The following is a 115,343-nucleotide window of genomic DNA, read 5'->3' on the forward strand; positions in this document are numbered from 1 at the left end:
AGCCAAAAAGCGATACCATAATCCCGCCTTTAAGGAGCGTGGAGCGTTGACCCGCACGGTGAGTCGCAAAGATAGCCACGTACGAAACCACGATAGCAAAGAAACCAAAGTTAAAATCAAAGATTGAGTTCTGCTGCACATTCAAAATAACACTCGCCAGTACACTGAATAGAATGGAGCAAAAATAGGCCAAAGGCATGTCCAGAAGCATTGCAATTAACATTGCGCCAATCGCCACCGGTGCCAGGAATCCGATATAAGATCGGACATCGGTCTGCAAAACAGCGGCCAGCCGCATAGAGATAATAGTTATAACAAATACAAGCACCAGCATCAATAGCTGAGAATTGTTGTACTTAAAGCCTGAGGTGCCGCCTGAATAACGAATGAACGCAAGCAAACCGACGGAGAGCATCGCAGAGAGAATCAATAGGCCTAACTGTGGCCAGTAATTCACCTCATTGCTTAGTAGTCCATTCTCATCCAAAAGAGTGTAGAGCTCTGGAGTAATTAGCTGCCCCTTAGCAACAAGCGTGTCCCCTTGCTCAATGAATACATCAGGTGTGTTCTCCCGGGCTTGTACCTTTGCTTCCTTGGTAGCATCCTCATCGTAGAACTTGTTACTTGTGATCACAAGACGCACAAGCTCCTGAACAACCTCACGCGCTGTACGCTGGCTTAGAGAACTAATACTGACCTGTTCCGCTACCTTGGCGCGAGCGGTCTGCGCATCCGTAATCTGATCATTCATCAGCCTAGTTACAATATCTCGGGCGACAGGCTTCATCTCGATAATGTCCTGAGAGGTCAGGCGCGGAATCTTAATGTAAGTCTCTTCCGGAATGACATAGGTCTGCTCTTTGATGACAGATTGCATTTCATCCAAGAGGTGATCTGAATATGTAGCGCTGCCCCGATTGGAAGCTACGAAATTCAAGATGAAATCGCTGGCTCTCTGCGGGATTTCATCACGATAAATCCCCGTCTTATCGCTTTGCGAGATCAGATCATCCTGATTGAGACGATCTATCCGATCCAGCAGCGAGGTCACTAGGTTGTCTGCCCTCATCGGGATAATTTTGTACTTGGGAGATACGCTTTCGGCCGCTTCCTCAGCCGCTTTTAACGTAGCTTTGGTGTCCTTAATTTGTTTCGGTGCCGTTATTTCCTTTGCACTGTAAGTATTCTCTTTAATATCATATTTCTTAGGTAGCAATTCTGGCGACAAGCTGAAGTAGAACACTAGTCCGAGTAACAGGAAAAGAGCATAGCGTGTCACTGCGCTATACTTCCATCCGTTGTTCGTATATACAAATCCGCTTAATTTAGATGGTTGCTTTGAAGCCATGAAGACAATCCCCTTTATTGGAGGTTTTCGGCAGAGCGGTCATAGGCAACGATAATTTTCTGCACCAGGGAATGCCGTACTACATCCTGTTCCGCGAAGTAGACAAAGCCAAGTTCTTCTATGCCGGATAAAATCGCTTTGGCTTCAATCAAACCGGATTTCTTGCCGCGGGGCAGGTCAATCTGGGTAACGTCACCTGTAATCACCATTTTGGACCCGAAGCCGAGTCGAGTCAGGAACATTTTCATTTGCTCAGGTGTTGTATTCTGCGCTTCATCCAAGATGATAAATGAATCATCCAATGTACGTCCGCGCATATAAGCCAGCGGAGCAATCTCAATCAATCCCCGTTCAAGTGCCTTAGCCACCTGATCGGGCCCCATAACGTCGTATAATGCATCATAAAGCGGACGCAGATATGGATCTACCTTTTCTTGCAAATCCCCTGGAAGGAATCCTAGACTCTCTCCTGCTTCTACTGCGGGACGCGTAAGAACAATACGCTTAACCGAACCTTCTTTCAGTGCCGTAACTGCAAGCACCACTGCCAAGTAGGTCTTCCCCGTTCCTGCAGGACCGATTCCGAATACAATATCACGCTTCTTGATCGTTGTCACATAATGCTTCTGGCCGACCGTTTTGACACGGATAGGCTTTCCGCGAAAAGTTGTAGTAATTTCTCCTTTGAACAAATCGAGCAATTGATCAGCACGAAAATCTTTCGCCAGTTCCACAGCGTACTGCACATCACGTTCAGTAAGTATGTAACCGCTCCGAATGAGGGACAGTAGCACATTAAACAATTGCCCCAGCATGTCTACTTCCCGCTCAGCTCCACGAATCGTTAGCTCTGCTTCACGCGAATCAATAATGGCGGGAATTTCACTCTCGATGATTTTTAAGAATCCATCCTGCGGGCCAAACAGCGATTGCGCTTCTCCCGCATTTTGCAAAGATATACGAATGCTTGCAGTCTGTTCTGACAAGTAGCCTCATTCTCCTCAATTGTTTACTATTGGCAGTTCTTCGGAAATTTTTTCTTCTACTTCAAAGATCACTTTCATATAAACTTTACCATTCTCTTTCTTCTCATGCAAAACTTTTTGACTTTTGATGACGCTATCAACACCATATCGAGCTAAAATATCATTCTTCGCCCGCTCAATTCCCCTCGCTACTCCAGCTTCTGGAGTTATCGTATCCTTTGTTTCATTGATCTCCATTTCTTTCTCAGTCATCAGGCCCAGCGGCAGCTCAATAGAGCGCCAAGATAGCGGATCATGCTCTGTGAGCGTCTTTGAATTCTCAAAGGAGGATTTGCCATAACCCCACAGCTGAATAGCCCATTTCCCCAACACGAGATAGGTGCGATCCTTACGCTCCCCAGTGTAGGTGCTATTGGTTGTTTCAAGCGGAACCTCGATATTGTACTCATGCCAAACCAACCCCTTAACCTCACCCTTGGCTACCACATACTCTACATTTTCTTCGTCTCCAAGAGCACCGGAAATCAGGATATCCCCTTTTTTCACACGCGAATTACGCGCTACTACCGGTCTGCCCTGCTCCGCATATATTTCTGTTACCACCGCATCTGTTCGGCTAATTAAATGCCGTTGGCTAAGCAAAGGTTTGATATCGGGCTGTTTAGCCTCTACAACCTGAATTTTGATGCTCGTCCCCGTCCGTTGCAGCCCTATCCAAGAAACACCCGGTAAATGGGCCAGCAGCCCCTTAGAGAGCTTGTCCGGCTCCTCCAGACGCCATATCCACTGAAAAGGATACACACCCTCCTGGCGAGCGGCAGCCAATATATCCTCAGAAGCAATTTTTTCATTCCCTTCGACTCTAATACTCCATACCATCGTAGATAACATAAAAAGTGTAATTCCAAACATTAAAATACCTATGCCAAAAAATTTCCTTTTCCACAGCCGCGCCATAAGAAATGGAAGTCCGCTTCTACCGGTTACGTGCATACGACAGCCTGTCTTTTTTAAAATCGGCCGGAGGACATAAAAATCATCCAGAAGCAGCTTAAGGGAAGCGCCGCCCTCAGCGGGCCTCACATCCCAAATCATGATTCCTGCTTCAGAAATGAAATTAATAAATCGCTCCACCTGAGGTCCCGTCACATGCAGTGTAACGAACCCCCGCAGTGATGACAGAGGTGGCTCCTTCATGATCTCTCCTCGCTTTCGTTATATCTGATCTCCCCGATAACGCCTTCTACAGCCAATTCCTGGCCTAGAATATTTCGGATGACAAGTCCCTCGCCTGTGATTTCAAGCGATCCTTTAGCTAACGCGAGCTTAAGCTGACCAGAGGAAAAATGCAGCACGCCGCGATGATTCTCAATATGCAGTTCCTTATTGCCGATCAGGGTGATCCGGGGCATTTCCTGTAATAAGTCCTGTGGTAGATCCAGTACCCCGTTTGTCCATCCCCGCAGCCTGCGGCCAATACGGGTCATAAGTAGACGTTCCCCCTTCCTGCCTTCTGTACACCTTATGCGGCAACGCTTTTTTTTATGAGAAGAAGTAACAAAGGAGGACCCTTCTAGTGTGAAAAAAGCAAAAAAAGCCCCGGCAACCTATCGTAAAGATAGGAAACCGAGGCTTTATTGTTACTATGATCCGTAAATATTATCTTCGGGTGGAATGCGGCTGACGAGAACGCGGTGGTCCCAGAATCTCTGCCCAGACTACACCATTTCGCAGGTCGTCACGACTCCCTGTTCCATGTGTCTGGTCTCCCGCAGAGGGTGAGTTTGTGTTCTTAATCTTATTTGATCTTTTGGTATCTGCACCCGCTATCCCGTCAAAAGCAGATTGAAGGCGCCGTACCTCTTCTTGCATTCTTTGTGTGCGTAATTCAACTCCGTCATCGGCATGCTCCAAAGACATTCCTTCTCCAGTAGAATAATCTGGAGTTGGTATATACGCGGGTTCTGGAAAGGCAGGAGAGGCATCATACTCCCGGTTATCCTCTGACCTCGACTGCCGGGAAGAGGTGCTAACAGGAGCAGGAAATCCACTGCCAGACTCCGCTTGGCGCCCTCCATCGATATCCGGGCGTTTTACCCGGCGGAGCGGAGAATCCTCTCCGCCCCCAAAAGTGGGCATTCCCCCGCGAGGAGCTCCTTTGGGCTTGTTTTTAGTTGCTTTATTCACATTGGATACGATCGCGAATATAATAACCGCAATAATATAGATCCAGCTCATGGAGATTCACATCCCCTTTTATTTATTATTGTTAGGACGGTTATTGTCGTCCTGATCATTCATTTTGCCGAGAGAGCCCCGCATTTGGGTATCTGCCTCGATGTTTTTGATATTCATATAATCCATCACGCCGATTTGGCCATTTCTGAGCGCCTCAGCCATTGCCATAGGCACCTGAGATTCAGCTTCCACAACAAGCGCCTTCATCTCTACTACGCGCGCCTTCATCTCTTGCTCGTGAGCGACAGCCATCGCTCTGCGCTCTTCCGCTTTGGCTTGGGCAATGCGTTTATCTGCTTCTGCTTGCTCGGTTTGTAGATAAGCACCGATGTTCTTGCCTACATCGATATCCGCAATATCAATGGAGAGGATCTCAAAAGCAGTACCTGAGTCCAGACCTTTGGACAATACCGTCCGCGAAATCAAATCCGGGTTCTCAAGGACATCTTTATGGGAATCACTCGAACCTACTGTCGTTACAATCCCTTCACCAACACGGGCAATAATCGTTTCTTCACCCGCACCACCCACGAGGCGGTCGATATTGGCACGAACAGTTACGCGCGCTTTTACCTTAACTTCAATCCCGTTCTTAGCAACAGCCGCAACAACCGGTGTCTCAATTACACGAGGGTTAACGCTCATTTGCACAGCCTGCAGCACATCACGACCTGCAAGATCAATGGCTGCTGCGCGAGTAAATTCCAAAGGAATATCTGCACGTTGTGCTGCAATAAGCGCATTAACAACACGGTCTACGTTACCACCTGCGAGATAGTGACTCTCCAGTTGATTAATGTTCAGTCCAAGACCTGCCTTAGTCGCTTTAATCATTGGGTTAACGATACGACTTGGGGTTACACGACGCAGTCTCATCGCCACCAGCGTAATAATACTGATTCTAACGCCCGATGCTAATGCTGAAATCCAGAGCATAACCGGGAAGAAACTTAAAAACACGCTCAATACAATAATCACCACTACCGCGATGAACAGAATAGGAATCAAAGATGCTTCACCCATACTATATAACCTCCGTAAATTTGTTGTAGAACTATTATTGGTTCCAGTGTTTACCTTATTCCTTGATTTCTTTCACAACAATCCGTCCGCCCTCTACTTTAATAACAGAGACCGGTGCATTAGCACTAATAAAACTACCTTCTGTAACAACATCCACTCGTTCGCCGCCTATCATAGCTGTTCCTGAGGGACGAAGTGGAGTAATACTGGTTCCTGTAGCGCCTAATAAGCTAAGCTTCTCTTCTACAGGCACAAATCCCTGATCTTTAGTAAGGCTTTCCTTCAAAATAAATCTGTTCCATATCCCTCGTTCTTTAAAAATGACCGCAACAATTACTACAACTATAGTCGCAGCTACGAAAGAGATACCTAGACTGAGCAGTGCATGCTTATAGCTGTAAGCAGCTCGTACAACACCCGCTACAAGGCTGACAGAACCTAGGAGCCCCAATATTCCGAAGCTAGGCACAAAGAGCTCCAGCACAAGCATGACAAGCCCAATGATAAACAAGAGCCAAGTTTCCGCTCCGGCGAATCCTGCAACATAGTTGCCGAAGAAATATAACACAAAAGCCAACGTCCCGATAATTCCTGGCGCACCAAAGCCTGGAACAATCAGTTCAATGACAACGCCTGTAATCCCAATGAACAGCAGAATCGTCATAATAATCGGATTGGTCAGAAATTGCGACATTTTTTCCGCACCGGTATGCTCTACGCGAAAGATGTCGTCTGTAGTATATCCAAGCCACTGAATTGCCTCTTCAGGGGTATCTGTAATTTGATCAGCGTAACCAGCTTTTAAAGCTTCTTCACTAGACAAGGCAATGATTTCTCCCTGTGTCTTAGTCACTCCAAGCTCTGGCTTATCCACGACCAAATTATTATCCACCATTCCAGCAGCAATGTCTGGATCACGATCATTCAGAGCAGCAGCGCCGATCATTTTAGATCTCCAGTAGGATATCATTTTGGCATCATCGACTTTTTGACCATTCATGTCTACCAAGGAAGCGGAGCCGATCATACTGCCCGGCTTCATGATTATTGCACCTGCATTAAGTGCTATGTAACTGCCTGCAGAAGCGGCATCACCTTTAATATAGGCAGCTGTTGGTATTTCACTCTCTCTTACCATCGTCCCAATCTCTTCTGCCGATTTCACCAGCCCTCCAGGTGTATCGACCTCTAGTAGAATAAGGACTGCTCCATAATTAGCGGCTTCTTCAAATCCTCTTTCCAAAAAGCTTTGCAAACCCCGTTCAATCTTTTGATCTACCGGAATAATAAACACGGGACCTTTTTTCAGCTCACTGTTCGTAACCCCCGGTGTTTTCGGGGCTGCCCCGTCAGCGCTTACATTCGTTGCAAAGGGTGTCAGGAGGAGTAACAGCAGGACCACAGGAATGCTAGCTAACAGTATTTTCCGTAATCTTCTCAATGATTTTACCTCCCTTCTTTAGCTTGACCCAGAACTCATAACCCTTAATACGCTGAAATTGGATTTACGTTTCATAACATAGAAAAGCACCCCTTTTGCAAGGGGTGCTAGTGCTATATTATTGCAGAAATTGCAGAACCGCCTGGTTCACGAGTTTACCATCAGCGCGACCTTTGACCTTAGGCATCAGTGCGCTCATGACCTTCCCCATTTCGCTCTTCGAAGAAGCACCGGTTTCCTGGATGGTCTGCTGTACAATTACTTTAATTTCTTCTTCGGAAAGTTGCTCGGGAAGATATTTAATAATAATCTCGATTTCTGCTTTTGTACTCGCGGCAAGCTCGTCGCGACCCGCTGATTCAAATTCTTGGAGGGCATCTTTGCGCTGTTTGATTTCACGACTAAGGATATCAAGCACTTCGTTGTCGTCCAATGTTCTCTTCAGATCTATTTCAAGATACTTTATTGTAGAACGAACCATTCGAATCGTGGAGAGCGTGAACTTGTCCTTACTCTTCATCGCTTGCTTCATATCTTCGTTCAATCTCTCGCTAAGATTCATGCGTGGGTAATCCTCCTAAAACTTTCTCTTACGAGCAGCCTCAGACTTCAGCTTTTTCTTAACGCTCGGCTTTTCGTAATGTTTGCGTTTCTTCACCTCAGCCAAGACACCATCTTTTGCGATGGAACGTTTAAAGCGACGAAGTGCAGCATCAATTGTCTCGTTTTTGCGAACTTTCGTTTCAGACACAGGTTTCCCCTCCCTCCGACCATACCGTCCAAGAGCATAACACGGTTTATCAAACTCCATTATAGGTCAAACGGAAATAACGTGTCAACCTTCGTGCTATTCTTTTTTCTGGCAAGTTCTTCAACATTAAATGATTATGCTATGCGTGCGAAGCTGAGTTTCCAGTGAGCGCACCCAGCTTGGCTCCACCCAGCAGGTGATAATGAAGATGAGGCACAGCTTGTCCACTATCAGGTCCGCAATTATTGATTAAACGATAACCAGACTCAGCAATTCCAAGGTCTTTGGCGATCTGTTGGGCTACACTGTGGATTTCAGCAATTAGCGGAAGATCCTCAGGTGTAACATCATTCATTGAAGCAATGAACTTCTTGGGAATGATCAACACATGTACCGGTGCAGCCGGCTCGATGTCGTAAAATGCAAGAATACGTTCATTCTCAAATACTTTTTTGGAAGGAATAGTACCCTCAATAATTTTGCTAAACACGGTCTCCATAGAGTGCTTGCCTCCTAAAAATTGGTGAAATTCCACTTCATCATAAGATAATCATACAGGATAATCATCAATTACGAAAGCAGCAAGCAAACTCAGCATAATCTGCCCTAAACTGTATCTGTTACAGAATGAACCATTAAATAAAAATATCAACACCGTTAGGCCTAAAAAAGACAAAAAAAAGAGAAACACCCTTCACAGCTTATAAAGCTGATTCGGCGGCGGACGTATGAAAAGGAGTTCATTCCCTGCCATACGTCCGCCGAGGTGTTTCTAAAGTAATGTCGGCTTAGCTGTATTATAACAGCGCGTTGATACTGTATCTGTGATAAGAATCACACACATTATAGATCTTCACATTTTTTCCAACAGGATCCGAGATCCCCCTCCACCCTGTTCAGCAGGTACTACTACCAGCTTGCGTGGCAGTCGTGCCCGAAGCTCTGGAACATGGCTGATAATGCCGACAGACAGTTGGTCGTTATGCAGTCTTTCCAGTGAGGTAATTACCGTATCGAGCAATTCCGGATCCAGCGTACCAAAGCCTTCGTCCAAAAAGAAAAATTGCAATGGATACTGTCCCCGCAGCTGAATCTGTGCCGAAAGAGCAAGTGCAAGTGACAAGGAAGTTAAGAACGTCTCTCCGCCGGAAAGCGTGGAGACCGGTCTTCTTACACCACCGTTTCCATCATCACGAATTACAAAGCCACCACCCGAATCAACCTCCAGCGCATAACGCTGTTTGCTCAGGAAACGAAGCCGCTGGGAAGCAGACTGGCATACCTGCATTAATTGTTCCTCCGCAATATACTCAACAAAAGCATTTCCACGTAAAACCGTCTGCAATTTGGACAAATGATCCTGTAGAGAAGCATGTTCTAGCCGCTGGACTTCGAGCTCCATCCAGCGAATATGCCGATGCCGCAGATCCTCCAGATCTCGCTCTGCGCGCGCTCTTGCTTGCAGCGACATTTCATCCTCTGACTTACACACGCTTAAGCTTTCCTGGCTAACTTGCCACTCCTCTTCACTTAAGCTGGCTCCGTCAAGCTTCTCTTCAATATTGCGCAGCTGCAATGAGACTTCAGCTTCTTGCGCACGATGGGCACGTACCCGAGAAGAAGAAATTTCCCGCTCTTCAGGTGCGAGAGCTGCTCCTTCAACCTCAGCGGCGGAACTAAAAGGTGAAGAGGTTAAGCTTTGCTCCCACAGATGGCTTGAAGTCACATAATGCTCTCGAGCAGATTCTGCAGCCTGGCGGGTAATCGCTGCCTCCTTGATCTCATGCTGCGCTTTTTCCGCTGCCGTGAGATGTAATCGTTGGCTGGTCTCCACAGCTGCTAACAATTCCTGCAGACGACGCTCACACTCTGCTAGAAGAGGGGCAGCAGCGCGGCCATTAGTCCACTCTAAAAGACGCCGTTCTTTTTCACGCTGCAATTCTTCTTTGCCTTCCATCTGTGTATTCCACTGAGTAAGCTCTTTATCGATTCCGGTGATGGTCTCCTGAAGATTCTGCACCGAAGCGCTTTTCTCATCCAGAAACTTGACACTGATTTCCAGTCGGGATCTAATTTCCTCAGCTTGAGCATCCTTGGCTAACAGCTCACGATAAGCTTTTTCTACCTCTTCCGGTGCCAAATCAGGGAACTGCTGTACCCAGTTCTGCCGCAAAGCGGTTAGTTGGCCACTCAGTTCCTCGGCTTTGGCGGTTAGGCCTTCTACCCAGCTTCGCTCACCTTCGGCACCCGCTGCTTCTTTGAGGCATAGCTGCTGAACTTCCTGCATCGATTGCTGCCACTGTATCGCTGTACGGCGCAGTTCTCCAGACTGGCTTTTTAATGCTAAAAATGCAGCATCAAGTTCTGCCAAAGCTTTTTCATCCGGGATGGACATATCGGTAGAGGAAACCTCGGCAGTGCTGACTTCTGAGCCTGCCGCTGCAGGATCATTTACCGTATCAAAAGCTCCATCACCAAACACCTGCTCCAGCCAAACCAGGTCCTGCTCCCGCAGACCACGGAACATATGGCGTGCTTCCAAAGCACGTCTGGACAACACCCGAGCCTGTTGAAGCTTTATCTCCAGTTCCTGTTGCTCTACGTTATCCTGCAATACAGCAGGGGCCGGGTGGTGTTCGCTGCCACATACAGGGCAAGGTTGTCCTGCTTCCAATTCTTTAGCCAATCCAAGCGAGAGTCTGTGCAACTCATGCCCCTTGAGGGCTGCTTCCAAAGAACTGATATGTTGCTCCAGACTTTCTGCTGCGGTGCACGCAGCTTCTTCTGTCGCCAGCAGCTTCTCTTGATGCATCGCCGCCTCGCGGATCAGCTGCCCGCGAGAAGCTTCCTGCTGCCCGCGACGGCCCTCGGCCTCCGCGAGGCGCGCCTGCGCAGCCGCGAGTGCAGCGGCACGCTCGCGGCGCTCCTTCTCCGCCTTATCCCACTGGGATTCAGCGGAGTGCAGCCCTTGCAGTCTCTGCATCGCTTCTTGCAGAGACTGCCGCTCCTGGGAGCGGACACCGAGCGGCTGCAAGCTCTGCTGCAGCTCTTGCTGGCGCTTTTGGCCCTTGGCCAAAAGCTCACGCTCCCGGGCCATGCCCTCCCGCAGCTCCGTCAGCTTGCGGGAGGCCTCTTCGCGGCGCTCGCGCAGAGCCGCGAGTTCGCGCCGCAGGGCGCCGAGCTCGGACTCGAGCTCGAGCGCGCGGCGGTAGGTGTCGGCCCCTTGCCGGAGGGCCGGCTCTTCCGCCGCAAGCGCGGCCTGCGCAGCAGCCGCGGCCGCAGCGGCATGCGCCGCCTCCTGCTCGGCAGCGGCGGCCAGCACCTCTTGACCCTCCGCGCGGGTCAATCGGCTCTTGAAGGCGTCTTCCGCGCTTCGCCATGCTTTCAGCGCGGGAAGCCTAGCCTCGGCCTCGTCAGCTTGGCCGAGCTTCCGTTCAAGGAGGAGAATCTCCTCCTCCTTGGAGAGCAGTCCCTGCCGCTGCAATTCGCGGCGGGTCCGTTCCTCTTGCAGCTCGCGAATGCGCGTGAAACGCTCCGCGACCTGCAGCGCCGCCTCCAGCTTGCGGCGGCATTCCGCAGCATGCTGGGCTGCTTGTTCGAGGCGCTCCGCCGCTGCCTTTACATCCTCTTTGCCTGCGCTGCCAAGCCCCTGCTGCTCCGCTTCGAATGCGCGGAGCGCAGCCTCATTCTCCTTCACCCGTCGGCTAAGCTTCAACGCAAGCTGATCGCCATACTGTTCCAAATGGAACAGGCGCTGCAGCATTTGTCGGCGGTCTACGCCCCGAAGCGATAAGAATTCGGCGAATTTCCCCTGCGGCAATACAACTGCTCGCGTGAAGTCATCCATTTTGAGCCCAATATGCTCTTCCACACAACGTGTAACATCTGCGAGTTTATCCGCCATAACGTTATCCCCGTCAGGTGTAACTTCAATGAAACGGCTAATGGTGTTACTAACTGTTTGCTCACCTGTCCGCTTGAACTTACGTTCAACGCGATAACGATGTGCCCCAGCGGAAGAAGTGAGCTCAAAGGTAAACGCCACGCTGAGTGAATCCTCAGAGTGATTCATAATCCCCTGTGTTCCATTAACGGCGCGCTCCACTTTGCCGTACATTGCCAAAGTAATAGCATCCAGCAAACTGGACTTGCCGCTGCCCGTAGGTCCAAAAATCCCAAACAGCCCGGTCTCACACAGACTTTCAAAATCTATTTCCTGCATTTCTCTATAACTCTGCAATCCTGCCACTTTTAATAAAATAGGCTTCACCTTAGTTCTCCTCTCCTTCCTCCGGCTGCTGCCGTTCTTCTTCGGTTAGCTGTAAGAACAGCTCAATCAAACGATCCTCCGGCTCCGCCCCGCCCGTCTGGCGCTGATAGAATTTACGGAACAATTCTTGTACAGGCATACGTGAACGGGAAATTTGTTCGAGCTCCAGCTCCATTTGCGGATAAATCGGACGAATATGAATGATCCCCTCACGTGATTTACGCAGGCGCTGAATATCATTCATCGACATAGCTTCACTGAGCCGAATCTCCAAATCTATAAAAGCGGTAGCATCTCTACATTCATCCAACCAGTTATATACCTCTTGCAATCCCCCCGTAGAGCTCCATCTTACAAGTGGACGCCCACAGCGAAGATAGATTTCTTCGAAGGTCGGCTCACCGCCCGGCGCAACATCAATCAGCGTCACCGACTTGGCTTGTCCTGCTTCCGAAAAGCTATATGCCAGCGGGGATCCGCTATAACGGATCATCCCTTCCCCTTTTACACGCTGAGCGCGATGAAGATGGCCTAGTGCAGTATATTGCGCTCCACAGGATAAAGCAGAAGGGTCTACAGTGTAAGCCCCGCCCACCTGAATCGGGCGTTCCGAATCACTCTCTACACCTCCAAGCACATAAATATGGCTCATCGCCAAATTCACGGTTTGTGGCGTAAATTCCCGTCCCAACAGTTGCATAAGTTTGCCTACCCGTGCGCTGTAAGCTAGTCGAAGCTCCTCTTCCCCGCTGTCCCCAGCAAGCAACTCACCGAGACGTGCCTCAGAGGGATAGGGAAGGGCTGCGATTTTGGCAATCTCACCTGTCCGCGCAGCATGAACTGTCACTGGCTCTGAGGTTGGAAGTCCTACCAAGGTAATCCCCTGCCTTAATACAAGCGGGGAGACTGAAGATACGCGCTCCGGTTGGTCATGATTGCCGGCAATCACCACAAGGGGCCTGCCCCCTGAAGTCAGCCTGGCAGCAGCCTCATAGAATAATTGCTCCGAAGCCGCTGGCGGATTAACGGAATCGTACACATCTCCCGCCATCATAATCAAATCCGCCTTATGAAAATCGGCGATCTCCACCAATTCATCTATGAACTGCTCTTGCTCCTTCTGGCGGCTTCTTCCCTCCAGCGTACGGCCCAAGTGCCAATCCCCCGTATGCAATATCCGCATCTTCGTCCTCTTTCCCCGCTCCTATGCGGCAATGAATAATTTATAATTTCACAGCATGATCGCCGTCAAAAAAGTACAGCCAAATCTCGCCGATCGGTTCTCCCAAAATATCATGTAATGCCTTGCTGTATAACTCTAGCTGAAAACGATATTTTTCCTTAAGTGCCTCTAAGCCGCCCTGATGTTCTAATACAGAGTCCGTCTTATAGTCTAGCAGAATAATCCGGTCCTCTTCACGGAACAGGCAGTCAATGACCCCTTGAATTAGCACAGCCTCACTAAAGCCTTCCTTATTGTTCTCAGGGGAAAGCTCCGAGACGGCCTCATTCATATAATCGAGCCCTCGATAAGCCTCACCTGCGGGAACCATATAACTGAACGGCATTTCTCTAAGCTTCCAAGAAGAAGCTATTAATCTACGTCCCAGTTCAATAGTATAAAAAGCTTCTATCTGATCGGGAGCTACAGCCTCCACCTGCTCAGCAGTTAGAATAGCCACTCTCTGGAGTCGGGCTAAGGTTTCTTCCACAACCCTAGGATCAACTGAACCCTCCAGCGGAATATGCTGCATGACTGTATGGTATGCTGTCCCGCGTTCCGCTGGGGTTAGACTGCGTTTTTCCATAAATTTCGGACGCCGCAAATGAAGACTGTCCGCACCTGCAACACTTGGACGTTTATCGGTTTCTATTGAGGTTGTAGAATTGCCTTCTTCCAGCAGATCAAAAGAGGGCTGCTCCTGCAACGACAACAACGCTTTTAACTCCGTAACAGAAGTTTTAGCCGGAATACCTGAGGCTGCCGCATACGGATAATTCCATTCCAGTCTTCTAGCAATTTCATCGCTAGTCTCTGTTTCATATATATTTACAGCTTCACCCTTATGCAGTGCTTCGAGTACAACTTGCCGTTCCTCTACCTTCTCCTCAGTCTGATCCGTTGGCAGGAACGCCCCAGAATTAAGTTCGGAAGCATTTTGCACACTGATGCTCCAGTTGGAGACATCGTTGTGCAGCACCGTGGAGACGGTACCTTCTGAACCGCCCAGCTTACGAAGAATCGCCGCCGCAGGGTGCCGGATCAATGCCGGTCCAACCCAGTCCAAATAGCTGCGCCCTCGGGCCAGCAGATGATCTGCAAGCAGCAGCTCATCCCGGTTCTGTACGCTGCTCCAGCTAGCGATTTTGCGCGGCAAATCTCTTACAGTGCCTACTAGAATCATTTTATCTCTCGGACGAGTTAACGCTACATATAATACACGCATCTCCTCCGCTAATAATTCAAGCCGTGTACGCCGGTTAATAGCCAGATAAGGAAGTGTTGGGTAGCTAACTCGCGTTTCCCGTTCCACAAAACGCGGCCCAAAGCCAAGCTCTTTGTGCATAAGAAATGGCGAATGCAAATCTTGTCGATTGAACTGTTTTGCCATCCCGGCTACAAAAACAACAGGGAACTCCAGCCCTTTGGATTTATGGATGGTCATGATTCTGACGCCATTGCCTTCTTCACCGCCACCGCCAGCTACACCCAGATCTCCGCCGTTCTCACGAAGCCGTGAAATGAACACCAGAAAACGGAACAATCCACGCGCTGCGGTGTCATTCTCAAATTGCACAGCCCGATCATACAAAGCTTTAAGATTGTTCTGGCGCTGCGAGCCTCCAGGCAGTCCTCCAACCCATTCCAGATAGCCGCTCTCCCCATAGATACGCCAGATCAGCTCACTGAGACTACCTTGTCTAGCCGCATTTCTCCAGCTTTCCAGCTGTTCTAGGAAATGTCTAAGCTTGCGCTTCAGTTCTGGACTGATCTGCGGCAGATCTTTATCAGGTAAAACATTATTCTCGACGGTGCTTGCGGATTCAATCACATGAGCCGAGAAGAGGTCATACTCTTCTTCAGCCTCTTTTGCATATTGCATATCCACCGCCATCTGTACTGCTTGAAAATAAGGACCCTGACTACACATACGCACCGTAGCCAATTCTTCTTCCGTTAATCCGACCACAGGTGAACGAAGTACGCCAGCCAGCGGAATGTCCTGCTGAGGATTATCAACTATTTTTAAGAGGGAGAGTGCAATTTCCACTTCTGTAGCTTCAAAATAACCTTTATTCAGATCACCATAAGCAGGGATTCCTTCCATCCGAAGCTCTTCGATGATTAGAGGGGTCCAGATTCTTGCCGAGCGAAGCAGGATTACGATATCACCGTAAATAACCGGGCGCATAATCTTGAGTCCCTTATCGTAGATAAGCAGCGGCGATCCACCGGTCATCCCCGTCATTTGTGAAATACGCCGGGCAATTGCCCGTGCTTCCAGCTGCGCCGTCTCGCTCTCAATGGCTTCACTCTCCTGAAGTGGCGCCTCACCGTCTTCAGAAGTCTCTTCTGACTTCCCTGCTGTTGAACCACGATCTATCAATAATAACTCCGGTGCAAAAAAGGTATCAGGGCCCTTCTCTGCTGCACCTGGGAAATTCGCTCCGTAAACAAGCTCAGCGCGTTCGTCATAATTAATCTCCGCTACCGTCTCATTCATAATCTGCCGGAAGATCATATTAACGGCATTCACAACCTCCATGCGACTGCGAAAATTACGGGCCAGATCGATAACCGAACCGCTAGACGATTCATTAGTAATTTCAGATGGATCATCGATTGGGTGTGAGCCAAAGCTGCGGTATTTATCCAGGAATAGCCCCGGCTCCGCCAGACGGAATCGATAGATACTTTGCTTCATATCTCCGACCATAAACCGGTTACCGGGTGTTTCACGGGATATTAGCCGCACAATCTCCTCTTGCACACTATTCGTATCCTGATACTCATCCAGCAGAACCTCATCGAATTGAGCACGGTATTCCATAGCTGCATCAGAAGGCAGGGAATGACCGGGCGTAGAGTCCGGATGGCGTAGAATTTGCAGACAATAATGCTCCAAATCACTGAAGTCGACTAGACCTCTTCCTGCTTTTTCAATTCTATAACGTTCACCGAATGCTATCACTGTCTCTGCAAGCTCTGCCATCAGTGGAGCCGCTTCGTTCAGCTCTTTCAAAAAAACCTCAGGCGGACGGCCAAACAATGCTTTCTGAAGATCTAAAATACTCTTCTTCACACTGTCGCGCAGTTCCTTCACCATCTCCTGCAGTCCAGGATCTGTCGAATCCTTCTTACAAGCCTTTAATTTTCCAAAATATACTTCCATAAAAATATCATATAATTCTGCCCAAGGTCGTTCGTTAACGGCATCCTGCAGTGCATTTACCATCTCAAGATCAGTGGTTAAATTCTCAGCATAGGGTGCCGGACCACCCGGTTGTAGTGCAATCTCCCGGCCTTGCATCAGCTGACTGGCTGCACCCGCAAGTGTCAGCTTCGCTTCTTCAAGAATGCTCAGCACCCATGGCGTTCCACCCAGACTTTCGGTGTCTGGCAATGAGAAATCAGCTGCAGTATCACGGAGCCATTGCGCTGGCCAAGGATGGCTGCGGGCGTAATCATGCAATCGCTGTATGAGCGCATGCACTGCATCATCACTGCGTTCACCACTGAACCAATCAGCGAGCTGCACAAATATGCTATCCTCGCCATCCGCACCTACCTCACCGTACTTTTCCTCCAGCAACTCTTCGAGCAGCTCCTGCCGCATCATCTCCGCTTCATGCTCATTTAATATGCGGAAACCCGGATCAATCGGAATCATTTGATAATAACGCCGGATCACTTCCAGACAGAAGGAGTGCAACGTTGTAATCGAAGCTTTGCCCAGCAGGGATAGCTGACGGCGCAAATGGTTGTTCTCCCCGTTCTCCTCCAGCTCCCGATCAAGGGCTTCCCTGATCCGCTGCCGCATTTCGGCAGCCGCAGCTTTGGTAAACGTGGCTACTAGTAGCCTGTCTACACTGAAGCCGTTCTCTTCCTTACTGATCTTTCGAATAATCCGTTCTACCAGCACCGCCGTCTTGCCGGAACCTGCTGCCGCAGCAACGAGGATGTCATCACCGCTCTCCGCAATGGCGCGCCACTGGTCATCACTCCATATACTTCCTTCCGGTTTCGCTTCTATTTCAGCCTTCATACTCAAGGTGTAGTTCCTCCTTTGCGGGACAGCAGATCCCATATAACGTCCTTCCCTGGCTTACCCAGATTGTTATAGCTGTTACCTTCCACAGCTTCATCGAACTGGCAGACAGGCCTAAAGGAACAGAATGTGCAGGCAGTCTCCTGCCCAATTCGGTACGGCTCAATCGCCACATCACCCTCTGTAATCCGTGTCCCGATATCCGAGATCGTCCCTCTAACGGAGGATAATAGATGGCTCCACTGCTCTGGTGTAGCTACTGAAGCACTGCTATAAAAGCTGCCGTCAGCTTTTACTGCTACAGGCACGATAGAAGAATACCCTTTGTCTAAAGTGGTATCCATTAGGGAGACAACCTCACGATCTGCTGTAAGCAGTCCTTTCATCTTGAAGCGTTTCAACAGCTCTTGCTCAGCCTGTTCCTTGTTCATCCCGTTGGATGAAGTTAACAACGGATCATGCACATGGAAATAAAGTGTGCCTGCTGGAAGTGCCGGCTGCCCCAGCCATTGCTCCGAATATGTCAGCAGCACATCCAAATAAGTCAGCATTTGCAGCGACAATCCATAATACACCTCATGCAGCTTGAGATCCTTTTGGCTCGATTTATAATCAATTACCCGCAGAAGAATACCGTTCTCTCCACGAGCTATGTCTACACGGTCAATCCGGCCAACGACCTCCATCACACAGCCATTCGGCAGCGTAATTCTTAAAGGCGGCAACTCCTTATCCGGTCCAAAATCCAGCTCCAGCCCTACTGGCTCAAAGCTGCCCCGGCGGGCGTGCTCGCCCAGAATCACAGAAGCACGTCCAACAATATTCTTAAGCTTACGGGAGATGTACCCGTAACGTTTGGAGCTCATTAGAATTTCACCCTGCAACATCGGAGATAGCCGTTCTACTGTCTCACTGGCCTCACGCCGACATTCATCCGGAGACAAGCTGCCCCAGCCCCGTCCCTCTTGTTTCAGTCTTATCGCCATATCACTTAGCGCAGCATGGAACAGCTGTCCAATATCAGGTGCTTGCAGCTTATATAACTGGCGCTCTTTCAGTCTTAGTCCGTAGGACGCAAAATGGGAAAATGAGCACGCAACAAATTTCTCCATCCGGGACACACTGCCCCGCAGTGTTGAGCCACCATACAATCTGAGGCTTGTGCCACGCTTTAGCTTCGTTCCCTCATTACGATAGAACAGTGAACTTAGCAAACGTTCCAGTTGAAATTTACGATCTTCGTTCTTAGTAAACCAGTTATACACATCCCACCATAGCTCCGGAATTTCTGTTCCTTGGCGCCACTGCCGCAGCTGCATAATCAATGCGCGAAGACTCTGTTCTGGTTGACCAATGAAACCGAGATGGATAGGATTTTCGACTTCTATAGGTAGTCCCGAAGGGGGAAGTGCTGACAAGCTGTGCTCTTGAACCCTTGGGAACATTCTATGCAAATGCCGGATAACCTCAGAGGGAAGGAGAGCTTTGCCCTCATCATCCGCTGTAGCGTAGCTAATCCAGAGCTTTCGGCTTCCTGTCGTTAGTGCATTATAGATCAGAAACCGCTCGTCCAGCAGTTTACGAGAAGCGCCGGGAGCAAGCTCCATTCCAGCATTCTCTAGTACGGAGCGTTCACCTTCCGAGAGAATTCCATCTTCCTTAAACTGCGCAGGCACAACACCTTCATTAAATCCAAGCAAAAAAGCGTATTTAACCCCCGTTGGGCGAGTCCGATCCATATTGCCGACCAATACTTGATCCAGTGCGGGCGGAACTAGTCCCATTTTAAGTTCAGCAAGACCTGTCTCTAGAACTCCAGTGAACACTTCAAACTCAAGTCTTTCATTGCCCATCATTTCTACTATCTGATCTAACAGATCAAGTACCGCACCCCACAACTGGCTATGTTCCCTAGCCTTCTCGGGTTGGCCCTTCTCCATAGACTTAACACTGAGTTTCTCCAGCTTTCGCGCAACATCCGTCTCTTCAAGCAGCTTGTACAATGCCGTACAAAGTTCAAGACCGCTACGACTTTTCTGGATTCTTTTCTCAAAAGCAAATAATGGACCTGTTATACTAGCACGGCATCGTTCCATAGTAGCAAGCAGTTCATCATCCATCTGTCTGCCGCCTTCCAGCGACAAGCTAGGAATACCTTTCCAGGAGCGGCCATCTGTCCAGCGGTACCCCTGAATCCCACAAGCCAGCACATAGTTTTCTAAAGCATCCATATCATCACGCGTAATACTACCGTCTAGCGGAAGCAGAAGCTCCGTCTTTACGCAACGGAATACATCCTCATAACGCCAGCGACGACGCACTACATCCAATGCGGAACGTATAAACTCCACTAGCGGATGATGCAGCTCATTCACCTTCTGGTCCAGAAAAAATGGCACTCCATAATCTTGGAACAACGGCTGAACCAGCTGCTCGTAATCGCCAATATTGCGCATCAATACGGCCATTTCGCCATATTTTGCACCTTCATCCCGCGCCAGTCTAGTCATTTCGCGCAGGGCTCCCTCAACCTCTGCTCTGTGCGAAACTGCGGCGCCTATGGATATAGCCTCTCTTGCCAGTTCATCCGCACCTATCCAAGCCTTCCGGCGATCATATCCCCGTTCAAGGTGAGCAAGTACTGGACTTTCTTCAAAACGTGGAAGAACCATTGGCTCCAGCAGCTCGTCCCATACATCAATGCCCAGCTCTTCAGCAATTCCACGCAGTTTAATGTAAGTAACCGCAGTTGGGTGAAACAATTCAAGCTCATTCAACTGATCTCCATAGGGGTAAGGACGATCAATTGTAAGCGAAACCGTCAGCTTCGAAGCTTGCTGCATCAATTCTCGAAGCACTACGAATTCCTGCGGAGTAAATCCATGGAACCCATCTACCCAAATCTCTGCCCCGCGAATGTAAGAGGAATCTGGAATATGCTCAGCCAGTTCTGCTAAACGATCCTCTTCATCGATATAAAGACGGGACATTTCCTTCTCTAAATCGCTAAAAACCAGCTGCAAATCATCCAGCTTACCCTCAAGAATAGGACTTCTTGCAATAGCTCCTCGCATAGCGGACAACTGTTCCTCTAAATCAGTGGAACCCAAACAGCAACGTTTCATCTCCGTGTGCAGTTGGTTCAGACGTTCCACAAAACCCGGTCTGTCTGCTGAGGCACCGAATAATTTCAGTTCCTCTTTGCGACGACTGATGATTTTGTAAATTAACATTTTCTTACCTTCTTCACTGATTGGCAGACTTGCACTGCCACCAGTTTCCTGCTTCACACGATAGGCAAGCCGCGAAAAACTCAGTGTCTGCGCCCGAAGGCTTCCCTTCACATTCCCTACGGTCAGAAGCCCCCGTTCTGCTCCAAAAGAACCTTGCTCTGGCACAAGAATAATAATCGGCGCACCAAGCGGTTCCTTTTCTAAGGAAGAAGAGATAGATTCCCATATTTTTGTTGTCTTGCCACTGCCCGAGCGGCCTAGTAAAAAGGTTACCGGCATAAATGATAGACTCCTTCCGTAGCGGAGAAAATATATAGAATACAGGGTGAAATATCCACCCATTGATTACACTCCAATTAAAAAAGTTCAGTGATTCCTCGTCCCCTCAGTATATCATAACCACACTAATCGGAACATGTGTTTGCTAGTATTTTCTAATGTTTTACAAAGGATAAACAGCTACGAGTACAAATAAAAAAAGCAAACCTCCGAATTTTGGCGGCTTGCTTTTTAGAGTGTTTAGTTTGTTTTTAATGCCAGATGTGCAACGTTAGATTGGAGCTGCCAATGTCAGAGCATAGGGTCAATGTTAGACTGTTCAGCGTTCGGCGTTCAATACTCAACACCCCGCACTCAACATTAGCACTCTACACCGATCGTTTTGTAATCCGCATTCCGCACATCATAATTCAATAAGCATCATTCGTTGTTTACCATTTAGTATTCCGAATTTAACATTCAACATTTCGGCTCGGCTTGTTTCATTAATTACTTACGGACCCAGGAGCCGTTATTCGTGGATTCAGTGCTGTTATGGCAGCTTTTCGGACCCCACTGACGCTATTCTTCGAAAATGTGTGACATTACGGGTGTTTTTGGGGCAATAGCGCCTTTGGGGTCCGTAAGAATTCAATAATAGCCTGTTTGCGCTAAATAGAGTCATCTGAGTCCGTTAGCAACTCCTTGCATTACAGTCGACTCACGACCACCCTACGTCCAGCCCGTTTATCCTACTTGTTACTTGGCACTGTAAACCTTTTTGACCTTCAGGCTTATTTTTTACTCCGCACTTCAAAAATCGCAAACTTCAGATAGTGTCCTTCGTTAACGCCAAGTATTTGTGGGTGGTCTTTGCCTGCGGCCCGCCATTCCACAAGTCTCAGCACCTTGCCAGCATCTTTAGCCGCATCGGCAATCGTTTCGAGGAACAGATCTGGCTGCATATGGTAAGAACAGCTTGCGGTAACCAAATAGCCGCCTTCGTTCACCAGCTTCATCCCGTGCAGATTGATATCCTTGTAACCACGACAAGCGCCAGCTACTGCACTTTTGGTTTTGGCAAACGCCGGAGGGTCCAGGATGACTACATCCCAAGTTCTTCCTCCACCTGCTGTCATCGGCTTGGATGTGTCGGTTTTGGCTGTTTTGCCTCCGGTTTTAGGATTTGCAGCAGCTGCTGCCGTCTCTGTTCCACTTGCAACTGTCGCCCGTTCAGAACGTTCCTCTAGTCCTTTAACCTGATTCCGTAGATATGCAAAAGCATCATCCACTACGAATTCAACACGATCGCTAAAGCCGTTCAGCTCCACATTCACTTTGGCACTCTCAATGGCGTGTGCTGAAACATCAAGGCAGGTTACTTTTTTCGCGCCATACTTGCAGGCATGCAGCGTGAAGCTGCCCGTATGCGAGAAGCATTCCAGCACTGTCGCACCGTCCCAATAAGGGAACGTTACATGTTTGCCGCTCTTATTAACTGGTAAGGTCTGTAGTGAACCATCCTCAGTTTCAATTTCCTGTAGCGTAATGCCGCTTCGTCCTCCCCACCCTTTCATGAGCGGAGCAATGGAAGCTCTATTCTCACGTTGGTCAAAGAAGTAACCTGTCTTCTGGCCCTCTTCAATATCAACGACTAGCTTCAGGCCATTCTCGCTCACGGTTACATGCCTTGGACATTCCCCGTACAGCACACCCGTTGTCTGCTCCATACCTTCAAGCTCGCGCACACTAACATCACTGCGCTCATAGATTCCGCGCGGTGCCATAACCTGCACCAATGCTTCGACGATTTCTGCACGCCGCTTGTCCATTCCGAGGGTAAGCAGCTGCACAACCAAAATATCTCCGAATCGATCTACAATAAGCCCCGGCAAAAAGTCCGCTTCACCATAAACCAAGCGATAAGCATCCGCACCCGGAAGGAACCGGTTTCTGTGTTGCAGACAATTCGCAAACCGTTCTGCAAAAAAGGCTGTATCCATGATCGCAAGGGGTCCCTGCGATACAATTCTTACCCGAATCTGTGACGCTGGATTGTAATATCCCACGGCCAAAAATCGGCCCTGATGATTAAGGACATCTACTAATCCCCCCGCTTCCGGATTCCCTTCTACCGATGCGACTTCACCTGCATAGACCCATGGATGGCCCTGTTCCAGTCTTTTTTTGCGATTGCGTTCTAAAATAACCGATGGCAATGACTTCAACTCCCTGTTTTTCTAAAAATGTTTTTATACATGTCCCATGCAATACATTCATATATTGGTGTACAACCCTCGTCCAAAGGAGTATGCCCTATGTTCAGTGATTTGCTGTTCCCTATCATATATGGTCTTGTTATCTTTCTAGCCGGCATGAAGCTGATGGAAACGGCGTTGTCCAAGCTAGCAGGCCCTCTATTAACTACAAGCCTAAATAGAGCTACCTCAACACCTATTAAAGGAATGATTGCCAGCAGCCTGTTGTCCGCCTTACTCCAGAGCAGTACTGCTGTAACGGTGTTGACTATCGGCATGGTCAATGCCGGCCTGCTTACCTATGCCCGCACACTTGGCATTATCCTGGGCAGCAACATCGGCACCACATTAACTACAGAATTGATCGGACTTCAGATCAATACCATGGCCACGCCCTTGCTGGCAGCCTCGCTCAGTCTGTGGGCAGCGGCAGTTATTGCAGGCGAACTGCCGCCTACATCGCGAGTGGCAGAGCTCTGCCACAAAATATCCCCGCCGCTGCAATTTATCAGTCTGGCTGTATCAGGCTTCTCCCTCGTCCTATGGGGCATCGCTGTCATGCAGTCTATCGGCGGAATACTTCAGGAAAGTGGCTTATTCCTCTGGTTCCTAAACCATGCCGCTACTAGTGCCTTATGGGGGCTCGCCGCTGGAGCGTGCCTAACAGCCATGCTCCATAGCAGCGCTGCTGTCATAGCTATGGCTATGAGCATTGCCGCCTCGGGTGCCATGCCGCCTGAGCTAGGTATAGCCATTGTGCTGGGCGCCAACGTAGGCACCTGTGTCACAGCGGTCATCGCTTCCATCGGCGGCACGCCATCCGGCGTCTTCGTCGCTTGGTCCCATGTTGCGCTTAATGTAGGCGGTGCACTACTATTCTTGCCCATGATCGGGCTGCTACAAGCAAGTGCTGCATGGATTGGTGGAGGCCCTGCTTCACAAATCGCCCACGCCCAGACCATTTTCAACGTAGTCTGCTCACTTCTAGCACTGCCATTATGCTACCTGCCTATATGGTCAAAACTGGAGAAACGTCTTCAGTCTTAACAAAAAGGTGCCGTTTATTATAATCCCAGCTTTCCACAACTGTACTATTATACTTCAATCGAAAATATTATAAAACCGCGAACCGTCGTAAAAAGTGATCACTGTCGAGAAAATTCCAATCAGCGCAAACAAAGCCAATGCAAAATAATCGTCTCTCGTGAACGGGCGACGGCTATACCAAGTTCGTTTGGTCTCAGTGCCAAAACCGCGCAGCTCCATAGCGGTACTGATATTTTCAATCCGCTCGATACTAGTCAGAATTAGGGGCATCAGAATCGAAATGATATTTTTTAGCCGCTTAGGCAGCTTTTCTTTTCTAGAAATATCTATTCCCCTTGCTTGAGCAGAAAACGATATATTCTCATAATCTCGTTGAATATCCGGAATGTACCGCAGTGCCAGCGATACAGAATATGCAATTTTATAGTTCACTCCAACTCTATTTAAGGATGCTGCAAATTCACTGGGATTGGTCGTTAGAAGAAATAATAATGCCATAGGAATGACCACCGCATATTTCAGGGCAATATTGAATTGATAAAATAGCTGCTCCCAAGTTACCGTATACCGGCCTGCAATATGCATAATATCATGACGTGTCCCGTAAACACGTACGCCCTCCAAAGGAGAAAAGATAAAGATAGCTATATGATTAAGCAAAAAGAAAATCAAGATGAAATATAATACGAAAGCATAATCCTGAAATTGAACTTTGGAAATTCTAAAGGCAAGCAAACTAAATAACAGCATCACAATTAGACATCTTGTATCATATGTAATCATCCCCGTCACAGACCACACTACAAATAAAATCAACTTCGTAGCGCCGGTAAGACGGTGAATAGGTGAATCCTGCTTCGTAAAAGTTAACATTTTGGCCTTCATCCGCCTCGGCTCCTCCTATCATACGCAATAAACCTTCTAACGAACTCCTCCGGTTGTTTCAATCCAGCTTTTATAGCTAGGGCAAAAAGCGAGGTTTCTTTCAAGTTCGCTTTTTTCACCACATCAGTATTCGTTAATATTCGCTCAGGGCTATCATCCGCAAGCTTCACGCCATCAGCTAACACTATAGCTCTATCGGCATATTCCAGCATCAAGTGCATATCATGCGTAATCATAATGACCGTCATCCCCTGCCCCCGCAGCGTCAAGAGAAACTCCATCATTTCGTTATAATGCCTGTAATCCTGAGCAGCAGTCGGTTCATCCAAAATGATCACTTCCGGCTCCAGTACCAGAATGGCGGCAATCGTGACCCGTTTCTTCTGGCCGTAACTGAGCGCCGAGATCGGCCAGCTGCGAAAAAAATAAAGTCCGCACACCTTCAAGACTTGATGGACGCGTTCACGAACGAGCTCCTCAGGGCAACCTCGGAGTCTTAGTCCTAGGGCAACCTCATCATATAAAAGTGTCTTAGAAATCATATGATTGGGATTTTGCATAACAAAACCAATCCGCTCTGCCCGCTCCTTAATCGTGTCCTGAGCAATATCACGCCCATGCATCCGTATTGATCCGGAAGTAGGTTTATAGAATCCACAAATCAGCTTAGAAACTGTAGATTTCCCAGCCCCATTTCGCCCCGCTATACAGACCATCTCTCCTTTATGAATACAGAGATTGAGCTTATCCAGCACCTGCTGATTTTTTTCGTATCCAAAAGAAATATCTCTTAGCTCAAGGATGGGTGGGTTCTCCAGCTTATCCTGGCGTGACTGATTGCACTCATACCAGATCTTAAGTTTATTAGAACACGCCTCCAACTGAATATCGTTCACATGCTGCGGATTCATATTTGCTGTAATCGAACATCCGGCATACTTCAAAGCCGTTAAATAGAGAGGTTCCCGAATGCCAACTTCTGAAAGCAACGTTGTGCTCAACAATTCTGCAGCCGGCATATCCGCCGCAATACGTCCTTCATGGATCACAATAATACGATCCACCGCCCGATGCAGCACCTCTTCAAGACGATGCTCGATCATAATAACGGTTTTACCTGTCTCTTTATGCACTCGATCAATAAGCTCAATCGCTTTTGTACCTGTATAAGGATCTAAGCTTGCCAGCGGTTCATCAAAGAGCAGGATGTCCACATCACCTACCAGAACACCTGCCAAGGACGTTTTTTGCTTTTGTCCACCCGATAACTCCTGAGGAGAAGAGGCCAGAAATTCGTGGATATCCACCGCTCTTGCGGCAGCCGCCACTTTGCTCTTCATTTCTGTCTGTTGAACCACATGGTTCTCTAAACTGAAGGCGATATCCTCACCAACCGTTAATCCTACAAATTGTCCATCCGGGTCCTGCAATACGGTACCTACCTGATTGGACAGCTCTGCGATACTCAGATCCTTCTGCTCCTGGCCTATAACCCGTAATGAACCTGATATTTCCCCTCTGTAAGCAAAAGGGATGAGACCATTAATGCAATGAGCCAGTGTACTTTTCCCAGAACCTGAGGGTCCCACGATAAGCACCTTCTCCCCTTCAACAATCGTTAAGTTAATCCCCTGTAGTGTGGGTTCCTGCTGCGCCCGATATTGAAAGCTGAAATCCTTAAATTCAATCATTACTTTTTTCATCTGAGACCTTCCTCTGGGTTAATGTGAAGAGAAAAAAGCCGGTGATTTCCACCGGCTTTTTAGCTTGGATTTGTATTCCACTCAAGCTTCTCTAGTCAAGCTGCCCTGTTTCGTTCTTGTCTTAGCATACGCAATGGCTAGTAAAGATCCGATCACTGCCACCGAAGCTATATTTAATGCACCTGCGGTCAGTCCTTGCGTAAATACTTTATTAGCGGGTTCTGCATAGATCAGAATATCCAACACTGGGGCTACAAGGAACCAAGCTACAGCATTCGCTGCAATCTGAGCCAGGTTAAAGCGTATTATTTCCTTCCGTCCGAATTCCCCGTCATGAATAGCGATTCTAGCTACTAACAAGCCAATAACCAGCCCTACAATTCCTGATGATATGACCCAACTGAACCATGGCGATCCATAAGATATCGTATCCTTCAGGGTATGCCCGATCAGGCCTATAAATAATCCGGCAAACGGGCCGTACAATAGGGAGAACAATGCCAGTAATGCGTATGTAGTCTCGATGTTAGTGTTTGGAATACCCGAAGGAATCGAGCCGAATCTCCCCAATATAACGAATAAAGCAGAACCAATACCAATCGCTACAATCGTCTTGATCGACAACACCTTTTGTTTTGCCATGTTTTCATCTCCCCCAACGCATCTATTATGTTTTATGTGATTATACATCGGAATAGTCGGAATTACTATAGAATCCAAATAAAAAATCTGCAAAGCAACATAATGTTGGCTTTGCAGATTCATAGTTGATAATTCAGATCCTATTCTCTATTACTTCACTGTCACTGATACTGTAACTGTTTTGCCGCCTAGCTTTCCTTTAATGGATGTCGTTCCTTTACTCACAGCAACAATCTGACCACTTGCAGATACTCTCGCTACAGAAGGCTTGGAGCTGGTCCATACCGCACTTCCAGTAACAACAGCAGTCTTACCAGTATCATACTGTGCAGTCACAACTACATTCTGAACGGCTCCCGGAGCCATTTTCAGTCTGCTTTCATTAACGGTCAGCTTTGTTAATTTAGGAACTACAGTAATTTTGACACTAGCAGCAATCCCTTGGTAAGATCCTGTCAACGTAGCAGTACCTTCTGTTACTGCTTTAACGGTTGTAGCTTTAACCGTAGCAACCGCCTCGTTTGAGGACTCCCAATTCATACTGCTGGAGACATTCCCTGTCTTACCATTAGAATAATAAGCCGTTACCTTTATCGCTTTAGAGCCTTTAATGTTCATTTCGATAGCAGTAGGTTCTACAACTAGCTTAGTAACCTTTTGTTCAATGGTAACTGGGATACTGATGGTTTTATTAGCGTAAGTTCCCTTTAAAGTAGCAGAACCCTTCACCAGTCCTTTGATTACCTTACCGGAAGTTGTTGTCTTGATAATCGCATTCGTACCGGTAAGCTCCCATTCCATAGTTGCAGTAGCATCAAGTTCACTGCCGTTTTCCATCACAGCTTTTACTTCAGGAACAGCCTTCTCTTCACCAGTAACAATCACCAGGTTTTCTTCTGGTCCAAGCAAGACAAGGACTTTATCTTTCACTGTAACCTTTACTTCAACACTTTTTTCTCTTACAGCAGTTTTTGAAGTCGTTGGGTTTTCTGATTTTATTTTACCGATAACCTTCACAATACCTGCCGATTCAGCTACAATCTTGCCGTCTTTAATGGTGGCAATCTCATCATCCGCAGAGGTCCACTCAATATCACTGCTAAGATCTAGCTTTGTTCCGTCAAGCTTTGTACCATTTACTTTTGGAAGGCTTACGGTGTCATCTGTGTAAAGCTCCAGTTCCGTCTTGTCGGCTGCCAGTTCTGTGATCGTAGGATACACTGTCAGCTTAAAGCTTTTATTAATTCCTCTGTACTCTGCTTTAATAACCGAAGTTCCCACTGCTTTAGCAGTCACTGCCGCAGTATCGCTACCAGGCGTAACGGTTGCCGCCAATTGATTATCCGAAGTCCATACTGCGCTGCCTGAAATGTTCGGAGTAGAATTCGCAGCATCGCGAACCTCAGCCTTAACGTTCAGGGTTTCGCCCATAAACAGGAATTGATCTCCTGTAGGAGTAAGTAGTAGCGCTTCATAAGGAGCACGTACATATACGTCTACTGTTTGTGTAATCCCCAGATAGGACACTGTAATTACAGCTTTACCAGCAGACAACACTTTGATCTCGCCTTTGTCTACTGTAGCTACACTAGCACTAGAAGAGGACCATTCCGCTTTCTCTGAAATATCATTTGCGCTGGATTTTGTAGTTTCTTTAGTCTCTGCAACCAACTTCAAAGGTGCATCTCCGACTAGCATCTCTAGTTCTTTAACGATTTTGTCGTCATGTTTAAGCTCAATTTCAGAATAAGGCAATTTCACTACAGCCTTAAAGGTTGCTGTTAAGGTCTTGTATTTGGCAGTGATCGTTGCTGTACCTTCACCAGCCAAAGTGATCTTACCTTCTGCAATGGTCAACACGCTTGTGTTGGAGCTGCTCCAAGTAGTATCAGCCGTTACATCCTTAGCAGAAGTCGCTGTTTCTCCACCAATCGCATTGGCTTTGACCAGCAGTTTATCCTCATCATCACCCAATTTGTAGTTCCCTTCAGAACTATATTCGAGCTTCAGTTCTTTAACAGGATGGGCTACCTCAACTTCAATGGTAGCAAGTGCATGATTATAAGTCGCTGTAATAATAGCTTTTCCACTGTCAATCGGAGTCAATAGGCCATTTACTACCTTTACAGCGTTTGTGTTAGAAGAATTCCATACAACTGCACCTGTCACATCTTTTTTAGATGAGGACCCTTCCACATTCGCATATACCTTAAGTTGCTTTGGCGTTTGTCCAACCGTAAGCTCTACTTTAGCGGAGCTTTCGAATTCAATCGAGTTGATATCACCGGTCGCTGCAAAGACACTTACCGGAAAAACCGCAGTAGCTAACAATATCATGATGAGGAGCATTTTCGTCATTTTCCTGTACACAGTCATTTGTTCTCTCCCTTAGGCTATAATGTCGTTCGGTGGTTTATCCCCACACTCTTTTACTTATATCGACAATTGTACCCTAAGTGTTTACCCCCTGGCTCTATAAAGCGAAATTCGGGACTTTCAGACTAGATAATACGGTAAAGGTTGATCAAAATATTAGGAAGTAATATGCTAACTACTAAATTCTTTCTTGAAACAAGGGGGCTACGATGAGTGCAGAGAACGTCCAACTAGAAGCAATCCCGTCTCCTAAACAGGAAGATAGCTTCCTTAAAGGGGTAAAAGATTGTATTCCCACACTACTAGGCTACTTAAGCATCGGACTTGCAGCAGGTGTTGTTCAAAAGACAGCCGGGCTCAGCATTGCTGAGATTGCCTTAATCAGCTTGATTCTTTACGCGGGCTCAGCTCAGTTTATAGCTGCTGGAATGATAGCTGTCAGCAGCTCGCCTGCGGCCATTATTATTACGATATTTATCGTGAATCTTCGCCATATTTTGCTTAGTGCAGCTCTTTCACCTTATTTCCGCCATCTTTCCCCACTGAGAAATATGCTGGTTGGTTCTTTATTGACTGATGAGACCTTTGGAGTTGCCATCAATCAAGCTTTGAATAAGCAGCAAATCAGTGAAAAATGGATGCACGGTCTAAATCTCACCGCTTATTTAAATTGGTTTCTTGCGAATGTAGCGGGAGCTTTTTTAGCCCAGTGGATCTCAGACCCTGATCAATTCGGTTTACAGTTTGCCTTACCTGCGATGTTTATTGGCATTCTTGTAATTTCCATGATTGACCGTAATAAAATCAAACTAGATTTGGTTGTCGCAATCCTTGCCGTGATCATAGCAGTAGGAAGCTCCTTCCTATTCTCCAGCAGTGTTGGAGTGATTATCGCTACAGTCATTGCGTCAACAATAGGGATGGTGTTTGAAAAATGGAAGTGAGATGGGATGTATTTCTGATCATTCTAGGAGCAGCTTTTGTGACCTTTATTCCCAGGGTGGCTCCGCTCATGATCCTTAGCCGGTTTGAATTGCCAGAATGGGGAATGCGCTGGTTAAACTATGTTCCTATCTCTGTTATGGCAGCATTAATAGGTCAGGAGATTTTTTTGAATGATGGGAAATTTTCGTCTTTAGCTAATAACATTGAGCTTTTTGCGGCATTGCCTACTTTTTTGATTGCGATAAAAACCCGGAGCTTGCTAGGCACTGTACTGGCGGGGATTGTTTCAATCATGATCCTACGGATGTTTTTTTGATCCACTTCTACGCGTATGAAGTCACTATCGGACACAGTTGACCTTATTCGCAGCATTATCCCACTTTTGGAACACTAACGGACACCATAGTCGCTATTGTCATGAAAAACACCTATTATGAACCACTTTCTAAGGAATAGCTGCACTGGAGTCCGAAACTAAGCATAAAAGGCAAAAAAAATGCAAATAACGCCATCTGGGTCCGAAAGCATCATGAGATTGTTATGAATTGGTGGTCTAGGCAGCAATAACTAAAAACAGAGCAGCCCTTCCCCGCTAACGGGAAAATGGCTGCTCTGTTGTCTTTTACTAATATCTATTGCTAAACGGATATCAATTGCTTAACGGACAGCCTGCTGAAGCCCAGTCTGACTAACCCCGACCAACTCACCGCGGCATTCGTTCACGCCAGCTTCCGTTATCTTCACCTGACAAAGTTCTCCTTGGAGTGAATCTTCTCCATCAAAGAACACCTGCAAATAGTTGTCGCTAAATCCATGCTGGATATTGCGCCCCGGCGCCCCTTTAGCAGCTCTTTCCGGAATAACACTTAATGTCTGGCCTACAAATTTGCGAGCATAAGCTATTTGCATTTCTTCCGAAAGATCAATCAGTTCCTGCACGCGTACATTTTTGATTTCTTCGTCGATCTGATTCTCCATCCGCGCTGCCGGAGTGCCCGTCCGCTTGGAGTAAGGGAATACGTGCATCTCGGAGTAATTAATAGCCTTCATGAAGTCGTAGCCGGCACGGAACATTTCCTCGGTCTCCCCCGGGAACCCAACGATAACATCCGTAGTAATCCCGACATCTGGCATCGCCTGACGGATCAGCTGCATTTTGGCGTAATATTCTTCTGTCGTATATTTACGGCGCATCGCTTTCAGCACATCATTATGTCCGGCTTGCAGCGGGATATGCAGATGACGGCACATTTTAGAGGAACGGTTCAGCACCTCCAGCAGCTTCTCATCGATCTGGCTAGCTTCGATAGAACTGATACGTACCCGCTCCAGTCCATCCACCTTATCTAGATCCCACAGCAAATCGGCTAGACGGTAATTATCAAGATCGTCACCGTAACCACCGGTATGAATACCCGTGAGAACAAATTCCTTATACCCTGCTTCTACTAATTGATGTGCCTGGGTTACGATACTTTTGGGATCACGGCTGCGGGAAAGTCCACGCGACCATGGAATGATGCAGAATGTGCAGAAGTTGTTGCAGCCATCCTGAATCTTCATAAAAGCACGCGTCCGATCCGCAAAGCCAGGTACATCCATCTCTTCGAATTCACGTGTCTTCATAATATTACGAACAGCGTTGACCGGCTGACGTGAGGCTTCAATGTTCTTTACATGCGTCATGATCTGATCGCGGTCCTGGTTACCAATAACAAGATCGACACCAGGAATATCAAGAATCTCACCAGGAGAGGTCTGCGCATAGCAGCCAGTAACCGCCACGATAGCTTCCGGATTGCGGCGAACGGCACGACGAATCATTTGACGGCTTTTTTTGTCACCTGTATTAGTTACAGTACAAGTATTAATCAGATATACATCGGCGGGTCCCTCAAAATCGACCTGCTCGTAACCTTCATTTTTGAATAGCTGCCAGATGGCTTCGGTGTCATAAAAATTCACTTTACAACCTAAAGTATAAAATGCTACGGATGGCATCTCTTAAGCTCCTCCCATTTCTCCCGATTCATATAAAATACAAGCAGCGGCAACCATGCCCGCTGTCTCACAGCGCAGAATACGCCGTCCTAGTCCTACGGAAACCGCACCAGCTTCTTCTGCCTTTTGGCATTCCTCTGGTGTAAACCCCCCTTCAGGACCTACCACAATCAGTACCTTCCCACCAGCCTGCGGTGAAAGCGAGGATAACCAAGGGGCAACACTGCTGCGAAGCTGCAAGCCTTCTTCTTTTTCATAACAGAAATAAACAGCATCATATTCACTAAAAGTCTGTAGCAGCTGCTTCCAGGATAACGGTGAGCCTACAGCCGGAACGATGTTCCGGTGTGCCTGCTCGGCAGCTTCTTTACAAATTTTACGCCAGCGGTCCAGCCGCTTACTTTCCTTGCGTTCATCGTATTGTACAATCGTGCGCTCCGACAGAAAAGGAATAAAACCAACGGCTCCAATTTCTGTACACTTTTGAATGACAGTTTCCATCTTATCGGCCTTGGGTAAGCTCTGAGCCACTGTGATTTTTATCCGCGGTTCATGCGTCATCTCCAGGGTTTCCAGGATGTTCACTGTCACTTCCCCTATTTCGATCTGAGCAATCTCCACTAACGCTTCACGGGAGACGCCATCGCTGACAATAAGCTTGTCCCCAACCTTACCGCGCATGACTTTGGTAATATGCCTTGCATCTTCCCCGTCAACTCTAACGTTATCTGCACCAAACTGCTCTGGTGTAACAAAATATCGCTGCATCTCTTCATCATCCTGTTCATGAATTCAGTAAGAAGAAACGGTAAAGACGCCTTAATAAAGACGTCACCCGTTTCTTAGAGAAATATAACTATGGATCAGGCGAAATTTAACTATCCTATTTTTCAACAAATTACATAATACAATGTTTAAGCAGGGTTGACCAGACTTCAGTCCCTACCTTAGCTGCCAAACATTCTTAGGAATAGCTGCACAAATGTTCTCGACATTTCACTAGCCCAGTGGCCAAGAGGATCGATGGTATAGGTTCGTAACCCTGGAATAAACAGAATTAATAAAAAGATAAATACAGCCCATTGCTCAAATTGCTGTAATCTGCCCCGAATGGAGCGAGGAGCAATATCCTCCACAATCCGGTAGCCATCCAGCGGAGGCAATGGAATCAGATTGAACAAGAATAAAAAGAAGTTCCATTGAATAAAGGTGCCAAAGAACAGATACACTGCCTCTAAAACGCGATCATTGGAGATCGACTCTAATACACCGGTTGCCGCAAGCACCCCATATATTAAAGCACCAATAATCCCTAGTAACAGGTTACTGATTGGGCCCGCAGCAGACACAATGACTCCCATCAGACGGGGGCGGCTAAAGTTATCACGGTTTACAGGAACTGGACGTGCCCACCCGAAACCAGCAACCAGCAGCAGTAAAATACCAAAAAAATCGAAGTGTACAGCAGGGTTAAGCGTCATGCGTCCTAATAATCTAGCGGTAGGGTCACCGAACTTATTTGCGAAATAAGCATGACTGAATTCATGTACTGTAAAAGCAATTAAAATCGTAATGAGCAGAAAAGGAAGCTGATCCAGATCTACACGTATTATACTTTGCAATATATCCATTTTTACCTCTTTCCGGCTGTAAATGCCACCCAATCTTCTTCACGGGATACTTCCATAATCTCAAAGCCGGACTCTTGTAGTGCGTTAGCCACAAGTCCTTCTTTATCCTTATAAATACCGGAGGTAATATACAAGCCTCCTGGCTGAAGTGCACGATACACATCATCCGTAAACAATACGATGATTTCTGCCAAAATATTCGCAACTACAATCTTCACCGGGAGTGTAACGCCGAGGCTATCCTCTGTTACTTGCTCCGCAGGTGTTCCCTCAAGAGTGTGACCCGGTCTAGCGGATGGCCACATTTCTCCAGCAGCCGTGTCAGCTACACCTTCACCGCCTAGCAAGGAGAGCAGGTCGCTTTCTTTTACCGTAATGAACTTTTCAAGTTTATTCAGTGCTACATTCTCCCGCGCACTTTCAACAGCTACAGGGTCCAAATCTAACGCCAGCACGGATTTCGCACCGAGCAGCATTGCACCTACAGCCAATATTCCTGAACCCGTACCAACATCGATTACTTCTTCGCCGCCGCTAATATTCTTCTCGAGCGCACGCAGGCACAAAGCTGTTGTAGGGTGAGTCCCTGTACCAAATGCCATACCAGGGTCCAGCTCAATGATTGCTTCATCTGGGCTCTCAGGCGTATATTCCTCCCAAGTTGGTTTAATCGTGAGACGCTCCGATACCCTGAGCGGTTTAAAATATTGCTTCCAAGCATGCGCCCATTCGTCTTCATCTACGGTTTTCCAAGAAATCAGCGATTTGCCCGGATCAATGCCGTACTCACGCAATTCTGCTACCCGTGGAGTCAGTTCTTCTATAACAGCATCCATATCCGTGGAATCGGCATAATAACCTTTGATTACCGCTTCCCCTTCTGGGATATCATTCAAGGGTTGGTCGTATAATTCACCGTAACGCGTATTCCGTTCTTTACTGAGTGTTCCGGATTCTTCAATAGAAACCCCACCCGCTCCTGCTTCATATAAAAAATTCGAAATCATTTCTTGTGCATCTTCTGTTGTATGTATCGTCACTTCATGCCATAACATCTTTATGTGATCCTCCTAAAGTTTTGTGAGCGTTAGCTTCATTGATTAACTTCGTGCAAAACTGGCTTCGTAAGCATAGGCTTAGTTTTGTGAGCATTCGCTTCATAGTATAACATTTCTTCTTGGGGTAACGCCAAACTACAGATCAACGCTCTGCCATGCCCGGACTGCTCCTGCAAAAGCAATCGAGCGAATGATCATCTACCATCCCCGATGCCTGCATAAAAGCATAACATATGGTAGAGCCGACAAACTTCATGCCTCGCTTTTTTAATGCTTTACTCATTGCGTCAGACTGAGCCGTCGAAGCAGGAACATCCGCACGTGTCTTCCAATGGTTAAGCGTAGGCGCGCCCCCCACAAAGCTCCAGAGATAATCTGAAAAGCTGCCTGTTTCCGCACTAATTTGCAAATATACTTTTGCATTACGAATGATAGAATCAATCTTTAAGCGATTTCTAATAATCCCGGGATCGTTCATCAGCTCAGCAATTTTCGGCTCATCATAATGCACAATTTTTTCCGGATCAAATCCATCAAATACCTCTCTGTAATGTGCCCGTTTTTTTAAGACGGTGTACCAGCTTAACCCTGCCTGCATGCCTTCGAGCATAAGTAATTCAAACAGCTTCCGGTCATCATACAGAGGTTTTCCCCACTCTTCATCATGGTATGCGATATATAAAGGATCCTCATTAACCCAAGCACAGCGAGTGATTTCCATCCTTTTCTCTCCTTTACGCTAATCCTTGCTGAGTCCACTCAGCATCTACTCACTGTAAACGAAAAAAAGGGAAGAACACAAGGTTCCTCCCTAAAAAAAATTTTCTATGGCCGCAGCTGCACTCTTGTTTCTTTATCCGGATCGTCAGTCGTATAGAAGAATATATAAATAGAAGCTTCTGTACCTTTGAAACCCTTGTAAACATCAATGGCCTTATTGTTTCCATCCCCAGTGAAATTAACGGTCAGAGGTTTACCTAAAATACGCTCTTTCCCCAGTCCGATATGGGTCTGGTTAATTCCACCGAAGCGAGCATCTTCACTTTCAGTCTCTACATAAAGATCGGCACCCTGCATATAGTACGTCCATTTTACCGGGTATCCGCTAAGCTGCTGGATAAGCGTCTGTTTCTTTTCAGATATATTCGTCAACAGAAGTGGTGTTTTTTCGTCCTTGTTAATTTTATAGCTGCCGTGCTGAGTCACCTTGTATTTAGCAACAAAGGTAATTGGCGTCTCTTCTGTGATTTCAAGGTCAACTGGCCGCTCAAAACGAAGCACTGTTAATTCCGGCTCACCTTCTGGAGATCTCCAGAAATTGCCCTCCAGCGTCTTGCCTGCTACTTCAAGAGTAGACTTTTGATACGGGAAATTATTGCCTTTCTCTTTACTTCTAATAGCGATTCGAATTTGAGTAGGCGTCACTACCATTTTCTCCAGCGTGTAATTAGGTTCGCCCTCTTCTAGCGGCAGATTCAATGAGGTATTTATGGTCCCGCTCTCCATCTGCTTTTTGCTTAGTTGAAGATCAAAAGCTAGGGGCCCCTCAACCTTTTTCTCTTGTTTCATGTACTGCAGCTTGTAATTCACTTCTCCGCTGGAAATATCAGCCGCCTTAAAATATTGCTGGGACGTATATTCCCCGTTTTCTCCCGGTGTACCGAAAGCACCTCCAGCCAGCGAATTTATGAGCGTTCCGTTTTTGTAAGCGACTATATTTGGAAAGGCCCATTCTTTTGTTTCTGGCTGATCAAAAATGATCGCTGAAGAGAATAATATTTTTTCTTGTCCTTGGGTAAAAGGTTTCACCTCTATGCTGCGCATTCCTTCCTGTCCAATAGGAAAATTTTGTGTCTCCTGCGATTGGATATCCAGCGGTAAATCTAACTCCTGTGTGCTAAAGGCTTGCAGATTATCTGCAACTAGTTGCACATTCACAGTATCCTTTTTCGGTGTCCAATCACTCTCGAAATATCCGTTGTAATGTTGATTTTTCTCATCCCATAACACATAACTGAACTCACTAGGACCATTCGCCTCATCTGCGCCCTTCAAAGTCATTCCATTAACATTCCAATTTTCATTTTCCAAGCGTTTTCCTACATCCAAAGTGAATAAGATAACCGTCCGATTCTCATCCACAATCGCTGTATGTAGCTTCAGAGTTACTCCATCCTGCGTCACTGACTGGTTCAGTTGTTGTCCGAGATTTTGGGCCAGCGCTGCTTGAACGCCTCCTCTCCCATGGAGCAAATTATCCCAATCATAATGCACTGCTGCATATACGGGTGCCGCTGCAATAAGTACTGAAAATGAAGCCACCACAGCTATTTTACTCCAGTTTCTCCCTCTGTTCCCGCTACCATTCGCCATACGAAGTTGTAGGGGAGTCATTGTACTGTTTTCTTGCTCTAAACGTCCCCACATGCGTTCAAAATCTGGATAAGGCACGCCTTTATCTTCATTTAAACGATGCTCCAGCATATTTTCTAACTTTTTCAAAAGCTTCGCCCTCCTTTAGTTCAAGTTGAACCCCAGCCTCCTGCAGGATTCTCCTCATTACCGTTAGCCCTTTATGCAGCCTAGATTTGGTCGTTCCAAGTGGAATGGACAGCAGATCCGAAATTTCAGCCAGACTGAAATCATGCATATACCTAAGTGTGAGCACCATCCTAAGTTTGATAGGGACCTTGCTCATATATTGCGCCCACTCGACCTCCGTCTCACGCTGCTCAATCTGCTGCTCCACAGCTGTTTCTGCCGTTTTATTAAAGAAATGAAGGTTGTCCGTAATCTTCTGTTGTAAAGTCCGTTTTCGTTTCAAATGATTGAGGCAATGGTTGACCGTTATTTTCATAATCCAAGCCTTGATATGCTCCACGTGCTCACGATTACTGCGAAATACGGTAATAAAGACATCCTGAGTCAAATCCTCTGCATCCGCCGCGTCATGCACCATATAGTAGCAAGTCCGGTATACATCTTTATTGTAGGTTTCAAATAACTCCCGGTTACTCTCCAAATTTTACGCCCTCCTTTCTTGACTGAGATATCTATATGACAACCAATCCTTGGAAAAGGTTCGTTTTTCTGAGCATAAACTATCGCTACTCTTAAAGACATAGAGAAAATCAAACAGGCTTAATAATCTGAATGAAGCAAATGGAGGAAGGACAATGACTCTTTTAACTACTGGTCCGATAGAAAACAATGTTAACTCAGAAAACAACACAAGACTTACACAACAGGTCACTGTCAAAACTGCTAATGGTAGCGGTCAGATTGCTTCCACAGTTCTGATCGAAGGCTACTACATGAATGCAGAAAGAATTCAATATGTAGGCGATCTGCTAGATGTGATGCCAAATCAGGTAATAACTAAAAATTATTTTGCGGATTTTGATACCTTCGATTTTTTTTCACAACTGCTAGTTTGCCAGACCATCCAATCCAAATCTCATTTTGGGGTAAAGACAGTGCAGAGAAATTAGTAGCCCCGCATCGATTAGCTACAGCAGAATTACTCGGATATGGGGCAACTGGGGGGACGGGGGGCTAAAGGTGGGACTGGCTCTGATGGGGCGATTGGGGACACCGGAGTTACTAAGGTTAGTGTTACTGTAGACGGAGTCATCACAAATCATAGATATATGATTCCTACCTTGATTGTTAACAAAATCGGATAATACCAACAATAAAAGGGTCCATCTCTTTCAAGTAGGAGACCGACCCTTTTTTGCTGATATTCAATCTATCAACATACATATTAACAATTAAAGGATATCCATAACCTCGCGCGCTTGTGTGTCGAGATTTTGTGCAGAAGAAGCAATCTTCGAAAAATCCTCCAACGCTACCAGAACCTGCTGCTGACTATCTTCTATATTTTCTTGCACTTGATTTGTTCCTATAGAGATCTTTCCAATTTCCAGCGTGATCGCATCCACACTATCCCGTACCTTTATGATCGAATCTTGTACCATGGAAGATAATTTTCTCACTTCTTTTGCCACTACGTCAAAACCTCGGCCATACTCCCCCGCATGAGCTGCTTCAATAGCTGCATTTAGGGCTAATAATTGCGTTTGCGAAGCAATATCGCGAATCGTTTGCACGATGCTATGAATCGATACAGCTTGCTTTTCAAGATTAGCTAGAGTATGTGTATTTTCTATCGATACTTCGGCGATTTTGTTGATGCTTCGTAATAATTCTTGACTGCGCTCAATACCTAAATCTGCTCTTTGATTCAAGCTGTCTGCCATCTCTTGCATCCGTTGCACAACATTACTCATGTTACTTTGTCTTTGGGTGATATTAGTTGCTATTTTAGATACTCCGATGACTTGTTCATTGCTTTCATCAAATACTGGCATGTAGGTTGCTTCAAGCCAAACCGCATTTCCTTTCGAATCCATTCGTTCGATCTTATCCTGAAAACTCTTCCCTGTAAAAAGATCCTGCCAAAACTGTTCGTAACCTGGGCTATCTGCGAAATGTGGAAAACAGAACTCTTTATGATGCATTCCGTACATTTCATCTTTTTTATATCCCATGGAATTTGCAAAAACTTCATTCACATAAGCTACCCGGCGATCAAGGTCAAACCGGATAATAGCTAAATTTCTTTCTAAAGATCTAACAACAAGCTCATCAGTAACTCCTTGAGAGTGTACCAGCCCCATTCTAATTCCCCCTGAAAAAATTCAATAGTTGATTGGTCGTAGCTAGTATATTCGAACAATTATACATCCTTAATCTGTAGTGTGATATTAGCTATATTACTTAAAATATTTATAACATCTGCAGACGTTAATATACTTGAAAGTGATGATAATTAGGGTAAACATCCCTAATGATGTGCAAGATTCGAAGGTTGATCTATCATTTAGGGAAATACTCCCCAAAAACTCATGAAATCAGGCCTTTTTCTATCTTTTCGAGCGTTTTTTAGGGATGTTTTCCCTGAAAACTCATTTTTTCGAGCATTTAGAGAAAAATAGAGGGAGGTTTTCCCTAATTTCATTTTCCAACAGAAAAGTATCTACAGCTACGTCGACTATGAGACCCCAAAATTCTTCTTAGCATTAGCCTTACTTATAAGCTAAAAGCTTGCCCTAACTTAGTTCGTTTTTACTGATCCATTACCAAAAACCCCAGCTGCAAATATCAGCTAGGGTTCAAACTCTCAATTTCATTTTCAAATTCCTATCATTCTCAATCCCATGTAGCAAAGTATGGAAGTTCCTCCGATTCAAATGCACTCCAGCCAGACTGCGGCGCAGCAAGCCACGCCTACCCTCGCCTTCATGCAACAGTTGTCTGCGACCTGTACGAATATTTTCCTTCTCCCATTGTACACACATTCAAAATTATCTTACTTATTGGATTTATAATCTTTTATTTTAATCCCCAAAACCATATCCTTCTGATATGCGTCAGCTTGCTTCAAACCAATAATCCTTGGGTCTGAAGGGTAGTGACGTTCAAGATATAACAAAAATGCGTGATGAAACCTAATTTCAGCATCCAATTTATTCAGTTCGTTCGGATGATTCTCTAGTTCGGTTAATTCTGCTTCCCATCGATACAAATCGCTCGCCTCAGAGCGCTCCATACGAACCTTCTCTGTCAGCTCCCCCAACTCACGATAGGCCCGTTTTACTTTTGGAGAGTACAACTGCTTCTGGTTCAAATAGGTTAATAATGCGATCAATAAGGCTAATCCTGTCCACAAAATAACGTTATCCATCTTTTCCCCCCACACTTAAGCTCTTCGCCCTAATTATACATGCCCAAACGCAAAAATACCCCACAAAGTGAGGTATCCGCCTTAGCTTTTTTAGCTGCTATTCTTTCTTCATAATCTCATTCAGCTGACGTTTGTCCGCTTCTTGTGCGCGATCCTGAGCTTCAATATCATCAAGATCGGCTTCCGCCGCCGAGAATTCTACATCCTCCGCTTTAGCTTCGTATAACATTTTCAATTTCTCCGTCTTGGAGAAGATTTGTGAGTTCTCTCTATCCATTATTTGTCTCCTTCCTTCTTATTAATGAGTGCCTGATCAGACCATCCCGCCTGCTTCTTCAATTAAGCGCAGAGCCTGATCGTAGGACTCCGTATGCACAATAACCGTAAGCAAAATATCTCTCCCCGTTGGACCACCGTTACCACCATGACTCATCCCGCTAGAGCTGGTGTCCGCAGCTGCAAGTATGCCTGTGTGTGCATGCTCAGCAGTCATGGAGTCCATTCTGGCCACATTGCCTGTCACCGGATTTACCCCTGAGCTAAAGCTGGTACCTCCATATCTACTGAAGCGATCAATGGAAACTTCAATGGCCCGAAGTGCACGAAGCTTGCGCGCGACCCCTTCGGCTTCCTCTGGACTTTTAAAATATGCCAAAATATATCTTTCCGACATCTTATCCCCGCTCTCGCTTGAAATTCAGACATCTGTTGCATTCATTTATATTGTCTTAATTTCACTTGTTTTATGCTCTGATTTTCTTATATTCCACTTATCTACTGGGAATTCGACATTTTCCTCAACGCTTCGCTGCAATATGGTACTAAAGTTGTATATTCGATTTGAAGTTATAGCTGTAGAATAAATTTAATTTTCATAATTTTTTACATTTTATTTTGAGGAGGAGAACCACAGACACATTGCAATACAAAAAAATTCATTTGGGAGGATGAACTTATTTGAAACGTACCTTTAAACACTCTATTCAAAGATTTGGTATTGGAGCGGCAAGCTTCGGACTGGCTGTGTCTGTTCTTTTTCCATCAGCTGCATTTGCGAACTCATCCCTTGAATCTTCAACCCTGGTTACTGATGTACAATCTCAAAGTGTGACCCCTCATAACTATGCTGGAGTACTCAAAGGTTCAGCACCAGTTTCAGTAATTGTGGAATTGACTAATAAACCAGTCAGTGTGTATGTAAATGAGGCAAAAACTTATTCTTTACGATCCTCAGTCTCCTCACAACGCAGTAAAATTATCACAGAGCATAAAAGCTTTATTTCCTCAACACAGAAAATCGATGCCGATATCGGTTTTGAATACAGTGAGATTTTTAACGGGTATTCCATTACGCTGCCAGCCAATCAAGTAAACAAGCTGTTAGAGCTTCCAGGCGTTGCGGCTATCTATCCAAATGAAGAAGTACATGCACTAGCAGACAGTGTTGAAGTGGCGACATTACCTGTTACACGTTCCTATTCAGACAGCGGTAAGCTAATAGGCGCGGACAAACTACATGATTTAGGTTACACAGGCAAAGATATACAGGTAGCTGTTGTCGATACTGGTATTGATAAGAATCACCCTTTGTTAAAAGATAATTATAAAGGCGGCTATGATGTATATGATCAGGATGACGATCCGGCTGAAACAGCCCCTGATGCTAACTTCCCTCCAAGAGCAGGTACTCCTTACGAAACCTCGCATGGTACACACGTTGCCGGGACAATTTTAGATGTGGCACCTGAGGTAGAATTGTATGCGTATCGCGTACTTGGTCCCTATGGATCTGGTTCCACAGCGGATGTAATTGCGGGTATTGAGAAAGCGGTCGATGACGGAGCAGATGTTATTAACCTATCTCTAGGCTCTAGTGTCAACCAAAGCTATTCCGCGAGTTCAATCGCGATAGACAATACCGTAAAATCGGGCGTGAACGTTATTATTGCCGCCGGTAACGCTGGACCGGATGCAGGAACACTGGGCGAACCCGCTGGTGCCCAACTCGCGCTTAGTGTTGGAGCTTCTACTACTCCGATAAATACCCCTTTCTTTGATATTGGTGATGTTAAAAAGATTCCCGGGACATTAGCCAGTTACTCCCCAGATTTAATCGATAATATTGCTGGCAGTAAGATCGTTTTCGCTGGTCTTGGGAGTCCTTCCGATTACAAAAATCTGGATGTCAAAGATAAGGTAGTGCTTGTTGATCGGGGCTCGCTGAGCTTCTCAGACAAATCTCTTAATGCCAAAGCTGCTGGTGCGAAGCTTTTGCTGATTGCCAATAATGAGCCTGGTGAAATCAGCCCCACCCTTGGTGCGCCTGGGGATTACATTCCTACCTACGGAATCAGTCAAGCCGATGGCAAAAAAATAAAAACTCAGATGGCTGCTGCTAAAGATATAATCAGTTACTATATAGCGCTTGAAGTAAATCAGTTAGCAAACTTCAGTTCTATGGGTCCAGGGATGCCCGATTATCTAATAAAACCTGATGTTGTAGCGCCCGGAGTCAATATCAACTCGACGATCCCTAGCTGGGATGGGAACTATGACCATGCTTTCGGCTTAAAAAATGGCACTAGCATGGCAACCCCACATGTTGTAGGAGCTGTGGCTTTGTTACTGAGTAAAAACTCTGATCTGAAGCCAAATGAAATTAAAGCTCTGTTGATGAACAATGCTGATCCTATTTTTAACCGTGATGGGAATTCTTACTCCTTGTACCAACAAGGTGCAGGTTTAATTAATCTGGAGAAGTCGATAAACGCTAAATCCATTGCTAAAGTCGGTGAGATCCTTAACAGCGGTCTTCCGGGTACTGTTGAAATCCCTTATTACACAGGTTCCTTATCCTTCGGCTTACAGCCAAAGGGTGTTACTGTAACGAAAGCTGTCTATGTAGAGGACTTTAAAGGAAACGGAGAAACATACACCCTGTCCACCAAATGGCTGACAGAAGCTCCTACTGATATTAGTATTGATTTTGCACCAAACAGCGTTACCTCAGGGGCAGATCAATATGCACAATTTACACTCAATGTATCTAAAACAGCAAAAGAGGGCGCATATGAAGGCATCCTGTTACTTACCTCTGATACAGAAACCCTTCGTCTGCCATTTAACGTTGTTGTAGGTGACCAATTTAATGTAGCACCTATTAATCAGCTCTCTTTTGAAAGTCCACAAATTTCACCTAATGGTGATGGTCGCTCAGACGACACCACCTTTACCTTTTCTGTCAATGAAGAGCTGGAAGGCATAAGTTTCGTTGCCTCTTCAAAAGATGCTCCCGCAACAGTTTTAGGTGAAGTTTATGCGATCGATGAGAAGATCTATCGTGGTGTATACGAAGTTCCAAATTGGGATGGAACATTAACAGACCTGGAGACCTCCGCCAAGTCTACTTTAGCAGATGGTCACTACTACATCATTCCTGTGCTTCCCAATGGGCAACTGCTCGAGAAACAAAAGGCCGAGTTCACAATTGATACCGAGAAGCCGCTAGTTTCCGGCATCACCATTGAGGAGTATGAACGCGAAGCGCCAACCGATCCTGGCGTGGCACAAATTAGTGGTTTCATTGATGATGACCTAATGGCCTATTATATTTCTAATACAAACCCTATTGGAAACTGGTTTACCGTATATGCCGAAGGCAAACATTATGATGGGAATGCTTATAAATTTGGCGGTGTGATTGCAAATAACGGTGCCTTTACCATTGATGTTCCTGTTAACGAGGGGCTAAATGAGTACAAAGTCCATGTGGTCGATAAAGTTGGCAATGGTGCAGACGACGATGATTACGTTCAGCGGCTGCTTTATAGCACAGGGGACGGTACTTTCACAGTAACTCCGGCTCTTTCTGCATCCACCATTGAAGTAGGACAATCTGTGACCGTTAATTTAGATTATTCCGTGACAGATGAGGTTTATGGCGTCTATGGGGCTTCATTCGGTGTCATATACGATGATTCCCTTGAAACACCGGTAATCCAGCCAAGCGTACAGCTGGTTACGTATCAAGAGGAGCATTTCTCTAGTGTTCCACTTACAGAATATTCACAAACGTATGATCTTGGAGACGGCCAAAAACTGACACAATATAGTGTCAATCTGTCAGGAGGTGCTTATCACGGCTCTGGCTCACTAGCCCAAATAACCTTCGAACCAGCAACAGCAGGAGATTATTCCTTTGAGCTATATGATGTCCAGATTTGGAATGATGCCACAACATCAACTATCCCATCTGGTTTGAGAACAGTAAGTGTAACTGTAAACACACCTGAAAAACCTACACCAACGCCGACACCGACACCAACGCCAACGCCGACACCAACGCCAACACCAACACCATCAGCAACGCCAGATCCAACAGAAACACCAACACCGACACCAACACCATCGCCTACATCGCCTCCATCTTCTGAGTCGTATGTACCTACAGCAACCAGCACTCCCACTCCTGGACCTTCTTCGAAATCCGGGAAGCTAGTAGAGACAGCCGATCCAGCTGGTGGTAAAGCTTCAGCGGTGTTTAATATCTTAGATACTGCATTAACAAATTCGATTCAGAATGCAAAAGATAAGACTTCTGTACTTGATCTTAGCGATGTGAATTTCAATAAGTATAGCCAAGTCGTTATTACGCTTACCCCGGCGCAAGCTGAACAGTTGAAGAAATCGGAGAATGCACTCAGCCTTAACGGTAATGGATTCAATGTTCTTATTCCAGCGGCAACCCTTCCGGATTTCATTAGCAGCAGTGGTTTGTTGCTTACGATAAGTCTGGCTGATGCTAGTGATGCAGCAGTGTTATCAGGAAGCTCAGCTGCGATCAATATTGGTTCTTCCATTCTTACCATCAAAAATGGTTGGACAACCGGAAAGCCGGTTACCCTTCAGCTTAATCTAAAAGACAGCAGTCTACGTGATGCTCGAAAAACTGCCGCCTATGCAGAAACAAAGGATCATAAATGGTCCTATCTGCAACCTGGATCTTTCTCTAAAGAAGGTATTCTACAGTTTACAGTTACTGGCGACGGCTCTTATAGCGTTGCATCCCGTAATGTAAGCTTCAAGGATATCGGCACACACTGGGCTAAAGGCGATATCGAAGTTCTTGCTGCTCATGGCATCATTGCCGGCAAAGGAACCGATGGCAGCTTCAAGCCTGCTGACACCTTAAATCAAGCGGAACTGTTAACGCTCTTCGACCGTCTACTCGGAAAAGGTGACACATGGAATACTCGTATCAAACAAAGTGGTTCACGCGATGTGCTGACTCGCGAAGAAGCAGCCCTTATCATTGCTGAGGCCCTAGGCGCTGATCTTACAGTAGCTAAGACTCCTTTGAGCTTTAAGGATGCCGATAACATCGCTGCAGAAGCACGAAACGCCGTAGCCTATGCTGTAAGCAAAGGTTATCTCAAGGGCGTTGGTGCGGACAACTTCAATCCACAAGGCACTCTGACTCGTGCACAAGCAGCAACGATTCTGAGCCGTGTGTTTGAGGACCTACGTTCTTAAACAGTATCTAGTTGAACTCTCAAAGAAAGCCCCAGCAGCCATTTGGCTGCTGGGGCTTTCTCGTCTTAAGGTCACTTCTGCGGCGTATACGAGGCAACTATCGGACACAGTTGCACTTAAACGCTGATTTATGCGACTTTTACCATGCCAACGGACCCCATAGTCGCAATTAGCACGAAAGACACCAAATATGAGCGTGTTACTAGGCAATAGCTGCACTGGAGTCCGAAACTTCGCACAAAAGGAGAAAAATGTGCAAATAGCGTCATCTGGGTCCGTAAGCCTCCAGCGTCTTCTGGGTTCTATCCACTCAGATGACTCAGCGCTATCGGACACCGTTGCACTTAAACGCTGATTTATGCGACATTTGCCATGCCAACGGACCCCATAGTCGCTATTAGCACGAAAAACACCAATCATGAGCACTTTTCTAGGCAATAGCTACACTGGAGTCCGAAACTTCGCTCAAAAGGCGATAAATTTGCAAATAGCGTCAACTGGGTCCGTATGCCTCCAGCCTCTTCTGGGTCCTATCCACTCAGATGACTCAGCGCTATCGGACTCAGTTGCACTTAAACACTGGATTATGCGCTATTTGCCATGCCAACGGACCCCATAGTCGCTATTAGCACGAAAAACACCAAATATAAGCACTTTTCTAGGCAATAGCTGCACTGGTGTCCGAAACTTGGCTCAAAAGGAGAAAAATGTGCAAATAGCGTCAGCTGGGTCCGTAAGCCTCCAGCGTCTTCTGGGTTCTATCCACTCAGATGACTCAGCGCTATCGGACTCAGTTGCACTTAAACACTGGATTATGCGCTATTTGCCATGCCAACGGACCCCATAGTCGCTATTAGCACAAAAAACACCAATCATGGGCACTTTTCTAGGCAATAGCTGCACTGGAGTCCGAAACTTCGCTCAAAAGGAGAAAAATGTGCAAATAGCGTCATCTGGGTCCGTATTCCCACATAGATAATTCAAAGCATATAGTGTGTTAAAAAAAGCTGGAGACCAGTCGGGGGTTTCAAGGTTACATGGTTCGCGGTTCGCGGTTCGCGGTTCGCGGTTCGCGGTTCGCGGTTCGCGGTTCGCGGTTCGGGGTTGCCGGGGTTGCCGGGGTTGCCGAATTTACCGGGGTTACCAGGTTTACCGAGGTTACGGGATTGGCCGAGTTAGCCAAACACGCAGAATTTCGCAGGTTCAAGCATCACAGCTCATCCAAAGAATTGCATGAGGTTAGTTAATGGCCCTACCATAATCTCATGCTAAACAAAAACGCAGAGCAGCGATCCCCCAATAACGGGAGGTCGCTGCTCTGCTGTCTTTTTCTATTCATTTACTGAATGAATGAGTTAGGATATCAGTCCCCGCGAAACGCACGTTTCACACGATCAAAGAAGGACTGCTCGTGCTCATGTGTGTTTTCTCCGTTCAGAGAAGCGAACTGGCGTAGCAATTCTTTTTGCTCTTCATTGAGCTTGCTAGGTGTCACAACAATTACTCGTACATGCTGATCACCTTGGCCAGATCCACGCAGACGTGGAACACCTTTACCTTTGAGGCGGAAGAAAGTGCCTGTTTGCGTTCCGGCAGGAATCTTCAGCTTCACTTTTTCGGTTAAGGTTGGAATTTCAATCTCATCACCAAGTGCTGCCTGTGCAAACGTAAGCGGAACCTCGCACATAATATCATCGTTCTCACGCACGAAGAAATCATGCGATTTGACACGGATAACAATATACAAGTCTCCAGCAGGACCGCCGCGTAAGCCGCCTTCGCCTTCGCCAGTCATGCGCAGCTGTGCACCGTCATCAACACCGGCCGGGATACGCACATGGATCTTGCGTTGCTTTTTAACCTTACCCTGTCCGGCGCAAGTCGTACATTTTTCCTTAATAATCTTACCTGTACCACTGCAATGTGAACAAGGACGACGATTACGCATCTGTCCAAGCGGTGTATTCTGTACGAATTCCTGTTGTCCACTACCATGACATACGGAACAAGTCTCTGGTTTAGTGCCCGGTTTAGCCCCGGAGCCGTAGCAGGTATCGCAAGTTTCTGTACGTGGAATAGTAATATCGGTTTCTTTGCCGAATACCGCTTCCTTGAATTCAATGGTCATGGTATACTGCAAATCCCCACCGCGCTGCGGTGCGTTAGGATCACGGCGTCCGCCGCCTCCAAAGAACATATCAAAGATATCGCCAAGCCCTCCGAAGTCGCCACCACCGCCGCCTCCGAAGCCGCCCATACCTTGGTTAGGGTCAATATGACCATATTGGTCATATCTAGCTCGCTGTTGTCCATCACTAAGAACATCATAAGCTTCTTTTACTTCCTTAAACTTAGCTTCAGCGTCATCTGCTTTATTCACGTCTGGGTGATATTGGCGCGCCAATTTCCGGTACGCTTTTTTCACCTCATCGTCTGAAGCATCTCTACTAAGGCCAAGCACTTCATAATAATCGCGTTTATCTGCCACTGCTTTCACCTCCGTGCATACATACTCAAATTCCTTATTACCTGTCAAACAAACCATTATACGATAAAACCTCAGGATCTGACCATCCAGATTCAGCGATGTTTATTCTTACAATATCAGAAGGCGCATTCGCAAAGAGTGTGCAATCTGATATTACAAAAGGAAAGTCAAAACACGGGATGACCCGGTTTTGACCTTCCCTTCTTAACTATATAAGAATTTATCAGTTTCCTATTACACTTATCGTATAAGGTTACCCTTGATTCTTATCTTCGTCAACAACCTCATAGTCAGCGTCAACTACATTATCTTTTTTAGGAGCGCCTTCAGCGGCTCCAGCGCCACCTTCAGCACCTTGCTCAGCTTGAGCAGCTTGTTCGTACAGCTTCATGGACAACTGTTGTACAATCTCAGTCAATGCTTCTGTAGCTGCATTGATTTCTTCAAGATTGTCAGTTTCAAGTGCTGCTTTAACTTTATCTTTAGCTTCATTTGCTTTTTCAACATCAGAAGCATCAGCTTTATCGCCAAGGTCTTTAATTACTTTTTCAGTAGAATACACGAGTTGGTCAGCACCGTTTTTCGCTTCTACCAGTTCTTTACGCTTACGGTCTTCCTCAGCGTGAAGCTCGGCATCCTTCATCATTTGTTCTACTTCTGCGTCGCTCAGGCCGCTGGAAGAAGTGATAGTGATTTTTTGGCTCTTGTTCGTGCCTTTATCTGTTGCAGATACATTTACGATACCGTTGGCATCAATATCGAAAGAAACTTCGATTTGTGGCACGCCACGTGGTGCTGGTGGAATCTCGTTCAGCATGAAGCGTCCCAGTGTCTTGTTGCCATTTGCCATTTGACGCTCACCTTGCAGCACGTGAATCTCTACGCTAGGTTGGTTGTCAGCAAAGGTTGAGAATACTTGGGATTTGCTTGTAGGAATCGTAGTATTACGCTCGATCATCTTCGTGAACACGCCACCTGCAGTTTCAATACCCAGGGAAAGCGGAGTTACATCAAGCAATACAACGTCTTTAACATCACCAGTCAATACACCCGCTTGAACAGCAGCACCAAGAGCTACTACTTCATCCGGATTCACACCTTTGTGTGGTTCTTTGCCAGTAAGCTTTTTGATAGCATCTTGTACAGCTGGGATACGTGTAGAACCACCAACCAGAACGATTCTAGTAAGGTCTGCAGGGGTCATGCCAGCATCAGACAATGCTTGACGAGTTGGTCCCAAAGTACGTTCTACCAGACCAGCAGTCAGTTCATCAAATTTCGCACGAGTCAAGTTGATCTCTAAGTGCTGAGGTACGCCGTCAACCACAGTGATGAACGGAAGCGATACAGTTGTTGTCAGTACGCCTGACAATTCTTTTTTCGCTTTTTCAGCTGCATCTTTCAAACGTTGTACAGCAGATTTATCTTTGCTCAGATCAATGCCTTGCTCTTTTTTGAATTCGGATACCAGGTAATCCATAACCACTTGGTCAAAGTCGTCGCCACCCAGCTTGTTGTCGCCGCTTGTAGCTTTTACTTCGAAGAAGCCATCACCAAGTTCAAGGATGGATACGTCAAAAGTACCGCCACCAAGGTCATAGACTAGAATGGTTTGATCTTCGGATTTCTCCAGACCATATGCCAAAGCTGCTGCTGTTGGCTCGTTCACAATACGCAGAACTTCCAAACCTGCAATTTTACCTGCATCTTTGGTAGCTTGACGTTGGCTGTCATTAAAATAAGCAGGAACAGTAATAACTGCTTGAGTAACAGTTTGGCCAAGATAAGCCTCTGCATCGGATTTCAGCTTTTGCAGAATCATTGCCGAAATTTCTTGTGGGGAGTAGTCTTTACCATCAATGCTTTCTTTATGGTTAGTACCCATGTGACGTTTAACAGAGCTGATCGTACGATCAGGGTTAGTAATCGCTTGGCGTTTAGCCGTTTCACCGACGATACGCTCGCCGTCTTTCTTAAAGCCTACAACCGAAGGGGTTGTACGCGCGCCTTCTGGGTTTGGAATTACTACGGCTTCGCCGCCTTCCATAACGGCAACGCAAGAGTTCGTGGTTCCTAAGTCAATACCGATAACTTTACTCACAATAATTTGCCTCCTCTAAAGTTATATGGAGCCTAAGCTCAATAAATTTATAAAAATATCAAAAAAATTCGATTGATAATAAACTATCCGGGCACCAGCCTGCAATCGGATAAATAGTAGGCAAAAGCACTGCTGCTTTATGGCGAGCAGAAACTGCCCGTCCTATATAGACAGACTACATGCTGACTTTGACCATGGCCGGACGAAGAACTCTATCTTTCAGAAGATATCCCTTTTGAACCTCTTCTGTAACGATACCCTCTTCGTACTCCTCGCTCTCAACCTGCATAATAGCCTGATGGTATTCAGGATTAAAAGGCTGTCCTACTGTTTCCATAGCTGTAAGCCCCTCAGCCTTCAATACCCCATCCAGCTGACGGAAAATCATATTAACGCCCTTCGCGAAAGCTTCGGATTCAGGATTAGCTGGAGTAGTGACTAACGCACGCTCGAAATTGTCCAGCACGGAAAGCAATTCCGTCAGGAGCTTGGAGGTAGCATATTGAGCCAACTCTTCTTTTTCCTTCTGGGTACGACGACGGAAGTTATCAAAATCAGCTTGTGCACGCAGTGCACGACCTTGATATTCATCAGCAAGATCCTGTAGGCGTTTCACCTCAGCACCTGTATCTGAAGCACCTTCACTAACGTTTTCAGCTGTAAATGAGTCGGCATCTGAGACTACTTCAGCCACAGGCTCCTCATTGATCAATTCCTCTTTGAATTCATTAGAATCTTGAACTTGTTCCTTTTTCAAGTTGTCTTCACCTCCTTAAAATCATTCACGAAATCATGTTGACTCTGTTCACTTATACCAGTGCGCCAGCATCGCTGTCAAATCTCGGGATAAAATGCCCAAGATCCCCATCACTCTTGCATATTCCATACGGGTCGGCCCAAGGATCCCAATGCTTCCTAGTGCCTGCCCATCAAGTGAATAAGTGGCGGTGATCAGACTACAGTTAGCGAACGCTTCGTGATTGTTTTCTGTTCCTATTCGTACTTGAATACCTGTGCCACCCACTGTAGGGGCCAGCATTTTGAGCAGTGTCGGTGTCTCTTCCAGCAGATCAAGAATACTCTTCACCTTGTCTACGTCTTTGAACTCAGGCTGTGTCAGCATATTCGTTGCTCCGCTGAGATAGATGCGCTGCTCTTGATCGCTTTCCAGCGCGGTGTCCAGCACCTGCATTAATTCTTCATAATGTGAGATGTGACGCTGCATTTCTTCGCCAAGCTCGGAATAGAGCCGAGTCTTCAGCTTATAGAGTGGTACATTGACCAGTTTACTATTCAGTAGGTTAACCACTTTCTCCATCTCGGAAACAGAAATCTCCGGCGGAATGTTCACCGTACGATTCTCAACTTGCCCCGTACTTGTGACGATAATGGCCACAGCGGTTGTATCATCTAGTGGTAACAACTGAAAATGACGCAATGAAGTATGAAAAACCTCCGGTCCCAGCAGGATGGAAGTATAATTCGTCATATTGGAAAGAATCATCGCCGCATGTTGGATTACCTGCTCCATTGCATTTAGCTTCTCGGCAAAAAAAGCGCGGATCGTGCCCATTTCTGCCGTTTCGGCGGAATTCCACGGTACCAAATGATCCACATAATATCGGTATCCTTTATGGGAAGGAATTCTTCCCGCCGATGTATGAGGCTGCTCGAGATAACCTAAATCCTCTAGGTCAGCCATTTCATTTCGAATCGTAGCCGGACTGTATCCTACATCTCCCCGTTTAGAAATGCTACGAGATCCTACTGGCTCTGCCGATGAAATATAATCATCCACAATTGCATTTAGTATCATTCTCTGGCGATCAGTTAACATGTTATTCCCTCCTATCGGCTGTGGCTCCGATTCGTTAGCACTCGACTCAGATGAGTGCTAACCACTAATACAAAAATACCAAACTGACATTGACGTTGTCAAGTCAGTTCAGTATCTTAAGCACTGCTATTTCATCGCAGGCATGCTGCTTTTTACAATTCACGCAATCTGTCCATACTTTTTCAGGGAAAATCTCTTTCTGGACGACTTCAAATCCATTTCTAAGAAAAAAATCAACAGCATAGGTTAGTGCCATTACCTTTGGGATTTTCTGGTTCCTAGCTTCCTCGACCAGCTTCGCCAATATCATGGAGCCTACGCCTTTACCCTTACCTTCATCATTCAATCCAATTGAACGAATCTCTACGAGATCATTCCCGAGCTTGAAAAGTGAACCACAGCCTACGAATCTGCCTTCGATTTCGGCAACTACGAATTGATCGATCTGGCGTGTCAGCGCCTGCCGGGAACGGGGCAACATGATGCCGCGCTGGGCATACTCTTCTATCATTAGATACAATGGCTCAACGTCTTCTACCACAGCATTTCTACAAATCACCTGTGCGTCTCCCGCTGGAGACGAATGGCGAATCATTTCCGTCTTGGCAAGCACTTTGGTTCACCCCTCTGTTGATAATATGAATAAATATACAACAGAGTGAATTACAATTCAAGGGGTATTTTAAAATTAAACTTCTGTCAGGGCGCCTACAAATTCAGCAAAAACATCGTTCCCAAACAAGATTCCTTGCTTGCTGAGTCGGTAAACCCCTGCTTCTTGTTCCAACAGCCCTGCATGCAGCATTTTATGCAAGGATTTCTCGAATACTTCCTCTATTGAACGCCCGAATTGCGCCTGAAAAGCTTCATTAGAGACGCCCTCATGCATACGCAAGCCGACCATCATAAAGTCTTCCATCGCTTCTGCTTCTGAGATTGGGTATGCATCCAGTCGTGGCAGCCCTTTACGTGTGGCTTCTACATATGGATTTACGCCCTTAACATTAATATGCCGCTGACGCCCCACATATCCATGTGCTCCTGCTCCTAGACCATAATAATCTTCATTACGCCAGTAGGTGATATTATGGCGGCTCTCCATTCCTGGTTTCGCGAAGTTACTGATCTCGTATTGATTGTAACCCGCTTCCTTCATAGAGGACATCAACAGGAGGTACATTTGCAATTCATCTTCTTCATTAGGAAGAGGAAGCTTGTTCTTATTAAACAGCGTGTGAAAAAGAGTATTCTCCTCCACCTTCAAGCTGTAAATAGAATAGTGGGGTAGATCCAGCTCCAACGCCTTGCGGATACTTTCGCCCAACATCTCAACAGTTTGATTAGGCAGCCCAAACATCAGGTCAACCGAAAGATTATTTAGTCCAACTGCACGTGCATTCTCTAGGCTCCGGTATACATCATCTACATTATGAATCCGGCCGATGCCTGTGAGCAGCTCGTTCTGAAATGCTTGAACACCAAAGCTCACCCGGTTCACGCCGCCTTCTTTCATAACCGTCAGCTTGTCCAGATCCGTTGTTCCAGGGTTAGCTTCCATAGAGAACTCAATATCTTTATCCCAGTTTGGGAAATGCGTGCGAACAGACTTTAAGAAATAAGCCATTTCATCAGGTTTTAAAACAGTGGGTGTGCCTCCGCCGACGAAGATCGTTTTGATAACACCCGGAGGGGTGTTCTTGACGGTCTGCTCCATCTCTCGATCCAAAGCTTCGAGATAATCCATAACTGGCTGATCCTTGAGTACATAGGAATTGAAATCACAATAAAAGCACTTATTGGTACAAAAAGGGATATGAATGTATACAGCCTCAGGGGGACGGCCATTAGTCTTCGTTGTCATTAGCTGTCTCCTTTATATAAAAATATCGTTTGAATAGTGTAATCTAAAAAACAAGAAAAGGGAAGCCTGACGGCTTCCCTCCGAGGGCGTTCATTTATAAATGAACTCTATTTTATAATATAAGAAAGTATAAGTTTTACGTTATCCTATATATTTTGTATTTCCCGCAGAAACGGATACCGTCCCTATAAGGATGGCAAAGCCGTTGCTTCTTGATAAATCCGCATTTCCACAAGTTCGGCATGTACTCCACCGTTAGTTTCATGAATAACGATCCGGACAGCATCTGTAAGGACAGGCGTCTCTAATCGATGAACATTCTTCCGGCGATGGTTATCTTTGACACGGAGCATGACTTGCCACGCGCCATCAATGAGCAGCTCTACATCATAGTTCTTTACCAGTTCAGGAATCACTAGAAATGGCGTTTCATGGTGATGTAAGTTGATGAGATCTTCATTGACATCATCATTAAAGGTGAAGTGGATTTCGGAGACTGGAGCAGCATCCGGGAGACGCACCTCTACCCACTCCGATCTACCCGCGGTCATCGGCTCAGAAACCCAGCTATGCGGCCCCGCGAAAGGTCGAACATATCCATCAATGACTTTAGATGCAGCATATGCCGATGTTTCTACTGCAAAGCAGAAATGCCTGCGTACAAGTTGTTTCATGCTCCACTCTATCACCGGCTGATCTGGCTGATGATCCTCCAGCGCTGAATCAACAACGGATTTAGCACCGCGCTCAAATGTAATGACACCTGTGATTGGGGTTTGTGAAATATGCAATTGAAGGTGTTCATTAGCTCGAATAATAGCGAAGATATTACATTCACCGATAAGACTACATTTCTCCTCTTGTATCGGTACTTCAATCCATTGCTGCTCTCCAGCCTGTACTGGTATAACATCAACCTGTTTGCACTCCGCCGGCACGTAATTTTCCGCGCGTCCAGTCGTCCATATCTCCACGGTCAGCTGCGTCTGAATAGTTGCTGACACAAGCAGCCTTAACCCACGGATACTTCCTTCAACCGGAAACAAAATCCCTACATCATGAGAAAGCTCATAAGCTTCGGCTGGACGATCCAGCAGGATACCATTCAACGTGCTGGATGCATGAATCTCGCTTTTTCTGGCGAGGTCCAGTGGATCTTCGTTACGTAATCCAATAATCGAAGCATCTTGCTTTAACATCACCTGTTGTAATTCATGCATATGATGCTCGCGAATTACACGTGGGGTCACACCTTTGATGACGGATAAAGCTGCACCTGCTCCAGCTGCTTCACCCATGATCGCACAGGTTGCCATAACACGTGTGGTTCCAAAAGCCACATGAGATGCACTGATATTACGACCCGCGAAGAATAGATTCCGCACATTCTTCGAATATAGCGAACCAAATGGAATATGGTAGATCCCGTCCGCATGCAGATGCTTGGAGCCACTCTCTTCTGCGTACATCCCTTGCGGTGGATGCAGATCAATCGACCATCCTCCGAATCCAATCCGGTCTGCAAATTCACGCTGCGCAAGAATATCATTTTGCGTTAAGATCGTATCGCCAACAAACCGTCTGTATTCACGTTTACCCGGAATTGAGCCAACCCACTCCAGCGTCATATTTTCGGCATCAAAATGACCTGAGTTTTTAATGTAATCCCAAATCCCATAAATAACAGAGGATAGTTCATCACGTATACGTTCATTCTCATCCACCGTATCAAGCTCGCCGCCCCACTCAATCCACCAGTAGTGACAGCCTGAATCCCCACTCCGAATGACCCGGCGGATCGGGATAGACGTTGTTGTAATATCCTTCGCGAATGAGGGTGCAACATAACGTACCGGTTTTCCAGTATCCTGTGTATAGAATAATAATGTACTGCCTAATGTAATATTATCAGGCACTTCTGGTGCCCATTCCTCATTAAATTCATGACGGGCTTCACGTCCTAATCGAAAATCCGCTCCTGCTAGGAAGCCCACTAAACCATCACCCGTACAATCGATGAAAGCATCGCTCTCGAACGTGATTAAACGCTCAGATCCCATCATCCAGCCGGTCACACTCTGAATCGTACGCTCCTCTGCCTCACCTTCCGCTTCCACTTCACGTACATCGGTATTTAGGAACAAGCTGATATTCGATTCTGCCTTCACCGCTTCGAGCAAGGTTAGATCCCATAGATATGGATTCCCTTCCGGGTTCCGGTATTGATTCTCGATGAACAGCTCACCCATAATGCCTGTCTCCCGTGCATAGCGATTTACACCATGTCCTGTTGCACCACATACCCATACCCGAACCTCTGAACTCGAGTTACCACCAAGTACAGGACGATTCTGTACCAGTGCTACCTTTAACCCAAGACGTGCTGCAGCAATCGCCGCGTTCATCCCTGCAAGTCCACCCCCGACCACTGTCACATCGGATTTAACCGTTTCTGTTCTCATGTCAGTATCCCTCCTATAGTTAGCCTTTCACAGCCGAGCTAGAAATCCCTTGAATAATATATTTCTGACCTATGAAGAAGATAACGATCATTGGAATGATCGCAGCCGACGAAGCGGCCATCATCCCGTTGTAATCCACATTGTTCTCAAGAATAAAATTCTGCAATCCAAGCGGAATGGTATATAGCTTAGGGCTCTGCAAAAATACAAGCGCATTCTCATAATCATTCCATTGCCAGGAGAAATCAAGAATAGCAAACGTAGCGATTGCCGGCTTCGCTAATGGCAGAATTAAGCGGAAAAATATTTTGTAATGCCCGGCTCCATCCAGAAAAGCAGATTCCGTGATTTCCTTAGGAATGCCCATGAAGAACTGCCGAAGCATAAATACACCGAAGATCGAGAACATGGCTGGAAGGATTAGGGCCAAATGCGTATTGTAAATCCCAACCCAGTTAAACATGATAAACTTAGGAACAAAAAGCACCTGCGGTGGAACCATCATCATGGATAGATATATGACAAATAGGCCATCCCGCCCTTTAAACGAAGTACGTGAAAATCCGTAAGCGGCAAGGGCAGATAGAAACACAGCTCCCGCAGTCCCAATAATCGATATCTTAAGTGAATTTAAATAATACGGAACAAAATCATAACTTCCTGTCCACACCCGAATATGATTGCTCCAGTTGAGAGATGAAGGCAGCCATTCGTTAAACACCTCGGCAGGTGTCTGAAAAGATGTGCTGAGCATCCATAGAAAAGGCACAATCATAAATAGTCCTAGAACAAACATGATGATCGTTACTGGCAGCTTCACCTTCATGTTTCCTGCTTTTTCATTCATACCGCCTGCTCCTTTAATTTATGGTTTCGGGGTCTCCCGCAAAGCACCACTTTGTAGGGTTATTTAGTAATGAACCCAGCGCTTTTGGCCGATCCACTGAATGACTGTAATGACGAGAATGACGGCGAACAAGAACCATGAAATGACTGAAGCATATCCCATATCGTAATAACTGAATGCTGTTTTATAAACGAATAGTGATAAGACCGTCGTACTTCCGCTGGGTCCTCCAGCCGTAATGGCTTGAATAATCGAGAACGATTTCATCGTCATAATTAATCCGGTAATCATTAATAAAAAAGTTGTTGGACTAACAAGAGGCCATACAATTTTCCATGTTGTTTTGAATGTGCTTGCACCATCGATCCGGGCAGCTTCCAGCTGTTCTGTCGAAATTTCCTGTAGTGCTGCTAAATATATGATCATATTGTAGCCAAGCATCAGCCAGATCTGTACGATATCAATGGCATACATTGCGGTTTCCGTATCCGCAAACCACCCTGGCGGCGATGTTATGCCAATCCAGCGAAGCAGTTCATTGATGGGTCCCTGTGAAGGCTGAAATAGCAGCATCCAGACAAATGCAACGGCTACTCCACTAGAGATATACGGCAGGAAAAACATTCCACGCAATAATCCTTTAAGATACACACTGCGGTTTAGAAATAGCGCTACAATAAAAGCGAGCACCATCGATACTGGAACCGATATCAGGAATATCACCGTATATTTGATCGAGGCATAGAAATTATCGTCATGGAACAACCGTTTGAGATTATCCAGCCCGGTAAATTGCCAATTCGGATTTGAAAATTGATAATTCGTAAACATCAGGACAAAGGAAAAGATTGCAGGAATCACAAAGAATAAGAGAATACCAATCATATTCGGGAGAATAAAAGTCATGCCGATCCAGCCTTGTCTGTCCATCCAGCTTCTCCGCTTCACGGTATCGCCGCCTTTCGTATGCTGAAAAATGGGTACACGAAAGAGAAGAACGAAGAATTCTTCCTCCTTCTCTTTTGTGCCAGCTATTTCTTTATTTCATTAACTCTTGCGAACGGGTTTGCATATTTTTCATCGTGGTATCAATATCTTGCTTATTTAAGAAGTATTTTTCATACTCTTCTTTACGTGCATCAATGGCTTGTTGAGGTACATTTAGCTGGAAGGATGGGAATTTGCCGAATACAATATTATTCATTGAATCTGTATCATATTTGTCTTCTACACCATTCAAGAGAAGGCTCATCGCTTCCTTACTGTCTACACTCTTAGAGGCTGGAATACGACCCCCGCTTGCCATTGGCAGCATACCGCCATCCGCATACCATTTTGCGAACTCCCAAGCCGCATCCAGGTTCTTGGACTTTGCATTAAGAGCAAGCATGTCGCCCACACCGCCCGAATATTTATAATCCTTTTGATCTTTATTCACTTTTGGAATAGCGGCGAACGCGGTTTTGAAATCATGCGGATAGTCCTTCAAGTTGTTCGCATTGCGGAAAATAAACTCACCTGCTGCCAGCATTGCCGCTTTGCCTTGCAGGAACATGGTGTCAACCGGCATTTTACTGGTCAGCTGCTCCCCATATTCCGGTGTGGATTTGTCCACGAACATCATGTTATGCAATATTTCCAGTTGCTGTTTCCAGAGATCATTTCCAAAGTTTGAAGTACCATCCGCCTGTTTCACACCCATTCCAGCAAGCGTACCGTCCATCGTTGTTGCGAAGGAGGAATCTGCCTGCAATAATCCGTACACACCAGGTTTCGTTAGCTTCTTCGCATACTCCTCAAGATCTGACCAAGTCCAGTCCACCGCAGGAATCGGTAATCCTGCTGCATCCAGCATATCTTTGTTCAACCATACAAACGCCATGTTTTTCTTTGTAGGAATCCCATAGTATTTATCATTGATTTTCCACATCGCTGCGTCCTCGCCGATCTGGCTGTCGATATCATAATCTGTTTTCGTGCTTAGATCCAAGGCAACGCCTGCATCCATACGTTTCTGTAAATGAGCAAGATCGTAGTTCATGAAAAGGTCTATGTTTTGATTGGTCATCAAAGCAGTGTCCAGCTTTAAGTTGCCTGCATCGTCATTTACATTACGGATATACTCGACCTGAATATCTGGATGATCTTTATTCCAGTTATCAACTACAGCTTGAGGCCCGGCTTCTGCAGGAACTGCCCCCCACATCGTAAGCTTTATTTTCTCCTTTGCTGGTTCTCCATTTGCACTGCCCTGCGATTCATTACTTCCACCACTCCCACAACCAGCCAGCATCGTACCTGCTAATAAGACAGAAAGCACTGCAGGATACCACTTTTTCTTCATAGATAGCTTCCCCCTTGGAAGGATTATGTGTTGTGCTCTACATCTATAACTTTATCATCAGAGCGGATTCTGGGGGATGAACTACATTTGGGAACTTATAGAACGTTTTTTGGTTCTTTACGGAATTCATTTGGCGTGACACCACACCACTTTTTGAAGATTTTTATAAAATAATTATCGTTCTCAAAGCCTACTTGCTGCCCAATCTCGCTAATTGTTAGCTTCGTTTCTGCAAGCAGCATTTTCCCAGCCTGAATCCGACGCTCTTGAATATAATTGGTCAACGTTTTCCCTGTCTTTTTCTTGAATAAGTCACTTATATAGCTGGCATCCATCCGGATCAACTCTGACATGGATTTGAGCGAGATGTCCTCAGCATAATGTTCTTCAATATAAGCTATAATTTTGTTCATCTCCACATGATCTGTCGGTCCCGTTTGTTGCTTCTCAGGAAACCATTTATCGGCCTTCTTCATCTTCACCATTCGCTCCAGCTCGGCCTGGACCTTACCCATCGTCTGCTTCAAACCTTGGAGATCTAAAGATAACTTCAAAATGTAGTCCGAAGCCCCAAATACGAGCGCCTGCCGGGCGTATTCAAATTCACTCAATGCGGTCAACATTACAAACCGGCAGTCGAAGCCTTCCTCTCGCGCAATTTGAAGAAGCTTCACCCCATCCATCACCGGCATATTAATATCCGTCACTACCACATCAGGCTGCAGCTCACGAATCATTTGCAAGCCTACTTCTCCATTCTCCGCCTCACCTATAATTTCAAACGGGATTCCAGCCTTTAAGAATAGCTTCCGTATACTTTTAACCGCAGGTTGTTCATCATCCACAATTAACGTTCTCCACATGTGAGCTTACCTCCATCGTAAGGTTTTGAAATAAGGAATGGAAAATGGATGATCACTTCAGTTCCTGTGTCAAATGACACAATGTCCATACCTGTCCGTTGATTCTTGAACAACAGCTCCAAGCTCTCCCTAATATTCTGAACACCGATTCCTTTACGTTTCCGTGTAGCCTTATTCAGCTGTGCTCTTTCTATCCCCATGCCGTTATCTCTAACCTGCAGATACAGCTGTTGCTCAGTCACTTTAGCGGAGATATCAATTCTCCCTTGTTTTACAGACTGACCGAAGCCGTGAATCAAGCTATTTTCAATTAAGGGCTGCAGACAAAATTTAGGGATTAATGCGTATTGCAGTTCCTCGTTGATATCATATTGAATTTCAATCCCATGTCCAAAACGTTGCCGCTGTATCTCCATGTAAGATTCTATTAGTACGATTTCATCCTTTAACAGGATCAAATCGACTTCAGTATTTAAGGTTGTCTCCAATATTTTTCCTAGTGCAACACAAATTCCATAAATTTCATCATCATCTTTATCTAAGGCAATGCTCTTTATCGTATTCAATGTATTTAGTAGAAAATGCGGGTTCATCTGCGAAAGTAATACCTGAAATCGAACGAATTGCTTCTGTTTTTCTTCAAGCTGAAGTCGCTGTAACAGCTCATTTAAATCATGGATCATGATATTGAAACTCTGAGTCAGGGCAAGAATCTCTCCCCGCCCTTGCTCGGGTAATTTCATTTTGAGATTCGTCTTAGCGGTCATTTCCATCTTCTTCTGTAGCTTCTTAAGCGGTACTGTAATCGTCGATGATATGAAATAAGTTAATAGAACAAATAGCAGTAGAATGATTCCAAATCCACCAAAAAACCGTCGTTTCTGCTTGTCTACCTCAAGAAATAGCTGTGCTAGCTGCACCTTTTTAACAACGTAGCCATTTAACTCCTCGATGTAGCTGTATGTGTATAAACTTTCCTCCTTCGGGTCGACAATGGATGCAGCACGCCCCGTCTGCCGCTGGTTGGCACTCTTCACAATACTCTGCGCAATATCAGGGGAAAAAGTCTCATCCTTAAGCGGATTAAGCATCATACCCCCCAAGGCATCGAGTAGAAATAAAGCCCCTTCCTGTTTACTCCCTAACGTTGATCTGGTAAACCACTCCTCATAATCGATACTTAATCTTGCATAGGCATAAATATTCAAACCATTATCACGCATAACCTCATAAAGACTAAGCATTTTCTTACTTGTTGTACTTTCCCGGACCACATTATTCTTGTCATTCGGATTCCATATATATCGATTCGTTCCTTCTCGCTTCAATGCTTGAACCCAATCCTCTGATTGGATTTCGTCGTAGCTCAAGGTTTCCTTTGGCATAAAGGAAGTGTATGCGTTTCCATGAAGGTCGATTAATGTATAATACACCGTCGCTCCACTCATAAAGAATGTATTTTCAATCGCTCCAAACTTGTTTTCAACGAGTTTTTTTCTCGTGATTTCATCAGATTGCTCGGGATTCTTCATTATCGATAAAATCGTCGTATCTTGTTCGAGTAATGACCCTGTTTTCATCACGAGACTCATGAGATCAACAAAACCATTCTTAATACCAATAAGCTGCTCTATGTTCTTCGTTTCCGCATTATCCTGCAGCATTTGTTCTGTCTCTTTAAAGTTATATAGAACGAGTATGGCAATGGGTGTTAGTACCAACAGCAAGAAGGCTAACAAAATCCGATTCTTAAAGGTACTTGGCGTAAGTTTCAAATATAATCGCTTCACGAGGACTCCCCTCACTTTGTATGTGCTTACAATCCTTCCCCCTATTGTAATCTGCTCCTGCTTAAAAAAATAGAGCCGGGATATTCTCCCGGCTCTACCTATTTTTTACTCATCGATCTTCAGTACTGCCATAAACGCTTCTTGTGGTACTTCTACACTACCCACTTGCTTCATGCGTTTCTTACCTTCTTTTTGCTTCTCCAGCAGCTTCCGTTTACGGGAAATATCGCCGCCGTAACATTTAGCAAGTACGTTTTTGCGCATCGCCTTAACGGTTTCACGCGCAACCACCTTCGTACCCACTGAGGCTTGAATCGGCACTTCGAACATTTGACGCGGGATAATCCCCCGCAGCTTCTCACAAATGATACGTCCGCGGTTGTAGGCACGATCGCGGTGAACGATAAAGGACAAGGCATCGACCTGCTCATTGTTAAGCAAGATATCCATCTTGACCAGATTCGAACGACGGTATCCGCAAATTTCATAGTCGTAAGAAGCATATCCTTTCGTACCGGATTTCAACTGATCAAAGAAATCATAAACGATCTCTGACAGCGGAATCTCGTACGTAATCGTTACACGATTAGTATCTAGATATTCCATATTTACGAACTCGCCGCGTTTGTTCTGGCACAGTTCCATTACAGTACCCACGAAGTCGTTAGGCACAATGATCGCTGCTTTAACATACGGCTCTTCAATGTAGTCAATCGTACCGATCTCCGGATAATGTGACGGGTTGTCGATTTGGATCATTTCGCCATTGGTCAGCATAATTCGGTAAATAACACTCGGCGCTGTTGTGATTAGCGGCAAATTGAACTCGCGCTCAATCCGCTCTTGAATAATCTCCATATGCAAGAGTCCAAGGAAACCGCAACGGAAACCAAATCCAAGTGCGCTTGAGCTTTCCGGCTCAAAGCTTAGCGAAGCATCATTTAGCTGGAGCTTCTCCAGTGCCTCACGAAGATCGTTATAATCGGAAGTCTCAATCGGATACAACCCGCAATATACCATCGGGTTGATCTTACGGTAACCCGGAAGCGGCTCAGCAGTAGGATTCTTTGCGTCAGTGACAGTATCACCGACACGGGTATCTCCAACATGCTTGATCCCAGCTACGATAAAGCCAACATCACCGATGTTCAATTCATCGACAATGGTCATACGTGGCATAAATGCGCCAACTTCAATGACCTCGAAGGTCTTCTCAGTTGCCATCATCTTAATCTTCGAACCTGCACGGATCTTCCCGTCCATTACGCGCACATAGACGATAACGCCTTTGTAAGGATCGTAGTGAGAGTCAAAGATCAATGCTTTAAGCGGCTCTTCTGAATTACCGGATGGCGCAGGAACCTGCTTCACCACCTGCTCCAGAATTTCCTTGATTCCGATACCGGCTTTGGCAGATGCCATAACCGCTTCACTGGTATCCAGCCCGATAACATCCTCAATCTCCTGCTTTACCCGGTCAGGGTCAGCGTTTGGCAAATCAATTTTGTTGAGCACAGGTAGGATTTCCAGGTTATTATCCAGTGCTAAATACACATTGGCCAGCGTCTGTGCTTCAATTCCTTGAGCCGCATCCACAACCAGCAGTGCGCCTTCACATGCTGCAAGACTGCGGGAAACTTCATAGGTGAAATCGACGTGCCCCGGTGTATCAATCAAGTTGAGATAATACTCTACACCATCGTCTGCACGATAGGTTAAACGCACGGCTTGCAGCTTTATTGTGATACCACGTTCGCGCTCCAGATCCATCTGATCGAGTACCTGTTCCTGCATTTCACGCGTGGTTAGTGCCCCCGTGTATTCCAAAATGCGGTCAGCTAGTGTCGATTTACCATGGTCTATATGTGCAATAATCGAGAAATTGCGAATTTGTTGTTGTCTTTTCTGAACGTCAGTCATTCCTTACCCCCACAGACAGCCTGATATTAATCCACTTATTATAACAGTACAAGCTTACTCCATCAATCCCGCGCTGGCCCAAAACAAAAGAAACAGCTATACACGATCCCGTGAAATAACCGTTTCTTCTAAATTTGCTGTTAATTTTCTGCCGAAGCGAACAATGAAACTACCCAGCGGATTCCCTTCTGGGAAGCCTGCTGCAAGAGACCTGCCGTCTTATCTGCCAGAACATCGACTGTAGGCTTTTGCTCCTCAGGAATTAGAATTTGCTCCGGAGATTTCGTACTATAATCATCCACAACTTGTTGAGGAGGATCTGCGGCTGGCGTTGTATTGCTATTTTGAGGCAAAGGAGAGACGGCCGTATAAGCACCTGTGACAGGATCGATCACCATTGGCACATATACATAAGTCTGCCCACCCTGTGTCACACCATTCTTTTGCAATTGTGGCTGTGGCTGCATGCCTGTTACTTGACTGGTCGGTGTAGTCGGGCTGGCATTCCAGCCGGGCAGAATCTTAGAGACTGTTGAACCACCGCTTCCGCCGAACTGCATCCCTAAGAGGATGCCAATCCCTGCCCAAATCCCGACCATAACCAGTTTTTTTCCGAAACGCGACATGTACACCACTCCTTTTTAATCCTTGGTAATTTATTTTAAGAAGCTCCGTTTGATTTCTTTGGTGTTGTAGTGGGATTCGCCACTTTTTCAGGTGCGTTCACCTTCTCAGCGTCATGACTGCTCCAGTAAACATCAGCGATAGCATCCGCCAAAATATCAGCCGTACGCTTTAATTCCTCAGCCGAATTATCAATTCCGCCCACTTCAATCAAAACACTATTAGGAGAGAGGGTCTGATTGTACTCCCCGTTATTTCCTTTACCCGCAGCTTTTCCCCATATCCCACGAGATATTCCCGGGTAATTCTTTTCAAGCTGTTGATGAATCTTATTGGCAAACTCTTCGTTCTTCTTCCAGTCTTTATTTGCATGTCCAATGATAAAATAGACCTGTGCATAGCTTTTCCCGTCAATAACAGCTGTTGTTTTGCTATGACGCTGCGAATCGCGGTGAATGTCGATAAAACTATCCATTTCCTCATTTGCGCTGAGTGCTGATTTAACCAAGATCCGGGAATATTTATAGGAAAAGTTCCAGTTATAGTCGGTGATTTTGGTTGGAAAATCTTCTTTGGCATGAACCGTACCAATCCCGAGCTGTTCCAGTCTTTTCGTAATATATGATCCTACCAGCATTACATTTTTAGTTGAAACTCCGGAGCTGGGATTTTCATTTGCTGCCCCTAACAGAGGATTGTAGGCCTCTCTAGGATGTGAATGATAGATTAGAATCCGTTTGATGGAGGTATCCTTAGTGCTGTCTGTGCCGCTTTGCGGATCACTCTTATCCGTCCCTTCCTCCGCTGATGGTTCAGGGGATGGTGCAACCGTCGCTTCAGGCTGCTGTGTTGTAGTATCTCCATGCTTGTCCCCTTCGTCCGGAACAGAAGTTTCTGCATCTTCACCACCCTCAGCCAGTTCATCAGTCCCAGGATGATAATCCACTGGTGCTCCTGTAGATCCACCTGAACCTTTCCGCAAAAGAAATGGATCATCCGCCGCCATCCCCGGCACTTCACGAGAGACTAGACTCTTAGGGTCGCCTGGATTCACGCTGGTCAGCAACTGAAATACGAAAGAAGTTACCTTTTCACCTGAAAAAGCGGATGGCTCTTTACCCTGCGGTAAATGCGGCACCTCCATCCCCAGCAGCTCCATGAAAAAACCACTGGACAGGGAGGCGGCAAGCCCCTTCATTGAAGGAATGGGTGAAGAGCTAAGCTTCTGTCCGGCCAATCCACCGGCTCCAAGCAGCATAAAAAATACTAGTGAACCTCCGGCCAACAGCAGCATCGTTCTCCCCAGCGATAAAACATCCAGCATTTTTCCCCTTAAACGGCCGATGTTCCAAAGCTGAAACCATTTTTTATTCATTGTAGTTATGTCCTCCTCCAGCCCTCTGTAATCTCTTATACTCCAAATCTATGAGTGCAAGAGCAATACTAGAACCGAAAATGAGAGAATAGACATAAAGCCCGTACAGGATACCTTAATTCAGCATCCCGCCGGGCTAAACAAACCATAATTCAGTTAGTGGGTATACGCGCCAACATTCTCAGGATCAACCGCATCATGTAAAGCCGCATTCAGACCACTGGCCACAATATTCGCGATCCCTTCAATAAATTCATCAATTTCCTTCGGAGTGACGATCAAATCGTGCCCCAGGGGTTCAAGCACTTCCTTCACTAATGACAAGCGTTCCTGCTCAGAGATATCGTCCAGCATCCCCATGATTTCCTTCGTATGGTTTGCTCCTTGCCCGAAGTGATTTTTCATCATCTCCAGCACATTATTCACAATAGTTGAGGCATAGCAGACAGTGGGCACTCCGATTGCGATACAAGGAACACCCAGAATTTCTTGGGTTAATCCACGTCGCTTGTTGCCAATCCCCGAACCGGGATGGATCCCAATGTCGGCAATTTGAATCGTCGTATTGATACGCTCCAGTGACCGGGATGCCAATGCATCTATGGCAATAATAAGCTCAGGTTTCGTCCGATCCACGATTCCCTGCACGACTTCACTCGACTCAATTCCAGTCAGCCCAAGCACTCCAGGAGCAATAGCGCTCACCTTACGATAACCAGGGGAGATCTGATCCGGAACCAGCTCATAGAACTGCCGCGTAATGAGTGAGTTCTCCACCACTAAAGGACCCAGTGAATCCGGTGTAACATTCCAGTTACCAAGACCAACAATCAACACAGATGCATCCTTGCCAATCCCAATTCTGATCAAAAAGTCCTCAAATTCGCGGGCAAAAACTTCTGCCACCTTTTGCTGCAAGCCTGTATCTCCGCCACGCAGAGCGGGTACCTCAAGGGTTACATAGTTGCCAATTGCGCGTCCTATTGCCTGTGATCCGGCAGCATTAGCTACACCAAGACGGGTCACTTTAATCCCATCAGACTCTTCCACTTCTTCGTTCACACCAGGGATCGGCGTTCTCTGTGGGCCTTGAGCCATTTCCTTTGCCTCTAATGCCAAATCGGTGCGCACAGAATATAGCTGCAGATCCGGTTCCATTGTGTACCAGCCTCCTAAAAGTTTTGTAAGCATACACTTCCATGAGTTACTTCGAACAAAACTCACTTCGAAAGCGGCTGCTTAGTTTTGTAAGCATACACTTCCATGAGTTCATCCTCATTTGGCAAGCTTCTGCCTATGCTCTTTTGTCGATAGTGTGCGAGAGAAAGCCAATGTTTATGCAGGATACGGAGGTTTAATTTGAAAGCTTTAAGTATTGCTTTTTGCTACCGGTCATGCTAAACTATTTTAAGTTGTGAATCATTTGATAATGATTTCGAATGTCTTACAGGAGGTGAATGCAATGCCAAATATTAAATCCGCGGTTAAACGCGTAAACACGAACGAAAAACGCCGTGCACTGAATGCTTCCCAAAAATCCGCGCTTCGTACAGCTGTGAAAACTGCTGATGTAGCTCTGACTGGTACGGAAGTAGAAACTGCTCAAGCTGCTTTCCTAGCTGCTTCCAAAAAGCTGGACAAGGCCGTAAGTAAAGGTCTGGTTCATAAAAATGCGGCTGCCCGCAAAAAATCCCGCTTGGCGAAGAAATTGAACGCTCTTACGGCTCAAGCCTAAGACGACATTCATAATGAGCAATTGAAGAACCTGACCGCTATGCTTCATACGGTTAGGTTTTTTTGTGTCTATTAATTAATAATAAGTAGTGTTAGTTACTTTTAAGAGATGTTTATTAAATGAAAGAAGACCCCCTCAGAGAGACGGTCTTCTTTCATTTATTTATTCTCTTTTTTCATTTCATAATAGTTACCATCCCATAAAAAAATCATCGTTTGATCGTCTTTAACAATAAAACTGCTGCCGGGATTCGTCCAATTATTTATAGATACCGTCATAACCGATTCCGTTTCGATGCCAAGGTCGCTTAATTCATTTCTGTATTCGTTAAAAAAGTCATCCTTTGTTATGTTCTCTTCCTTATATTCAGGGTTCATAATTTCATCTTTATCAAAAGATGCCTTTTCTTGCGAATAAGTTACCCGCATGCCAATAAGCTTTTCATCCTCCGCTGCCGAGACAGGTGTAGAACCTACTAGACCTTGTACACTCCATTCCCCAAAATAAGAAGGTGCATCTGCAGAGGTATTCGAATTCGCAGGCGACTCAGAAGCTGAACCTGACGGTGAATTAGTATCCGTTTTGCCACAGGAACTAATTAATAGAACGAGTAACAGCAGTGCCGAATATTGAAATATTCTTTTCATAGTCAGATCATCTCCAATACTTTTTCCCCTTCTTAGCTCAGACACCTAAACGCAGCATGAACAGCTCCAGCCCTAGCACTTTGTCTATAGCCCCTGTTTTCATTTTATAATCCAGATCCGCCAATGCACTTAAGATTTGCCGCAATCGTTCACTGGAGAACTTATGGGCCTGCTCCCCAGCAAGCTTAACCGCATATGGATGCAATCCGATCTGTGACGCAATCTGTCCCTGCGAATAACTATGTGCTGATAAATCCTTAACCTGCAAAATAATGCGGAACTGCCGCGCAACCAACGCTGCGATCTTGATCGGTTCCTCACGCTGCTTCAGCAGCTCATATAAGGTATCAAGCGCCTTATCAAGACGCAGATTAGCGATATCCTCAACAAGCGTAAACACATTTTGTTCTGTACCACGGTGTACCAGACTCTCTACGGCCCCCGCATCCACAGTGCCGCCCTTACCAGCAAATAAACAAAGCTTGTCCATCTCTGCAGATAAACCTTGCAAGCCTGTGCCTGCATTCGTTATAAGAATTTCTGCCGTGCCAGGTGCCATTACACAACCCCGCTCACGAATTCCTTTTTCCACCCAGCGCAGCAGCTCTTCTGCTCCCAGCGGATTAAAGGCTAATACTGTGCCCACTGATTTGACAGTCTTCACAATTTTTTTACGCTCATCCAGCTTATCATTATTCACCATAAAGACGATTACACTGAAGTCTACAGGATGCTGCAAATAGTCACTTAAAAGATCTATACGATGCTCCAGTTTGGCATTTTCTTTGCCCGCTGTAAATAACGAGGCATCCCGCACCAGCAATAATTTACGTTCTACCATAAATGGCACAGTCTCCGCTTCTTCTACCACAGCCTGCACCGGCGTCTCAGAGAGATCAAAGGGAATAACTGCGAAATCACGATCCTCTTTAGCAATCAGCTGTTCTTCCAGCAGTGCCGTGAATTCATTCATTCGAAATTTCTCACTGCCATATAAAACATATAACGGTGAGATCTTCCCTTGTTTGATTTCTTTTATCGCCGTTTTGGCATCCATCCCGCCACTTCCTTTTCCATTCATCTAGCCCATTTTGTCCAGAGTTCTATTGTAGCAAAAAAAACTACAAAAATGCATGCAAAAACGGAGAAACTCTGGCAGCCATGGCCAAAGCCTCTCCGTTTAAGCGGCGCATCTATATAAACGACGGAGTGCGAAGCTCTAGAAACTCCGCATCCGGCGGTCATACCGATGTTCTGCAAAACCTATACTTTCTAGTTCCTGTCCTGTTGATATAGTATATTCAGAAACTTCGAAAAAAGTTCCAACCCCACTTTAATTTGTTGAAGATGAGGTTGGAGTGTTCGTTGGTGTCGCCCCAGGGGATGCAGCCGGACTTGAAGAAACTGCTTCCTGTACAGTGTACACCTTGGTTACATTCACACCATCTTTTTCAGTCACGTACGTAAACTTCGAGCTGTCCGCAGACCATTCACCAGAAATCCAATTTCCTTCCAGCGGATAAGAGTTTACGGCTAACCGTTCTTCCGTTGAGCCCGCTGGCGACTTCTTATAAATCACAAGCTGCAGCCCAACAAATTCTATAGCATACTGACCATCAGGGGAAGTCCAGGTCTGCACATTAGATTCATCAGAACTGCTTAAGCTCATAACTTCCCGTCCATAGTCATAAGGAATCTTTAAAGAATCCTCCATCAGCGGAGCAGAATCAGCTGCGCTGTCTGAATTCATATCAGCAGTTTGCTCCTTATTATCCACCTTTAGCTGATTGCTACTGGCATTACTAGAATCTGAATTTTGAGATTTCGTGGCGACATCCTGCTTTGGCGAAACAATTTTCTCTGTAGGCTTAGGATCTGCGCTTTGAGGCGGTTCGGTGATCGACCGCCCTCCAGCTCCAGCTCCCGCATCAGCTGCATCCGCCGGTGCACTTGGCATCGAGGTAGGGTCCACTGGTCCCGTCGCTCTATCTAAAGCGGCGTTATCTTCGTTCATCTCTGTTGCATCCGTCTTATACTGGGCAGCGCCCTCGTTCTCTCCACCAGCTGCAGGTGAAGCTCCATCAGAGTTAGCAGTAATAGAAGCTTGTGATTCCATTGCTGTATCCTTAGTATCATCGCTGGCTGTTTTAGCACTATCCTGCATCCTTTGTTCTACTTCTGCCCCAGGCATTTTATCGGGCATATTAAATATTGCGATCCCTAATAGAACGGCAGCTGCAATAGCTCCAATGCCTGTCCGTGTTGCTATAGAGGTTCCCTTGGAAGGTTTACCGCGGGAGCTTTCACGTGAAAATGGAACAACAACCGGCTCCTCAGATCTCACAGCACTTTGTTCACGACTGCTTCGATCCAATTCTGCAAGCTGAGGTAAAATAGAGTCAACCAGACTAAACGGGGGTTTCACGTCTGGCAACTGCTCCAATTCATTGGAGAGAAGTGTCAGGCGCTCAAAGACTTCCGCGCAGGAAGGACAATTATCGATATGACGGAACATCTCAACAATCTCATCTTGACTCAAATCTTTGTCTAAATAGCGGTGCATCCATTCCATCACCTCCGCGCATTTCATCCCGATACACCACCTTTCTGGTACTCCTGAAGTCTATTCTGCAGTTGCTGTCTAGCCCGAAATAAGTACGATTTCACTGTATTCAAGGGCAAATCCAGACAATCTGCAATCTCGTTGTAAGAAAAATCCTGTAAATAGCGCAGGACGATGACTGTCCGATGATGCTCGGGCAATTGATCAATCGCTTCGCGTATATCCTCAGCTAAATAAGAGGATAGAACCTCACGTTCCACATTGTGTTTATCCTGAAACACCATTTCATGTTCATCAATAGAAACTGTAGGTTTAGTTCTTCTGAATTTATCAATGCAAATGTTAGTGACGATTCGCTGAACCCACGTTTTGAACTGGGCCTTCTCCTCATATGAGCCGATTTTTGTATAAACCCGGATCAAGGCTTCCTGAGATGCATCTAGCGCATCTTGTTCATTATGCAAAATGTAGAAGGCCGTTTTATATACATGTCCTTCAATTTCTCGCAATAGGGTGATTAGAGCGTCGCGATCGCCCGCTTGAGCGGCTCTGATGAGTCCCTGCTCCACCACGAAGGTTCCCCCTCTCTATGCAATCTTACTGACGCGCAAGACTGCGAATTTGTTGCAACCGTGTAATTAATATTTTTAGAATACCAAACTTTTCTTAGAACGTCATGTTAAGCCAGCCGTTACAACGCGCTATCCCGCATTGCACAGCCAATAATTCCTACTAAGCATACAGGGGAAACAACAATCATTCAAATACTCTTTTTCACTATCTTAGTAACAAAAATGACATCAAAAGAAACGGCCTATCCCCTTGTCGGAAATGAAGCCGTCTGTCTTAAATATTACCCTCCGGTATCGAGCAAGAAACTCTATTTATAGAGCGCAATTTTGCAGAGCATGAAGACCGCGTAGTTTTCCCTAGTCTCATCATCCACCACATAGGCTTCTCCATTCTCAAATAATTGAGGGTTATTGTAATTGCGCTCTAATCTGTAGATCTGCCCTTCCGTCACCTTACAACCATGGAATGCCGACTCAATTTCTACGTACTCAGCATCATCTTCATCCGCTGCTTGATACAGCTTTTTATCATTATAAGCAGGCATATACTCACTCCCGGCTGGATAATAAATCCTGACGTTCAGTCCATGTATCACTACTCTTCTATTATATAGTTTATTATCTTTATCCCGATTCTATACTTTCTAAAAAGCATAGAATAAAAGGAATATGGACAGCTCAAAGAAAATCAACATAAAAAGGCTGCATGGCCAACGTCTGTCAGCCACACAGCCTATAAATAAAAACGCGAATCTGGATTTCAATCTCCGTTCGAACTATACATTAAATCCCTTTTATCTCTTTAAACTTCGCCACATATTGGGCAGCAAGATCGGTAATCTGATCATATCGGCCATTCTTCGCCGGTGCAGTCAAATTCCCCCCAATGCCCACAGCCATGCAGCCGTTTGCAATCCACTTCTCCATATTGTTCAAATCCACGCCACCGGTCGGCATAATATTTACATGTGGCATAGGACCTTTAACCGCTTTTACATAATCCGGACCGAAAGCACTGCCAGGGAACAATTTAAGCACATCCACGCCGTACTTCAGCGCTTCCTTCATTTCATTTAATGTCATGCAACCAGGCATATAGGGAATGCCGTAAAGATTACACATCTTAGCTGTCTCCACTTCAAAGGAGGGACTAACGACAAACTCTGAACCTGCAAGAATGGCTATTCTAGCTGTTAAGGGGTCCAAGACAGTTCCGGCGCCAATCACCGCACGACTTCCGTACTCAGCAACCAATCTCTTAATCGCCACATCCGCGTCTGGTGTAGTAAAAGTTACCTCAATATTATTTAGACCGCCTTCTATACAAGCAACGGACATCTTAAAAGCTTCCTCAGCACTATCTGCTCGAATAACCGCTACAACCCCGACGGATGCCACATTCTGCAATACTTTCATTTTCTTCATCAGTAGACTCCCTTTCTCTTGGTACGATCATAGATAAACAGGAAATACTTTTTTAGATAAACTTTTTTATTAAATTTACTAATTATTGCGTTTTGTTCTATAAGGAAATAGTAATAACAATACGATTAACAGTCAATACATTTTTATTACATCAGGTGGAAATAAGTAATAAAACCTAAGAAAAACCTTTATAAAACAAGGGTTTATGGAAACATTATTTTCTTTTTACGAAAAAAGTTTTTTGGTTAACAATCATTCTTTTATTGTACAAAACCGATTTATGTGATAATTTCAAATTACAAATCATTATACTGGGATAAAATCATTACCCTAGGAGGAACTAAAAATGAGTAAACAGCTGGATGCCGTCACTTTCGGGGAGCCGATGGCGATGTTTTATGCGAATGAGGCCGGTCCTCTGCATGAAGTATTTTCGTTCTCCAAAGCATTAGCAGGTGCAGAAAGCAACGTGGCTACAGGCTTGTCGCGATTGAATCATCCTACAGGTTATGTTACGAAGCTTGGCGAAGATAACTTTGGCACATTCATTGCTCAGGCGATGAAGAACGAGAACATTAATACGGACAATATTACTTTTACTAAAGAGTATTCAACAGGCATGCTTATCAAATCGAAAGTGGTTACCGGCGATCCAAAGGTCGAATACTTCCGCAAAAACTCCGCGGCCTCCACGCTTAGTCTGGAGGATTTCGACGAGGCCTACTTCAATTCCGCAGGACATCTGCATGTTACAAGTATCTCCGCTGCTTTGTCCAAGAGCTGTCTTGAATTTTCTATTCACGCTATGGAATTTATGAAGAGTAAAGGAAAGACGATCTCTCTGGATCCTAATCTGCGTCCCAGCTTATGGCCGGATACAGAAACAATGGTGAGTACCATCAATGATCTGGCTACACGCTGCGACTGGTTCCTGCCGGGACTCGGTGAAGGTAAAATCCTTACCGGACTGAGCACACCCGAAGAGATTGCAGACTATTACCTGGAGCGTGGCATAAGCTTAGTCGTCATCAAGCTTGGCCCTGAAGGCGCTTACTATAAATCCTCTGCTGGGGAAGGTTACGTGGACGGATTCAAGGTGGAGCAGGTTGTTGATACGGTGGGTGCAGGTGATGGATTTGCGGTTGGCGTAATCAGTGCGATGTTGGAAAAGCTTCCGATTGCTGAGGCCGTCAAACGCGGCAATGCGATCGGTGCGTTAGCCGTCATGTCGCCAGGCGATATGGACGGACTTCCCACCCGTGAGGAACTTGCGAAGTTTATGCAACAAGAAGTCTAATAATTGCAAAAAGACACAGAGCAGCGATTCTCCGTTATTGGAGAATCGCTGCTCTGCTTTTTGGGTTGCTGATTGGCTGCTATTGCTATGGCTATGCCTTTGGCTTTGGCTTTGGCTTTGGCTTTGGCTTTGGCTTTGGCTTTGGCTTTGGCTTTGGCTTTGGCTTTGCTATGCTAAGCTTTTGCTATTGCTATTGCTATTGCTATTGCTATTGCTATGCTTCAGCAGTGTAATCACGTACCTCAGGGCTTTCGGACCCAGAAGACGCTATTTGCAATTTTTTCACCTTTGCGGCGTAGTTTCGGACTCCAGTGACACTATTCCTTATGAAAAAGGGCATTTAGCATGTTTTCCATGCCGATAGCTGCGATGGGGTCCGATAGTACTCCAAATATGGGATTATACCGCATATAAGGTCAGCTGAGTCCGATAGTGACTTCCTACGCGAGAATATTACCCAATCAAACCCAAGTTTAGTGTTTAGATAAAGTTAGGTCCAATAAAAGGGGGAGTGCCCAACAAGCTAAGAAATAGCTGCTGGGCACTCCCCTTTTTATAGTTCAAACTTATTTGTAAGACTTCACCGACTGCCCTTGCTGCAAGGTCGGCGGGAAACGATATGTAATTGGAACAGAAGCTCCCTTATCCTCGATACAAGAGAGTATAATCTTGGCAGCCTGCATCCCCATCTCGTAAGCAGGCTGACGGATTGTCGTAATGACCGGATTATAAATTTGCGCGAATTCCGCATCATCTATCCCGATGACCGACAACTGTTCTGGAATAGAGATGGCATTTCGATTCGCATATTTCAGAATTTCCGCTAGTGTGATGTCGTTCGTAGCCAGCAGTGCAGTTGGCGGCTCCGGCAGTGCTAATAAGTGTTCCAGCCCCGAAGCTAATTCCTCTTTGGATACACTGCAAATATACTCCTCACGCAGCGTTATGCCCGCTTCTTCCATCGCTTTTTTGTAGCCACTAATCCGCTCTTTCCGAGGGGTAATCGCATGCTCCCCAATTGGAAGGGACACCAGAGCAATCCGCTCATGGCCTTGCTGAATTAGCTGCCCTACGCCTATCTTTGCCGCCATTTCATTATCCAGCAATAGACTCTGCGTGGTGATTCCATCTACTAGACGATCCATAAAGACTAGCGGGAAATCAGCCTCTACCAGCTTGCTATAGGCAGACGGGTTATTCCCTGTAGGAAAAATAATCAGCCCATCCACCTGACGAGCGATTAAGGTTTCTACATATTTGCTTTCTTTCTCCGCATTCTCATCTGCGTTGCATATGATCACTTGGATTCCGTGATGCTGCAGCTCATTCTCAATCGCCCGGATACATTGGATTGACAGCGTGTAGTCAATATTAGCTACGATGATCCCGACCATATGCGTCCGGTTCTGCTTCAGACTGCGCGCCAGACCATTTGGCTGATAATTAAGCTCTTCAATTACGGCCTCAATCCGGTTTTTCGTCGCTTCGCTCATATATTTAAAACGTTTGTTCAAAAATTGGGAGACCGTACTTTTCGAAACTCCCGCTTTTTGAGCCACATCATCAATCGTTAACTTCTTCATCGCTTCGGCTCCACTCTTCTCAAAAGAAAATACTTTATCAAAAAGTATAGCTTTTATTTAGTGAATTATCTACTAGGGAGTCTGACTGTAAAATTCCTGATACAGCTCATTTTGTCGCTCTTCTGATAAAAATGCCCAATCTTCATCTAACCACCCTGGTCCACCTTTCGTAAGAATATCAGCTTTATAAAGTTCTCCATTCATCTCATATTCCATGGTTAACGATTGTCCATTAATGTCTCTAAATCCAATGGTCGATGCAGGTGTTTGAATGCTTAAGGTCTCCATATCATAAAGCACTGTTTTGTCTTGGTATGTCTTATCTACCGGGTATTCTAGGTAACTAAATACGATCTGGTCATGCTCCTTATCTACTGCGATTATTGACTTATATTCTAATAGCTCCCAATCAAAGGACGTAAGCTCTTTCGGTACCACTGATTCTCCTGTCGCTGCTTTTTTAACATTTAGAATAAAAAATCTACCATTCTCCATAATGCCTGAACCTATAGTCTTCGTATAGGTAAATAGCAGAGCGTAATCGCCCGCTCCAAAAAATCCACTCAAATATTGATAAGTACTTGCCCCTCCTGCATAAAGAGGTAAAGTATAAATCCTAGTAGCTGAAGAAGCCGATAATTCCGTCTGGTCCTTCGAGCTCAGGTAAAGAGTGAACGGTTCTGTAGGATGTGTGTACTTTGGCTTCTTGTAGTCCACCATCGGGGGTGGCGGCGACCAAAGGATTCCCGCTGTTGTCTCAACGGCATACGCTTTACTCTTATCTCTGTTCATTGGCAAAGGCATGTAGTATTTCTTACCACTAATCTCAAATTCTACTGGACTTGTCGGAGGCTCTATCGCTTTATCATTAGTTGCAGGACTAGAAGAAGGCAGTATGCCTGCGCCTTGTGACTGAACGGATGACGAATGGATTGGCCCTGTGTTTTTCCATATGCCCATAGGGAAGGTAAGCGCACCTATCAACAAAATCGTAGCCAGACTGGTCAACACCACATTTTTATTTATCCAATAACGTTTGTAAGCTGAACTTTTATTCGCAGCAGCCTGTTCGATCCGCATCATTAACTCAGGCGTAAAACCATCTTCAATGAAAGGATTTTTGCCTGCTTGCGCATACCAATCCGTCTGCCCGATCATCACTGGATTACTATCATCGGCGTTGCGTTTCATTCCCTCTCCTCCTTCTGGATAGCCTCTTTAACCTTCTCTCTCGCCCGCGCGAGCCGAGATTTCACGGTTCCTTGTGCTACATTCAGCAAATCTGACATTTCGGCAATGGATAATCCATGTTGAATATCTAGCACAAGCACCTCTCTGTTCTTCTCTGAAAGGGTCATAATAATTTCCCAGATCCGGTTCGCATACTGATTGCCAAGGGCTTCTTTTTCCGCAGAAGGTGCATTAACAGCAGTAGGTTGATCACCCAAAGCTATGAATCTGCGCCAAAAGCTATTTTTGCTCCAACTGAAGGCCGTATTTCTGGTAATCGTAAGCAGCCAGGTTTTCATCGAAGATTGCCCCCGGTATTTCCCAACATTCTTGTACGCCTTCAAAAACACTTCTTGGCTGATATCATTTGCCTGCTCTCGACTTCTAGTTAAGAAAAAAGCATAATTCCACACATCCGAGCCATACGCCTCCATCATTTCCCGCAAACTCATTGCGGGCGCATACGCTGCTGTATATGGTATATCTTCGCTTAGCATGTTTCGCCTCACCTCTTGCCTAATAAGACTTTCCAAACTTGAAAAAGTTCCCTCTAAAATAAAAAAATAGGTCATTTATTAAAAAACACCACCGATGAACGTTTAAGCGTTCACTAGTGGTGTGTGGATATTTTTTAAAGAGAGCTGAATTTCTCCTGTAGCCGCCGTGCAAGCTCATCGTCTGATAACGGATTACGATGCGTATTTTCCAGATAGATATGCTTTTCGGTCTCGGGCATCAAATATTCCTTATACCATAAAAACATATCCGGACTATCCCCCTGAATCCGCAAAAATTTACGGGCCGTTTCTACGTGATCTATAGTGTTGGCAATATTGGTCAACCAATCAGCCCGATAAAAATGCTTCCACTGGCCGATCTCTGCCCGTAAAAGAGCCTGCTGGCCCTCCTTATAATCCCAAACCGCATGAGAAGCTTCGATAAACGCCTCTGGAAATCTCTCTTCTTGGTAACACATATACGCCTGGCAAAGAGAGGATAACCCTCTGCACCCGCTCCAATGCAGCTCAATTTGAACTAGCAGTTGAACATGCAGCCTGTTTCGCTCTTTTACGGGTAAAAGTTCCATCACCTCTAGGCACTGCTTTCGCAGCAGATACCAGACTAGTATTACTCGCTCAGCTCGATCCCTGAACCATCGAACCTGCTCTACAAAAGGAACATCCCCTGCGGCCCAGCGCAGTCGCTCATCGCTCTCCGTCTTATTTTGCAGCCAATGCCCTATAATCTGCCTTGCCGGATGATGATAGAATTCATCGCCTGCGCGGTCGTCAGCATTAGGACCATATACTATGGTGTTTTTGAAGTAGCTTTTGTACAATTGTGCAATTCGCCCCTGCTGCGCTGTGTAGAAACGGTTAACGAAGATCTGAAGCTGTTCATCAGCATCTGCTGTTCCATCCATCCACAACTTTGCTGTCAGATCTAATGTATAGAGATGAGGCAAAATATTCCCTGAATTCACTAGCAGATATTCACTAGCCCCTGCCGCAAATGCCCCCTGTAATTCCTCCACTATAAAGGACGGATCCGTTGGGAATTGTGTTAGATGATTGGAGGCCTGCAAGTCGTGGAAGGTGACGTGGTAATATACCCCGTTTTTGCCTTGATCTCCTGCCTCGGGTAGAGCAGGCACGCGCAGATTCAGATGGCCATGTCGTCGCGACACCATTTTACCGTATCCGTTATCCGCCCATATTTTAATAACACCTTCTGGCACTTCGATCTTTCCTTGTTTATACAGCTCCGCAATTTCTCCGTACATCGCCATACAGCACACAGGCTGGTCCACATATTCACAGATCATATCGTATTGCTTGCGAACTACAAATGAGATCAAATCGCCCCGTTTCTCCGGAGTATCAAAAGAGGGATCATTCTCCCAAAAAGGTTTATCACCCTGTCCGCGGAAAGAGAGCACCCAGAGTGTTTTTTCATCTTTTTGCCGCTCAATGGCCTCTCTCCACAGCTGTTCAAATAATTCTGGATATTCTTTATAGCTAGCCTGCTTGCCCGGAAAAGCACGCAGGAACATTTGCGCGCCAAGCGGCTCCGCATGATGATGTGTGATCCACAGTCCCATATCCACCGCAAGCTGATGATGTATTCCGTTTCTCGGCAAATCCGTCCCGGGGATTACCATATTTCCACCACAGCGCAGCAGCGCTTCAAAAACAGGCTTCCATACCTCCGCCGTCGGAGGATAATCCTCCTTCCAGCCGATAAGACACACTTCATCATTCACGAACCAACCTCGGTAGCGTACCTTTGGCTGAATGCTGTTGTAATCAGAAACAGGTAGATTGATCGCATCTTTCTTAACAGGAGGAAGCTCCGCCCAGAACCAGAAGGGATCGACACCAAGCACGTGGCGGCTATAATGAAGCATCCCATAAATAATGCCCAATTCATCGCGGCCGATAATATGCAAGATCCGATCCTCTTCACTACCTGTAAAACGCAAACAAAAACCCTCCGCCCATTCCGGGCAGCCATCATCCTCTGTCGCATAACGAATAATTACAGTAGCTGCTGCTCCTTGTACCGGAGCTTTTCCGAACACCTGCTCATGATCCCTGGCGATCATCCGCCAAGCATATCCAATTGGATTACTGCGTTCTACTTGAACATCATATACACTTTCCGCTGTGACTCTAAATTCTGCATATGTATTCACTATCGCTTCATCTCCTAATTCGCTACAAAACACGGAGGACACAAGCTTCTCACCACCGCACTTTGCAACATAGTTTAAGTAAGCATAGAGTTTACCAGAATCTTCTATCTCTATTATAAAGCGTTTACATAGATTGTGCATGCGTATGTAATAATTACTGGAGGAGGACAGCGGTTCCTGGAGCTACTGGAGCTACTGGATTAGAGCAGCTGGTGCTAGAAAGGACAACAGTTACTAGCATTAGAGCAGCTGATGCTAGATAGGACAACAGTTACAGTATTAGAGCAGCTGGTGCTAAACAGGACAACAGTTACAGTATTAGAGTAGTTGGTGCTAGAACAGGGACAGTAGCTACTACGCTAAAACAGCTGGTGCTAAACAGGACAACAGTTACATACTTAGAGCAGCTGGTGCTAGAACAAATGGACTGGGATCATCAGCAAGTAACAGGAACTTATGTGAACGTTAGTATCACTACAACGATAATATGTAACTGAGGTGCTTTGATATGTTCATATGGAGCGTTTAGTTGCACTTTGTGCAACTAAAAAAGATCTTTCCAGCTCATAAAGTGATTTAGTTGCACTTCATGCAACTATTTCTGCTCAAATTTAGAAAAATAGGCGTTTTTCCAGATTTTAAGTGTACAAAGTGCAACTAAATGAAGAACCAGCTACTTTAAATTGCGATCTATTGCACAAAGTGCAACTAAACAAGGTTTTAGTTTTATAGTGGTGTAAAAGACCACGAAAGGAGCTTTAAAGGAGCTTTAAAGGAGCTTTAAAGGGACTTTATAGAGTCTGCGAAAATTAACATACACCACCAGCACTAAATCACATTACTCGACTACCTCCCTAATCCGCTCCCTCCGCCAACTTATGACGCACAATAATCCCGTCGGCCCGCACACGCATCTGGATCTCCCCCTGCCGATCCGTTCTAAAAATAGCAGCTTGATTAGCTTCCAAACGTTCCAATACCTCAGCTTTCGGATGACCATATAGATTATTTACTCCTGCAGAAATCACCGCAGCGGCTGGGTGCCAAAACTGCAGCCAAGACTCGCCTGTTGAAGTTTTGCTCCCATGGTGAGCTACTTTCAAAACGTCAATGGCAGGTCCTGCGTTAATGCCCTTTTGCAGGGCTTGCTGCACAATCTCCTCCTCGGCTTCCAGATCCATATCTCCGGTAAATAGAAAATTTCTTCCGTTCATCTCTAGACGAAAAACTACAGAATCGTGGTTCTGATCCTCCAACAGTGGGATGCTATTCAGCATAGAAGAACCTGACGCTGCTCCCTCTCTATCTTGTTCTTCCGGCCATAAAAAGGACAGCTCCGTCTTATCATCCGGGGAAAGCCTCATTCCCTGATGTACGGCATACAGTTGAACATTGTTCTCCAGCGCAGTCCGCATCATCTCCATATAAGATTCACGGTCAGCGAGTGTGCCATTAAAAAGCAGTGCCGAAACCGGAATTGCCTCCATAACGGCTTGGAGTCCCCCGGCATGATCCTGATCCCCATGAGTCAAAATAATCGCGTCCAGACGGTGGATCCCACGTTTTTTAAGCAAAGGCACCAACACTTTAGCCCCTACCTCGAACGGGCTGCGGCGAATGCGCCATTCTTCTTTTTGCCCAAAATTTAACGTTCCTCCACCATCTACAAGAATATGAGCTCCTTTTGGTGTAGTGATGAGGATACTGTCGCCTTGCCCGATATCCAGGTAACTAATCGTCCCTTTACCCGCCTGACGTTCTGACTGATAACCCTTGTACAGCATTAGGCCCAGTCCAACCGCAGATAGTAGAACAATCGCTCCGCTCCAACGTACAATCTTAGGTTCATCCAAAAAATACTGTGCGCTCCCCGTTCCCCCAAACCCGCCGTGCTTGTTCACAGATAAACCAATCTCAGCTAACGGCCTCGTCTCATCCTCCATATACTGAGGTGTTGCGCGGGCTTCTACTCTTAGCCTGGCAGCATACAACAGCCCATACAATAAGACATAATACACTCCGATCCACAGCAGTGAAGGCGAGCGCCAAATCAGAACTCCACCAGCAAAACCATTAATCCATTCAACCGCATAAAAAGTAACGTTATTCAGCAGCTCCGTAATATGTGCAAAAAAAATCGCGGCATCTCCCCACAATCGTCCAAGCAGTAGCGCAAGCGTTCCTAACGGCAATACGATAAAAGTAATAAAGGGCACAAAAACCAGATTAGCCACTAAAGACAGCAGAGAAAATTGATAAAAATAATAAATCGTCAATGGAAATGAGACCAACTGGGCAACTAGAGTCACAGAGACGGCGCTTTTAAGCCAGCGTGGCAGTGCGCTCAGCAGAGGGTCCATAAGCGGAACGTAGACCATTAATCCTAAGGTCACCAGAAACGACAGCTGGAAACTGACACTGAGCAGCATGTAAGGATTCCAAATCAGCATAACCAGTGCCGCTGCAGCCAAAATATTCAGTCCATCCTTCAGCATGCCAACTCGTGCAGCGAGCAATGCAATCATACTCATTAATCCCGCACGCACGATAGACGGACCCGCACCTGTCAACAGGACGTATACAGGAACGAGCACTAAGGTGACTGTTAGCGTGGTTTCTTTTGTCATCCGTAAGCGCCTGAATATAAATAAAAGAACACCAACATACACCGCAACATGCATACCTGAAATGGCGAGGATATGTGTCAAACCAAGTTGTGAGAACTGCTTAAAGGTATCCGGATCGAGATCATCCTGCATCCCAATCACCAAACCCTTCATATATCCAGAGTGGCGCGCTTGAAACAGCCGATCCGTCTCCGCTCCAAGAATTGCCCGCGCTTTATCATTCCAGCGTAAGATCATTAACGGATTCCATGAATCTGGAGCAGTTGCTTGCACATTTTCTGCACCTTGACTCTTTAGAATCCAGTGAATCTTCTGCGTATGCAAATAGGCCCTATAATCAAACCCTCCGTAATTCCGCGCTGTTGCTGGCTCTTCAAGTACACCGTTTAGCGACACCTGATCCCCTCTGCGCCACTCCGCAGCAATAGCGATTTCTTGCTCGGCAAGTAGTTTGATCTGCACCATAATTAACTCCCCATGCACTCTTTTATCTTGTTCGTCCCGCGGATCAGGTGAAGCGGCATCTTCCTCAGTAATCAACGATAACTCTGAGAGCTTCATCGTGAAATCAACCCGGTCCCCGTCCCGTTCCACAACGGAAACTATCGTCCCCTTAGCCTCCACGGCAGTCTCATTCAACTCCGACAATAATCTCCCTAGCGCTTCAGGCAGGTGACTTAAATTACGGCCTTCATTCCATTCCCAATATCCAGCGGATAAACTAATCGCCAAACAAAATACCGCCAGCTGCTTCCAGTTCATGTTCACCCAAACTCTCATACTAACCAGTAAAAATAGTAATCCAGCCCACGCCAACCATAAGCTAATCCCTGAGAATAAACACGCTGCTGCACTTCCAGCCACCCAACACACTGTAAAACTTAATAAGGGTCTCTCCTTCACGCCTCCATTCTCCTCCTTTCGCAAGATAAAAAAAAGAACCTCTGCATACGCCATAAAAGCGCACGAGAGGTTCTTCCTCAAGCCATCTTATTCAATTAGGGTTGTACAATACAGCTACTCGGCTACTTTAATCATCGTTTCACTTGGCGGCTCATAATTCTCCAATTGGCGAAATACGATGCCTTTGGCAGCCATCATTGCTTCTACCTTTTCCATATCCTTACGGTAAGGACGATAATACACAATCTCCACAATACCGCTGTTAGCCAGCATATTTGCACAGGTCCAGCAAGGCTCATCCGTCACGTAGACGGTACTGCCTTCCCGGTCAATCCGGTCTGTGAATAGCAAAAGATTCTGTTCGGCATGAATCGTGCGAATGCAGCGCTGTTTCTTCACCATAGTCTCTACGCCATCCACGATCTCCATCTCATATTGCTCCGATAGCATACAACCTGCCTCTGAGCAATCAGGTACGCCCATTGGCGCCCCGTTGTACGCGGTACCAAGCAGCTTCTTGCCTTGCACCAGTACAGCACCTACATGTCGTCGTGAGCAGCGTGAACGAGTTGAGACCATACAGGCAATGTCCATGAAATAAGTATCCCAGTCTTTACGATAGGCAGTAGTCATAATCAATCTCCATATCCTTCTAAATAGTTGTTAACTATTGTAGCACATCCCCGCAAGTTTTCACTAGGACAACGGTTGTGGCACTTCCAACGATCTTCATTTCTTATTTATCTTCAAAATATTACTAAAGCTTTTAACTTCTCCAGCATTTTAGGTCCTATCCCCTTTACCTTCCCCAGATCAGACAGGCTGCGAAAGGTCCCTTCTCGGTTGCGGTAATCCATAATTGCCTGAGCCTTCTTTTCTCCGATGCCCGGAAGATCCATCAGCTCCTTAACACCCGCAGTATTCACATTTACTTTACCTTCCTGTGAAGCTGCTGATATGGAAAGCTCAGTCGTCTCCTTAGCCGCAACAACTTTATCCCCTGCCGGCGTTTGCTTCCCTGCAATGTTTGGCGTTTGAACTTCTGCCCCTGCTGGTGTTTGGCCTTCTGCCGTTGGCGTTTGGACCGCTCCTTCTGCTCTCTCCCCCGCAGCGGCTGTCGAAGCTTTTTCATCTGCCGAAGTTTGGACAGCTTGTTCTGCTTGCGCAGCCACCTTAACCTTCTCACCGTCTTCAGCATTCCCAGCAGCTTCAGCCTGCCCTGCATCTTTCTCTAAATGTAGCTTATTTCCCTTCGTCTGATGACCTCCCTCACTGCCCCCAGCAGCTGGAGCGCCACCAGACTCAGCGATTCCAACCGCTTGCTCCATAACAACATTCAAAGTCTCCCACCCGGCAATCCCGGAATCGCCCTTGCTCCCTGCCGCCCATAAAAGCCCACTTCCTATTACAGCAGCAGCCACTCCGAGTACGATACTTCCTTTATTCATATTACTTTCCTCCTCACAAAAATTCTTCTTATGCCTTTTTGTGAATCTTCATACATTCCTGCGGCTGGAAACTCCTTTAATAATTCATACAAAACCTGTCATCTGTCCAAGTCTATCCTGCATACATATAACGAAGAGCATTCATGTCAGTTAGTAAATAAGCAACGCTAGAAAGGAGGAACCACAGGTGAAAGTTGGATTTATCGGAACAGGCAGCATGGGCAGCCTGCTGATTGACGCCTTTCTTTCTTCCGGAGCCCTGAATCCGTGCGATGTACTCGCCAGCAACCGCAGTCTGAATAAACTGCTGGAGCTAGAAGATCGTCATCCCGGCATAAACTTATGCGGAAGCAATAGTGAAACAGCGACTGGAAGTGACATTGTTTTTTTATGTGTAAAACCGCTGGAATTCAAAACCTTAACAGATGAGATCGGCCCTTATCTCCGCAGCGATCAAATCGTCGTATCCATTACAAGTCCCGTTCAATTGCAACATCTGGAATCCGCTTTGCCGTCCAAAATAGCCAAGATCATCCCCAGCATTACACACTGTGTCAAAAGTGGGACATCACTGTGCATATTTGGCAGCAGGCTTAATAAAGAAGACAGGCTCGTGCTGCTGCAGCTGTTGTCTTTCATAGGTGTTCCTTTGGAAATACAAGAGGCCCATACCCGAATCGCTTCTGATTTCTCCAGCTGCGGACCTGCGTTCTTGAGCTATTTCATTGAACGCTGGATTGAAGCTGCGGTGGAAGTTACCGGGATTGAAGAGACGTTAATCAGCCGGCTTGCAGGTGAAATGCTGCTTGGAACAGGCAAGCTGCTAACAGAAGGAGAATTCACCCCGCAAGAGCTTCAAGAACGTGTAGCTGTCCGTGGTGGGATTACCGCAGAAGCACTGAACCATCTTCGCATTAGCCTTGAGGGCGTATTCGAACGTCTCATCATGACTACCCATGATAAATACGATGAGGATGTTACCAAGCTGGATGCGTTATTTGGGCATGACGGTATTATTCAAAGTCCCGTAGACCGTTAGAAAACAATAAAACCCGCAGCACGGAATTCTCCGTTGCTGCGGGCAATATTGCGTTCTTCGCTTAACCCACTACGATATTTACAAGCTTGCCAGGAACCGCAATGATCTTGCGTACGGTTTTACCTTCTACTGCTGCACTCACATTCGGGAGTGACAACGCATGAGCTTGCATCTCTTCTTGACCCATATCCTGCGGGATCAACGCGCGTTGTACGATTTTACCATTTACCTGAATAACGATTTCAACCTCAGCATCCACCGTCCATGCTTCATCATACGTTGGCCAAGCCACGTAGCTGATACTTCCTTCGTGACCGAGCAGCTGCCACAGCTCTTCAGCGATGTGAGGCGCCAGTGGTGACAACATTTGTACGAAGTGTTCAGCAGCTTCTTGGGACAAAGTTTCTTGCTTATAAGCATCGTTAATAAAAATCATCAATTGGCTAATTGAGGTATTGAAACGCAGATGCTCGAAATCATCAGTGACCTTCTTAATGGTCTTGTGCCAAGTGCGTTTGAACTCGTCAGTGCCACCGTCTGCTGTGATTTTGGTGCTCAGCTTACCATCTTCACTCACGAACAGGCGCCATACACGGGACAAGAAACGGTGAACTCCTTCTACACCCTTTTCATTCCAAGGTTTGGTTGCTTCCAGAGGGCCCATAAACATTTCATACACACGCAGCGTATCTGCACCAAATGCTTCCACAATCTCATCAGGGTTGATGACATTTCCGCGTGATTTACTCATTTTTTCATTATTATTTCCAAGAATCATACCTTGGTTAACCAGCTTATGGAAAGGTTCTTTTGTTTCAACTACGCCGAGATCATAAAGCACCTTGTGCCAGAATCGTGCATAGAGCAAGTGAAGCACGGCATGTTCCGCTCCACCAATATACAGATCTACTGGAAGCCATGCTTTTTGTTTCTCAGGGGAGCACAGCTCTTGATCATTTTTCGGATCAATATAACGCAGGTAATACCAGCAGCTGCCCGCCCATTGCGGCATGGTGTTCGTCTCGCGGCGAGCCTTCATGCCAGTCTCAGGATCGATAGTTTCCACCCACTCTGTTACATTCGCAAGTGGAGATTCCCCTGTACCCGAAGGTTTGATTGCCTCTACATCTGGCAGTACCAGCGGCAGCTGATCAACCGGAACAGTCTTCATTGTGCCGTCTTCCAAATGCAGAATTGGAATGGGCTCTCCCCAGTAGCGTTGACGGCTGAACAGCCAGTCACGCAGACGATAAGTTACTTTGCCTTTACCTACGCCCTTCTCTTCCAACCAAGCAATCATCTTCGCAATCGCTTCTTCATTCTTGAGTCCATTCAGGAAATCAGAATTGACATGCGGCCCATCTCCGGAATAAGCCTCTTCTTCAACGTTGCCGCCTTGAACGACTTCCACGATATTCAGGCCGAATTGTTTAGCAAATTCCCAGTCGCGAGTATCGTGACCCGGAACTGCCATAATTGCTCCCGTTCCGTAACCAGCAAGCACATAATCTGCAATCCAGATTGGCGCCTTAGCACCATTCACAGGATTAATTGCATATGCGCCTGTGAAGACACCGCTCTTCTCTTTCGCCAAATCCGTACGCTCCAGATCGCTCTTACGTGAAGCTTTTTCACGATATTCTGCCACAGCAGCACGCTGTGCTTCAGTTGTAATCACATCAACAAGCTCATGCTCTGGTGCCAATACGCAGTAACTTGCTCCGAACAGTGTATCTGGACGTGTAGTAAACACGGTCAGGTTAGCTTCGTGACCTTCAATGTTAAAGTTCACTTCTGCACCTGTTGATTTCCCGATCCAGTTGCGCTGCATATCCTTGATGCTTTCGGACCAATCCAGCTCTTCCAGATCCTCCAGCAAACGCTCAGCGTACTCTGTAATTCTCAGAATCCATTGACGCATCGGTTTGCGCACGACAGGGTGACCTCCGCGCTCACTTTTACCATCGATAACCTCTTCGTTGGCAAGTACCGTACCCAGTGCCTCACACCAGTTAACAGGTACTTCTGCTACATAAGCCAGGCCTTTGTTATACAACTGGATAAAAATCCATTGTGTCCATTTATAATAATCCGGATCTGTCGTGCTGATCTCGCGGTCCCAATCGTAGGAGAAACCCAGCGATTTGATCTGACGACGGAAATTATCGATGTTCTTATCGGTAAAATCACGTGGATGCTGGCCGGTATCCATCGCATACTGCTCTGCCGGAAGTCCAAAAGCATCCCAGCCCATCGGATGCAATACGTTGAAACCGCGCATCCGTTTGTAGCGAGAAACGATATCCGTCGCTGTGTAACCCTCTGGATGACCTACGTGCAGTCCTGCACCTGAAGGATACGGAAACATATCCAGTGCATAAAAATTGGGTTTTTCAGGATCTTCTCCTGTCTTAAAGCTTTTGTTCTCATCCCAGAACTTTTGCCATTTCGGCTCAATAGCCTGCGCCCGGTAACCAGTAGCGGGTATGCTATTTGTTTGATTGTCGCTCATTGTCTGCTCCTCCTTGGAGTGTTACTTCTTAGATTTCTTATTCCTTAACCAAGCATATACGCCCTCGGTGTCCTTATAAGGACGGTAAGCATTTATGCGGGAAATATAAGACATGAAGTATTGCGTGAAACGTATACTCTCTTATATTTACAAAAAAACCTCCCATCCCTAGCGTATTATCGCTAGGGACGAGAGGTTATAATTCCCGTGGTACCACCCTAGTTAGCGGCTGAATATACTTTATTCTGCCACTCACTTTGCACCCTTTAGCGGGGGTGAGGCGACGGCGGTTCATTCATGACATCCATTATCTCTTATGGATATCCTGTAAACTTGCACCGTTACTCCGAGGTGAGTTCACTCTGTTCCGTTAACCGACTCGCACCTTAGTGCCGGCTCTCTGCAATAACGGTATAGAATTAATACTCCTCATCATCGAACAACTATATACTGAGTCATCAGTAATATTCCCCAACATTATATACAAAACTGTTGTCAATAGTCAATGATTATCCCTTTATACAGGCTTTCGTTTGATTAAAAACGCCATAAAGTGTTGAATAACGACTTTTGCAGCTGCAAAGAACGGTACAGCAAGGATCAGTCCAATCATCCCTGCCAGCTCACCACCTACCAGCAATGCAAAGATAATAAGCAGCGGATGCAAATGTAGCGTCCTGCCTACTACCTGTGGAGAAATAATATTGCTCTCCACAATTTGACATAAAGTGTTTACCACAGCAACCAGTAGAACTAATCGAAAAGAGACGGTCGAAGCCATCACAATAGCAGGTGCAGCCCCTAGAAAAGGACCCATATACGGAACAATATTAAATACTGCCACCACACTGGCGAACAGTAAGGCATAAGGCATTCCGACGATAGCATAGCCGATATAGGCGAGCACACCTATAATGATGCAGACCAGAAATTGTCCGCGAATGTAATTGCCGAGCGCGGCATCAATATCTTTTAACAAAGTAACAATAGACTTGCGGCGTGCGCGGGGCAGACAAGAGACCACCGTCCGTTCAAATACGTCAAAATCCTTCAGAATATAGAACACCAGAAACGGCACGATAAAAGCATTGAACAGCAAGTTAATCGTTGTCCCTATGTTATCGAGAAAATGAGAAATCCCTTCGGCCAGACGATTCTCCAATTGAAAAAACCAGTTGTTCATCCCCATTTCAACCCCAGGTGGTATTAGCCTTGTATTCATATGGCTCATCAGGCCTTGGGCTTGCAGTGTGATGTCAGGCAGATGTTCATTTAACTCTTCAAGCTGCTCAATAAACATCGGGATAAGGTTGATGGCGATCACGGTAATCGCCGTTAGAAACACTGCATATATAAGTAGAACAGCTACGCTACGCGGCATCTTCCGTCCGGCCAGCATACTAACCACGGGATTCAGCACATAGGAAATAATCATAGCTGCCAGAAATGGAGCGAGGATTGCCTTTAAGAATACAAAAATCCCCTGCAGCATCGGACGAAGCAACCAAACAAAATACAAAATGATCAGGGATAGCAGCACTCCGATCATCCAGCGGAACCATTTACTTTGGGACCATTGTTCCATGAGAGTACCCTCCTGCGGTAGAGCCTGGACTAGCTTCGTAAATAAGTATATGTATGGCCGCAGCAAAATAACCATCAAACACACAAAAAAGCGTCAATAACCTTGCAACTGATTTCAGCTGAAAGGAAATTGACGCTTAAGTACATAGAGCAGTCTTGCTTACAAAGCAAGATTCATAGTTAAGACGACGCATGAATTTGCGGGAAATCCTGAGTCATATCATCCCCGGAGAACAGGTCGTCCAGTGAGCTTAGTGTGCCGTCTTCTTCAACTTGATAAACCGACATTTTTTCGCCATTTACCGTCAATTCGATGAAACAGCCCCAGCAATAAAACTGGTGGGAACCGATCTTTCCAATATCTTTGGAGTTGCAGTTTGGACACTTCATATAATACATTCCACCTATCCGTTAACAATATTAATGGCTTTTTGTAGCCGTTCTTCGCTCATCGCAGGAACCATTAATGCATTCTCACCAATGGACATCTCGTCAGAACAAGGCAGCCATTTGCGGCCTTCGATCAAATCAGTGACAAGCCCGTCACTAATTTCCAGCGCTCCTATTGTGTTTCCCAACTTTTGGTCAAAATAAACATCAGATATTCGTCCGAGTATAGTTCCAGTTGTAGTTAGCACTTTTAAATCCTTAAGTTTGTTCTTTCCAAGTAGAAAAGTACAAGGTATATGATCGGCATCTATCTTATCAATCGACTCTTTACTACGAATCATGACAGCATCCTCGCCGTAGGCCACAATATCTTCCCATGCCACAAATTTCACATGGCCACCAAAAAAAGATTTGCTTTCCAGTTCAATACCCGTAATATTCCAGTTTGAATCGAGCAAAATATCGACAATTTTGCCGATTGCGTTACCCTCTTCAACTTCATATACAGCCAAGCCGATCAGATCTTGAAGTTTCATGGCTGCTCGGTCTCCTCACTTTGAGTGTAATTACGAGTTCTCAAAAAGTGAAAGCCCGAATGATCGGGATACCTATCATAGCCTAGAAGTAACTAGTCTCTGATACGCAGCCGATTCAGAATGGTTTCAACTTTTCGAGCAACGTACTCAATTTCTTCAGTAGTATTACCCAAACCCATGCTAAATCGAATCGCGGACCCTAAAATATTTTCTGGAAGCTCCATTGCTCTCAGAACATGGGATATTTCCAGTGATCCTGACGTGCAGGCTGAACCGCTTGCCGCCGCAATCCCGTCCATATCCAGGTTCATCAGCATAACATCTGTTCTAGCTCCCGGGAAGCTCAAATTCAGTATACTTGGCAAAAAATGATCGGTATTGCCGTTAATCGAATAACTTTCCCGTCCAATCAGCGTATCCAGCTCTTCAAGTAGTCTATTGCGCAGAAGCTGCACTTTTTGTCGACGTTCTGATAGACCTGTAACTGCTATCTCAACAGCCTTGGCAAATCCAGCAGTACCTGCTAGATTTTCTGTTCCGGCTCGTCTGCCGCGCTCCTGAAGGCCACCGTGGAGTCTTGGATGCAGCGGTGCTCCACTCCGCACATAAAGGCCACCGATCCCCCCAGGTCCATTGATTTTGTGAGCTGTAAAGCTCATGTAATCTACCGGAAGCTCCCGCAGTGTGATCGGTAAGGCACCAAGAGCTTGTACAGCATCAACATGGAACAGAATTCCCCGCTCTCTGGCAAGCTGGCCAATTTCCTGAATCGGCTGAACGGTTCCTACCTCATTATTGGCATACATTACACTGATTAGCACCGTGTCTTCCTGCACCGCTGCTTCTACGTCTGCAACGGATACTCGGCCTGTAGAATCCACAGGAAGATAAGTAACCTTAAAGCCTTCCTTCTCCAGCTCTTCGCAGGTATGTAGCACTGCATGATGCTCTATCGCAGAGGTGATAATATGATTGCCTTTCTGGGCAACAGCAGCGACAGCTCCATAGAGGGCTAGATTGTCGCTTTCGGTTCCGCCGCCAGTGAACACCCACTCTTCCGGCGAGCAGCCTAAAAAGGCGGCGATAGTATCGCGCGCCCCATTTAATATTTTCTTGGCTGAACGTCCGAACTGATGTACACTGGACGCATTTCCATATTGTTCTGTCATTATATTCAGCATGACCTTGGCCACCTCGGGATGAACCGGAGTTGATGCGGCGTGGTCCAAATAGATGGTTTTCATCATTCATTTCTCCACTTCTAGGGTATAGGACAATAGTTCGTTTTTAAGAACTATTAAATTATACCGCGCGAGAAGTTAGTTTTCCACAAACTAAAGAACACAATATTGTAATCAATTCCCTATATAGGCTAGGATAATGACAGCCAATTCTCTTCAGAGGTAACTTCTATGCCGTTTTTTCTAAGTAAAGCCGCAGTCACGCCGTTGCCAGCGATCTTCTTCCCTTTGAACTCTCCGTTATAAATCATGGTGCTGCCGCAAGAAGGACTGTTTTCCTTGAGGACTACCATCGTGGCTGAAACCTCTTGAGCTTTTTCAAGCGTAATATAGGCCCCTTTTAAATATAGTTCTGTTACATCTGTTCCCGACCGGTCCACTACTTTTGCCGTTCCTGCAAGCACATCCTCACCATCCCCGCCGACAATTTCAGCTGGCTCTCTAGGCGTAGAGAATCCCCCTAATAATTCCGGACACACAGCAATAGCCTGATTCTCATTCAAAAGCTTCTGAATTTTCTCATCCAAACAATCCGTACCATTATATCTTACCTTCATGCCAGCTAAACAAGAGCTTACCAAAATCACCTATATGCACCGCTTTCTTCATTCATTGTGCTTCGTTTATAATAAGATACAACCCTCAACAGCCGTTCAAGCTAAGAAATATTTCGAGCATAACATGCTGATTACAAGCTGTAAACAAATCTAGCCTCAAAAACGACCGAATGGGAAGTGTATAAAATGTGCGGACGATATACAATAACAGTCACCATGGAAGAGCTAATGGTCAGATATTTTGCCAATGATTCTACCATTATCCACTATGCTCCAACATATAACGCAGCACCCATGCAGCAAATTCCGGCAGTCATTAACACAGGGTCCAGCAATAAACTTGGGGAACTGCGCTGGGGTCTGGTTCCTTCTTGGGCCAAAGATGATAAAATCGGCAGTAAAATGATCAATGCCCGGGCAGAGTCACTCCTTGAGAAGCCTTCTTTCAAGCGATTAGTAAGCTCCCGCCGCTGCATCATCCCTTCTGATGGTTTCTATGAATGGAAGGCACAGGGCAGCAGTAAACAGCCCATGCGAATCGTGATGCGCGATGGGGGTATTTTTTCAATGGCCGGATTGTATGATATTTGGATGGACCCTGAAGGTAATAAATTAAGTACCTGCACGATTATAACGACTACCCCTAATGAACTTATGGCTGAAATCCATAACCGTATGCCAGTTATTTTGAAGCCTGAGGATGAGCCTGAATGGCTAAGCCGGAGCAATCAGGACGCAACTTCGTTAATAAAGCTTCTTAAACCCTATGATCAGCATCAAATGAGAGCCTATCCGGTTTCCACAGCAGTGGGAAATGTCCGGAATAATACGAAGGAATTAATCAATGAGATATAGAAAACAATATTATTCAAATGGTAGGAATGATTGTCACCCTTTTATTGACACTAATTCTGACCTCGTTGTTAGTCCATGAAAAAACATCTTAACCCTGCAGATTAACCGCAGAGTTAAGACCAGCGCCGCTCAATTTGAATTCTACGTCCCATCAATTGATGATACATCTGTAGAAATCTGTCTGCATACAGCTCGGAGGACAGGTTAGTCCGGATATGCCATTCTCCATTCATCCTGATTCTGGCCCGCAGTGCCGGATCATCCATTAAGGATAGAGCAGCATTCACAGCTTCATCCAGCTGCCCTCTCGTGTATATTTTTCCAGTGTGATTGTTAATGACAAGTCTTCGAACGCCGTCTGAATCTGTAGTAAGTACAGGACAACGGCACAACATCGCCTCAGCAACCGCGTATCCAAATCCTTCCAAAATCGAGGTCGAAAGGAGCAAACCTCCCGAATCACCAATAATGCTCATATAATCTGCCATTTGCTCATGAGGAATATTGGAATACGAAATTAACCGTGAAGAAATCCCTGTCTCAGCTACAAATTGATCAAAGCTTTCTTTTTGCTCTGGATCAAACAACGTATCATCCTGAAAAATCCATAAATAAAGTTCGGGATGGATCGTCAGCAGCCTTTGCCCGATTTGCAGAAATTCCCGCCAATTCTTATTCGTTTGAATGCGTCCTACCCAACCGAGGATAGGGAAACTTTTCGCGGGATAATTGGTATATCCAAACTGATCGCAATCGATCGGATCATCAAAACAATATTGTGGAATGGTTGGAAATCCGCCTTTGAAAAGCGCCTGCAAATGGGTTGTTTCCGGATACAGCAGTGCATCGGTGAGCCTGTAAATGCGCTCTGTAAAATTATTAACGACCTGCTCAGCTTCATCTAAGGTACCTAAACCCTGCACTTCAAAAACAAGCGGCCCTTTATACCCAAACCCTCGAATCCGCTCTGCTAAGTTAATATCCGTACACACTACAATTAAGTCAAAAGCTTCACGAGCAAGCATTGCCCTGATCTCGTCATCACTATTGGTAATATGCGTTTGAATGTTACGGATATTCTGCTGTCCTTTTCCATGGTGTGTATACAGTAAATGGCACTCTACACCGCGAGCATATAACGCTTGGCAGCGAACTCGGTTCAGAGTTTGCATACCTCCACTCGGGTTATAAAAAGTGAACAAAATCTTCATCATGATCACTCATTCGCAAGTTATTTTAGGTAAAAGAGGTCTTCAACAAATCATACAAATCTGCGCTGCGAAACAGCTCATTATAATAGTGGCTTTTGGTCGAGGGGACATGTCTGTGTCGAAATCCAATCAAGCTATGATCATCCGTGTAGTAGTTGGAAATCGTATCCCCACCCGTAGTAATCAAAGCTTCCAGCATGTACTCAATATCGAGCGCTCCTATAAAAACCTTTGGACCTAAAACTATCGTAAATGGGGTGGATAGCTGCTCAATAGCACTGCAAATCGCGTGTGACTCCACAGCCCCAGGCAGCCAAGCGAACGCTGTCGCTGGATGAGGTATGGTTTCCAATAGAGCTGATGGCTGACGTGTAGTTGATAAATCCAGCACCCGGCATTCATAATTGCTATACGTTTGTTCGTACAGATTCTCTATCCTCGTTATTTCATCCGCACAAGCATTCACTACAGGATATAAAACGGTAATCATCGCCGGAATCCCTCTGCGAAACCGCGCCTGATGGCGGGTCAAATGATAGGCATATCTCCATCTACGATGATTTTCAACCGAATGTAACTGGGCAGATACACTAAAGGTAGAATCTACACGATAATTCACCAGTTCCACCGGTATAAAGCGAATCTCACAATGTTCAGCCAGTCTCAGCCAGTAATCATAATCTTCCACCGGTTCCATTCCATAAGCTCCAACAAGCTTCGCAATCTGTGTTTTGTACATAAAAGATACGCCAATGAGCGAATAATCCAGCAATCGTTCTTTGGGCTGTGACTGATAATTACGCTGCGTAGCCAATTGATGTTCGTTGTGAAGAAACTTTCCCTCGTTATCGATGCTTTGAAAAGAACTGAACACGATGCCTAACTCCTGTGGACCTCTAACTAGCGCCCCCCGAAGGATTTCGAGGAAACGGGGTTCATAAACATTGTCGCTGGAAACCCAACTCAAATATTGAATACTAGGCTCACTAAACAAAAGATCAAAGCCAGTATTCAGTGCATGTGCTATACCCCTGTTCTGTGCGTAAGAAATAACCGTTACCCTCGGATCTTCGACAATAATGGATCTCACGAGCGGTTCCATATCTGGTGCTCCATCGATCACAACAACCAGCCGAAAATTGGTAAAAGATTGGTGTAGAACAGACTGCAGAGCTTGCCGCAGAAACTCCGGCTTTTGGGTATACACAGGCATAACTACTCCTACATCCGCCATGATTTTTACCTCTCTCTACATTGGAGTATAAAATCAGTATATTTTGATTCCTCTCATATGATTGTGTGAATGCCCCTAAAATACTTTATTGCGCCTAAAAAAGCAGCAATCGCCCTATTTCTTTCAGCGACTGCTGCTTAATGGTCTAAACGTTACTATTATATAGGGATAGATAATGCCGTAATCTGCGTCAATTCAGATTGAAGCACTCGCTGATCAGTAACTAGATTTCCGAACTCGTCCAGCCCATACACGGAGGTAACTACTTCTGCCAAAGGAAAAGGACTACTAATTTGTACCTCGTAAGCCAAATTGCCCCCAATGAAAAACTCTCTAATATCAGAACTCTTTGCAGGAACGTAATACCCTGTGACATAAAGCGGAGTAAGAGCTGGCATCGAATATGGAACACCAAAAACTTCGACGATCATCATTGCACTCGCATTACTTGTGTTACGAACACTGACTACTACATTACTTGCTGCAGTACCAGTTGCTCTTGTATTTGTAATAAGACCTGTTGTATAAGGCATTTCCTCACTCCTCCTCTTGGTTTCTATCAACTTATTCACCAGGAAGCCGATAGTTGTGAGGCAAGAGGAAGGGGAAACTCGTGGAATAACAGCCAATTAGACAGGTGGAAGATTATATTGATATCATTTCCGTTCCGCTTTGAGGATATGTCGACGGGTGATTTCTGCCTTCTTATAAACAAAAATAAGTACAAATGTTCGCATATAAAGAATAATAGTGTTAAAATAAAGTTATACTATTCCTAAACTAAAGCCTAAGGAGTCTTGCCTAATGAGTCAAAGAGTTGCTTACAATGAAGTTGCACCTGAGGGTATGAAAATCATGATGGATATGGAGATGTACACCAAAAAATCTACGATTAATCGGACTACAAGAGAACTTATCAAAATCAGAGTTTCTCAAATTAACGGATGTGCTTTCTGCATAGATATGCATACATCCGAAGCTCGTAAAATGGGTGAAACCGAACAACGAATTTATTGTTTAAATGTTTGGGAGGAATGTACTTTTTATACACCTGAAGAGAAGGTTGCTCTAGAACTAGCTGAGCATATTACGCTAATCCCTTCCAAAAGAGTTCCGGATGAGCTATATAAACAAGTACGTGAACATTACGATGAGAAACAATATGTTGATCTTGTGCTGATTATTAATCAAATCAACAGTTGGAACAGAATTTCTATTGCAATGGGAAATACCCCCGCAGCACAATAATTAACATTAATTAACCTTAATGAACACTTTAGGGTGTTCTTTTTTTTTTCGCTCCGTACGTTCCACGGCTCCGTTGATATATGAATCATCTCATTAAAATGCCCTGCCAGTATATCACTAGCAAGGCATTTTTTTATGCAATCGTGTTGGGTTAGTTCAATAACAATTGCTGATTTTAGTACTCTCTTTTATTTCCCTTCTTTACGTATTCCCACTCAACCTCAACATTTTTCCTAACTCTTTGCAAAAGTTGAAACAAGACTTCCGTTTCTTTTTCAGATAATCCTGCTAACGCAACCAAGTCGGTATGGTCCCCTTCTCTCTTCAGAAAAGAGTAGGCTTGTTTACCTTTTTCAGTTGTGAATAACCTTTTTATTTTTTTGTTTGTTTCATCGTCTTTCTTTTCAATAAAACCTTGGATTTCAAGCTTCTGAATCGCACGCGCTGCTGTTGTTCGGTCCACCTTTATCATTTCCGACAGCTTTTCTTGAATAATGCCCGGATTCTCATATATCCGGACCAGATATAAATACTGCCCCTTTGTAAGCTCTAATTCCTTGAACTCTATATTACTTATGGAATCTAATGCCCTCGCTATCATTCCAACTTCACGAAGGATCTCTTTCATTCAATCACCTACCAGTTCCAATAATGTTGTATTTACAACAATATTGATTGTATATATACTTATAATTGTCGTTAATTCATTATGACGTTTTTCCTAAAAAAAACAAATACAGAATGGAGTAAGCAAGAATGAATCTTAAAAGAATTACACTAATCGAGGAACTTGAAGCTGCATTTTCAATCAGAAAAAAAGTATTTGTTGAGGAACAAGGCGTTCCCCTTAATGATGAATTTGATGAATTCGATACACTGAATGGAGAATGTGAACATGTCCTGGCCTATTATGATGGGCAACCAGTTGCCACAGGAAGGATCCGCGTTCTTGATGGTATAGGTAAGTTAGAGCGTATTTGCATCCTAGAACCTTATCGTAAATTTGGAATTGGGAAAAAAATTATTTCTGCATTAGAAGAGATCGTGGTGGAAAAGGGGCATCAAATGGTTAAATTGCACGGGCAAACTCAGGCGGAGGGCTTCTATAAAAAACTTGGTTATCGGGCTTCATCTACTGAATTTATGGAGGATGGCATCCCTCATCTTTTAATGACTAAAGATCTTTCTGCTTCAAAAGAATGAAGAAGTTTAGTGTAACTACGTTTTCCATTTTCACTTGCGGGATTTTCATCTTAACCCTAGGCGTTTCACTAACAATAATCTCTGACCTTGGAGCGTCACCTTTTGATGCACTTTTAGTGGGTCTATCCAAAAATGTCGGTCTTACAGTAGGCAGTTGGGAAGTGCTGATCGCATGCCTATTGATTGGATGTAATTCATGTTTATCCAAGCAAAGACCGGAATTATTAGGGCTGGTAACTGCATTCATAGCAGGCTTAGGTATTGATATGTGGCTTTTTTTGTTTAACCATCTGATCGAGCCTAATCTGTGGATCAGTAAAATTGCTTTTTATGGTTTAGGCTTAATCGCAATTGGATTAGGTACATCCATTTATTTATACGCAAATTTCGCACCGATTCCAGTGGACCGGCTAACATTAGTACTGCAAACGATAACTAGGCTTAGTATACTATTTACTAGAACAATCATTTATCTTGTTTTCTTATTTGCCGCCATTATTTTCAATGGGCCTATTGGGATTGGCACTCTACTTACCATTTGTTTAGGCGGCTTAATTCTTAATTACTTTATGCCACTTACACAGAAAGCCTTGGACCGATTGCTACAACATACAACAGCGAACTCCGCTAAAGAAACTTAATATATACAACAAACCATAATCTTATCATTGGGAGTGAATAATATGGAGATTAGAATCGATAACTTAACCGGAACCGAAATCATAGCATTAATCAGTGAACATCTTCAGAGCATGTTTGAGCAATCTCCGCCAGAGAGTGTACATGCGTTGAATTTAGATAAATTAAAAACACCAGAAATCACCTTCTGGAGTGCCTGGGAGCAGGGCGAACTCTTAGGTTGCGGTGCTCTTAAAGACTTGGGAAGCCATCATGGTGAAATCAAATCCATGCGTACTTCTACCAAGCATCTTAGGAAGGGCATTGCATCTAAGATGCTTGCCCATATTATTAAAGAAGCTAAGCAACAAGGCTATCGGCGGCTGAGCTTGGAAACCGGATCCACTGAAGGGTTCGAAGCAGCTAGAAAACTATATGAACAATATGGGTTTGAATACTGTAGTCCGTTTGCAGATTACATTGAAGACCCCTATAGTGTTTTTATGACGAAAGAATTATAAGTACTATGGAGGTGCTAACTTGACTTCTAATCAATGGATACCGATTCTCGCAACGTTTATCGGAGCCTTTTGCTGCTGGATTGCGCTCCTTAATAAACGTAAGAACAAATAGAATCACAGATAATAAAAGATAAAAAAAGACTCCCAAATGGGAGCCTAAAGGTTGACACATTTTTTTGGAATGTATTTCCAAATCTTAAATGTAAAACATGTAATTGTCAGCCAAACTCTCTTCTTTGTAGTTAATCAAATCATAAAGTGTTGTGGAATCCAGCACATCGGCAATACTGTCGCGAATACGCAACCATAAATCCCGTTTCGCTGCATCGTCCTCTTCCGTGAAGTCTACAGGAGAGATAGGGCCCTCCAGCACACGGATGATATCACCGGCAGTGATAGCATTCGCCTCACGCGACAAAATGTATCCGCCATATGCTCCACGAATACTTTTTACAAGTCCTGCATTGCGCAGAGGAGCAATTAGTTGCTCCAGATAATGCTCGGAAAGACCATTTTTCTCAGCGATACTCTTAAGTGAAGTTGGTCCTTCACCAAATTTCAGTGCAAGCTCCATCATAATTGTTAGTCCGTAACGACCTTTGGTTGATATTTTCAAAGGGGCACCTCTTTCAGTTTAATGTCTGATTATTGTATACTATTGATTCGGCAAGTCATTTGGATTGTCATATCAAGGTATTCCGATAATTACTCTCAGTTTATGTTATCATATCCGAAGTCACAAATGAAATGGAAAACAAAACATTTTACGAGAATGTTCACCCCAGGTGGACATTTTGTTGTTTCCAGTCTCTTATTTCAGAGGTTTAGAGTAGACAGGTATGTTATAATACATTTTGAGCCGGGTGTTCCATGAATGACCGGTATTTTGGGTACAGAAATGGTGATTACGATGACAAAAGCAAAACAAGACACCCGTGTCGTCGTCGGCATGTCCGGAGGGGTCGATTCCTCCGTCACGGCGCTTCTGCTCAAGCAGCAGGGCTATGACGTCATCGGCATCTTCATGAAGAACTGGGACGATACCGACGAATTCGGAGTATGTACGGCCGAAAGCGATGCAGAGGATGTTCGCCGCGTATGCGAGCAGATTGATATTCCTTACTATACCGTTAATTTCGAGAAGGAATACTTTGATAAGGTATTTTCTTATTTTCTCGATGAATATAAGGCCGGCCGGACGCCAAATCCTGACGTCATGTGCAACCGCGAGATTAAGTTTGGAGAATTTTTGAACAAAGCTCTTCAGCTTGGTGCCGATTATGTCGCAACTGGACATTACGCACGTGTTATAGAAGAAGATGGTGTGTACAAGCTGCTCCGCGGCGTAGACAACAATAAGGATCAAACCTATTTCCTGAATGCACTGGGGCAACATCAACTCTCTAAAACAATGTTCCCTATTGGACATCTGCCGAAACCTGAAGTGCGGAGAATTGCTGAAGAAGCAGGACTTTACACTGCCAAGAAAAAAGATAGCACAGGCGTCTGCTTTATCGGCGAGCGCAACTTCCGCGAATTCCTCAGCCAATATCTCCCGGCACAAGCTGGCGATATGGTTGACATAGTAACTGGAGAGATCAAAGGCCGCCACGACGGACTTATGTATTACACGTTAGGCCAACGCCAAGGCCTTGGTATTGGTGGCTCTGGCAACGGCGAACCGTGGTTTGTAGCTGAAAAAGATCTTAGCCGCAACATTCTTTATGTAGTACAAGGAGACAAGCACCACAGCCTGTACTCCACTAGCCTGATTGCTTCCGGTGTTAACTGGATTGACGGTCAAGCGCTTGGGCAAGAGCCGCTAAAATGCACCGCCAAATTCCGGTATCGCCAGCCAGATCAAGGCGTGACCCTTACAGCGCGTGAAGATGGAACGATTAATGTAGCCTTTGATGTTCCACAAAAAGCGATCACACCTGGTCAAGCTGTTGTCTTCTATCTCGGGGAGCAATGTCTCGGCGGCGGAACGATAGAATACGCGGAGAAGGTTGTTCCTTCAGCACAAGTGTGAATGTAAACCAAACTTCTATAAAAGCTTGATCTACAAGTAATCGTAGTAACTCACAATATCTAACTAGCATACCAAAGCACGAAATAGTTGTATTTAATACAGCAATTTCGTGCGTTTTTATTTCTTTTTGGGTTTTAGTTGCACATTGTACAGTTAAACTGAGCTTATATCTCAATAAGTATCCATATACTGATAAATAGTTGTATGAAGTGCAATTAAATTACGTTGGCGCGGCTAGAGCCTATTTTAGTTGTAGGAAATACAATTAAAATGGACATGAAGCCACAATTAGTCGAAGTGCAGTCGCTAACCAGCCAATAACAAAAAAAGCCCCAGCCAAATGGCTAGGGCTTCCCTCATTTAGACTTTAAGGCTCAAGTCCCCATGCTAGAGCACCATTCAAGTACAACGGCACATGATTCCATTCCGTGTACGATGTTTTGGTAGGGTCATAAGAGTAGTCTCCAACCTCGTTGTAATTACTCCAGTCCGTTTTGTTGACCCGGATCTGGATATCACCCGTGTTGGCTCCCGGTGCAAGACTGCCTGCACCTGCGCCGAAGGAGATTTCTAAATAATAATCCGCTCCAGTTTTGGCAGGGTCTACCTTCACGAATGTTCCCTGTATATTACTTCCACCAATGTTAGCATAGTCAACATTAAATTGTTGAGGTTTATCGCCATCAATCGTGTAATAATACCGCAGCTTTACATCGCTAAGCGCTACAGCCGTATCCCCATTGTTAACAATTTGCAGCTGCGGGCGGAACTGATTATCTCCCGGATTGGTATCACTTGTCCGGTACTTCACCACCAAATCTCCTTGTGCCGGAATCGGTACATCCATAGGCTTGGCGTGAACCTCAGGCGAATTCGGGCTCTCTCCAACCACGTTGGAAGCACTAACTACATAGTAATAATCCGTACCGTTAACCACGGAAGTGTCACTGTAAGTAGCTTGAGTGACAACAGCCACATCGCTGTAAGGGCCACCAGTTGTTGCAGCTCTTTTCACAGTATAGCTTGTAGCTCCAGTTACGTTGTTCCAACTAAGATCTACAACTTGGTTACCAGCGACCGCACTTGGTTTGGAAGGTGCTTTTGGAGCTACTGGCTCCGTAGGCACGCTGCTGTTGATCAATCGATCGTATTCTGCATAAGCAGTTGCCATATCTACTTGCGACCAGAAGCGATGGTAGGTAAATTCAGGGGCTCCATTGTCCCAAGTTTTAGTCACTTTATTAAAAGAAGTATTGTATTTGTCCAGCAGATATTGCCACTTAGAGTCATTTACGATATTTGGACGGATATCGGTATAGCTTGCATATACCCCATTTCCGCCTTTAGCAGGATCGGAAGGCACTGTTGATGTACCAGGGATTGTATTTCCTTGGCCGAATGTACCTGTCCAGCCGCTTGGGAAATAGACTTCTTTAGTGAAATAGCGAGAATAATCTGCACGGCTTTCGGTAGTTGCAATACCAATTCCATCGTTATAACCCCATGCCGTGTCTAACAAAGATTTAGCCAGTACCTGAGCTTCTCCTCCCAGAGTACTGTAGCTGCCATGTTCAGCTTTGGTGCCAGCCGCATAGAAGGTAAGTGCCTTAATATAGCTGCCCAGTACACCTGTATCTTGGCTTGGACTCTTAGTTACGGCTTTCAGGTTACTGTTTGCGGCAGAACCACTGAAGCCATTCCAAGTATTAGGTTGTCCTGTCCATTCCACATTACCTGGAATCCAGAATTCTCCTGGTGCAGAGACTGTAGCCACTTGTGGATTGGCGCCTCCAAGAATTCGATTTCCTTGGCTGTTCAGATAGTAACCTTCAGCATCCGTAACTGGACGTTTGTTGGCAAAGGCATAATCTTTAGACCAATCTACCCAATTTTCTATAACTTGTTTTGCCATTTGGAAATTTTCAGATGTAGTGTCTCCGTTAGAAGCGAGGATATAGTACAGCTCTGCTACCCGCTCCACACTCCATGCCTGCATTCCGAACCAGTTATTGGATGGAGGATCGTGGTAGACTGGAGCTTCGTCATAGGCCATGCCATAAAAAGTACTGGTTCCAGCTGGATAAGCCTTGTAAGCGCCTTGATAACTATTGGTCGCTCCACCGGCAATTGCCCCTTCAGAGGACTGCAGCCAAGTATAAAATTCCAATTGACGTTTCAGAGAATTTTCCCAATCCTGCCCAGCTGTAGCTGATGACGGAATCAGACCACCATCCGAATCAGAAAGTGCGTAGGCAGCCACGACATTCTGATACCCTTGGTGGGCATGGCTCGCACCGATTCTCCAAGCCCAGTTTCCTGTTGCTCCAAGTCCACCGCCCCATGCGGTATACCAAGCCAGAAGATATTGATTGGAATCTTTGCCAGTCCCGGCATCAGGGGTGCCGTCAGTAGCTGCACTTCCTACTTTTTGGAAGTATTTATCATACATACCGTACCGCAGGAAATCGCCCATTTTCTTAGCTTTATTCAAATACACTGTATTGTTGTAGCCGAGCTCTTTAGCCCAGTACATTGCTTGTACTGCCCGTGCATCGGCATCTGTAGCATTTGTGTAACGCCATTGAGCGGAAGGCACGTTAGCTTCTTTTGTGAACAGACTCATGAAGCCTTCGTTTGCTTTTCCGAACGTTTTGTCATCTTGAGACGGGTGAGGGACCGCCTCCCAAACGGACTCTTGTTCACCCCGTTGGAATGTATTCACATAAGCGGCTGTATGCGTAGGATTCAGCAAGTTGCCGAAGCCGTACCAGTTGTCCACGTCTACCAGCCAGTGCATCAAGTAGGTCTGGTTGTTGCCATACGTCGCCTTCAATTCAGCATCTAGCGGATCTTTACCTGCTGTATACTGGCCACCTAGCTGACTTGGATACTGATCCGGCTGAGCATGCTCCGCTGCATACGTAGCCGGGCTGTTCGGATTGTAATAACTCATGGTTGGCTGCTCTTCCTTGCCATCACCTTCGTTAATAGGGATGATATACTTCTCCATGTTGTCCCAAGCGGATTCCAGCTTAGTCCAGTCCCCTGTGTGATAACCATAGAGTACCTCAAGCCACATCCAATAACTGTAAGCTTCTGAGGTCGTCATATGTCCGTAATCAGGGGCTTCACTCATCAAGGTCTCTACCGCATGATAAGGTACTCCTTCGGCAGAGAAATAACCATTTGCGGGGTCTTTTAGCTGCGCATATAATTGCAGAAATCGCGTCTGCTCCGTAGTTGAAGCGTGAGCAGTCTGAGGTCTAAAATTAAATAGACCGGTCATGAGTGAGAGAAACAGGACTGTGGCCATTATTACAGAAACAGGCTTCTTTATTAAGCTCAATTTCATCATCTTAGGCAAGCTCCCTCTCTTGGATATATTTATGGTTCTAAGCCCCATACAAGTGTTTCACCTTGATAAAGTGTAACCTTATTCCAATCGGCAAATGTCTGCTGAACCGCGCTGTAGGAATAATCATCCGTTTCATTATAAGCCGTCCAGTCCGTCTTATTGGTGCGAGCCTGAATCTCGCCGCTATCTCCACCAGGCGCTATACTTCCAGCCCCTGCACCAAAAGAAATCTCCAGATAATAATCCGCGCCCGTACTGGCGGGATTCAGCTTAACAAAACTGCCGCTTAAATTACCACTGCCCACTACAGCATAATCACAATGAAACTGTTGTGGTTTATCCCCATCCACAGTGAAATAATAACGCAGCTTCAAGCCGCTAAGTGCCACAGACTCGGTTCCTGTATTCATAATTCGGAACTGAGGGCGCAGCTGTCCATCACTGGCATTCGTATCATTCGTACGATATTGCACCTTCAAATTTCCCGTTGTGGGCTGTGTCGGTTCTTGGGGTTTAGCACTAACCTGTATAGATGGCAAGCTCTCCCCTACACTATTCGTGGCAGTGATCACATAATAATAAGTGGTTCCGTTCACCCGTCCACTATCCATGTAATCCGTTCCCGTGACATTCTCAAGCACCGTATACGGGCCTCCACTCACTTCACTGCGTTTAACGGTATATTCACTGACCCCGCTAATCGCATTCCAAGTCAAATGGACCGTTCCATTACCTGCTACAGCCTGAACATTAGTCGGACGTGCAGGGACTTGAGGTTCTCCAGGTTGTCCGCCACCCGCTGGAAGTTCTCCATACATGTGTACACCTGCATCAAACACCGGAATGTTCGCTGTTTTTACAGGAGTTACTCCTTGAGCTGCCACCCCTTGGAATGAAAAATCATTAGCATTATTCCAGAAGTTAGTGTTCAGCGGAGCTGCAATTCGGAATTGAATCTCCTTACGATGAGCAGATTGTCCACCCGGATAAATCAAAGTACCTGTAAAATCAACCTTAGTATAGTAGATATGGTTAGCTGCATCGTAAGGCTGAAGTGCAGACACCGTTCCACCCTGATTGTAGCCTCCCGCTGTAACCGTAATATCCTCAGGACCATAACCAGCCGCTATCGCTTCACTAAGATCCACATAATAGTTAAAAGACATCTCTTTACTGGCCCTTGCCGGCCAGCCCGTACGGTTATTCAGCAATGCTCGAATCTCTACGAAATTGCTGCCACTAGCATTCACAGAGGCTTCGACAAACATCTCATCTTCACGTGTCTCTGCAGGTGGAAATTGTGCAAGCGGCTGTTGCCCTTGTCCATGCAGCAGCACCATTTTTGCAATAGCTCCTGTAAAAGCTGCATTGTAATCGGTTGCAACTTCATTCGAGACATAATCGTTAATGGAGTCGGTGTAGCTGTCTGTTTTGGACGGGCCTCCAACTAGCGCTCCGTACAAGACATGGCGATGATTTACCGGAACGCTCTGACTATCATTCCATGATCCATGTGAGGTTCGATGATGGGGATGCTGAGGAGAATTGTTACCAAAACCGATAACATAACTGCTGTTTCGTGGATTGTCACCAAGCATATACGTAATTTGTCTCTCCGCGAAAGAGCGCGCCGTATCTTTCTTCACCGGATCGCTCACCCAGTCTGAGTAAACGAAGGCCATAAAAGCCTGATTGGCTGCATAACGCAATGCGCCCCATTGATCCAGATGGGCTAGTCCGCCAGGTGTATAGGCAACACGGTCACTTGTTCCACCCACTCCAGTCGTCCAATACTGCATATTCCGTTCAGTGGATTGAATGAACTTGGTCTGCCCGGTGATTCGTGCCAACAGTAATTGAGCGCCATAATGCTTGTCGTCCCAAGACTGTGTCCACTGATACCCCCAGTTTCCAGCCTGATTCGTTCCCCATTGATCGCTTGCTGCAATAGCCTTATTGAGATACTGCTGATCGTTAGTCGCCAAATACAACCAGACAGCCCCCCAGCTCAATTCATCCGCGTAACCGCTCCAAGAATTATAATATTGTTTGACGTCGGTAATGCTGTCGGAATAGGAGCCGCGATAAGTGTCTGCAAAATTGTAAAGCTGTTTAGCATGCAGCAGCAGCTTGTCCGCGTATACGGCATCCGTATCCCTGAAAATAATGGATGCTGAAGCTAACGCTGCAGCTGTTTCTCCGGCAAGATCTGATCCGGGATGAGTGGCATCAATTTTGTAGGAAGGTCTCTGCATCTGCATGACTTCTGCGGGTCCCCACCAATTATGATCGGTTGTTCCGTTACCAACTTGTCCCCACAGCTCGTTAGGAGCGGTATGAGCTTTCACAAAATAATCGGTTGCCCAGCGAATATTGTCTAAAATTTCCTCCAGCTGCCCAGACCCCTCATATCCTTGCTTGTACTCATAAACCGACCACGCCAGCATCGTTGTAGAATAAGCCATAGGCAAACCGAATTTAACGTGATCACCGGCATCGTACCAACCACCAGTCAGATCATGTCCCACATCCGTCCCGTCCAAAAGACCGGAATCGCCCCGCCATTCCACCCGATTGTTATCTGGCAATTCACCAGACCGCTGGGTTTCGTAGAAATAAATAGATTTTTGTAGAACCTCCGCATAGTTGTAGTCTCCGGCCGCTGCCTCTGCTATCGCCGGTTGAAATGCAGCATTTGAACAAAATGTAAGCGTAAACAACAAACTGAACACCAGTCCTTGTTTCCTATACCTCTTGATCATTTCTACTGCCCCTCTCTTCAGTGAATGCCACAAGAAAGATTACACCTCAGTCCCGTAACACCTCCCTCACTTGAATCAGGTACCCGTCATTGCGATCATCCACTCACCTCACTCTAAGAGCTATATTTAAGCGAAAGTTTCGCTCTCACCCAAAATATACCATATCTTTCATTAAAACACTATATTTTTACAGTAAATAATGCACAAAATATAGGATTTATTGTTAATTTGATGAAAAATAAAAAACAGCAGCTCAGGATCTCTCCTTGAACTGCTGTTCATTAATCCCCTCTTACTGAGCTACCGCAGCTTTATCTGCAGAAACCGCAATGTCGTTATAATAGATTCCAACTCCATCACTAACAGCCCAATAATTCAGGACGCGGTTATTAACCGGCACTATTACAGCACGATAAAGTGTTGGGAATACTGGAATCTCGTCAACCATAAATTGTTGCCACTCTTTATAGATTTCTTTACGTTTGTCTACATCAAATGCAGCCTCGGAGATCCCTTCGGCGAGCAAACGATCGTTCTCTGCACTCGAGTAACGCGGGAAGTTATAGATTGCATCTTTGCCATACAGACCTGATGGGTCAACGTCAATCCCTACACCCCAAGCGCCTTGGTACACATCAACAGTAGGATCATCCTCACCATTTTGACCTATGCGATCATAGAAAGTATTAAACTCTACCATCTCCAAAGTTACATTCAGACCAATCGCTTTCCAGGATTGTACATAATATTGAGCCAACGGCTCAGCAATGTCTCCACCAGTCATCGAAATGAAATTAATCTTCAGCTCGCTGCCATCTGGATTCGTTCTAAATTCACCGTTTAGTTTGTAACCAGCGTCATCCAGGATCTTCTTAGCTGCTTCTGGATCATAAGCTACACCTGGATTGGAAGCATCATGGAATTCAGGATGGGAGGGTGGAATCAAGGTAGTCGCATTCCAACGCAGACCATTATAGAACTTTTTACCAACAGTATCATTGTCAACCGCTGCCCACATTGCTTTACGAAGATTCACATCCGCCATTTTAGCTTTAGGATCGGTAACAACCTCTTTTTTCGTTGCATCCCATTTACCAAGCTTAAAGCCTATATACGTATAAGCACGATCAACCGCACCCAGGAATTCAACGTTTGACATCTTTGCATTATCAGGGTATTGATCAATAGGGAAGGAATCCACCAAGTCAACTCCACCAGATTTCAGTTCTTGTACAATCGTTGTTGGGTTGATAACCTTCAAAATTACTTTATCCAGTTTAGGGGCTCCGCGCCAGTAATCTTCATTCTTAACAAATACTACAGACTCACCAGGAACGATACTCTCTACTTTAAAAGCTCCGAAGCCAATTGGCTTTTGGCGGACTTCAGGGGAAGAGGAGATTTTGGCAACATCCATGCCGCCAAAGATATGTTTGGCTAATGGATAAATCCATATGCTACCCGTTAACAAGGAAGGTGTAGATTGCTTATAAGTAATTTGCAGTTTCTTATCACCCAGCACTTTAATCCCGGATATGGTCTTGGCCTTACCGGAATGGTACTCATCCATGCCTTCAATATTAGTGAAGTCAGAACCGTAACGAGGACCATCATAAGCAGGATTACCAATAACTTCATGGGCGAACAACCAGTCTTCAGCTGTTACTGGTTTACCATCCTGCCAGTTTACATTGTCGCGAATCGTAAAGGTAAAGGTACGTCCATCTTCTGCAACTTCATAAGTAGCCGCACCATCATTAGTATAAACATAGTCTTTATCCCAAGTTAACAGACCTTCATCAAACCAGTTCAGAACTTGAGCATCTGGATCTCCAGAATAGAAGTTCCAGTTCAAAGTGCCTTCAAATGGACTATCGGAAACAAGTCCAAATGTAATTGTCCCTCCGTCAATAGCTTCACCTTGGTTAGTCTTAACGTTACTGAAATCTTTAATGTTATAAAGTCCGTCTTCTGCCTCAGGCGCGGCCGTTGCTTCTGCGGTTGCCGCGGGTGCGCTGGCATTAGGAGCTGCTGTTGATTCAGCCGCTTCGTTGTTGTTCTTGGAGCCGCAAGCCGCAAGAGCGAACAACATTACAAACATTAATGAAACTAGTAAAGCTTTTGAACGAATGGCTTTTCTCATTTAATCATTTCCTCCCTTATTATCCTTTTCTTTGTCTTGCGTCGGTCGCACGTTTAAGCGCTTGACCCACATTATTTATACTCAACATCAATACCAGGATCAGCAATGATGCGGGTAACCAGATCCACCATCTGAACTCAAGAGTCTGCGGATTTCTCGCATAGCTTACTAGAGTACCCAGACTGGGTGTACTTTCTGGAAAACCAAAACCTAGAAAGGATAGGCCTGATTCCAATCCAATATTAGCTGCCAGATTCAAGGTCATTGTTACGATAATGATTGAGCTTAAGTTCGGCAGAACTTGCGTAAACATAATTTTTAGATTGGAGGAGCCTAGGGTCTTAGATGCCTGAACATAATCCAATTCCTTCTCTTGTAATGTCTTGGAACGAATGAGCCTGGCAATCCCCATCCAAAGAAATGCTGTCATGATAAAGGAGAAGGTCAACGTATTGTATTTAGGAACTGCGCTGACAAAAGCTATAACAATCATTAGAAAAGGTAGAATCATGAAGAAATCCACAATACGCATCGCGACATTATCTACCGTTCCCCCAAAGTAACCTGAGACTAAACCTACCAGAATACCGATAATTCCCGTAAAAAATGTAACCATAAAGGCAATAGACATGGAATTTCGTGTTCCTATAATTAATTGACCGAATACATCCCGTCCTCCATAATCAGTCCCCAGCCAATGCACAGCCGAAGGCTTCTCATATAGGGCGAATAAGTCAACCGTGACAATTTCTTTCTGATCTAAAAATAAGGAGATCCCATATACAGCAGCAATAATTGTAAATAGGAAAATCAATGAGACCAGTGCCAGCTTATCCCGCACCATCTCCCGCCAAACAATTTTGAAGCCTGATGGACTTTTATCAGTTTCCTGCAGCAGAGCTATCTCTGCGCTCGTCTTTGCCATTTCATTCACCCCAAAGTGTTCATCTTCTTATTTAATCCGGATACGAGGATCTACGATACTTAAAATAATGTCTGATAACAACGCACCGACGATGGAAGCAACCCCATACAGAAGAACGAGGGCTGTTACCACGCTGAAATCCCGAATCGTTATCGAACTTAGAAACAGCAAACCCATTCCTGGATAGCTGAAAATCGTTTCAACGAACACCGTACCACCGATTAGCCCAGTGATCTCATATCCAAAAAATGCAGCGATCGGCAGCAAGGAGTTTCTCAAAATATGACGATTGTATACGCGTGACTCCGAAGCCCCTTTAGCTCTAGCAGTGAGAATGAAATCTTTTTGCTTCGTATCAATGATCTCATTTCTCAGATATTGTACGGTCCCAACCGTTGCAATTAGCGCCATAGATAGCGCAGGCAGAAGCAGATGATAGAATTTACTCCAGAAGTGACTTAGTGTACCTGGAACTTCCCCGGGACTGACACTGCCGCTGGTAGGAAACCAATGAAAATGAAATCCGAAAACCCATACCATTAAAAGTGCAAAAATAAACAACGGTGCAGCAAATCCAATATAGGTATAGCCAGTTATCAAGCGATCCAGCCACGAATCGTTATAACGTCCGCTGGTAATACCAAGCGGGATAGCAATAAGGTATGTAAGAATCAGCGTAACAATGGCCAGCCAAAGTGTATTCATCAGGCGTTGTCCGATTAGCTCTGAGACCGGCATTTTGAAACGGAAGGACTGGCCGAAATCGCCTTGTATCGCTTTAGTGATCCAATCCCAATACTGGATGTACCATGGATCATTTAGACCGAGCTTTTCTCTCATCGCATCAATAGCCGCCGGGTCAATATTCGGATCAAGCATTCCTGAAAGTGCGTCACCAGGCATCGCCTTCGCCATAAGAAAAACAAGAATACTTAATAGAACTACTTGAGGGATCATTATAAGAATTCTACGAACGATAATCTTCCACATATTCTCAACCTTTCTCAGGCAAGGCTACCAGATGAGTCTCGGAAATTGATTTTAATGGATAAGCCATGCCTTCTTCATCAAAATAATTCCGGTGCGCTTGTTCATATTCCTTGCTTACTGATTTTCTGAATTCCGTCTGCTTTTCTCTCTGTTTCGGATCAATATCAGGAATGGCGGCAATGAGTCGTTTGGTATAAATATGCTGAGGATTGTCAAAAATATCTTTAGCAGTCCCTTGCTCCACATGTCGTCCTTTATACATAATCCCTATGTGATCGCACATATGCCTGATGATCCCGAGATCATGACTGATAAATAGAAAAGTAAGATTCAGCTCTTTTTGAATGTCCTGCATGAAGTTAAGCACCTGTGCCTGTACTGAGACATCTAGCGCAGATACCGGCTCGTCAGCAATAATAAGTTTTGGCTTGAGTGCAATTGCTCTGGCAATTCCGATCCGCTGCCGCTGGCCGCCAGAAAATTCATGCGGATATTTCAGGATGTTCTCAGGACTTAAGCCTACTTGTAAAAGCAATTCCTGCACCCGGCGTTTTTCTTCCCCTGGAGACATTTTTTCGAAATTACGCAACGGTTCTGCAATAATATCGAGTACACGCTTCTTAGGATTTAAGGAAGAGTACGGATCCTGAAAGATCATCTGAATGTCTTTGCGGACATTTCTTTGCTTTCGTACACCCCTCAAGGCCAAATCTTGCCCTTCAAAAATCACGCTGCCGCTAGTAATAGAATTAAGACCTATAATCGCGCGACCCGTTGTCGTCTTTCCGGAACCAGATTCACCAACCAGACCATAGGTTTGCCCAGCTTCAATGGTAAAATTAACATTATCGACAGCCTTAACTACGCCAACTTCCCTTCGAAAAACACCGCCGTGGATCGGAAAATGTACTGCTAAATTTTTAACCTCAAGAAGTCCCATTGTGGATTGCCTCCTCGTTAGTATCAGGGAAATGGAAATTGTTATAACAGGTGCAGCGAACGAAATGTCCGGGTGCGACTTCATGCAGCTGTGGGTTCTCCTCATGCTCCGATTCAGGAATCCAAGGCGTCCGTGCCGAGAAACGGCAGCCCTTACGCGGAAGGTTTTGCAGTGGTGGAACAATCCCCTGAATCACATGCAACCTGGATTTTTCTTCTTTTGCCGTTGGAATGGAGTTTAATAAGGATCTCGTATATGGATGTTTCGGATTAGACGTCAACGTAAAAATATCTGCGATTTCGACGATTTGTCCGGCATACATCACCGCAACACGGTCAGCCATTTCGCTTACAACCCCTAAGTCATGAGTGATTAAGATAATGCCTGCTTCCATATCGTTTTTTAATTTTTTAATAAGTTCAAGGATTTGTAATTGGATAGTCACATCTAGTGCTGTGGTAGGCTCGTCGGCGATCAAAAGCTTGGGTCCATTGGCTATCGCAATGGCGATAACCACCCGCTGCCTCATGCCACCGGATAATTCGTGGGGGTACTGCTGATATGTATGCTCGGGACGGGAAATTCCAACCTTGGTCAAAAGATCAATGACCTTCTCTTTTCGCTGTTTCTTAGAAAGCTTGGAATCATGTAGGATAAGTACTTCTTCAATCTGTGAACCGATGATCATTAGCGGGTTTAAAGCGGATAAAGGATCTTGAAAAATCATAGACATTTCTTGGCCGCGCAGCTTGTTTAGTGCAGCAGGAGACATAGTAACGATGTCCTGGCCCTTGTATTTGATTTGTCCGTCAATTCTGGCTCTGGTATGCAGCCCCATAATGGAAAAGGCGAGCGCACTTTTTCCTGAACCAGATTCTCCAACGATAGCCAGAATTTCATTTTTGCGAACAGACAGGGTAACATCATCAACCGCAGCATAATAGTCGTCTGCAATTCTGAACGATGTCGACAAATTTTTGATTTCTAGTAGTTCTTCGCCCATATTCATCACCCTAACGACAAGGATTTCAAAATTAACACAATGAAAATATTATGTAAATTTTGATATAAATAGTGTTGATTTTCATGAAACATTTTGAAATAACCAATGTGATGATAATTAACACTGTTAAGAATACTACCAGTAGTTCAATCGGAAATAAAAATGAACATCTCGTAACTTTGTAGTTCATTTTAATTAACTTATGGTAAATTATCAATCTTTTCCTATAAAAAATTTTCAATCGATGTGATTAAAAGTAACGTAGGCAACAAAAAAACGGCTCTAGGCCGCCTTTTTTTGGGAATTATTTAGTTCGACTGAAAGTTAAAATCTTTGGCTTTCCAGCATGAAATTGGAAGGTATTACAGTCGCTAGCTGCTTACTGCTCCCGCCGAAGCTTTTGATTATGACGAATCTTAATCTCATTGCCTTGCTCAGTAGCTTGATAAAAAACACGCTGAGAAATCTCCTTAGGCAAATACTCTTGCTTCACATAATGCCCCGGAAAATTGTGCGGATATTGATATCCTTCATGCCCTAACGCAGTTGCACCTTTATA

The 115,343-nt window shown here is 45.4% G+C and carries 94 protein-coding genes (2 of these 94 cut by a window edge); 16 read left to right on the forward strand and 78 right to left on the reverse strand.

The annotated features are described in order from the left end of the window. The 15 genes from MHB56_RS07515 to MHB56_RS07585 form a co-directional block, all read right to left on the reverse strand. A protein-coding gene (locus MHB56_RS07515) for an HD family phosphohydrolase (protein WP_076185262.1) crosses the window boundary here: on the reverse strand, nt 1–1,348 show its 5' portion. It extends 908 nt beyond the left edge of the window; only the first 1,348 of its 2,256 coding nucleotides appear in the window; its start codon is at nt 1,346–1,348; its stop codon lies beyond the left edge, outside the window. Between the two features lie 14 nt (nt 1,349–1,362). Beyond that, nucleotides 1,363–2,334, reverse strand: a complete 972-nt coding sequence (locus tag MHB56_RS07520; RefSeq protein WP_036683834.1) for a PhoH family protein — start codon at nt 2,332–2,334, stop codon at nt 1,363–1,365. Between the two features lie 15 nt (nt 2,335–2,349). Next, nucleotides 2,350–3,531, reverse strand: coding sequence for a sporulation protein YqfD (gene yqfD / locus MHB56_RS07525; RefSeq protein ID WP_076128997.1), 1,182 nt, complete (start codon nt 3,529–3,531; stop codon nt 2,350–2,352). Next, a complete protein-coding gene (yqfC, locus tag MHB56_RS07530; RefSeq protein ID WP_036683844.1) occupies nt 3,528–3,821 on the reverse strand; it encodes a sporulation protein YqfC in 294 nt (97 codons plus the stop codon). The genes yqfD and yqfC overlap by 4 nt, the downstream gene beginning before the upstream one ends. Nucleotides 3,822–3,993: 172 nt before the next feature. Continuing rightward, nucleotides 3,994–4,572: a hypothetical protein gene (locus tag MHB56_RS07535; protein ID WP_076306384.1), complete on the reverse strand. Its 579-nt coding sequence runs from the start codon at nt 4,570–4,572 to the stop codon at nt 3,994–3,996. Nucleotides 4,573–4,590: 18 nt separating this feature from the next. Then, on the reverse strand, nt 4,591–5,595 hold the full coding sequence (gene floA / locus MHB56_RS07540) for a flotillin-like protein FloA (RefSeq protein ID WP_036683849.1): 1,005 nt from the start codon (nt 5,593–5,595) through the stop codon (nt 4,591–4,593). Between the two features lie 55 nt (nt 5,596–5,650). After that, nucleotides 5,651–7,036: an NfeD family protein gene (locus MHB56_RS07545; protein WP_076306383.1), complete on the reverse strand. Its 1,386-nt coding sequence runs from the start codon at nt 7,034–7,036 to the stop codon at nt 5,651–5,653. Between the two features lie 118 nt (nt 7,037–7,154). Next, entirely contained in the window at nt 7,155–7,598 is a 444-nt protein-coding gene (locus MHB56_RS07550) for a GatB/YqeY domain-containing protein (protein WP_036683862.1), read from the reverse strand. Nucleotides 7,599–7,613: 15 nt separating this feature from the next. Next, complete coding sequence (gene rpsU / locus MHB56_RS07555; RefSeq protein ID WP_036657994.1) at nt 7,614–7,787, reverse strand: 30S ribosomal protein S21; 174 nt, start codon at nt 7,785–7,787, stop codon at nt 7,614–7,616. Nucleotides 7,788–7,926: 139 nt separating this feature from the next. Beyond that, on the reverse strand, nt 7,927–8,286 hold the full coding sequence (locus MHB56_RS07560; protein WP_036683863.1) for a histidine triad nucleotide-binding protein: 360 nt from the start codon (nt 8,284–8,286) through the stop codon (nt 7,927–7,929). Between the two features lie 354 nt (nt 8,287–8,640). Continuing rightward, nucleotides 8,641–12,057, reverse strand: a complete 3,417-nt coding sequence (locus MHB56_RS07565; protein ID WP_341143437.1) for an AAA family ATPase — start codon at nt 12,055–12,057, stop codon at nt 8,641–8,643. A 1-nt stretch (nt 12,058) separates the two neighbouring features. Then, nucleotides 12,059–13,240: an exonuclease SbcCD subunit D gene (locus tag MHB56_RS07570; RefSeq protein WP_340011038.1), complete on the reverse strand. Its 1,182-nt coding sequence runs from the start codon at nt 13,238–13,240 to the stop codon at nt 12,059–12,061. 40 nt (nt 13,241–13,280) lie between these two features. Further along, nucleotides 13,281–17,324 carry a helicase-exonuclease AddAB subunit AddA gene (gene addA / locus MHB56_RS07575; protein ID WP_341144360.1) on the reverse strand — a complete coding sequence of 1,348 codons (4,044 nt, stop codon included), beginning with the start codon at nt 17,322–17,324 and terminating at the stop codon, nt 13,281–13,283. A 2-nt stretch (nt 17,325–17,326) separates the two neighbouring features. Further along, entirely contained in the window at nt 17,327–20,839 is a 3,513-nt protein-coding gene (gene addB, locus MHB56_RS07580) for a helicase-exonuclease AddAB subunit AddB (protein WP_341143438.1), read from the reverse strand. Nucleotides 20,840–21,612: 773 nt separating this feature from the next. After that, nucleotides 21,613–23,037: a class I SAM-dependent rRNA methyltransferase gene (locus MHB56_RS07585; protein ID WP_248549502.1), complete on the reverse strand. Its 1,425-nt coding sequence runs from the start codon at nt 23,035–23,037 to the stop codon at nt 21,613–21,615. A 99-nt stretch (nt 23,038–23,136) separates the two neighbouring features. On the opposite strand from MHB56_RS07585, the gene MHB56_RS07590 reads away from it, so the two are divergent. Further along, entirely contained in the window at nt 23,137–24,123 is a 987-nt protein-coding gene (locus tag MHB56_RS07590; RefSeq protein ID WP_248549501.1) for a Na/Pi cotransporter family protein, read from the forward strand. A gap of 54 nt (nt 24,124–24,177) precedes the next feature. On the opposite strand, the gene MHB56_RS07595 is transcribed toward MHB56_RS07590, so the two are convergent. From MHB56_RS07595 to MHB56_RS07610, 4 genes are all read right to left on the reverse strand, one after another. After that, on the reverse strand, nt 24,178–25,008 hold the full coding sequence (locus MHB56_RS07595; protein ID WP_076128979.1) for an energy-coupling factor transporter transmembrane component T family protein: 831 nt from the start codon (nt 25,006–25,008) through the stop codon (nt 24,178–24,180). Then, complete coding sequence (locus MHB56_RS07600; RefSeq protein ID WP_248549500.1) at nt 25,005–26,711, reverse strand: ABC transporter ATP-binding protein; 1,707 nt, start codon at nt 26,709–26,711, stop codon at nt 25,005–25,007. Before MHB56_RS07600 ends, MHB56_RS07595 begins: the two co-directional genes overlap by 4 nt. 81 nt (nt 26,712–26,792) lie before the next feature. Next, nucleotides 26,793–27,353, reverse strand: a complete 561-nt coding sequence (locus MHB56_RS07605) for an ECF-type riboflavin transporter substrate-binding protein (protein WP_076128974.1) — start codon at nt 27,351–27,353, stop codon at nt 26,793–26,795. 150 nt (nt 27,354–27,503) lie between these two features. Then, the gene (locus MHB56_RS07610; RefSeq protein WP_076278796.1) at nt 27,504–29,729 is read right to left on the reverse strand and encodes an Ig-like domain-containing protein; all 2,226 of its coding nucleotides are present in this window, start codon (nt 29,727–29,729) and stop codon (nt 27,504–27,506) included. A 209-nt stretch (nt 29,730–29,938) separates the two neighbouring features. Between MHB56_RS07610 and MHB56_RS07615 the strand changes: the two genes are divergently transcribed. Beyond that, the gene (locus MHB56_RS07615; RefSeq protein ID WP_036683898.1) at nt 29,939–30,673 is read left to right on the forward strand and encodes an AzlC family ABC transporter permease; all 735 of its coding nucleotides are present in this window, start codon (nt 29,939–29,941) and stop codon (nt 30,671–30,673) included. Next, on the forward strand, nt 30,664–30,990 hold the full coding sequence (locus tag MHB56_RS07620; RefSeq protein WP_076304270.1) for an AzlD domain-containing protein: 327 nt from the start codon (nt 30,664–30,666) through the stop codon (nt 30,988–30,990). The genes MHB56_RS07615 and MHB56_RS07620 overlap by 10 nt, the downstream gene beginning before the upstream one ends. A 341-nt stretch (nt 30,991–31,331) precedes the next feature. Here the strand turns inward: MHB56_RS07620 and mtaB are convergent, their stop codons facing one another. The 7 genes from mtaB to MHB56_RS07655 all read right to left on the reverse strand — a co-directional run bounded on the left by mtaB (nt 31,332) and on the right by MHB56_RS07655 (nt 38,386). After that, nucleotides 31,332–32,675, reverse strand: coding sequence for a tRNA (N(6)-L-threonylcarbamoyladenosine(37)-C(2))-methylthiotransferase MtaB (mtaB, locus tag MHB56_RS07625; RefSeq protein WP_339169344.1), 1,344 nt, complete (start codon nt 32,673–32,675; stop codon nt 31,332–31,334). Nucleotides 32,676–32,678: 3 nt separating this feature from the next. Further along, the gene (locus MHB56_RS07630; RefSeq protein WP_341143439.1) at nt 32,679–33,443 is read right to left on the reverse strand and encodes an RsmE family RNA methyltransferase; all 765 of its coding nucleotides are present in this window, start codon (nt 33,441–33,443) and stop codon (nt 32,679–32,681) included. A gap of 179 nt (nt 33,444–33,622) precedes the next feature. Then, a complete protein-coding gene (locus tag MHB56_RS07635) occupies nt 33,623–34,306 on the reverse strand; it encodes a site-2 protease family protein (protein ID WP_076128966.1) in 684 nt (227 codons plus the stop codon). Nucleotides 34,307–34,308: 2 nt separating this feature from the next. Continuing rightward, nucleotides 34,309–35,361 (reverse strand): 50S ribosomal protein L11 methyltransferase, encoded by a 1,053-nt coding sequence (gene prmA, locus MHB56_RS07640; RefSeq protein WP_036683907.1) that lies wholly within the window; start codon nt 35,359–35,361, stop codon nt 34,309–34,311. Nucleotides 35,362–35,506: 145 nt separating this feature from the next. Further along, complete coding sequence (locus MHB56_RS07645; RefSeq protein ID WP_076220294.1) at nt 35,507–36,085, reverse strand: DNA-3-methyladenine glycosylase I; 579 nt, start codon at nt 36,083–36,085, stop codon at nt 35,507–35,509. A gap of 104 nt (nt 36,086–36,189) precedes the next feature. Beyond that, on the reverse strand, nt 36,190–37,866 hold the full coding sequence (locus tag MHB56_RS07650; RefSeq protein WP_341143440.1) for a DUF4179 domain-containing protein: 1,677 nt from the start codon (nt 37,864–37,866) through the stop codon (nt 36,190–36,192). Further along, nucleotides 37,826–38,386 carry an RNA polymerase sigma factor gene (locus MHB56_RS07655; RefSeq protein WP_076192119.1) on the reverse strand — a complete coding sequence of 187 codons (561 nt, stop codon included), beginning with the start codon at nt 38,384–38,386 and terminating at the stop codon, nt 37,826–37,828. The genes MHB56_RS07650 and MHB56_RS07655 overlap by 41 nt, the downstream gene beginning before the upstream one ends. 154 nt (nt 38,387–38,540) lie before the next feature. On the opposite strand from MHB56_RS07655, the gene MHB56_RS07660 reads away from it, so the two are divergent. Together MHB56_RS07660 and MHB56_RS07665 are read left to right on the forward strand one after the other, a co-directional pair. Next, nucleotides 38,541–38,855 (forward strand): hypothetical protein, encoded by a 315-nt coding sequence (locus tag MHB56_RS07660; RefSeq protein ID WP_341143441.1) that lies wholly within the window; start codon nt 38,541–38,543, stop codon nt 38,853–38,855. 39 nt (nt 38,856–38,894) lie between these two features. After that, nucleotides 38,895–39,050 (forward strand): hypothetical protein, encoded by a 156-nt coding sequence (locus MHB56_RS07665; protein WP_179088332.1) that lies wholly within the window; start codon nt 38,895–38,897, stop codon nt 39,048–39,050. An 87-nt stretch (nt 39,051–39,137) separates the two neighbouring features. Here MHB56_RS07665 and MHB56_RS07670 read toward each other — a convergent pair whose 3' ends face one another. From MHB56_RS07670 to MHB56_RS07685, 4 genes are all read right to left on the reverse strand, one after another. Continuing rightward, nucleotides 39,138–40,049 (reverse strand): methyl-accepting chemotaxis protein, encoded by a 912-nt coding sequence (locus tag MHB56_RS07670; protein WP_341143442.1) that lies wholly within the window; start codon nt 40,047–40,049, stop codon nt 39,138–39,140. Between the two features lie 692 nt (nt 40,050–40,741). Further along, nucleotides 40,742–41,116 (reverse strand): hypothetical protein, encoded by a 375-nt coding sequence (locus MHB56_RS07675; protein ID WP_341143443.1) that lies wholly within the window; start codon nt 41,114–41,116, stop codon nt 40,742–40,744. A gap of 97 nt (nt 41,117–41,213) precedes the next feature. After that, nucleotides 41,214–41,393 (reverse strand): YfhD family protein, encoded by a 180-nt coding sequence (locus MHB56_RS07680; RefSeq protein WP_036683923.1) that lies wholly within the window; start codon nt 41,391–41,393, stop codon nt 41,214–41,216. A gap of 36 nt (nt 41,394–41,429) precedes the next feature. Further along, the gene (locus MHB56_RS07685) at nt 41,430–41,789 is read right to left on the reverse strand and encodes a hypothetical protein (protein ID WP_036683926.1); all 360 of its coding nucleotides are present in this window, start codon (nt 41,787–41,789) and stop codon (nt 41,430–41,432) included. Nucleotides 41,790–42,073: 284 nt separating this feature from the next. Between MHB56_RS07685 and MHB56_RS07690 the strand changes: the two genes are divergently transcribed. Together MHB56_RS07690 and MHB56_RS07695 are read left to right on the forward strand one after the other, a co-directional pair. Then, nucleotides 42,074–46,648 (forward strand): S8 family serine peptidase, encoded by a 4,575-nt coding sequence (locus tag MHB56_RS07690; protein WP_341143444.1) that lies wholly within the window; start codon nt 42,074–42,076, stop codon nt 46,646–46,648. A 1,037-nt stretch (nt 46,649–47,685) separates the two neighbouring features. Continuing rightward, entirely contained in the window at nt 47,686–47,895 is a 210-nt protein-coding gene (locus tag MHB56_RS07695) for a hypothetical protein (RefSeq protein WP_341143445.1), read from the forward strand. Between the two features lie 116 nt (nt 47,896–48,011). Here the strand turns inward: MHB56_RS07695 and dnaJ are convergent, their stop codons facing one another. The 16 genes from dnaJ to gpr all read right to left on the reverse strand — a co-directional run bounded on the left by dnaJ (nt 48,012) and on the right by gpr (nt 68,318). Further along, the gene (gene dnaJ, locus MHB56_RS07700) at nt 48,012–49,136 is read right to left on the reverse strand and encodes a molecular chaperone DnaJ (RefSeq protein ID WP_036677487.1); all 1,125 of its coding nucleotides are present in this window, start codon (nt 49,134–49,136) and stop codon (nt 48,012–48,014) included. A gap of 253 nt (nt 49,137–49,389) precedes the next feature. Continuing rightward, a complete protein-coding gene (gene dnaK, locus MHB56_RS07705) occupies nt 49,390–51,237 on the reverse strand; it encodes a molecular chaperone DnaK (protein WP_036677488.1) in 1,848 nt (615 codons plus the stop codon). Nucleotides 51,238–51,412: 175 nt separating this feature from the next. Further along, nucleotides 51,413–51,994: a nucleotide exchange factor GrpE gene (grpE, locus tag MHB56_RS07710; protein ID WP_036677491.1), complete on the reverse strand. Its 582-nt coding sequence runs from the start codon at nt 51,992–51,994 to the stop codon at nt 51,413–51,415. 48 nt (nt 51,995–52,042) lie between these two features. After that, nucleotides 52,043–53,074, reverse strand: coding sequence for a heat-inducible transcriptional repressor HrcA (hrcA, locus tag MHB56_RS07715; RefSeq protein WP_036677493.1), 1,032 nt, complete (start codon nt 53,072–53,074; stop codon nt 52,043–52,045). A 103-nt stretch (nt 53,075–53,177) separates the two neighbouring features. After that, the gene (locus tag MHB56_RS07720) at nt 53,178–53,669 is read right to left on the reverse strand and encodes an N-acetyltransferase (RefSeq protein WP_051490987.1); all 492 of its coding nucleotides are present in this window, start codon (nt 53,667–53,669) and stop codon (nt 53,178–53,180) included. A gap of 93 nt (nt 53,670–53,762) precedes the next feature. Next, entirely contained in the window at nt 53,763–54,935 is a 1,173-nt protein-coding gene (gene hemW / locus MHB56_RS07725; RefSeq protein WP_076105910.1) for a radical SAM family heme chaperone HemW, read from the reverse strand. Nucleotides 54,936–55,120: 185 nt separating this feature from the next. Beyond that, entirely contained in the window at nt 55,121–57,397 is a 2,277-nt protein-coding gene (locus MHB56_RS07730; RefSeq protein ID WP_341143446.1) for an FAD-dependent oxidoreductase, read from the reverse strand. 19 nt (nt 57,398–57,416) lie between these two features. Beyond that, nucleotides 57,417–58,244 (reverse strand): carbohydrate ABC transporter permease, encoded by an 828-nt coding sequence (locus tag MHB56_RS07735; RefSeq protein WP_076129699.1) that lies wholly within the window; start codon nt 58,242–58,244, stop codon nt 57,417–57,419. Nucleotides 58,245–58,307: 63 nt separating this feature from the next. Continuing rightward, complete coding sequence (locus tag MHB56_RS07740) at nt 58,308–59,192, reverse strand: carbohydrate ABC transporter permease (protein WP_249267723.1); 885 nt, start codon at nt 59,190–59,192, stop codon at nt 58,308–58,310. A 91-nt stretch (nt 59,193–59,283) separates the two neighbouring features. Further along, complete coding sequence (locus MHB56_RS07745; RefSeq protein WP_076141557.1) at nt 59,284–60,588, reverse strand: ABC transporter substrate-binding protein; 1,305 nt, start codon at nt 60,586–60,588, stop codon at nt 59,284–59,286. Between the two features lie 95 nt (nt 60,589–60,683). After that, nucleotides 60,684–61,451 (reverse strand): response regulator transcription factor, encoded by a 768-nt coding sequence (locus tag MHB56_RS07750; protein ID WP_076141556.1) that lies wholly within the window; start codon nt 61,449–61,451, stop codon nt 60,684–60,686. Then, on the reverse strand, nt 61,436–63,241 hold the full coding sequence (locus MHB56_RS07755) for a sensor histidine kinase (RefSeq protein WP_341143447.1): 1,806 nt from the start codon (nt 63,239–63,241) through the stop codon (nt 61,436–61,438). Before MHB56_RS07755 ends, MHB56_RS07750 begins: the two co-directional genes overlap by 16 nt. 105 nt (nt 63,242–63,346) lie before the next feature. Next, entirely contained in the window at nt 63,347–65,161 is a 1,815-nt protein-coding gene (lepA, locus tag MHB56_RS07760) for a translation elongation factor 4 (RefSeq protein ID WP_036677511.1), read from the reverse strand. A 140-nt stretch (nt 65,162–65,301) separates the two neighbouring features. Further along, nucleotides 65,302–65,787 carry a hypothetical protein gene (locus MHB56_RS07765; RefSeq protein ID WP_076185487.1) on the reverse strand — a complete coding sequence of 162 codons (486 nt, stop codon included), beginning with the start codon at nt 65,785–65,787 and terminating at the stop codon, nt 65,302–65,304. Between the two features lie 35 nt (nt 65,788–65,822). Continuing rightward, nucleotides 65,823–67,160, reverse strand: coding sequence for a stage II sporulation protein P (locus tag MHB56_RS07770; RefSeq protein WP_076129693.1), 1,338 nt, complete (start codon nt 67,158–67,160; stop codon nt 65,823–65,825). Nucleotides 67,161–67,316: 156 nt separating this feature from the next. Then, complete coding sequence (gpr, locus tag MHB56_RS07775) at nt 67,317–68,318, reverse strand: GPR endopeptidase (RefSeq protein WP_036677518.1); 1,002 nt, start codon at nt 68,316–68,318, stop codon at nt 67,317–67,319. A 304-nt stretch (nt 68,319–68,622) separates the two neighbouring features. On the opposite strand from gpr, the gene rpsT reads away from it, so the two are divergent. Then, nucleotides 68,623–68,895 (forward strand): 30S ribosomal protein S20, encoded by a 273-nt coding sequence (gene rpsT, locus MHB56_RS07780; RefSeq protein WP_036677521.1) that lies wholly within the window; start codon nt 68,623–68,625, stop codon nt 68,893–68,895. A gap of 158 nt (nt 68,896–69,053) precedes the next feature. Here the strand turns inward: rpsT and MHB56_RS07785 are convergent, their stop codons facing one another. The 6 genes from MHB56_RS07785 to MHB56_RS07810 form a co-directional block, all read right to left on the reverse strand. Then, a complete protein-coding gene (locus MHB56_RS07785) occupies nt 69,054–69,542 on the reverse strand; it encodes a hypothetical protein (RefSeq protein ID WP_076129692.1) in 489 nt (162 codons plus the stop codon). Nucleotides 69,543–69,579: 37 nt separating this feature from the next. Next, nucleotides 69,580–70,599, reverse strand: a complete 1,020-nt coding sequence (gene holA, locus MHB56_RS07790) for a DNA polymerase III subunit delta (RefSeq protein WP_036677525.1) — start codon at nt 70,597–70,599, stop codon at nt 69,580–69,582. Between the two features lie 276 nt (nt 70,600–70,875). Further along, nucleotides 70,876–72,132 (reverse strand): anti-sigma factor family protein, encoded by a 1,257-nt coding sequence (locus MHB56_RS07795; protein WP_076129691.1) that lies wholly within the window; start codon nt 72,130–72,132, stop codon nt 70,876–70,878. Then, nucleotides 72,129–72,677, reverse strand: a complete 549-nt coding sequence (locus MHB56_RS07800; RefSeq protein ID WP_036677530.1) for an RNA polymerase sigma factor — start codon at nt 72,675–72,677, stop codon at nt 72,129–72,131. The genes MHB56_RS07795 and MHB56_RS07800 overlap by 4 nt, the downstream gene beginning before the upstream one ends. A gap of 308 nt (nt 72,678–72,985) precedes the next feature. Next, nucleotides 72,986–73,222: a hypothetical protein gene (locus tag MHB56_RS07805; RefSeq protein WP_038572950.1), complete on the reverse strand. Its 237-nt coding sequence runs from the start codon at nt 73,220–73,222 to the stop codon at nt 72,986–72,988. Nucleotides 73,223–73,460: 238 nt separating this feature from the next. Next, complete coding sequence (locus MHB56_RS07810; RefSeq protein WP_038572952.1) at nt 73,461–74,102, reverse strand: bifunctional 2-keto-4-hydroxyglutarate aldolase/2-keto-3-deoxy-6-phosphogluconate aldolase; 642 nt, start codon at nt 74,100–74,102, stop codon at nt 73,461–73,463. 346 nt (nt 74,103–74,448) lie between these two features. On the opposite strand from MHB56_RS07810, the gene MHB56_RS07815 reads away from it, so the two are divergent. Continuing rightward, complete coding sequence (locus MHB56_RS07815; RefSeq protein WP_076281205.1) at nt 74,449–75,399, forward strand: sugar kinase; 951 nt, start codon at nt 74,449–74,451, stop codon at nt 75,397–75,399. 566 nt (nt 75,400–75,965) lie between these two features. Here MHB56_RS07815 and MHB56_RS07820 read toward each other — a convergent pair. From MHB56_RS07820 to MHB56_RS07850, 7 genes are all read right to left on the reverse strand, one after another. Continuing rightward, the gene (locus MHB56_RS07820; protein ID WP_076179378.1) at nt 75,966–76,982 is read right to left on the reverse strand and encodes a LacI family DNA-binding transcriptional regulator; all 1,017 of its coding nucleotides are present in this window, start codon (nt 76,980–76,982) and stop codon (nt 75,966–75,968) included. A gap of 72 nt (nt 76,983–77,054) precedes the next feature. After that, nucleotides 77,055–78,173 carry a hypothetical protein gene (locus MHB56_RS07825; protein ID WP_341143448.1) on the reverse strand — a complete coding sequence of 373 codons (1,119 nt, stop codon included), beginning with the start codon at nt 78,171–78,173 and terminating at the stop codon, nt 77,055–77,057. Then, the gene (locus tag MHB56_RS07830; protein WP_341143449.1) at nt 78,170–78,709 is read right to left on the reverse strand and encodes an RNA polymerase sigma factor; all 540 of its coding nucleotides are present in this window, start codon (nt 78,707–78,709) and stop codon (nt 78,170–78,172) included. Before MHB56_RS07830 ends, MHB56_RS07825 begins: the two co-directional genes overlap by 4 nt. A gap of 134 nt (nt 78,710–78,843) precedes the next feature. Next, entirely contained in the window at nt 78,844–80,907 is a 2,064-nt protein-coding gene (locus tag MHB56_RS07835) for a glycosyl hydrolase 115 family protein (RefSeq protein ID WP_341143450.1), read from the reverse strand. Between the two features lie 854 nt (nt 80,908–81,761). Then, the gene (locus MHB56_RS07840) at nt 81,762–84,437 is read right to left on the reverse strand and encodes a ComEC/Rec2 family competence protein (protein ID WP_341143451.1); all 2,676 of its coding nucleotides are present in this window, start codon (nt 84,435–84,437) and stop codon (nt 81,762–81,764) included. Nucleotides 84,438–84,551: 114 nt separating this feature from the next. After that, on the reverse strand, nt 84,552–85,070 hold the full coding sequence (locus tag MHB56_RS07845; protein ID WP_076137388.1) for a deoxycytidylate deaminase: 519 nt from the start codon (nt 85,068–85,070) through the stop codon (nt 84,552–84,554). Between the two features lie 113 nt (nt 85,071–85,183). Further along, nucleotides 85,184–85,885 (reverse strand): ComEA family DNA-binding protein, encoded by a 702-nt coding sequence (locus MHB56_RS07850; RefSeq protein ID WP_076185494.1) that lies wholly within the window; start codon nt 85,883–85,885, stop codon nt 85,184–85,186. Between the two features lie 187 nt (nt 85,886–86,072). Here MHB56_RS07850 and comER point away from each other — a divergent pair, with 187 nt between their 5' ends. Then, nucleotides 86,073–86,924, forward strand: a complete 852-nt coding sequence (gene comER, locus MHB56_RS07855) for a late competence protein ComER (protein ID WP_036677548.1) — start codon at nt 86,073–86,075, stop codon at nt 86,922–86,924. A 61-nt stretch (nt 86,925–86,985) separates the two neighbouring features. Here comER and leuS read toward each other — a convergent pair whose 3' ends face one another. The 6 genes from leuS to MHB56_RS07885 all read right to left on the reverse strand — a co-directional run bounded on the left by leuS (nt 86,986) and on the right by MHB56_RS07885 (nt 93,774). Then, the gene (leuS, locus tag MHB56_RS07860; protein ID WP_076129683.1) at nt 86,986–89,436 is read right to left on the reverse strand and encodes a leucine--tRNA ligase; all 2,451 of its coding nucleotides are present in this window, start codon (nt 89,434–89,436) and stop codon (nt 86,986–86,988) included. Between the two features lie 517 nt (nt 89,437–89,953). Beyond that, nucleotides 89,954–91,021 (reverse strand): AI-2E family transporter, encoded by a 1,068-nt coding sequence (locus MHB56_RS07865; protein WP_341143452.1) that lies wholly within the window; start codon nt 91,019–91,021, stop codon nt 89,954–89,956. 179 nt (nt 91,022–91,200) lie between these two features. Then, complete coding sequence (locus MHB56_RS07870) at nt 91,201–91,410, reverse strand: hypothetical protein (RefSeq protein ID WP_036677557.1); 210 nt, start codon at nt 91,408–91,410, stop codon at nt 91,201–91,203. 14 nt (nt 91,411–91,424) lie between these two features. After that, on the reverse strand, nt 91,425–91,946 hold the full coding sequence (locus tag MHB56_RS07875) for a PRC-barrel domain-containing protein (protein WP_036677560.1): 522 nt from the start codon (nt 91,944–91,946) through the stop codon (nt 91,425–91,427). A gap of 92 nt (nt 91,947–92,038) precedes the next feature. Beyond that, nucleotides 92,039–93,190 (reverse strand): cysteine desulfurase family protein, encoded by a 1,152-nt coding sequence (locus MHB56_RS07880; RefSeq protein WP_076179374.1) that lies wholly within the window; start codon nt 93,188–93,190, stop codon nt 92,039–92,041. Nucleotides 93,191–93,318: 128 nt separating this feature from the next. Next, entirely contained in the window at nt 93,319–93,774 is a 456-nt protein-coding gene (locus MHB56_RS07885; RefSeq protein ID WP_076129681.1) for a DUF523 domain-containing protein, read from the reverse strand. A 156-nt stretch (nt 93,775–93,930) separates the two neighbouring features. Here MHB56_RS07885 and MHB56_RS07890 point away from each other — a divergent pair, with 156 nt between their 5' ends. Next, the gene (locus MHB56_RS07890; protein WP_076129680.1) at nt 93,931–94,599 is read left to right on the forward strand and encodes an SOS response-associated peptidase; all 669 of its coding nucleotides are present in this window, start codon (nt 93,931–93,933) and stop codon (nt 94,597–94,599) included. 113 nt (nt 94,600–94,712) lie between these two features. Here MHB56_RS07890 and MHB56_RS07895 read toward each other — a convergent pair whose 3' ends face one another. From MHB56_RS07895 to MHB56_RS07905, 3 genes are all read right to left on the reverse strand, one after another. After that, a complete protein-coding gene (locus MHB56_RS07895) occupies nt 94,713–95,771 on the reverse strand; it encodes a glycosyltransferase family 4 protein (protein ID WP_254849017.1) in 1,059 nt (352 codons plus the stop codon). A gap of 64 nt (nt 95,772–95,835) precedes the next feature. Then, complete coding sequence (locus MHB56_RS07900; protein ID WP_076185497.1) at nt 95,836–97,044, reverse strand: glycosyltransferase family 2 protein; 1,209 nt, start codon at nt 97,042–97,044, stop codon at nt 95,836–95,838. Between the two features lie 158 nt (nt 97,045–97,202). Next, complete coding sequence (locus MHB56_RS07905; protein ID WP_076129677.1) at nt 97,203–97,577, reverse strand: hypothetical protein; 375 nt, start codon at nt 97,575–97,577, stop codon at nt 97,203–97,205. 271 nt (nt 97,578–97,848) lie between these two features. Between MHB56_RS07905 and MHB56_RS07910 the strand changes: the two genes are divergently transcribed. Then, nucleotides 97,849–98,292 (forward strand): carboxymuconolactone decarboxylase family protein, encoded by a 444-nt coding sequence (locus MHB56_RS07910; protein WP_076179371.1) that lies wholly within the window; start codon nt 97,849–97,851, stop codon nt 98,290–98,292. A gap of 175 nt (nt 98,293–98,467) precedes the next feature. Here MHB56_RS07910 and MHB56_RS07915 read toward each other — a convergent pair whose 3' ends face one another. Continuing rightward, a complete protein-coding gene (locus tag MHB56_RS07915) occupies nt 98,468–98,920 on the reverse strand; it encodes a MarR family winged helix-turn-helix transcriptional regulator (protein ID WP_076105880.1) in 453 nt (150 codons plus the stop codon). A gap of 128 nt (nt 98,921–99,048) precedes the next feature. Here MHB56_RS07915 and MHB56_RS07920 point away from each other — a divergent pair, with 128 nt between their 5' ends. Genes MHB56_RS07920 through MHB56_RS07930 form a run of 3 tightly spaced genes read left to right on the forward strand, consistent with a single transcriptional unit; the run spans nt 99,049 to nt 100,634 of the window. Further along, nucleotides 99,049–99,495 carry a GNAT family N-acetyltransferase gene (locus MHB56_RS07920; RefSeq protein ID WP_280753808.1) on the forward strand — a complete coding sequence of 149 codons (447 nt, stop codon included), beginning with the start codon at nt 99,049–99,051 and terminating at the stop codon, nt 99,493–99,495. Further along, nucleotides 99,492–100,136, forward strand: coding sequence for a YczE/YyaS/YitT family protein (locus tag MHB56_RS07925; protein ID WP_076307225.1), 645 nt, complete (start codon nt 99,492–99,494; stop codon nt 100,134–100,136). Before MHB56_RS07920 ends, MHB56_RS07925 begins: the two co-directional genes overlap by 4 nt. Before the next feature lie 42 nt (nt 100,137–100,178). Next, a complete protein-coding gene (locus MHB56_RS07930) occupies nt 100,179–100,634 on the forward strand; it encodes a GNAT family N-acetyltransferase (RefSeq protein WP_036677596.1) in 456 nt (151 codons plus the stop codon). Nucleotides 100,635–100,830: 196 nt separating this feature from the next. Here MHB56_RS07930 and cymR read toward each other — a convergent pair whose 3' ends face one another. Continuing rightward, nucleotides 100,831–101,250: a cysteine metabolism transcriptional regulator CymR gene (gene cymR, locus MHB56_RS07935; protein ID WP_036677599.1), complete on the reverse strand. Its 420-nt coding sequence runs from the start codon at nt 101,248–101,250 to the stop codon at nt 100,831–100,833. Between the two features lie 294 nt (nt 101,251–101,544). Between cymR and mnmA the strand changes: the two genes are divergently transcribed. Then, complete coding sequence (gene mnmA / locus MHB56_RS07940; RefSeq protein ID WP_076129704.1) at nt 101,545–102,666, forward strand: tRNA 2-thiouridine(34) synthase MnmA; 1,122 nt, start codon at nt 101,545–101,547, stop codon at nt 102,664–102,666. 367 nt (nt 102,667–103,033) lie between these two features. Here mnmA and MHB56_RS07945 read toward each other — a convergent pair whose 3' ends face one another. From MHB56_RS07945 to MHB56_RS07980, 8 genes are all read right to left on the reverse strand, one after another. Then, a complete protein-coding gene (locus MHB56_RS07945) occupies nt 103,034–106,018 on the reverse strand; it encodes a glycoside hydrolase family 48 protein (protein WP_341144361.1) in 2,985 nt (994 codons plus the stop codon). A gap of 32 nt (nt 106,019–106,050) precedes the next feature. Continuing rightward, nucleotides 106,051–108,783 carry a glycoside hydrolase family 9 protein gene (locus MHB56_RS07950; protein WP_341143453.1) on the reverse strand — a complete coding sequence of 911 codons (2,733 nt, stop codon included), beginning with the start codon at nt 108,781–108,783 and terminating at the stop codon, nt 106,051–106,053. Nucleotides 108,784–109,075: 292 nt separating this feature from the next. Beyond that, nucleotides 109,076–110,926 carry an oligopeptide ABC transporter substrate-binding protein gene (locus MHB56_RS07955; RefSeq protein WP_341143454.1) on the reverse strand — a complete coding sequence of 617 codons (1,851 nt, stop codon included), beginning with the start codon at nt 110,924–110,926 and terminating at the stop codon, nt 109,076–109,078. Between the two features lie 19 nt (nt 110,927–110,945). Further along, on the reverse strand, nt 110,946–111,851 hold the full coding sequence (locus MHB56_RS07960) for an ABC transporter permease (protein ID WP_076129671.1): 906 nt from the start codon (nt 111,849–111,851) through the stop codon (nt 110,946–110,948). A gap of 27 nt (nt 111,852–111,878) precedes the next feature. Continuing rightward, nucleotides 111,879–112,841 (reverse strand): oligopeptide ABC transporter permease, encoded by a 963-nt coding sequence (gene opp4B / locus MHB56_RS07965; protein WP_036677612.1) that lies wholly within the window; start codon nt 112,839–112,841, stop codon nt 111,879–111,881. Between the two features lie 4 nt (nt 112,842–112,845). Beyond that, complete coding sequence (locus tag MHB56_RS07970; RefSeq protein WP_036677615.1) at nt 112,846–113,781, reverse strand: ABC transporter ATP-binding protein; 936 nt, start codon at nt 113,779–113,781, stop codon at nt 112,846–112,848. Then, on the reverse strand, nt 113,768–114,784 hold the full coding sequence (locus MHB56_RS07975) for an ABC transporter ATP-binding protein (protein ID WP_076129669.1): 1,017 nt from the start codon (nt 114,782–114,784) through the stop codon (nt 113,768–113,770). Before MHB56_RS07975 ends, MHB56_RS07970 begins: the two co-directional genes overlap by 14 nt. Nucleotides 114,785–115,163: 379 nt before the next feature. Then, a protein-coding gene (locus MHB56_RS07980; RefSeq protein ID WP_076129668.1) for a replication-associated recombination protein A crosses the window boundary here: on the reverse strand, nt 115,164–115,343 show its 3' end. The gene runs 1,125 nt beyond the window's last position; the window shows 180 of its 1,305 coding nt (coding positions 1,126–1,305); the start codon falls outside the window, past its right edge; it ends in the stop codon at nt 115,164–115,166.

It is taken from the genome of Paenibacillus sp. FSL H8-0315 (assembly GCF_038005365.1).
Taxonomy (GTDB): Bacteria; Bacillota; Bacilli; order Paenibacillales; family Paenibacillaceae; genus Paenibacillus_AQ; species Paenibacillus_AQ odorifer.

What these genes read in the sequence shown, in the direction of transcription:
- yqfD (WP_076128997.1), bottom strand. Translation starts at nt 3,531, where the DNA reads ATGAAGGAGCCACCTCTGTCATCACTGCGGGGGTTCGTTACACTGCAT.
- yqfC (WP_036683844.1), bottom strand. Translation starts at nt 3,821, where the DNA reads ATGACCCGTATTGGCCGCAGGCTGCGGGGATGGACAAACGGGGTACTG.
- MHB56_RS07535 (WP_076306384.1), bottom strand. Translation starts at nt 4,572, where the DNA reads ATGAGCTGGATCTATATTATTGCGGTTATTATATTCGCGATCGTATCC.
- floA (WP_036683849.1), bottom strand. Translation starts at nt 5,595, where the DNA reads ATGGGTGAAGCATCTTTGATTCCTATTCTGTTCATCGCGGTAGTGGTG.
- MHB56_RS07550 (WP_036683862.1), bottom strand. Translation starts at nt 7,598, where the DNA reads ATGAATCTTAGCGAGAGATTGAACGAAGATATGAAGCAAGCGATGAAG.
- MHB56_RS07560 (WP_036683863.1), bottom strand. Translation starts at nt 8,286, where the DNA reads ATGGAGACCGTGTTTAGCAAAATTATTGAGGGTACTATTCCTTCCAAA.
- MHB56_RS07570 (WP_340011038.1), bottom strand. Translation starts at nt 13,240, where the DNA reads ATGCGGATATTGCATACGGGGGATTGGCACTTGGGCCGTACGCTGGAG.
- addA (WP_341144360.1), bottom strand. Translation starts at nt 17,324, where the DNA reads ATGAAGGCTGAAATAGAAGCGAAACCGGAAGGAAGTATATGGAGTGAT.
- addB (WP_341143438.1), bottom strand. Translation starts at nt 20,839, where the DNA reads ATGCCGGTAACCTTTTTACTAGGCCGCTCGGGCAGTGGCAAGACAACA.
- MHB56_RS07590 (WP_248549501.1), top strand. Translation starts at nt 23,137, where the DNA reads ATGTTCAGTGATTTGCTGTTCCCTATCATATATGGTCTTGTTATCTTT.
- MHB56_RS07595 (WP_076128979.1), bottom strand. Translation starts at nt 25,008, where the DNA reads ATGAAGGCCAAAATGTTAACTTTTACGAAGCAGGATTCACCTATTCAC.
- MHB56_RS07600 (WP_248549500.1), bottom strand. Translation starts at nt 26,711, where the DNA reads ATGAAAAAAGTAATGATTGAATTTAAGGATTTCAGCTTTCAATATCGG.
- MHB56_RS07605 (WP_076128974.1), bottom strand. Translation starts at nt 27,353, where the DNA reads ATGGCAAAACAAAAGGTGTTGTCGATCAAGACGATTGTAGCGATTGGT.
- MHB56_RS07610 (WP_076278796.1), bottom strand. Translation starts at nt 29,729, where the DNA reads ATGACTGTGTACAGGAAAATGACGAAAATGCTCCTCATCATGATATTG.
- MHB56_RS07615 (WP_036683898.1), top strand. Translation starts at nt 29,939, where the DNA reads ATGAGTGCAGAGAACGTCCAACTAGAAGCAATCCCGTCTCCTAAACAG.
- MHB56_RS07620 (WP_076304270.1), top strand. Translation starts at nt 30,664, where the DNA reads ATGGAAGTGAGATGGGATGTATTTCTGATCATTCTAGGAGCAGCTTTT.
- mtaB (WP_339169344.1), bottom strand. Translation starts at nt 32,675, where the DNA reads ATGCCATCCGTAGCATTTTATACTTTAGGTTGTAAAGTGAATTTTTAT.
- MHB56_RS07630 (WP_341143439.1), bottom strand. Translation starts at nt 33,443, where the DNA reads ATGCAGCGATATTTTGTTACACCAGAGCAGTTTGGTGCAGATAACGTT.
- MHB56_RS07635 (WP_076128966.1), bottom strand. Translation starts at nt 34,306, where the DNA reads ATGGATATATTGCAAAGTATAATACGTGTAGATCTGGATCAGCTTCCT.
- prmA (WP_036683907.1), bottom strand. Translation starts at nt 35,361, where the DNA reads ATGTTATGGCATGAAGTGACGATACATACAACAGAAGATGCACAAGAA.
- MHB56_RS07645 (WP_076220294.1), bottom strand. Translation starts at nt 36,085, where the DNA reads ATGGAAATCACTCGCTGTGCTTGGGTTAATGAGGATCCTTTATATATC.
- MHB56_RS07660 (WP_341143441.1), top strand. Translation starts at nt 38,541, where the DNA reads ATGACTCTTTTAACTACTGGTCCGATAGAAAACAATGTTAACTCAGAA.
- MHB56_RS07665 (WP_179088332.1), top strand. Translation starts at nt 38,895, where the DNA reads ATGGGGCAACTGGGGGGACGGGGGGCTAAAGGTGGGACTGGCTCTGAT.
- MHB56_RS07670 (WP_341143442.1), bottom strand. Translation starts at nt 40,049, where the DNA reads ATGGGGCTGGTACACTCTCAAGGAGTTACTGATGAGCTTGTTGTTAGA.
- MHB56_RS07675 (WP_341143443.1), bottom strand. Translation starts at nt 41,116, where the DNA reads ATGGATAACGTTATTTTGTGGACAGGATTAGCCTTATTGATCGCATTA.
- MHB56_RS07680 (WP_036683923.1), bottom strand. Translation starts at nt 41,393, where the DNA reads ATGGATAGAGAGAACTCACAAATCTTCTCCAAGACGGAGAAATTGAAA.
- MHB56_RS07685 (WP_036683926.1), bottom strand. Translation starts at nt 41,789, where the DNA reads ATGTCGGAAAGATATATTTTGGCATATTTTAAAAGTCCAGAGGAAGCC.
- MHB56_RS07695 (WP_341143445.1), top strand. Translation starts at nt 47,686, where the DNA reads ATGGTTCGCGGTTCGCGGTTCGCGGTTCGCGGTTCGCGGTTCGCGGTT.
- hrcA (WP_036677493.1), bottom strand. Translation starts at nt 53,074, where the DNA reads ATGTTAACTGATCGCCAGAGAATGATACTAAATGCAATTGTGGATGAT.
- MHB56_RS07720 (WP_051490987.1), bottom strand. Translation starts at nt 53,669, where the DNA reads ATGATTCGCCATTCGTCTCCAGCGGGAGACGCACAGGTGATTTGTAGA.
- hemW (WP_076105910.1), bottom strand. Translation starts at nt 54,935, where the DNA reads ATGACAACGAAGACTAATGGCCGTCCCCCTGAGGCTGTATACATTCAT.
- MHB56_RS07730 (WP_341143446.1), bottom strand. Translation starts at nt 57,397, where the DNA reads ATGAGAACAGAAACGGTTAAATCCGATGTGACAGTGGTCGGGGGTGGA.
- MHB56_RS07735 (WP_076129699.1), bottom strand. Translation starts at nt 58,244, where the DNA reads ATGAATGAAAAAGCAGGAAACATGAAGGTGAAGCTGCCAGTAACGATC.
- MHB56_RS07745 (WP_076141557.1), bottom strand. Translation starts at nt 60,588, where the DNA reads ATGAAGAAAAAGTGGTATCCTGCAGTGCTTTCTGTCTTATTAGCAGGT.
- MHB56_RS07750 (WP_076141556.1), bottom strand. Translation starts at nt 61,451, where the DNA reads ATGTGGAGAACGTTAATTGTGGATGATGAACAACCTGCGGTTAAAAGT.
- lepA (WP_036677511.1), bottom strand. Translation starts at nt 65,161, where the DNA reads ATGACTGACGTTCAGAAAAGACAACAACAAATTCGCAATTTCTCGATT.
- MHB56_RS07765 (WP_076185487.1), bottom strand. Translation starts at nt 65,787, where the DNA reads ATGTCGCGTTTCGGAAAAAAACTGGTTATGGTCGGGATTTGGGCAGGG.
- MHB56_RS07770 (WP_076129693.1), bottom strand. Translation starts at nt 67,160, where the DNA reads ATGAATAAAAAATGGTTTCAGCTTTGGAACATCGGCCGTTTAAGGGGA.
- gpr (WP_036677518.1), bottom strand. Translation starts at nt 68,318, where the DNA reads ATGGAACCGGATCTGCAGCTATATTCTGTGCGCACCGATTTGGCATTA.
- rpsT (WP_036677521.1), top strand. Translation starts at nt 68,623, where the DNA reads ATGCCAAATATTAAATCCGCGGTTAAACGCGTAAACACGAACGAAAAA.
- MHB56_RS07785 (WP_076129692.1), bottom strand. Translation starts at nt 69,542, where the DNA reads ATGAAAAGAATATTTCAATATTCGGCACTGCTGTTACTCGTTCTATTA.
- holA (WP_036677525.1), bottom strand. Translation starts at nt 70,599, where the DNA reads ATGGATGCCAAAACGGCGATAAAAGAAATCAAACAAGGGAAGATCTCA.
- MHB56_RS07795 (WP_076129691.1), bottom strand. Translation starts at nt 72,132, where the DNA reads ATGAAATGCGCGGAGGTGATGGAATGGATGCACCGCTATTTAGACAAA.
- MHB56_RS07805 (WP_038572950.1), bottom strand. Translation starts at nt 73,222, where the DNA reads ATGCCTGCTTATAATGATAAAAAGCTGTATCAAGCAGCGGATGAAGAT.
- MHB56_RS07810 (WP_038572952.1), bottom strand. Translation starts at nt 74,102, where the DNA reads ATGAAGAAAATGAAAGTATTGCAGAATGTGGCATCCGTCGGGGTTGTA.
- MHB56_RS07815 (WP_076281205.1), top strand. Translation starts at nt 74,449, where the DNA reads ATGAGTAAACAGCTGGATGCCGTCACTTTCGGGGAGCCGATGGCGATG.
- MHB56_RS07820 (WP_076179378.1), bottom strand. Translation starts at nt 76,982, where the DNA reads ATGAAGAAGTTAACGATTGATGATGTGGCTCAAAAAGCGGGAGTTTCG.
- MHB56_RS07825 (WP_341143448.1), bottom strand. Translation starts at nt 78,173, where the DNA reads ATGAAACGCAACGCCGATGATAGTAATCCAGTGATGATCGGGCAGACG.
- MHB56_RS07830 (WP_341143449.1), bottom strand. Translation starts at nt 78,709, where the DNA reads ATGCTAAGCGAAGATATACCATATACAGCAGCGTATGCGCCCGCAATG.
- MHB56_RS07845 (WP_076137388.1), bottom strand. Translation starts at nt 85,070, where the DNA reads ATGACTACTGCCTATCGTAAAGACTGGGATACTTATTTCATGGACATT.
- MHB56_RS07850 (WP_076185494.1), bottom strand. Translation starts at nt 85,885, where the DNA reads ATGAATAAAGGAAGTATCGTACTCGGAGTGGCTGCTGCTGTAATAGGA.
- leuS (WP_076129683.1), bottom strand. Translation starts at nt 89,436, where the DNA reads ATGAGCGACAATCAAACAAATAGCATACCCGCTACTGGTTACCGGGCG.
- MHB56_RS07865 (WP_341143452.1), bottom strand. Translation starts at nt 91,021, where the DNA reads ATGGAACAATGGTCCCAAAGTAAATGGTTCCGCTGGATGATCGGAGTG.
- MHB56_RS07870 (WP_036677557.1), bottom strand. Translation starts at nt 91,410, where the DNA reads ATGAAGTGTCCAAACTGCAACTCCAAAGATATTGGAAAGATCGGTTCC.
- MHB56_RS07875 (WP_036677560.1), bottom strand. Translation starts at nt 91,946, where the DNA reads ATGAAACTTCAAGATCTGATCGGCTTGGCTGTATATGAAGTTGAAGAG.
- MHB56_RS07880 (WP_076179374.1), bottom strand. Translation starts at nt 93,190, where the DNA reads ATGAAAACCATCTATTTGGACCACGCCGCATCAACTCCGGTTCATCCC.
- MHB56_RS07890 (WP_076129680.1), top strand. Translation starts at nt 93,931, where the DNA reads ATGTGCGGACGATATACAATAACAGTCACCATGGAAGAGCTAATGGTC.
- MHB56_RS07895 (WP_254849017.1), bottom strand. Translation starts at nt 95,771, where the DNA reads ATGCAAACTCTGAACCGAGTTCGCTGCCAAGCGTTATATGCTCGCGGT.
- MHB56_RS07900 (WP_076185497.1), bottom strand. Translation starts at nt 97,044, where the DNA reads ATGGCGGATGTAGGAGTAGTTATGCCTGTGTATACCCAAAAGCCGGAG.
- MHB56_RS07905 (WP_076129677.1), bottom strand. Translation starts at nt 97,577, where the DNA reads ATGCCTTATACAACAGGTCTTATTACAAATACAAGAGCAACTGGTACT.
- MHB56_RS07910 (WP_076179371.1), top strand. Translation starts at nt 97,849, where the DNA reads ATGAGTCAAAGAGTTGCTTACAATGAAGTTGCACCTGAGGGTATGAAA.
- MHB56_RS07915 (WP_076105880.1), bottom strand. Translation starts at nt 98,920, where the DNA reads ATGAAAGAGATCCTTCGTGAAGTTGGAATGATAGCGAGGGCATTAGAT.
- MHB56_RS07920 (WP_280753808.1), top strand. Translation starts at nt 99,049, where the DNA reads ATGAATCTTAAAAGAATTACACTAATCGAGGAACTTGAAGCTGCATTT.
- MHB56_RS07925 (WP_076307225.1), top strand. Translation starts at nt 99,492, where the DNA reads ATGAAGAAGTTTAGTGTAACTACGTTTTCCATTTTCACTTGCGGGATT.
- MHB56_RS07930 (WP_036677596.1), top strand. Translation starts at nt 100,179, where the DNA reads ATGGAGATTAGAATCGATAACTTAACCGGAACCGAAATCATAGCATTA.
- mnmA (WP_076129704.1), top strand. Translation starts at nt 101,545, where the DNA reads ATGACAAAAGCAAAACAAGACACCCGTGTCGTCGTCGGCATGTCCGGA.
- MHB56_RS07945 (WP_341144361.1), bottom strand. Translation starts at nt 106,018, where the DNA reads ATGAAATTGAGCTTAATAAAGAAGCCTGTTTCTGTAATAATGGCCACA.
- MHB56_RS07950 (WP_341143453.1), bottom strand. Translation starts at nt 108,783, where the DNA reads ATGATCAAGAGGTATAGGAAACAAGGACTGGTGTTCAGTTTGTTGTTT.
- MHB56_RS07955 (WP_341143454.1), bottom strand. Translation starts at nt 110,926, where the DNA reads ATGAGAAAAGCCATTCGTTCAAAAGCTTTACTAGTTTCATTAATGTTT.
- MHB56_RS07960 (WP_076129671.1), bottom strand. Translation starts at nt 111,851, where the DNA reads ATGGCAAAGACGAGCGCAGAGATAGCTCTGCTGCAGGAAACTGATAAA.
- opp4B (WP_036677612.1), bottom strand. Translation starts at nt 112,841, where the DNA reads ATGTGGAAGATTATCGTTCGTAGAATTCTTATAATGATCCCTCAAGTA.
- MHB56_RS07970 (WP_036677615.1), bottom strand. Translation starts at nt 113,781, where the DNA reads ATGGGACTTCTTGAGGTTAAAAATTTAGCAGTACATTTTCCGATCCAC.
- MHB56_RS07975 (WP_076129669.1), bottom strand. Translation starts at nt 114,784, where the DNA reads ATGGGCGAAGAACTACTAGAAATCAAAAATTTGTCGACATCGTTCAGA.